Genomic DNA, 82134 nt, shown 5'->3' with positions numbered 1-82134 from the left:
GGGGGGGCGGGCGGGGCGCCGGGGGCGCGGGGCGGCCCCCCCCCCCGGGGCCGCCCCCCCCCCCCCCCCCCCCCCCCCCCCCCGCCGCGGGGGGGGGGGGGGGGGGGGGCCCCCCCCCCCCCCCCCCCCCGGCCGTCGCTCGGAGCGACCCCCCGCGCCCCTGTCGGCCCGTCACCCGTCCGGAGGGTATCCGGCCGGCCTCGGGCGTTCGCCCTGCCGAAGTGCCGCGGCGGGTCCATCGTGGAGGTGTGGGCGCGATCCGGTGACCGCGCCCGCTCCGGCCGGTCCGGGTCCGAGCGCTGCGACGCGCCGTCAGACGCGCCACGACGACCCCGCGCGCGCCCCCGGTCCGGGCCGCGGAGCAGGGCCACCTCGCAGGAGACCGAACGGTTCTTCTAGGCTCACCTCGGCCTTACCTGCCGCGGTGCCCGCGCCGCGCAGCGGAGGCCGCCCCAGCGGGGTCCCGAGCGAGCCGGGATCCCGGACCGAGCGAGGAGGACGCATGTCGACCAGCCGTTCCATCGCACCACGCCGTCTCTGGCCACCTGCGGTGACCGGAAGCGGCGGCCGGCGTGCCGAGCGTGACCAGGGGGTGTGCCGGCAGGTGCCCGCGCCACTGAGTGCGGAATGCCTGAGTACGGGAAGCCGCCGCGGAGGTGCCCGATGAGCCCGAACGCCACGGCCCCCGCCGCCCCGACCGAGTCCGCCGGCGAGCCCGACACCACCAGCGCGCCCGGCGGCGACGACCCCGCCCCCGGGACCGAGGCACTGCCCGGCCTGTCGGGCACCCTCGCCGCCCGTGCCCGGACGATGGAGGGCAAGGTCCGACGCCGCTGCGCCGAGCTGGCCCGGATCGAGTCCCCGAGCGGCGACGCCAGCCGCCTCGACCAGCTCGCCGACGAGCTGGCCGCCGGCTACCGGGCCACCGGCGCCGAGGTGCGCCGCGAGCCGGGCCCGGCCGGCGACCACCTGCTGATGCAGTGGCCCGGCCAGGACGAGTCGCTGCCGCACCTGCTCTTCGTCGGCCACCACGACACCGTCTGGCCGGCCGGGACGCTCGCCGACTGGCCGGTGACCGAGCACGACGGCATGCTCTGCGGCCCCGGCGTGCTCGACATGAAGGCCGGACTGGCCCTGCTCGAAGGCGCGTTCTCCATGCTCGCCGACCTCGGCCTGCGCCCGCACCACCCGGTCCGGGTGGTGGTGACCGCGGACGAGGAGATCGGCAGCCCGGACGGCCGCCGCGTGGTGGAGCGCCAGCTGCCGGGCGCGGCCGCCGTGTTCGGCCTCGAACCGCCGCACGAGGACGGCCGGTTGAAGACCGCCCGGCGCGGCAGCACCCGGGTGAAGCTGACCGTCACCGGTCACGAGGCGCACGCCGGTAACCACCCGGAGGACGGCACCTCGGCCGTGGACGAGCTGGTGGACCAGCTGGTCGCGGTCCGCGGCCTGGCCTGCCAGCCCGGCACCGAGCTCAACACCGGCCGGATCCGCGGCGGCACCCGGGCGAACGTGGTCGCCGGGCAGGCCGAGGCCGAGCTGGGCCTGCGCTTCTCGACTCCCGAGGCCCAGCGCAGCACCCTGGACACGCTGGCCCACCTGACCGCGCTGCGCCCCGGCGCGCTGGTCCACACCGAGGTGCTGTCCAGCCGGCCGGCCTGGCCCGAGCGTGAGGGCAACCCGTTGCTGCGGCACGTGCGTTCACTCGCCGCCGCGCTCGGCCAGCAGGTGGACGGCGCGCCGGCCGGCGGGGCGGGGGACACCAACCTGGCGGGTGCCCGCGGCCTGCCCACCCTGGACGGCCTGGGCGCGGTCGGCGCCGGCCCGCACGCCCGGGACGAGCACATCGCGCTGGACCAGCTGGCGCCGCGGATCGCCCTGCTCGCCGGTCTGCTCGCGGTTCCCCTCCCGCGCCTGCGCTCGCGCTGACCCCACCGCGGGTGGTGGTGTGCGGTCCGATTCCGCCGGACCGCACACCACCACCCGGCCAAAGATCCCGACAGGGCTTGTCACCGGTAGGGGGCTCACTACACAATGGAACCGACCGAACGGTCAGTCGGGAGGTAGGTGCCATGGTGGCAGCGCAGTCGGCCGAGCCGGCGGAGGAGACACCGACCGCGCTCGCGGAGCGCTTCGAGGCGGTGATCGCCGCCGAACAGCGGGTCGAGCCGCGGGACTGGATGCCGGACGCCTACCGGGCGACCCTGATCCGGCAGATCGCCCAGCACGCGCACTCCGAGATCATCGGCATGCAGCCGGAGGGCAACTGGCTCACCCGGGCGCCCTCGCTGCGCCGCAAGGCGATCCTGCTCGCCAAGGCGCAGGACGAGGCGGGCCACGGCCTGTACCTCTACGCGGCCGCCGAGACGCTGGGCGCCGACCGGGCCGAACTCACCGAGAAGCTGATCTCCGGCCGGCAGAAGTACTCCTCGATCTTCAACTACCCGACGCTGAACTTCGCCGACGTCGGCGTGATCGGCTGGCTGGTGGACGGCGCGGCGATCTGCAACCAGGTCCCGCTCTGCCGCTGCTCGTACGGCCCGTACGCGCGCGCGATGGTCCGGGTCTGCAAGGAGGAGTCGTTCCACCAGCGCCAGGGCTACGAGCTGTTGATGACGCTGATGCGCGGCACCGAGGCCCAGCGGCGGATGGTGCGGGACGCGGTGGACCGCTGGTGGTGGCCGTCGCTGATGATGTTCGGCCCGCCGGACGGCGACTCGCCGAACACCGCGCAGTCGATGGCCTGGCGGATCAAGCGGCACACCAACGACGAGCTGCGCCAGCGTTTCGTCGACATGACCGTCCCGCAGGCCGAGCACCTCGGGGTCACCCTCCCCGACCCCGAGCTGCGCTGGAACGAGGACCGCGGCAGCTGGGACTTCGGCGAGCCGGACTGGACCGAGCTGCAGCAGGTGATCAAGGGCAACGGGCCCTGCAACACCCAGCGGATGGACCGCCGCCGGGACGCCCACGAGGAGGGCGCCTGGGTCCGCGAGGCCGCGCTGGCCCACGCGGCGAAGCGGGCGAAGCGCGAGCAGTGCGAGGAGAGCAATGTCTGAGACGTCCTGGCCGCTCTACGAGGTCTTCGTGCGCCCGCGCCGCGGCCTGAACCACGTGCACGTCGGTTCGCTGCACGCGCCCGACGACCGGATGGCGCTGCTCGCCGCCCGTGACCTCTACACCCGCCGCAACGAGGGCGTCAGCCTCTGGGTGGTCCGCTCGGACGCGATCACCGCCTCCACCCCCGACGAGCGCGACCCGTTCTTCGAGCCGAGCGGGGACAAGGTCTACCGCCACCCGACCTTCTACGACATCCCCGAGGATGTCCCGCACATCTGAGCCGAGCTGGGGACCACGATGACGGACGATCACGTCTACCTGACACTGGCCGAGTCGGACCACGAGGCCGAGGCCCGCTGGGCCTACGGCACGGGCTTCGCCGACCCGCTGCTCGGCGTCGACACCGCGCTGCCGCCGAACGTCGACGGGGCCGACCTTTCGCTCTACTGCCAGTTCCTCGGCGACGACGCGCTGGTCCTCGCCCAGCGGTTGATCGAGTGGTGCACCCGGGCGCCCGAGCTGGAGGAGGAGGTCGCGCTGGCCAACCTCGGGCTGGACCTGCTCGGCCAGGCCCGGCTGCTGCTCACCCGGGCCGGCCAGGCGGACGGCAGCGGGCGCACCGAGGACGACCTGGCGTACTGGCGCGCCGAGCACGAGTTCCGCAACGTCCGGCTGGTGGAGCTGCCGAACGGCGACTTCGCCTTCTCGATGGCCCGGCTGCTGGTCTTCGCCACCGCCCGCCGGGCGCTCTACCAGCGGCTGGCCGCCGCCGCGGTGGACCCGGTGCTGACGGCGACGGCCGCCCGGGGCGTCAAGGAGCTGGCCTACCACCAGGAGTACGCGGCGGCCTGGACGGTCCGGCTGGGCGACGGCACGGCGTACTCGGCCGAGCGGATGCAGGCCGGGCTGGACGCGGTCTGGCCACTGCTGGCCGAGCTGTTCACCCCGCACGAGGTGGAGCTGCGGCTCGGGCTCGACCCGGCCGCCCTGCGCGAGGAGGTGCTGGCCGAGCTGGCCGGCACCATCGGGGTGGCCCGGCTGGCGGTGCCGGACGCCCGTCCACTGGCACTGGTCGGCGGGCGCGGCGGCCGGGACGGCGTGCACACCGAGCACCTGGGCCGGCTGCTGGCCGAGTTGCAGTGCGTGGCCCGGGAGCACCCGGGGGCGACATGGTGACGACCGCGGCCGTGCTGCCCGACCCCGCCGTGGTGGCGGGTGCGGTGCCCGATCCCGAGCTGCCCGTGCTGACCCTGGCCGACCTCGGTGTGCTGGCCGGGGTCGAGCGGGCGGACGGCGGCGCGGTCACGGTCTGGCTCACCCCGACCTACTCGGGCTGCCCGGCGGTCGCCGAGATGGCGGCCGACGTGGCGACCCGGTTGGAGGCGGCGGGCTTCCCGGACGTCCGGGTCCGGCTGCGACTCGACCCGCCGTGGAGCAGCGACCAGATCACCCCGGCCGGCCGGGCGAAGCTCGCCGCCGCGGGGATCGCCCCGCCGGGACCGGCCGCCGCCGGCCCGACCCCGGTCCGGCTCGGCCCGACCCGGCTGGCCGCGGTGGCCTGCCCGCAGTGCGGTTCGACCGAGACGGAGGAGCTGTCCCGGTTCGGTTCCACCGCCTGCAAGGCGCTCTGGCGCTGCCGGTCCTGCCGGGAACCGTTCGAACACCTGAAGGAGATCTGATGGCGCCGCGTCGCGCGCAGTTCCACCCCCTGCGGATCTCCGCGATCGAGCGCCTGTGCGACGACGCGGTGGCGGTCACCTTCGACGTCCCGGACGAGCTCGCCGCCGACTTCGCCTTCAAGGCGGGCCAGACCCTCACCCTGCGCCAGGTCACCGGGAGCGCGGACGAGCGGCGCTCGTACTCGATCTGCTCGCCGGTCGGCGGGCCGCTGCGGATCGCGGTCCGCGAGGTGCCCGGCGGCCTGTTCTCCGGGCAGTTGGTGCACCGGGCCGCGGTCGGCGACGTGATCGAGGTGCTGCCGCCCAGCGGCGCCTTCACCGCCGACCTGGGCGTGCCCGGCCGGCACGTGCTGCTGGCGGCCGGCTCCGGGATCACCCCGATGCTGTCGATCGCCGGCTCGGTGCTGGCCGCCCACCCCGACTCCCGGGTCACCCTGCTCTACGGCAACCGGCGCAGCGACACCGTGATGTTCACCGACGAGCTGGCCGACCTCAAGGACCGCCACCTGGCCCGGTTCGAGCTGGTCCACGTGCTCTCCCGGGAGGTCCGGGACGCCGAGCTGCTCAGCGGTCGGCTGGATGCCGAGCGGGTCGGCGCGCTGCTCGAGGCGCTGGTGGACGTCCCGGCGGTGGACCACTGGTGGCTCTGCGGGCCGCACGGCATGGTGGCCGCCGCCCGCGAGCTGCTCGGCTCGCTCGGGGTGCCGGCCGGCGCGGTGCACCAGGAGCTGTTCGTCGCCGAGGACGAGCCGATCGCCGAGCGCCCGCCGGTCGAGGAGCTGGCCCCGGGCGACCTCAGCGAGGTCACCCTGGTGCTGGACGGGCGGCGCAGCGAGCTGCGGCTGCCGCGCGACCGCAGCGTGCTGGACGGCGCCCAGCACGCCCGCCCGGACCTGCCGTTCGCCTGCAAGGGCGGGGTCTGCGGCACCTGCCGGGCGCTGGTCACCGAGGGCGAGGTCGAGATGCGCCGCAACTTCGCGCTGGAGGAGAAGGAGCTGGCCGCGGGCTACGTGCTGACCTGTCAGGCCCGTCCGGTCTCCGACCGGGTGACGGTCGACTACGACCGCTGACCGACGCCGGCGACCGGCCGGCCGAGCAGCCGCGCGATCTCGTTGACCGCTGCCCGGCCGGCCCGGTTGGCGCCGATGGTGGAGGCCGAGGGGCCGTAGCCGACCAGGTGGATCCGCGGGTCGGCGACCGCCCGGGTGCCGTCCAGCCGGATCCCGCCGCCCGGCTCGCGCAGGTGCAGCGGGGCGAGGTGGCCGGTCTCGGGGCGGAAGCCGGTGGCCCAGACGATCGCGTCCACCGGCAGCTCCCGGTCGCCGTCCGGTCCGTGCCAGAGCACCCCGCGCTCGGTCAGCCGGTCGAACATCGGCTGCCGGTGCAGCGCGCCCAGCTCGCGGGCCCGGCGCAGCGCGACGGACGGACCGAGCCCGGTCACGCTGACGACGCTGCGCACCGGGAGCCCCTGACGGACCCGCTCCTCCACCAGCGCGACCGCGGCCCGGCCGGCCTCCGGGCTGAAGGGCCCGTCCCGGAAGACCGGTTCACGGCGGGTCGCCCAGACCGTCTCGGCCACCGCCGCCAGCTCCGAGAGCAGCTGGATCGCCGAGGCCCCACCGCCGACCACCACGACCCTCCGCCCGGCGAAGCCCTCCGGGCCGCGGTAGTCGGCGTAGTGCAGTTGGCGGCCGGCGAAGTGGCCGGAGTAGTGGGGGAGGAACGGGCGGGTCCAGGTCCCGGTCGCGTTGATCAGGGCGCGGGCGGACCAGCTGCCGGCGTCCGACTCGACGAGGAGCCTCCCGCCCCCGGTCGGCCGGACCGCGCCGACCCGCGCCGGGCGCACCACCGGGAGCGAGTGGCGGGCCTCGTAGGCCGCGAAGTACCCGGGCACCACCTCGCGCGCCGGGGCGTCCGGGTCCGGCTCCGGCAGCTCGAAGTCCGGCAGGTCGTGGAAACCGTGCACGGTGGCCATCCGCAGCGAGGGCGAGCGGTGCGCCCAGGCGCCGCCGGGCGCCGGGTCGGCGTCCAGCACCACGAAGTCGTCGTACGGTGCGAAGCCCCGACGCCGCAGGTGGTAGGCGGCGGAGAGGCCGGCCTGGCCCGCGCCGATCACCACGACGTCGAGGTTAGTTGCACCGTAAACAGTCATGCCCCTGAAACATCAGGGGCGCGACCGGATGTTCCCGGCTCAGCCGGCCGGACTGATCACCACCGCCGTGCCGTACGCGCAGATCTCCGTTCCGAGGTCGGCCGCCTCGGTCACGTCGAAGCGCATCATCAGCACCGCGTTGCCGCCGCGCGCCCTGGTCTGCTCGATCAGCCGTTCCATCGCCTGGTTGCGGCTCTCCACCAGGGTCTTGGTCAGGCCGCGCAGCTCCCCGCCCATCAGCGACTTCAACGAGGCGCCGATCTGGGTGCCGATGTGCCGGCTGCGCACGGTGAGGCCGAAGACCTCGCCGATCACCCGGTCCACCCGGTAGCCCGGCACGTCGTTGGTGGTCACGACCAGGATGTCCGTGCCCGCGCTGGGGCCCCCGCCGTACTCGTCAAGGTTGCTCATGGGGCCATCCTGTCATGGGGCCGTGCCGCGCGACGGCGGCGCGGACGTCCGCCCAGCGCGCCCGAAAAGCTGTCACGGACCGGTGAGCGGCGCTCGGAAAAGCCGTACCGTAGGCGCATGGGCGAGCGAGGCGATCATCCGCAGGGGTCGGGCGCGACGGACAATCCGGGGGCGCTGGAGATCGAGGCGACCGTGGTACTCGGCATCCGGGTCACGGACTGGCCCGCGCTGCGCGACGCGGCCCGGGCGGCCGTCGAGGAGCTGGACTTCACCGGGATCGACCCGGCCGGCCAGCGCCGGGAACTGCTCCGCGAGGTCTCCGAGGACCCGCACGCCGCGCTCGGCGCGCTGCTCCACCCCGACCGGCTGATCGGCGCGGTGCCCGGCATCGAGCCGCTCGGCGGGACGCTGGAGATCAGCACCACCGACGATTTCGCGCCGGACTTCGCCGAGCTCTTCCCGCTCGACTCCGAGGACAGCGAGCCGGGCGACTGGACCCTCACCCCGCGCACCGCCTGCCTGCTGCACACCCAACTGCTGGCGCTGGCCGACGCCGCCTACGACGACCTGGAGGAGCACGGCGGCGAGGCGGTGACCGAGCAGGACGACCAGGACTGGGCGGTCTTCGCCAGGCTGCCGCGCAGCAGCTGGCCGATGCACCGGGCCTGGCGGCGGGCGATGGCCCGGGCCTTCGACGACCTGGCCGAGGACCTCGGCCTCGGCGAGTGGCCGCTGCCCCGCTGCCCGGGCGAGGAGCTGGCGCTGCGCTTCGCGCTCGCCGACGCCCGGACGCTGCTGGTCGCCCAGCCGCAGGCGGTGGCCGACCTGATGGGCGAACTGCCCGCGGACCTCTACGACTACGACTGGGACGGCTGCGCGGACGAGCTGCTCGGCGTCTACGACCTGGGCGGGCAGGACCCGGACGAGGACGCCCGGGTGCGGCTGGACACCCTGCTGGCGGCCACCCACCCCGAGGGCTGGTTCCTCACCTACGAGGAGGCCGAGGAGCGCGAACCGGGGCGCGGCTACCGTCGCTGAACGGGGGCGGGTTCGGGTCTCCGGGCCGTCCTGGCATTCTTGACCGGTGACTTCACCGTTCGATGCCCCGAGTCAGGCCGACGCCCCAGACGGCCGTGACGCCAACCCGCAGTACGTCCTCCCGCTGGTGGTCCGGCTGGAGAAGGCCGAGCCGCCGGCCCGGACCGACGCGCTGGAGACCTCGGCCCGCGCGGTGCTCACCCTGCTCGCCGACCCGCGGGCGACCGGCGAGGGCGAGTGGGCCGCGGCACTGCACGCCTGGGAGGACGGCCGGATCCGCAAGGTGGTCCGGCGGGCCCGGGGCGGCGAGTGGCGCAAGGCGAGCTCGCTGCCCGGGATCACCGTCACGGGTGCCGCGGCCGAGGTCCGGGTCTACCCGCCGGTCCCGCTGGACGGCTGGCCCAAGGAGCTGGTGAAGTTGCAGGTCTCCGGCACCGAGCTGGCCGACCCGGTCGAGCCCGGCGCCCCCGCGCCCGGTGTCCCGGTGCTCTGGCTCAACCCCGGGCTGGAGATGAGCGCCGGGAAGACCATGGCGCAGACCGGGCACGCGGCCCAACTCGCCTGGTGGCGGCTGACCGAGGTCCAGCGCAAGGAGTGGGCGGAGAGCGGTTTCGCGCTGGCGGTGCGGACCGCCGGCCCAGCGCGGTGGGCCGAACTGACCGCGAGCGGACTGCCGTTGGTCCACGACGCCGGATTCACCGAGATCGCCCCCGGGCTGACTGTTGCACTGGAAGGCGGCGAGCGCTACTGCCCCGTCGGGCGCCTATGACGCTCGTGAACGCACCGCTCTGACCCGACACGGCAGCGTAGCGGGTGAGCCGCGTGCGTTCCCGGCAGTCGCGAGGGCTGACGAGCCGGTCCGAGCTTGGGAAGCCGGGGAGTCGTCGGGGCTGGGTCATGTGGCCAGCCGGTCAGGCCGTGTCGGCCGGGGTCCCGGCTGAGGCCCCGGCGGCGCGGGCCTGGCGCGCGTCGAGTTGGCCGATGGCCCACTCGGTCCATTCCAGGTTCATGGCCATGAGGCGGTGGCCGTATTCGAGAGCCAGGTGCCCGTAGATCGCGATGTCGTCGGCCTCCCAGTCGGCCGCCTCCTCGATGTGGTCCAGCATCTTCTGCTTCTCTGTCGTCACCTCAGCCTCCTGGCGCAGGTAGTCGGTGGCCTGCTGGTGGGTCAGGTTGCCCAGGAAGAAGATCCGCAGCAGCGTCTCGTTGCGCCTCACCCGGTTGGGCTCGGTTTCGGTCAGCCAGTGCACGAGTTCGGTGCGGCCCGCCTCGGTGATCAAGTACTCCTTGCGGCCCCGCGGCCCCTCCTCGCCCACCTGTAGCAGACCTTCGTCGCACAGGTACCCGAGTTCCCGGTAGACCTGGCTCTGGTTCGCCGGCCATGCGTTGGCCAAGGTCGTGTTGAACGCGGCGATCAGGTCGTAGCCGCTCGCCGACTTGTTGTTGAGCAGGCCGAGAAGCGCATGTCGGAGACTCATGTCCTGAACTATACCTCCCACTGTTGACAGGTCATCAGTCGACATCCTACTTTTCACATGTCACAAGTAGGACGATCGAATGGACACCGCCATGAGCCTGCTCCGCAGCGCCTTTCCGTGGATCTTCTTCACCGCGCTGGCCTCGACCAGCTGGAAGACTGCCGCCATCGCCGCGGCCGTGAGTTCCCTCGTGATCGTGGTGCAGAAGCGCCGCGCCGGCACCGGATGGGAGGACCTGATCCTCGATGTCGGCACGCTCCTCTACTTCGTCCTCGTCGCCGCCATCGCATCCGTCTCGCCGCACTCCTCCCTCCAGCCTTATTCGGGAGCCGGATCGCATGCCTTCCTGGGCCTGGTCGCGTGGTTCAGCATCGCCGTCCGCAAGCCGTTCACGATGGCCTTCGCCAAGCGGAGCACGCCCAAGGAGATCTGGGCCGAGCCGCGCTTCCTGAAGGTGAACATGACCATCAGCACGTTCTGGGCCTCGATGTTCATCATCACCGCGCCGCTGATCGCGCTGGCCTACCACGCCACCCACAAGGGCCTCGACGCCACGCTCGTCCAGCTGATCGGCATGGCCGTCGCGGGTTTCTTGACCGTCCGCTACGCCGCGCACGCCCGCGCCAAGGCAGCCGCACCGGCCGCCGGCAACTCCGCCGCCGCCTGACCGGCGTCCGCCACGCGAAGCCCGACGAGCCCGCACCCGAGAGAAGAGGCGCTGATGACCACCACCCTCCCCTACTTCCTCGCCGGCAACTACGCCCCGGTCGCCGAGGAACTCACCAGCCACGAGCTGCCCGTGACCGGCGCGATCCCGCCCGAGCTGGCCGGCTGGTACCTGCGCAACGGCCCCAACCCGCACGACGCCGCGAGCGGGCACTGGTTCTTCGGCGACGGCATGATCCACGGCGTACGCCTCGACCGGGGCCGCGCCGTCAGTTACCGCAATCGGTGGGTGCGCACCAGCACCTTCACCCACGGCGCCGAAACAGAGGGCCCGCACGGCGAGGACCTGACCGCCGGGCCGGCCAACACCCACGTGGTGCGGCACGCCGGACGGCTGCTCGCCCTCGTCGAGTCCTCGTACCCGTACGAGATCACCGCCGAGCTCGAGACCGTCGGGAGCTACGACTTCGCCGGTCGGCTGCGCACCGCGATGACCGCCCACCCCAAGACCTGCCCGACCACCGGCGAACTGCACTTCTTCGGCGTCGGCCGCCGCGCGCCGTTCCTCACCTACCACCGGGCCGACGCCGCCGGGAACCTCGTGCTGACCCGGCCGATCGACGTCCCGGCGTCGACCATGGCGCACGACTTCAGTATGACCGCCAAGCACGTGGTCTTCCTGGATCTGCCGGTGGTCCTCACCCCCGTCCCGCCCGGCAGCGGCCTCATGCCCTACCGCTGGGACGAGACCTACCAGGCGCGCGTCGGAGTCCTCCGGCGTGACGACGCGTACGGCGAGGTGCGCTGGCTCAACGTGAACCCCTGCTACGTCTTCCACACCGTCAACGCGTACGACGACGCGGACGGTCGGATCGTCCTGCACGTCCTGCGCTACCTGCGGCGCTTCGACGACGAACAGGCCGGCCACCCGCACGCGGCCACGCTCTGGCGCTGGACCATCGACCTGGCCGCCGGGCGCGTCCACGAGGAGCAACTCGACGACCGCGCCGGCGAGTTCCCGCGCATCGACGACCGCAAGGCGGGTCTGCCCGCCCGGCGCGGCCACGTCACCACCACCCGCACCGGGGCCGACGGGCAGCACGGCGCGATCACCCGCTATGACCTGCACACCGGCGCGACCATCGGCAGCCACGAGTTCGCCGACGGCCGGGTGCCCGGAGAAGCGGCGTTCGTACCCGCCGACGACACCCCGGACGGCCCCGGCTGGCTGGTCAGCTATGTCTACAACCCCGCCACCGACACCAGCGACCTGGTGATCCTGGATGCCGAGCAGCTCGACGCCAAGCCCGTGGCCACCGTGCACCTGCCGGTCCGGGTGCCGTTCGGCTTCCACGGCAACTGGATCCCGGACCGGCCCACGGTCACCGGCTGAGCCGTCGCCCCGGGCCCCTGGTCCCGATCCGGCGCAGGTAGGACCAAGAGACCATCCCTGCGCCCCCGGAGCGCGGGTGAGGACGCGGGGTCGGATCACAGGCAGAGCAACGAGATCCGGTACGCCGGCCATGTGTTGCCGCCCCGGTCTGGCACTGAATTATTCAGCACTATGATGCGCTGCCCGCAGCCAGGATGGAGCAGGAAATGCAAGAAGTCATCAACTACATCGAAGAGCGGCGGAAGCTGTACGAAGCGCATGACTTCTTTGTCCAGCTGTTGGCCGACGAATCGCTGTCCGGGGAGCGGCGCCTCGCGTGGGCACCGAGCGTCATCCCCTTCATCATGGGTTACTCCGACCTGAACAAATACGTCTTTCGTAAGGGTGAGGGTGATGCTCGACTCGAGCACTTGCAGGTCCTGTTGAATGCCCACACCTATGAAGAGGACTTTCATTGGCAGTGGCTGCTGAACGACTTGGACAAGCTCGGAGCCGACAGTCGGATGTCGCTGTCGGACGCCACTCGTGTGTTGTGGGGAGCGGACTTCAAGCACTCCCGGCGCCTCTGCCTCGAGCTGGCATCGCTTGCGTCCGACTCGCCGACGTATGCCGTCTTCGCGATGGTCGAGTCCATCGAGGCCGTTTCGATAACGATCTTCAAGCACTGCCAGGGCATCACCATGCAAGACGGGCGGGAGTGTGAGTTCTTCGGCACGAAGCACTATGCCGCGGAGGCGTCGCACAGCATCAAGTCGCCGGAAGTGGCCGAATCGAGCCTGCCCGCACTCGGCGTGATCCAACGCGAAGAATCAAAACTGATGGTGGACCGGGTCTTCTCGCTGTTCGCCGACTGGTCCACGTCGCTCCTGCGGTTCGCAACCGAGAACGAGGTGCATGCCCGCACCTACGAGAGGATGGTGCGGCAGAGCAAAGACGTGCAACCAGACGCCGGCGCTGTCGGATAACGGGGACCTCGAAGCGGCAGTTCCAAGCACTGATTCTGGTGGCCCGGGGTCCCGGCGCCGGCGCCCTCCACGGTGACGCCCAGTCCGTACGGCCGGGCGGGTCAAGGGGGCGACCGGTTCCACCCCGGTGACGGACGGCAGGTGGGTGAGCAGGAGCTGTCGCAGCTCGGCGGGAAGCAACGTGCGCCCTGTCGTCGCACTGCTGAGGGTCCTGCCGGACGCTTCCCGGGCTCACCCGTGCCGGGAGGGCGCGGCGGCGAGGCTGGCGAGCAGCGCGATCACGTTGATGCGTGCCGTCTTGTCGTTCGTCGCCGCCTGGTGGGCGTCGACGATCCGGGTGTCCACGTCCTCGCCCGGCGTGGCAAGGCCCACCCCCATCAGGTCGACGGTGTACGCGACGTACCGGGCGTGGTCGGCCGCGGCACTGGCGGCCGTGACGTGGTCGATGCGGGCGGGGTCCGCACCGCGGATCAGCGCGGGGGTGGGCGGCGGGCCCAGCACATCCGCGATCCACCGCGAGAGGGCCTCCCGGGAACAGCCCCGTTCCAACTCGCAGGCCGCCGAGGCGGCGAGCGCCAGGTGGATCAGGAGCAAGCCGAACCACCTGGCGGCCTCGTCGGGAGGCGTTCTCTCGCCGGCCGGTGGCATCACGGCCTCGTACAGAGCGGCGGTGTCACCGGCCCGTACCGCGGAGACGACGGCGTCCACGGCCGTGTTGATGGCATCCTGCTCGCTGGTCACGCCGCCGGTTCTCCTCAAAGGTCTGTGACGGGATACCAACGTAGCGCTCCCACGGACGGATTCGTGCCGCTTCTCCGCGGTTCACTCCCCAGCGGGACACCAGCGTTGCTCGCTCTGGCATGGACGTGTGGGACGGCTGGTACGAATCGAGGGCGCTCAAGAACCCCAGCCACCGATTTCTGTCAGAACCCTTGCGTACCTGCGGGATCAGCTTCACTTCGCTGCACGAGCGCCCGGACAGGACACCGCCGGCTCGGGCTCGGCGGCACCGGCCGATTGCCCGAGGACGGGAGGGACGGGCGAGGATGAGCGGGCAGGCACGGTCTTCCGTCGTGGTGATCAGGGATTCGACACCTCGTGATCACCGGAGGTCGTGCCTGCCTCAGCATCCAGCCCCGGGCCGATCATCACCAGCCCCGCAGACCACCTGATTGCCCATCAACCGGCTGCAACGGCGGGAACGACGCAGCCCTGACTCCCGGGCGGAAGATCTCCGACGGGGTGCGGCCGGCGAGGGTTCGCGCCGTGCGGGTGAGGTGTGCCTGGTCGGCGAAGCCCGCGAAAGCGGCCGCGGCGGCCGCGGACTCGGCCGGTAGTTCGGTCATGGCGGTGCGCAGCATGGCCCACAGGCGTAGCCGCGGGAGCGGGATCCCCACCCAGTCGCGGACGAGGGTGCGCAACCGCGACTGGGAGAGTCCGACCTGGGCGGCGACCGCGCCGATCGTGGTGGTGGACCCGGGGCGGGTGATCTCCCGCACCGCGTGGGCGACCCTTGAATCGAGCGGGGCGCCCGCTCCGGCGAGGGTCGCGAGCTCGGCACGGGCCGCTTCCAGGTCGGCGCTGGGGCCGGGGTGGTCGAGGGCCGCGAGTAGGCGCCGGGTCGCGGTCTCGTTCAGGCGGGTCGGGTCGGTGCCGAGCGCCAGCTCCCACGGGTCCAGGAAGAGGGCGACGTAGGCCGACGAGACGGTGCAGGTGTGTGCCAGCTGCGGCGGCACGATCACGCCGACTGCGGCGGTGCTGCGGTTACCGCCGTAGCCGACCTCGACACCACCGCCGAGCGCGAGCACGATCTTCCACGCCGGGTGCCGGTGGGGGCGTACCCGAAAGGCGCCGGTCTCGGCGAACATCGTCGCTGCCGGGCCGGACGCGAAGTGGAGGCGGCGATCGTTTCGTTCAAGCGTCCACGCCCGGGTCGGCGGCACCGTCATGCCATGAATTCTATTGCGGCCGTCGCCTTGGCGGCCTTCTTGATTGTCAACGGCGTCGCGCACTTCGTGCGCCCGGACTACGTCCGCCGGTTGGTCCCTTCCTGGCTGGGTCGCGCACGACTGCTCGTCGCCGCGGGCGGGGTTGCGCTGATCGTCGACAGTGTTCTCCTCCTCGCGCCGCGGAGCCGAGCGGCGGGCGGGTGGCTCGCCGCGGCGATGATCTCGGTCTTCGTCGTCGCGCATCTCGATGGGCTGGCCCGGGCCGTGGCTGAGCGGCCGCGCCGTGCTCCCGGGTTGGCGAGCGCAACCGTCAAGGTGCTTCTCAACTTCGCCTACATCGGTTGGGCCGTCGCTGTCGCGACGACAGCTTGAGCCTGGGCAGTACACCAGTCTGATGTTCGGTCAGCGATGCCACGGGGCGGGCATCCGGGCGTCCACCGGGCGCACCGGATCTTGCTTCGACGATGCCGTGACCGAGAGCCTCCTCGCATCGCCGGAAACAGAGCTCATCGATCGCACAACCTTCCCCACCCATCACCACGCCAAGCAGACCCTGTTCGCCTACGTCGCGCGTCAGACCTTGTGGCAGGGCCCGTTTCTTGCGGGTCCTGCTGTGTGAGGGAGTCGCCAGTTCCTGGAGTCCGGCCGGGCGGGGCTGGCGGGCGGCAAGTCCGGACCCAGCTAGCATCACGAGCCGATGCCCGGCACCCGCACCGGCCTCCCGGCCGCCGCAGGGCCGGCGATGGCGGGCCCCGCGGCGGTCACGGGTGGTGTCATATCAGGCGGTGCGCCCGGAGATCGGCCGCGTACTTGGTGATCAGGTCCGGTGACAGGCGGGGGATGTCGTTGTCGTCGTCGAGGGCTGCGGCCCGTACTGCCGCGCGGAACCGGTCCGCCGGCAGAGCGGATCCGGCGAGTGCCTGTTCCGGCTCGGTGAAGGCGTGCAGCAGCGGGAGCAGCGAATGCTGCCGCTGGCGGTCGGGCAGGCCGCGCAGGGCGGTCTCGAAGCGGTCGATCCAGTCGGCGTGGTCCTGGACACGTGTCAGGGGATGTCCGGCTGCCAGCAGCCAGTCGACGACCGTGTCGAGTGAGATGCCGTCGTCGTGCGGGTTGACCACGTTGTAGGTCCGGTAGCCCTCTCGTGCGTCGTCACCGAGCGCGGTGATGGCCCGCGCGGTGAAGTCCACCGGGAGCGCGTCGAAGTGCCCGCGGCCGTCGCCGGTGCCCCGGGCGTAGAAGCTGCCGGGTGCGATGCCCGTCGCCAGCAGGCTCAGCACGAGGCGGGTGAAGACATCCGGGACGTTGAGCTGACCGCGGTAGCGCGGGTGCGCGAGGATCATGTTCGAGCGGAAGACGGCGACCGGCAGACCGAACGCTTCGTGCGCCTCGCGCAGCAGCACCTCGCCGGCCCATTTGCTGGCCGCGTAACCGTCGGCGTAGTCACCGTCGAGGTCGCGTGCCCCGCAGGCGGTCCGGATGTCCGCCGACTCGTCGGCGGCTGCCGCGTTCCCGAAGACGACGGCGACCGTCGACAGGTAGGTGAACTGCTTGGTCCGGGAGGTGACCGCGAGCCTGATCAGTTCGGCCGTTCCCAGCACGTTGGGGCCGAACTGCTGGCCGTAGGGCAGGACATGGTTGACCAGTGCCGCCGGGTGGACGATCAGGTCCACGGTGTCGGCCAGCCGCTGCCAGGTCTCCTCGTCGAGCCCGAGACGCGGTTCCCCGATGTCGCCGGCGACCACCTGGAGATGCTGGGCGGCGGACCTGCGGTAGCGCTCCATGAGTTCCGGGTCGCCGCTGTCGAAGGCCGCGTCGAGCCGCGCCCGGGCTTCCTCGGCGGAGGAGCCGCGGACCACGCACACCAGCGTGCCGCCGCGCTCCGCCGCGCGCTCCAGCCACTCGAGGCACAGGAAACGGCCCAGGTAGCCGTTGGCCCCGGTCAGCAGGACGGTCCGGGCCTCGGGTAGCGGACCAGCCGGCCTTTGCCTTTCGGCCTGCTCGACGGTCCGCGCGTCGAGGAACGCGTCCAGTCGCAGCTGGGCCGCGTCGAGCCGCGTCGCGTCCGGGCCGTGGACGCTGTCGGCGGTGGGACGGCGGTGTTCCGCCGCGAGCGCCCGCTCGATGTGATCGGCCACCTGCTGCAGCGAGTTGACCGGGTTGATGATCACGTTGACGGGGACGTCGACGTGAAAGGTCTCCTTCATCAGCTGGGAGAACGACAGCGCCGTGAGGCTGTCACCGCCGAGTTCGAGGAAGCGTGTGCCAAGTTCCACGACACCCTCCTCCAACCCCAGAAGCGCCTGCGCGGCCCGGAGCACGGTCGCCGGTACCGGTTGGTCGGTGCCGGTCTGACGCAGCGTCCGGAGTTCCTCGGCCTCCCGGTCGGACAGCTGGGTGTACAGCGCTTCGAGACGCTCGCCGTACCGCTTCGTCAGGGCCGGCCGCAACGGCTTGCGCATCCCGGAGAGCAGCCCGTTCTCCTGAGTGAACGGCTCGGTCTCGACGAGCAGATCCCGTGGGATCTCGTAGGAGTTCAGCCCCGCCTCGGTGGCGAGCTTCTGCAGGGACTCCCGCAGGATCGGCCTCAGGCGCCGGGCGTCCCCGTCGACGCGGTCGAGGGCGTCCTTCGTCGGCACGACCACCGCGAGCAGGTAGGCGCGGGCGCCGCTGCCGTACAGGAAGATCTGCCGGACGACCGGACTGCCGTTGAAGAGCGCCTCCAGGCGGGAGACGGCGACGAATTCGCCCTGGGACAGCTTGAGGACGTTGGAGCGGCGGTCGACGTACCTCAGTTCGTCGGGGCCGACGCGGGCCATGATGTCGCCCGTGCGGTAGAAGCCGTCCTCGTCGAAGACCTCGGAGGTGGCGTCCGGACGCCGGAAGTACCCGGGGACGAGCCGGTCGGACCTGATCAGCAGTTCGCCCCTGGGGTACGGCGAGTCGGTTCCGAAGTATCCCAGCTCGGGTACGTCGGCCAGCTTGTGGTCGGTCACCGGCGGGCGCAGCACCCGGCCGTCGAGGGAGACGACCCCGCCTTCCGTCGACCCGTAGCCGTCGCGCAGTCTGACGTGGAAGCAGTCCTCGATGAATGCCGTCGTCTCGGCGCTCGGCGGGGCCGAGGCACTGACGGCCCACAGGAGGCGGCCGCCCATGACCTTCTCCCGCAGCTCCTCCATCACCTGTTCGGCCGCATCGCCGCCTGTCCCGGCCCGGCGGGACAACTCCGCCCGGTAGCGCTGGAAGAGCATGTCGGAGATGCGGGGAACCATGACGAATTCGGTGGGACGGACCAGGGAGAGGTCCTCGAAGAGGGTCGACAGGTCGCTGGACGCCGCGAAACAGGCGAGGCCCCCCTTGGCGAGCGTCCCGAACAGCACCCCCCTGCCCATCATGTGACTCAACGGCAGGTAGTTGAGCATGATGGAGGGCCGCGCCGCCTGGCCGGGCATGAAGTCGACCCAGAACTGCCGGACCAGACGCTCGGTGTACATGGCCCCCTTGGGGGTGCCGGTACTTCCCGAGGTGTAGATCAGCGCGCTCAGCGCGTCGGCCGCCGACCCGTCGGGAACCCGGGGGAGCGACGGCAGCGCCCTTCCCCGCTCGACGATCGACGCCAGCGTGTCCAGGGCCACTGTCCGGCCCTGCGCCGCGAGCCGGGCGCGCGCGGACTCCAGCTTCTCCTGGTGGGCGGTGGCCTCGGGTCGGTGGCCGATGACGACGATCCTGCCCAGCGAGGGGGCGTTCGCCGCAACCTCGAGCGCGACGTCCAGCTGGTCGACGTCCACCACGAGCAGGCGCGGTCCGGCCTGCTCGACGATGGGGGCCAGGTGTGCCGCTGGAGCACCCGACTGCAGGGGGACGGACACCGCGCCGGAGCGGACGCAAGCCAGGTCCGCCACGGTGTACTCGGCGCTCGTGGGCCCGAGGAGGGCGACGAAGTCGCCGGGGCCCAGCGCCTGTTCGGGGTGGTGCCGCCACTCGGAGGCCACCGCACCCACCCGCTCCCAGAGTTCGCCGTAGGTGAGCGTGTCGAACCGCTGAAGAAGGCGCAGCGTGGTGCGGCCCGTCTCCGGGTCGGTGACCTGCTCGGTGGCACGCTCGCCCAGGGCGGGGCGGTCGGCGTACGCCTCCATCACGGTGGCCACCAGGTCGGCGAGCGGTAGGTCGGGGCGCCGGATCGCCTCGGCGACGGCGTCCAGGGGCGCAGCGTCACGGAACTGGGCGTCGGTCGCGTACAAGTGGGTGCTTCGTCGGTCAGTACGTGCGTCGAGCTCGTCGGCGGGGAGGTGGGAGCGAGACACGAGTGATCTCCTTTGTGGCCGAGAAAACCTGTTCAGGCGGACGGTGTTGCCGTTCGGGCGGGGTGATCGGATCCGTGGCAGGGCTGACGTGGGCGACGGTCCCGGCCCGCGCCCCCGGCGGCGGAGTGCCGGGGCATCGGGGTTGGCTGCGGGCTCACTGGTCCTCGGTCGCGCGTGCGTCGGCGGTTCCGTGGTCGTGGGTGAGCCGGACGATCGCGGCTGCGGCGCCGCGAGCGCCGCCGGCGTCCCGGGCCTCGATCGCGTCGACGAGCCGCCGGTGCAGGCTGGCGTGCTCCTCGGCGTGGGCGGCGTCCCAGGACGGGCCCCCCAGGTGCGAGGCGAGCGCCGTGCCGAGGTAGTCGTACACCTCGATCAGCAGGTCGTTCCCGCTCGCCCGGACGACGGACCGGTGGAAGAGCGCGTCGACGCCTGAGGCCGCGGACGCGTCCTCGCCGGCGATGGCCGCTTCGGCGTCGGCCAGCAGCTCCCGCAGCTGCCGCACCTGCCCCTCGCTGCGGCGCAGGGCCGCGGCGCCCGAGGCGTACTCCTCCAGGACGGTCCGCAGCTCCAGCACGTCGTCCCGCCTCGCGGAGCCTGCCCGCCGCACCATGACCGACTGGAGCTCGCTGGAGGAGCGGACGTAGGTGCCGTCACCGGCTCTGGGTTCCAGCAGGCCGAGGTGCACCAGCGCACCGATCGCCTCCCGCAGTGTGCTGCGTCCGACCCCGAGCTCCTCGATGAGGGCCTGCTCCGGCGGGATCCGCGTCCCGACCGGCCAGCCCCCTGCCTCAATGTGCGAGCGGAGGCTCGCCACGAGCTGGGCGGACAGGCTGGCCGTCCGCCGCGGTGCGCTGATGCGTTTCATGGAAGTACCATATCCAAACATCAGACATTTGAATACCGTATCTTCTGGCTCGCACTTTCCCCGCTCCGGCATGGCCTCCGACGCGGTGCGGCGCCGGGAGACCCGACCATCCGGGCGAGGGGGAAGGAAGGGCCGTCAGGCGCCGGACTGCGGGCCTGCCGTGCCGGAGGCTGTGACCGCCGTCAGCGGGGTGGCCAGGTCTTCGGCCTCGGGACTGGTGGGCTCGCGTGTTCAGGTGTCGCCTGTGCGCGGCCGAGTCCAAGCGGCGCTCGCGCTGAGTGATCAGCGTGAGCACGTGCGAAGGCGTCCGACCATGCCAGAGGGCGCCGAGGCAGCCCTTGTCGTCAGGGGAAGTCGGGGCACTCCTCGGCGAAGCCCTGCGAGACGGGCTGCCATACGCCGTGGTCCGTACGTACGCTCAGTCGATCCGCTTCCTCCGCGGTCTCGATCGGCTGAGCGGTGGTCAAGGGGCCGGCCGCCGCGAAGACCCGCCCGAGGTGGTGGCAGCGCGGCATCGAGCGGAGTTGCTCCGAGCACGGCTCATCGGCGGTCGAGGGGGTTCAGGCCGGGTAGGCGTGGGTCTGGGTGGCCTTGACGGTGGCCCAGACGGCCGCCCCCGTCACCAGGTCCAGTTCGGCGACCGCCGTCGGGGTCAGGTCGGCGGCCAGCGCGAGCGGGCCGGTCAGGTCGGCGCGGACCTGGTCGCCGTGCTGCTCCAGGCCGGCCACCGTGACCTCCCAGGCGTTGCGCGCGCTGGAGTCGGGCCGGTTGCGGTGCAGCGTCACCGCGGCCGGCGGGAAGGCCACGAAGGCCGGGCCGGCCAGCTCGTCCGCGGTGACCACCGTCACCCCGTCGGGCAGCTTCACCGCGTGGCCGTCCGCCACCCCCTGGTACAGGTTGAGCCCCACCAGCCGGGCGACGTAGTCGGTGCGCGGCCGGCGGGCGATCTCGGCCGGCGTCCCGGCCTGCACCTGCCGGCCGTTCTCGATCACCACCAGCCGGTCCGCCAACACCATGGCGTCCAGCGGGTCGTGCGTGACCAGCACCGCCACCGCCTCGAACTCGGCCAGGTGGCGCCTCAGTTGGGAGCGGACGTCGAGTCGGGTGCGGGCATCCAGTGCGGCCAGCGGTTCGTCCAGCAGCAGCAGTCGCGGCCGGACCGCCAACGCGCGGGCCAGCGCGACCCGTTGGGCCTGACCACCGGAGAGCTTGGCGGGCCGCTCGGCCGCGTGCTCCTCGAGTCCCATCCGGGCCAGCCAGGGCAGCGCCTCGGCCCGCGACTCCTGCTTCGAACGGCCTTGGCAGCGCAGGCCGAAGGCCACGTTGTCCAGTGCGCTCAGGTGCGGGAAGAGCAGGTAGTCCTGGAAGACCACACCGATCGGCCGGCCCTCGGCGGGGACGTGCCGGTGGTCGGCCGGCTCCGCCAACACCGTGCCGTCCAGCCGGAGATGGCCGCCGCTGAGCGGCAGCAGCCCGGCCAGCGCGCGCAACGCGGTGGACTTGCCGGCGCCGTTCGGCCCGAGCAGCGCGATCACCTCGCCCGCGGCGGCGGTGAGTTGGAGGTCCAGCGAGAAGCCGCCGCGATCCACCCGCAGTCGGGCGTCCAGTGAACGGCCGGTGAGGTCAGGCGAGTCGGTCACGGCGCACTCATCCAACGGTCGCGCAGCCCGACCAGCACGGCGATCGAGACCACCAGCAGCACCAGACTGAGCGCGATCGCCGCGTCCGGGGAGTTCTGCATCGCCAGGTAGACCGCCAGCGGCATGGTCTGGGTGGTCCCCGGGAAGTTCCCGGCGAACGTGATGGTGGCGCCGAACTCACCCAGCGCCCGGGCCCAGGCGAGCACCGCGCCCGCGCCCACCCCGGGGGCGATCAGCGGCAGGGTGACCCGGCGGAAGGCGGTCAGCCGGGAGGCGCCGAGGGTGGCCGCCGCCTCCTCGTAGCGCGGGTCGGCCGCCCGTAGCGCACCCTCCACGCTGATCACCAGGAACGGCATCGCGACGAAGGCCTCGGCGACCACCACACCCGGCGTGGTGAACGGCAGGGTGAGCCCGAACGCCGAGTCCAGCCAGCGCCCGACGATCCCGTTGCGCCCCAGCACCAGCAGCAGCGCCACCCCGCCGACCACCGGTGGCAGCACCAGCGGCAGGGTGACCAGCGCCCGCACCAACCGCTGCCCGGGAAACGTGGTCCGGGCCAGCAGCCAGGCCAGCGGTACACCCAGCAGCAGCGAGACGCCGGTCGCGGCCGTCGCGCAGATCAGCGACAGCCGCAGCGCCTGCCACACCTCGGAGCTGGTGAGCAGTGCCGGCATGGTCCGCCAGGGTGCGCGGATCACCAGCCCGGCCAGTGGCAGCACCAGGAAGAGCAGCCCGAGCAGGGCGGGCGCCAGCAGCGCCACCGGGGTGCGGGCGCGTCGGGTCACGGCGTCTGGAAACCGGCCGCGGTGAGCACCTGCTGGCCCGCGGGGGACAGCACGAAGGCCTCGAAGGCCTTGCCGCCGGCGGCGTTCGGGGCCTTGCTCAGGTCGGCGATCGGGTACTGGTTGACAGCCTGCTGCGCCTCGGGGAAGTTCACACCGTCCACCTTGCCACCCGCCGACTGCACGTCGGTCTTGTAGACGACGGACGCGTCCACCTCGCCCAGCTCCACCTTGGTGAGGGCGCTCGTGACGTCCTGTTCGAGGGTGACCGGGGTCAGGTTGACGTTGCCCGCCTTGAGCGCGGTCTGCGCGGCGGCGCCGCACGGCACCGTCTTCGCGCAGAGCGCGACCTTGATGCCGGGCGCGGTGAGGCCCTGCAGCGAGGTGATGTGCTTCGGGTTGCCCGGGGCGACGGCGATCTCCAGGGTGTTCTTGACGAAGACCGTGGGGGTGTCGGCGTTGTCCTTGGCGTCGGTGACGGTCTTCATGGTGGCCGGCGAGGCGGCGGCGAAGACGTCGGCGGGGGCGCCGGAGACGATGCTCGCGGCCAGCGTGTCACTGCCGCCGAAGTTGAACTTGACGGTGCTGCCCGGGTTCGCGGCCTCGAACTTCTTGCCGAGTTCGGTGAACGTGTCCTGCAGCGAGGCGGCGGCGAAGACCGTGATGGTGCCGGAGACCTTCGGCGAGGCCGAGGAGCCGCCGGAGCCCGCGGAGCTCGACGAGGAGCTGCTGCTGCAGGCGGTCAGGCCGGCGGCCAGCGCGAGGGCGGCGAGCGTTCCGGCGGCGGTGCGGGATCGGGTGGTGGTCATGCTGAAGTTCCCCTCCTGCCGCGCGGGGGCGCGCGGGGTGCGGTAGGTACGGGCCGGTCCGCCACGGCCTGCGGCGAAAGGGGGCGACCCTGGGGACCGAGTGAGCAGGGCTCGTATCTGCGGTCGATGTGCCGATCATAGTGCCGCAGATGCAAGCCTGGAATCCCCTGTCTCTTTGCACAGAACCGCCCCGAGCAGGCTACTGGGCGGGCTGTGCGAAGCGTCGGAATTTCGCCGGGTCCGCTCCGCGGCCGCCGCCCGGGCCCCGGGTCCGCCGCGGAAAAACGCTGGCCGGCCCGGCCCGGGGTTCGCCACAGTGGTGGCTCGCACCCAGCAGGAAGGCCTGTCCGATGTCCACGCTGCGGGTCACCGCCGAGCGGTTGACCGTTCTCCACCACCCCAACGCCGACGCCCTGGAGCTCGCCCAGGTCGGCCTCTACCGCGCGGTCATCGCCAAGGGCGCCTACCGGACCGGCGACTACGCCCTCTACATACCCGAGCAGGCCGTGCTGCCCGAGGCGTTGATCGGGGAGCTGGGCCTGACCGGGCGGCTCGCGGGTGGCGCGGCGAACCGGGTGAAGGCGGTCCGGCTGCGCGGCGAGCTCTCCCAGGGCATCGTCTGCCGTCCGCGCGCGCTGGCCGGCGTCGACCTGGCCGGCGCCGCCGCCGAGGGCCGGACTTCGCCGCCGAACTGGGCATCACCAAGTGGGCGCCGCCGATCCCGACCTCGATGAGCGGCGAGGTCGAGGCGGCGCCGGACCTGCTGCCCTGGGTGGACATCGAGAACCTGCAGCGCTTTCCGGACGTCTTCGAGCCCGGCGAGCCCGTGGTGCTGACCGAGAAGCTGCACGGCAGTTGCTGCCTGCTCACCCACCACGCCGGCAGTGGCACGGTGCAGGTCTCGTCCAAGGGGATCGGCGCGCAGGGCCTGGCACTCAGGGAGGACGAGCGCAACCTCTACTGGCGGACCGTCCGGGCGCACGGCGTGCCGGCGGTGGCCGCCGAACTGGCCGAGCGGCTGGGCGCCGAGCGGGTCGGCATCTTCGGCGAGGTCTTCGGCGCGGGCGTGCAGGACCTGACGTACGGGGCGAACGGGCGCACCGGGCTGCCGGGCTACGCGGTCTTCGACGTCTCGGCGGTGATCGACGGTCAGCTGCGCTGGCTGGACGCCGCCGAGTTGCTGACCGGCCGGCTGCCGCTGGTGCCGCGGCTGTGGAGCGGACCGTTCGACCCGGCGGTGGTGCTGGCGCTGGCCGACGGTCTGGAGACCGTCTCGGGGCGGCAGCTGCACCTGCGCGAGGGCGTGGTGGTACGCCCGGTGGTCGAGCGCTACAGCCCGGTACTGAACGGGCGGGCCATCGCGAAGGTGGTCAGCGGCGGGTACCTGACCCGCAAGGGCGGCACCGAGTACGAGTGACCTGCGTGCCCGGCCCCGACGACGCACCCGGGCCGACGCGGTGCCCGGGCGCGCCGACGGGCCGGCCGTACCCTGGCGAACGTGATCGCGCACGAGGACCGCAGGCTCTGCGCCCTGGCCGCCCAGGGCCGCTGGGCCGAGCTGCTCGGGGTCTACCGGCGGACCCGGGCCGCGGTCGCCGCGGGTGGCGGGGAGCGGGCGGCCGCCGAGCGCACGGCGCCGCTCGGCCACGAGCTCGCGCTGGCGGCGCCGGTCGGGATCGCGGCCGCGCTGTTCGACCGCTCCGCCGGTCCGGGCGCCGCGGCCGGTCCGGACGACGGCCAGGTCGGGCCGCTCTGGGAGGTGCTGGCGATCCGTCACCCGTGGGACGTGCTGGACCCGCTGCTGCGCGCCGAGCCGGTGCGCACGCTGGCCGCGCACACCCGGGTGCTGCTCGGCGAGGACCTGGCCGGCAGCCGGCTGCTGCCACGCCCGGCGGCTCGACCGACCAGCCCGCCGGCGCCGCCGCTCGCGCTGCGCCCGTGGGAGCAGGCGGGCTGGGAGGTGGGCAGCCGGATCACCGGCTACCGCTCCGGCGGGGCGGCCGCCACCGCGCTCTTCTCGCTGCCGGACAGCCTGGAGGGCCTCGGGCCGGTGGCGTTGCCCGCCCGCGGGTCCGCGCTGCCGGCGGGCGCGCAGCCCGCCACCGCCGCGCTGCGCTCGTTGTCCGGCTGGGTCACCGTCCGCTGCCTGCGCGGCACCGCGCCGGAGGCGGCCGCGCTGCTGGCCCCGGCCCCGGCCGGCGCCGGGCCCGCCACCGGCGGCTACCTCCCGTTCGCCACGGCCTACCCGGCGCTGGTCCGGGCCGCCGCGGGGGCCGGCGCGCACGCCCGACCCCGCGGCACCGCGCGCGGCCGGCTCGCCGTCTGGCGGGCGCTCGCGCTGATCGCCGACCCGTCCGGCTGCTGCCCGGTCGAGGAGGTGGACGCCCTGGTCGCCCGGATGCGCTGCTTCACCTGGTGCGATCCGGCAGACGAGATCTACCACCTGCACCTGGCCCTGGAGGACCCCGCCACCGGCCTGGCCTGGGCGGTCAGCGGCTCGGACTACGACTAGGGGTGGGGTCCTCCTCCCGCCCTACCACCAGGGGCGGTGGTGATCTCCGTCCGCGGCGGGAGGACCGCGCCGCGCGGGTTCCGTAGCGTCATCTCCCGTGCGCAGTGGCCGGATCCCGTCGCGCGAGGGGACGACGGGACCCGGCCTCCTGCTCGAGGACACCCCGCCGGAGCGCCTGCTGGCGGCAACCGGGACGAGAGCGGCCCGGTCGTTGCCGGCCGCCCGGCGCCGGGGCCGGCCCGAGCTCCCGGGGATCAGCGGCGGGTGGCGACGGCGAAGACGCGGCGGAACGGGAAGACCGTCCCGTACGGGGTGGCCGGGTAGGCATCGCGCAGCAGGGCCGCGTACTCGGCGAGGAAGGCCTGCTGCTCGCCGGGGTCGGTGAGCCGGGTCAGCACCGGGCGCAGCGCGGTGCCCCTGGTCCAGGCGAGGACCGGGTCGGGGCCGGTGAGCAGGGTGCTGTAGGTGGTCTCCCAGACGTCGACCGTGCAGCCGCTGGCGGCCAGCGTGGCCAGGTACTCGGCGGGCTGGTGGACGGCGCCGCCGCGGACGGTGTCGCCGAGGGCGGCGCGCCACCGCGGGGAGCGGCAGAGGCCGGCCAGCAGGACGTGGCTCGGCGCCTCGAAGTTGCCGGGGACCTGGAAGGCGAGCGTGCCGCCGGGGCGCAGTGCCGTGACCCAGCGGGGCAGCAGGTCCAGGTGCCCCTCGACCCACTGGAGGGCGGCGTTGGAGGCGATCAGGTCGGGGGCGGCCGGCGCGGGGTCGTAGTCGTGGGCGTCGGCGAGCAGGTAGTCGGCGCTCGGATCGCCCTCGGTACGGGCGGTGGCGAGCATCTCGGCGGAGTTGTCGACACCGGTGATCCGAGCCCCGGGCCAGCGCTCGCGCAGCACGGCGGTGGAGTTGCCCGGCCCGCAGCCGATGTCGAGGATCCGCGGTGTGCCGCCACCGGCGGGCTCCGGCACCCGGGCGAGCAGGTCGCGCAGCGGGCGGGTGCGCTCGTCGGCGAAGCGGAGGTACTGCTGCGGGTCCCAGACGGCGGCGGGACCGGCGGGGGTGGTGGGAAGCATCACGGCCCTCCAAGTATCTTGACATCAAGAGAACTGTCTCGACAGCAAGCATGCCACGAAATCTCTTGACGTCAAGATACTTCTGGGAGCGTGCCGCGCCTGGCCGGTTCCTGGTGTGGCGCCGGCGCTGGGGCCCGAGCGGCGGCCCGGGCGGCGAGATTCCGCCATTAGCCCGGCCTGCCGGGCGCCGGCGGGGGCGCGTCGAGTGGTCGCCGGGTATGCCTCTGGCCTAGGCGGAAGGCGGTCCGGGAGGTCGCGGTCGGTGCGGCGGGCGCGATGGAATCGGACAGCTGCGCCACGCGGTGCGAAATCACCCACTGGTCCCACCGGCTGACTCTGCGTTAGCGTTTCGTCCCGTCGCCGCCGGACCAAGATCCGCAGGCCGCGACGGCAACGGGGGGATCCACCGGAACCGGCACTTCTGTCCGAGGCGCCCGCCCGTGCGGGGGCCTCTCTCCGTGGAGGAAACCAATGGGCTTGAGAAAACGCTGGGCTGCCGCGCTGACCGCCGGCGGACTGCTGGCGCTGGGGGCGCCCGTCGCGGCCGCCCACGCGGACACCGCGCCGGCCTACCGGACCGACCTGCGAGTGCTGGTGCTGGACGACGGTGGACCCTCGGTGGCGTCCATCACCGCCGAACTCACCAGTGAGGGAATCCCGTTCACCGACGTGCTGCTCAGCAACACCAGCCGACCGGTGATCAACGCGGCCTTCCTCACCGGCACCGCCCCGGACGGCAGCGTCGAGGCCAGGTTCCAGGCCGTGGTGATGTCCAGTGCCTACGCCCTCGGCGCCGGCAGCGCCGAGACCACCGCGCTGACCGCCTACGAGCAGAGCTACCACGTCCGCCAGGTGGACGCGAACACCTACCCGCAGCCCTCGGTCGGCCTCAACTGGCCACAGAACCCAGGCTACTTGGGCAGTCTGGACGGAATGACAGGAACGGTCACCGCGGCCGGGCTGGCCGGTCCGTTCGGCTACCTCAAGGGCAGCGTCCCGTTCGAGCAGATCAACCCGAGTGTGGTGGAGAGTTACGGGTTCCTGGCGACCCCGCTGGCCACCCAGGCGGCCGGCGCGAGCTTCACCACCTTCGTCGGGATGCCGATCCCGGGCAGCACCCAGACCGGCAGTCTGGTCGGTGACTACCACCACGACGGCATCGACGAGTTGGTCACCACCTTCGCCTACAACCAGTACCAGCAGCAGTGGCGGCTGCTGGCCCGCGGCATGGTCGACTGGATGACCCAGGGCGTCCATCTCGGCTTCGACCGCGACTACTTCGGCGTCCAGGTGGACGACGTGCTGCTCGCCGACAACCGGTGGAGCCCCACGCTGAAGTGCACCATGGGCAGCGCCAACTGCAACCCGGCCGCCGGCAGCCCGGACACCGTGCCGATCCGGATGACCGCCGCCGACGTGGACTACGCCAAGCAGTGGGAGGCGGCCAACAACATCACGCTGGACCTGGCCTACGACGGCAGCGGCAGCGACAGCACGGTCGCGGCGAGCGGATCCGACCCCACCGAGGCGGAGTTCGCGGCGAACGCCGCCTCCTTCCGCTGGGTGAACGGGACTTACGGCCACCCGTACCTGGGCTGCGTGCAGAACGTCACCGTGGTGCCGTGGGTGTGCTACACGGACGGCACCGGCGCCCCGCAGTGGACCAACCAGGCGGCCATCACCTCCGCCATCCAGTCCAACCTGACCTGGGCGCAGGGCAAGGGCCTGTCGGTGGACCCGAGCGAGCTGGTGACCTACCAGAACTCGGGGCTGGCGCTGCCGCCACAACAGACCCAGGACAACCCGTCGTTGGCCCCCGCGCTCACCGCGGCCGGGGTCACCGCGCTGGCCTCCAACGGCTCGACGGAGACCGCGGCCCGGCAGGTCGGTACGGCGCTGACCGTCCCCGGCCACCAGGACGACGTCTACTACAACGCCGCCACGGCGGCCGAGGAGACCGACGAGTACAACTGGGTCTTCACGCCCACCGCCCAAGGTGGCAGCGGTAGTTGCGGTACCTCGACGGCGACCGGCTGCCTGGCCGCGCCGCTGGACGAGACCACCGGCTACCAGATCACCATCGTGCCCACCGAGGCACGGATCGCGATGCAGCGAGTGATGGGCAACGACCCGACCCCGCTGGTGCTGCACCAGTCCAACTTCGCCGAGGAGCGGATCGCCTACCCGCTGCTCAACCAGATCGTCAGCAGCTACCAGGCGCTGTTCAACACCAACACCCCGATGGTGAACCTGCGGTTGAAGGACATCGCCGGGCAGGAGCAGAACCAGGCGGCGTGGAACGCGGCGCTGGCGGCCGGCACGGCGAGCGGGTACCAGATCGGCTCGACGGTGACCGTCAGCGCGCCGGCCGGGGTGCAGGTCCCGGTGACCGCGCCGACGGGTACCGTCCAGGTGCAGCAGACCGGCACCACGCCCACGGCGGTCGGCTCGACCTACGCCGGGGAGTTGTCGGGCTGGCTGGCCCCGGGCGCGGGTCAGAGCACGGTGACCATCCAGACGCCGGCCGCGCCGCAGGCCGTGCACCCGAGCGTGGTCGCGGCGGCTCCGGCGGCTCCGGCGGCGAGCGGCACACCCGCGGTGCGGCCGTTCGTGCTGACCGGGGTGCGCAAGCCGGTGCCGTTCGGCCCGGGTGACACGGTCCGCTGGGCGGCGGACCGCCGGTAGTGAGGGACGTCGATGGGCCGGCCGTGGAGAGCGGTCGGCCCATCGGCCTGGTCGCGAGCCCGCCGAACAGGCTCCGCCCGGCGCCGGCTGGCGACAACCCGCTGGTACGGCCGATGAGTTGGCGCGGCCTGACGGTGCCCCAGCCGGCCGGCAGGGTCGGCAGCCGCTGGGTCGGGGCGTCGTCCGGCCCGAGCGGGTCGTGATCGGCCGGGCGCCGGCCCCGGGAGACGCGCCGGCGGGCGGGGCGGTCCACTCGGGGCAGCGCGCCCGCCGCCCGCCGGCCCTCCCCACGGAGACCGGCGGGCGGCAGTGGGCCTCGACGTCCGTCCGGTCCTAGACCGCGAGGACGTTGGCGGCCGACGGGCCCTTGGTGCCCCTCTCGACCTCGAACTCCACCTGCTGTCCCTCGGCGAGGGTCTTGAAACCCGTCCCCTGGATCGCGCTGAAGTGCACGAAGACGTCCTTGCTGCCGTCCTCCGGGCTGATGAAACCGAAGCCCTTCGACTCGTTGAACCACTTGACGGTGCCCTGAAGCCTTGCCATCGGTACTCCCTCGACTCACGCGCTGGGGCGGCGTGCCTCGGGGACCGCCGCGAGCGTTGCTCCGGGCCCGAACTCTACCCAGCGGAGGCGGGGAAGCCGGGCGATCCGCGGGGTGGCCCGCGTGGCGGAGGCTCAGGGGGTAGGTCGCGGCCAGGGAGCGGCGACCGGCAGTGAACGTCAAGGGGAGGTAAAAGTTCGGCATCGGCGCGCCGCCGCCCCCGCCTCGCCACGCCGCCCGAACTGGGGCCGACCGCGCGACTGGTGACGTCGCGTCGGTGCGCCGACCCCGCTGACGCCGCGGGCCCGGTGCCCGGTGCGGGGGAACCACACCGGGCACCGGGCCCGCGGTCACGCGTGCGCGCCGATCAGGGCGCGGAGTCCGGCACGTTGGGGCTCTTGGCGTAGGCCTGGATCGGCGTCATGCCGACACCGTTCAGGCTGACGGTGTCCTGGTGGCTGACCTGGGCGCAGGAGCTGGAGTCGTCCGCGGTCGCCGAGTTCGAGCCGGACAGCGCCGCCTGGGTGTTGACCGGTGCGGGGGCCGCCGGGGCGCCGCCGCCGAAGCTGGTGCCGGAGGTCCAGTCGTTGCCGATCACCAGGGTGATCCCGGGCCCGTCGCCGGGCTGGACCGCGGAGGCGGGCAGGCCGAGCGAGGCGGCCACCTCCGTCGCGTCCGCCTGGCGGCCCGCGGCGTAGCTGACCTCGGTCTTGTCCGCACTGGCGGTGGAGGTGGACGAGCTGGTCAGCGAGGAGTAGCCGTCCGCCTTGAGCGCCTCGGCGATGTCACCGGCCCGGCCGGCGACCTTGGTGCCGTTCTTGACGTGGACCGCGATCTCCGACTTCGGCGCGCCCGAGGCCGCGGGCGGCGCGGCGGGTGCCGAGCTGGGCGCGCTGGTCGCGGTGGAGGTGGCCTGTGCGGCGGCCGAGGACTTGTCGCCGCTGCCGGTGGTCAGCGACTGGTCGTTGATGATCGCGGAGAAGAGGTTCTTCGCGGCGGGCGAGACCAGGACGCGCGAGCTGTCGGCGGGGTCCGGCTCGTTCTGCATCGTGGAGAAGGTGATGCGGTTGGCCGGCACCTTGTTCAGGTCGTCCGCGAGACCGACCAGGTTGGGGATGCTGTTCAGCCCGTTGTCGACGGTCAGCGCCTTGGTCGCGGCGTCTGCCAGCCCGTACACGGCGCTCGGGTTGGCCAGCGTGCCGGCGCTCTTGAGCTGGCGGACCATCGCGCCGATGAAGATGTGCTGGGAGACGGTACGGGTGAGGTCGCTGCCGTCGCCGAAGCCGTGCCGGGTGCGGACGAACTGCAGCGCGGCCAGGCCCTTGAGGGTGTGGGTGCCGGCCTTCAGCTTCAGTCCCGAGTCGGGGTCGTAGACGTTGTCGCTCACGCAGACCGGCACGCCGCCCACCGCGTCCGACATCTGGATCACGCCGGAGAAGTCGACCTTCATGAAGTGGTCGATGGGTATGCCGGTGAGCTGGTGCACGGCGGCCACGGTGCACCCGGGACCGTAGTCCAGGGTGGAGTTGATCTGGCCGCGCTGGGCCTTCATCGAGGTGTGGTCCTGGGTGTCGTCGCACGCGGGCAGCTGGGTGACGGTGTCGCGCGGGATGCTCATCACCGTGGCGTTGCTGCGGTCCGCCGAGACGTGCACCACCATCTCCACGTCCGCGTTGGCCCCCGGCCCGCAGTCGCCGCCGATCTGGCAGTCGGTGGCGTTGTCGCGCTCGTCGGAGCCGATCACCAGGAGGTTGATCGGGGTGCGGCCGAAGGCGTCGGCCTTCTCGTGACCGGCGTCACCCGAGGTGCCGGAGAACAGCGCGGAGCTCTTGATGTTGCCGGAGAGGTGGACATAGAGGTACCCACCGCCCGCCGCGGTGACCAGCACCAGACCGGCCGTGGTGTACGCCAGGATCCGCAGGCCGCGACGCCGGGGCTTCTTGCGGCCCTTGCGCGACCCGGCCCGGCCGCCGACAGCAGGTGCGGCGTCGGCCACGGCACCCTGCCGGCGCCGCCTCGGCTGCGGCTGCTCCAGCTCTATATCGGTCATGCCGGCATGTCCTCATTCCTCTACCGGGTCGATGTCCCCCGGTATCTCAGTACGGCCCCGGCGGCCCGTTTGGTTCCGTGAGGCCGGACACTCCGGCGAACGGTGGCCGTCCGGTCCGGCGGCTCGGGCCCGGGCTGAGCATCAAAGCAACCGTTCATGAGAGCGGTCATAAGAATGCTCCGGGCGTTTCCCGGCAGAGTCTGCCGTATTCCGCACCGGGGCAGAGCGCGGGGTCCCGAATCGGCGGGCCCGCGCGTCCGGTCCGCCCGGTTCTGTCCCCCCGGACGGTGGGCGGCCCGCGCGGGCCGGGCGGTGTCCGGTACGGCGGCCAAGGGGGCGCATGGTGTGACTTGTGGACAAATGGTGATCATGGGCGCCGAACCGCCGCGGTCCCAGTGTAGGGGGCGCGGCGGGGGTGGGGGAGTTACGAGGCGTTGCCCCGGACCGTGCAGACGCTGTTCACCGACGTCGGGGTGAAGCCCAGCGGGTGTGCCCACTCGTCCAGCAGGTTCTGGCAGACCGCGGCCTCCTGCGGGGTCTTCGGCCCGTCGGCGAGGGCCGGGATGGGGGCGGCGGCCACGGCCGCGGCGGCGAGCAGGGTCAGGGTGGCGAGCTTGCGGATCATCGGCGACCTCTCAGCTGGGGGGGCGTGCTGCCTGTCCGGCCATCTCCTACCGGAAAGCCGGTCGGCTATCGTGAAGACATGCCGACGACCGCCGTGCTCCCCCCTCCCGCCGCCTAAGCGGGCGGCGAGGACCCCGAAGACCAGAACCCGGGCGTGCTCCTGGGACGGTCGGTGCTGCCCGCTCACGGGAACCCGACCAGTTCACGTCTTCCGTGGGAGAACACCCGTGTCCGCTGTTGCACGCACCCTGTCCGTCGGGCGGGGCATGCTCTACCTCACCGTGGCCGCCACCTCCTGGGGCACCGCTGGTGCGGCTGCCGAACTGCTCTACGGCCGTAGCGGGTTGGGCCCGCTGGCGCTCACCTTCTGGCGCTCGGTGGGCGGAGCGGCACTGTTGCTGCTCGCCGCGCCGGCGATCCGTGGGCGGCGCCGGGGAGCCGACCGCGTGGCGGCCCGTCCGTCCGCCGGCCGGATCCTGGTCAACGGTCTGGGCCTGACCGTCTTCCAGGCCGGCTACTTCGAGGCCGTGCGGGGCACCGGGCTGGCGGTGGGCACCGTCGTCACGCTCGGCGCCGGGCCGGTGCTGATCGCGCTCGGCGCCCGTCTGTTGCTCGGTGAACGGCTGGGCCGGGCCGGGCTGTTGGCGGTCGGCGGGGCGCTGGCCGGGCTGCTGGTGCTGGTGCTCGGCGACCGGGCCGGGAGCGGCGGGGTGCGCCCGGCCGGGGTGGCCTGGGCGCTGCTGTCCGCCGCCGGGTACGCCTGCCTGACGCTGTACACCCGGTGGCGCGGGCGGGCCGGGGCGCACTCGGACGCCTTCACCACCACCGTCTGGTCGTTCGCGGTCTGCGCGCTCTGTCTGCTGCCGTTCGCGCTGGCCGAGGGGATCCTGCCGCACCCGGCCGGCCTGGGGCGCACCCTCGGACTGCTGGGCTACCTGGCGTCGGTGCCCACCGCGCTGGGGTACGCGCTGTACTTCGCGGGGGCGGCGGTGGTGCGGGCCGCGACCGCCTCGGTGATCGTGCTGATCGAGCCGGTGAGTGCGGCGGTGATCGCGGTGACGCTGCTCGGTGAGCGGCTGGCGGCGGCGACGGTGGTGGGCACGGTCCTGCTGCTGCTCTCGGTCAGCGGGCTGGCGCTCGCGGAGGCGCGGCTGGCGGCCCGGACCCGCGCGGGGGCGCCGGCGCCCGATCCGCTCGGGTCGCCGGCCCCGGTGGGCGCGCGGCCCGGCCCGCGCGCCGACTGACCCACCGCCGACTGACCCAACGTCGACCGACCTGCCGTCGACCGAGCTACTGGCGGTCGGCCGGCCGGTCGGCCAGCGCCAGGAAGCGTTCGTCGGTGTCCAGGTAGCTGGTCAGCCGCCAGCCGGCGGCGGCCAGCAGCGGGCGCAGGTTGGGCTCGGCGCGCAGGTCGTCCGGGGTGAGCGCACGCCCGTGCCGGGCCGCCAGTGCGGCCCGGCCGACCGGGTGGAACAGCGCGAGCCGGCCGCCGGGGCGCACCACGCGGGCGAGTTCGGTGAGCGCGGCGAGCGGTCCGGGCAGGTGGGCGATCAGGCCGGCGGCGAAGACCGCGTCCAGCGCGCCGTCCGGCAGCGGCAGCCGGGCGCAGTCGGCGACCGCGAGCACCGCCAGCCCGGACCGGCCGGCGCGGGCGGCCTGCTGGAGCATCTCCGGGGTCAGGTCGAGGCCGAGCACCGTGCCGGAGGGGCCGACCGCGTGGCGCAGCGGCGGCAGCGCGCGGCCGGTGCCGCACCCGGCGTCCAGCACCCGCTGGCCGGGGCGGAGGCCGAGATCGGTGACGGCCGCCTGGTAGCGCGGGCCGTCGTCGGGGAAGCGCCGCTCCCAGTCGGCGGCCCGGACCGCGAAGAACTCGCGCGTCCTGGTCCGCTCGGCCGCGGCGTCGCTCGCGGGTTCGGACGGCAACGGCATGGCGGCACACTCCCTCGGTCGTGCTCCCCGACAGGTCGGCAGCGTACCTCCCGTGACCTGACCGTCGGGTGGTCGTTGAAGGTGGCGGAGCGGGCAGCCGTTACCCCATAAACTAAGGCTAGCCTAACCTAAGTCAGGGAGGGCTCACCTCTGGAACTGGGGAGTTCGCCGTGTCCCTCGCTGCCCTGCCCGCCCCGTCCACCGGCCCCGGCGACGGCATCCTGCGCCGCCAGCGGCTGCGTGAATCCGCCGCCCGCACCTACGCGCGCTCGTTCCCGATCGTGCCGGTCCGCGCGAACGGCATGACGGTGGAGGGCGCCGACGGCCGCCGCTACCTCGACTGCCTCGCCGGCGCCGGCACGCTGGCCCTCGGCCACAACCACCCGGTGGTCCTGGCGGCGATCCGTCGCACCCTGGACAGCGGTGCGCCGCTGCACCTGCTCGACCTGGCCAGCGCGGAGAAGGACGACTTCACCACCGCCCTGCTGGAGACCCTGCCCGCCGAGTTCGCCGACCGGGCCCGGGTGCACTTCTGCGGCCCGGCCGGCACCGACGCGGTCGAGGCCGCGCTCAAGCTGATGCAGACCGCGACCGGCCGGCGCGGCGCGCTCGCCTTCACCGGCGGCTACCACGGCATGACGGCCGGCGCCCTCGCGGTCTCCGGCCCGGTCTCGGTCAAGGAGCCGCTGCCCAGCGGCGGCGAGGTCACCCGGCTGCCGTACCCCTACTCCTACCGCTGCCCGTTCGGGCTCGGCGGTGCGGAGGGCGAGCGGATGGCCGCGGTCTACACCGAGCGGCTGCTGGACGACCCGTCCGGCGGGGTGGTGCCGCCGGCCGCGATGATCCTGGAGGCGGTGCAGGGCGAGGGCGGCGCGGTGCCCGCCCCGGACGGCTGGCTGCGCGAGATGCGCCGGATCACCGCCGAGCGCGGCATCCCGCTGGTGGTGGACGAGGTGCAGACCGGCGTCGGCCGGACCGGTGCGATGTGGGCGGTCCAGCACAGCGGCGTCGTGCCGGACGCCATGGTGCTCTCGAAGGCGATCGGCGGCAGCCTGCCGCTGGCCGTGGTGGTCTACCGCGAGGAGTACGACAGGTGGCGGCCCGGCGCGCACACCGGGACCTTCCGTGGCAACACGCTCGCGATGGCCGCCGGCGCCGCCACGCTGCGGCACGTCGCCGCGAACGGGCTGGCCGACCGGGCCGCCGTGCTGGGCGCACGGATCCAGGCCGAGCTGGCCGAGCTGCGGGGCCGGCTCCCGGTGATCGGCGACGTGCGCGGGCGCGGGCTGCTGCTCGGGGTCGAACTGGTCGACCCCGAGGGGCCGTCGGACAGCTGCGGGGCGCACCCGGCGGATCCCCGGCTGGCCGTCCGGGTGCGCGAGGCCTGCCTGGCGCGCGGGTTGATCGTCGAACTCGGCGGCCGGCACGACGCGGTGCTGCGCCTGCTGCCCCCGCTGACCATCACCGACGAGCAGGTCCGCGCGGTGCTCGACCGGCTCGCCGAGGCGATCGACGCGGCCTGCCGGGACCAGCGGTGACGGTCCGTCAGGAGGCGGAGCTGCCGCCACTGGCCGGCGGGGTGGCCGGACCCACGGCGCTGCGCCCGCTGCTCGGCGCGGTGTTGGACGCGCTGACGGTGGGCGCCGCGCGGCGCGGCGGCCCGCTGCCGGCCGGTGGCCCGGCGGAACTCGCCAAGCTGGTGGCCGACGCGCTCCGGCTCGGCGGACCCGACGCGCCGGACCCGACGGCGCTGGCCAGGCTGACCGAACTGTTCGCGCGGGGGGCCGCCGACCCCGCCGACCCGGCCTGCGCCGCCCACCTGCACTGCCCGCCGCTGGCCGTCGCGGTCGCCGCCGACCTGGCCGCCGATGTGCTCAACGCCTCGCTGGACTCCTGGGACCAGGCCCCGGCCGCCACCGTGCTGGAGACCGAACTGATCGCCGAGCTGGCCGAGTTGGCGGGTTTCCGGGCGGATCGGGCGGCCGGGGTGGTGACTTCCGGCGGGACCGAGTCCAACCTGCTCGGCCTGCTCCTGGCCCGCGACCAACTGCTCGGCGGACGACCGGAGTTGGACGGGATCCCGACGGCCAGCCGGCCGCGCATCCTGGCCTCCGAGGTCGCGCACTTCTCGATCCAGCGCGCCGCCGCGCTGCTCGGACTGGGCGAGCGGGCGGTCGTCCCGGTCGCCGTCGACCGCGACCTGCGGATGGACGGCGACGCGCTGGCCGCCGCGCTCGCCGCGGTGGTCCGGGCCGGCGAGAAGCCGCTCGCCGTGGTCGCCACCGCCGGCACCACCGACACCGGCGCGATCGACCCGTTGCACCGCTGTGCCGACCTGGCCGCGCGGCACGGTGCCTGGCTGCACGTGGACGCCGCGTACGGAGGTGGCGCGCTGCTCTCCGAGCGGCTGGCCCCGCTGCTGGACGGGCTGGCCCGGGCCGACTCGGTGGCGCTCGACTGGCACAAGCTGGGCTGGCAGCCGGCCGCCGCCGGGGTGTTCCTGGTCCGCCGGGCCGAGAGCTACGCCTCGCTGGCCCGCCGGGCCGCGTACCTCAACCCTGCCGACGACGAGGCGGCCGGCTACCCGAGCCTGCTCGGCCGCTCGCTGCGGACCACCCGCCGGGCCGACGCGTTCAAGATCTCGGTCACCCTGCGCACCCTGGGCCGGGCCGGGCTGGGCCGGCTGGTCGACCGCTGCCACGAGTTGGCCCGGGCGACCGCCACCGCCGTGCGGGACCGGCCCGAGCTGGAGCTGTACGCCGAACCGCTGCTGAGCACCGTGCTGTTCCGGGTGCTGCCGTGGGATCCGGCGCGGCGGGCCGACCCGGCGGCGGTCGACCGGCTGAACGCCGAGCTGCGCCGCCGGCTGCTGGCGGAGGGGCGCGCGGTGCTCGGCCGGACCGAACTGCCGGGCCGTGGGCCGGGGTTGCTCCGGCTCAAGCTCACCCTGCTCAATCCGCACACCACCGAGGCGGAGCTGGCCCGGCTGCTGGACGACGCGGTCCGGGCCGGCCGGGAATGCGAGGGCCGCTGATCGCACAGTCCGGGGCGGCCTCGCTCTGGTGACGGGCCGGGGTTCCGGTGACGGGCTGAGGTGGGGTCAGCCGTGCAGGCCGAGCAGCACGGCCCGGGTGTGCTCCCAGGTCTGCGGGTCGCTGGCGACCAGCAGACCGTCCTCGCCGCCCGGCGGGTCGGCCCGGTAGGGCGAGCCGTCCAGCCGGGCCGAGACGCCGCCGGCCTCGGTGACCAGCAGTGACCCGGGGGCGTGGTCCCAGGGCAGGGTGCGCCAGTAGAGCAGGAACTCCAGCTCGCCGTCGGCGATCTGCGGATACTCGATGCCCGCCGCCCGCCGGCCCTGGTTCACCTGGCCGAACGCCTGGATCCGGGTGGCCAGCCCCGGGAAGAGATGCGGGGTCAGGAAACGGCGCTTGACCGAGCCGCGCCACTTCTCCGGCAGGTCCGCGGCCGGGGTCCGGACCAGCCGGTGGCCGTCCCGCCAGGCGCCCGAGCCCAGCTCGGCGGCGTAGGAGGTGCGGGTCATCGGCTGCCAGATCCAGGCGGCGACCGTCCGGCCGTCCCGGACCAGCGAGACCATCAGCGCGAAGTCCGGGCGGCCGGCGATGAAGTTGGAGGTGCCGTCCACCGGGTCGACCAGCCAGCAGGCGGGCTCGGTGTGCAGGCAGCGGGCCAGCATCGGGTCCGCGGCCACCGCCTCCTCGCCGACCACCGGGAGCGGCAGCAGGTCGTGCAGCCGCCGCGCGATGATCAGCTCGGCCTCGCGGTCGGCGACCGTCACCACGTCGCCGGGGGCCTTCTCCATCACCTCGCCGGCCGTCAGGGCACGGAAGCGCGGCTCGACGGCCTCGGCCGAGGTCTCGGCGAGGATCTCCGCCACCTTCTCCATGAGCACGCGCCCGCTCCCTTCGCTCGGGTACCACTCTCGCACGTCACGGCGGGCGTGACCTGCGGCGGACCACCTCCTGGGGGTACCTGCGGGGGCGGCGGACGGTTCGGGTACGCAGCCGCGGGGCGGGACCGGGCGCGGGCCCCACCGGCGCGGGCGGGCCGGGCGCGGGGGCGCGCCGGTCACCGGTGGCGGTGCCGGACCACGTCGTCGTACTCGGCGTGCACCCGGCGGTCCATGGCGAGGGTGAACTGGGCGTCGGCGACCACCCGGGCGAACGGGCGGATCCGGCTCAGCTGCTCGGTCAGGTGGGCCGCCTCGCCGGGCGGGAGCGGCTGCTCGGTGGCCAGGGCGCCGAGCAGTTGGTCGCGGATCAGGCCGACGAAGACCTCGGCCACCGCGTCGGCGTACTCCTGCGCCTTGCGGCTGGCGTCCAGCACGGCGGCCAGCGGGACGCCCTCGGCCACCAGGGCGATGGTGGCGTCCATCAGCCGGCGGCTGACGTGGGTGATGCCGTCCTCGGTGACGGTGATGTACCCCTGGGCGATCGACTCCGCGGTGTTGGCCTCGGTGAGCTGGTCGCCGAAGGCGGCCGCCAGCTCGGCCCAGCTGAGCGAGACGGGAGCCTCGTCCGACCAGGGCGCGGTGATCGCCGCCTCCAGGCCGATCAGCTCCGCGACGTCCCGGCCGCTCTCACCGGCGCCGATCAGCTCGGCGATGCCGCCCAGGGTGTGGCCGCGCTCCAGCAGCTCGGCGATCACCCGCAGCCGGGCCAGGTGCGCCTCGCCGTACCAGGCGATCCGGCCCTCCTTGCGCGGCGGCGGGAGCAGCTTGCGCTCGCGGTAGAAGCGCAACGTGCGGGTGGTGATGCCGGCGGCCGCGGCGAGCTGCTCGACCCGGTACTCGCGCGGACCTGCTGGGGTGCTCTCGATCTCCGCCACGCGGCCAGCATAGGGGCGGGCCGGGGACGGCCACGAGTGACGGAGGGGCCCGGTGAACCGGGCCCGTCCGGCTTCTTCCCAGCCCGGATCCCAGCGGTTACCCTGCCAATCGTGCCAGTGAATACTGGCACGATTGACGCCCCCACACTGTTCCCGACCGGTCCCGCATCCCCCAGGGGGCAGCGTCATCCCGCCCGCGCCTCGTACCTCCCGAGAGGACCGCCGCATGGCAGCCATCCCCGACCAACCCCCCACCCCCGAGCCCCGGCACGTCCGGGTCGCCGTGATCGGCTCCGGCTTCGGCGGCATCGGCGCAGGCGTCCGGCTGCGCCGGGCCGGCATCACCGACTTCGTGATCCTGGAGCGCGCCGACTCGGTCGGCGGCACCTGGCGGGACAACAGCTACCCGGGCTGCGCCTGCGACGTCCCCTCGCACCTCTACTCCTTCTCCTTCGCACTCAACCCCGACTGGCCACGCAGCTTCTCCGGCCAGGCCGAGATCCGCGGCTACCTGGAGCGGGTCACCGACACCTTCGGCCTGCGGCCGCACCTGCGGCTGCGCACCGAGGTCACCGAGGCCCGTTGGGAGGCCGCCCGGACCCGCTGGCGGATCAGCACCAGCGCGGGGGAGTGGACGGCCGACGCGCTGGTCAGCGCCACCGGCCCGCTCTCCGACCCGCAGATCCCCGAGCTGCCCGGGCTGGCCGCCTTCCCCGGCCAGGTCTTCCACTCCTCCCGTTGGGACCACGACCACGACCTGACGGGCAAGCGGGTCGCCGTGGTCGGCACCGGCGCCTCCGCGGTGCAGATCGTCCCGGAGATTCAGCCGAAGGTGGGACGGCTGACGGTCTTCCAGCGCACCCCCGCCTGGGTGCTGCCCAAGGCCGACCGCGAGATCAGCGCCGCCGAGCGCTGGCTGCACCGCACCGTCCCGGCCACCGCGGCGGTCCGCCGGGCCACCCTGTTCGCCGTCCGCGAGTTCCAGGTGGACGCCTTCGTCCGACGGCCCGGCACGCTGCGCCTGGTCCAGCAACTGGCCGAGCGGCACCTGGCCCGGCAGATCGCCGACCCGGTGCTGCGCGCCAAGCTGACCCCCGACTTCCGGATCGGCTGCAAGCGGATCCTGCTCAGCCGCACCTGGTACCCGGCGCTGGCCGCGCCCAACACCGAGCTGGTGGCCGCCGGGCTGACCGAGGTGCGCGGCTCGACGCTGGTCGCCGCGGACGGCAGTGAGCACGAGGTGGACGCGATCGTCTTCGGCACCGGCTTCCACGTCACCGACATGCCGATCGCCGAGCGGGTCTTCGGGGTGGACGGGCGGAGCCTCGCGGAGGAGTGGAAGGAGGGGATGGCCGCCCTGCGCGGGTCGACCGTGCGCGGGTTCCCCAACCTCTTCTTCGTGATCGGGCCGAACACCGGCCTGGGGAACAGCTCGATGATCCTGATGATCGAGTCCCAGCTGAACTACCTGATCGACGCGCTGCGCACGCTCCGCTCGGTCGGCGCCACCGCGCTGCAGCCCACCGAACGCGCGCAGCGGCACTGGAACCAGCGGCTCCAGCACCGGATGGGGCGCACGGTCTGGACCACCGGCGGCTGCCGCAGCTGGTACCTGGACTCCCAGGGCCGCAACACCGTGCTCTGGCCCGGCTCGACCGCCGAGTTCCGCCGCGCCACCCGCCGGATCGACCTCGCCGAGTACGAGCTGATCAAGCGCGCCGCCCCGGTGCCGGCGCCCGTGACCGAGGAGGTCCCGGCATGACGCCGCCCGCCGACTGGGTGCTGCCCACCCCCGCCGAGCGGCTGCGGGTCCGCTCCGCCGACGGCAGCTGGCTCAACGCCGAGGCGTTCGGACCCGTCGACGCGCCGACCGTGTTGCTGGCGCACGGTTGGACCTGCTCGATCGGGTTCTGGTCCCCGGTCATCCACCGGCTCGCCGACGACCACCGGGTGGTCGCCTACGACCAGCGCGGCCACGGCGGCAGCGACATCCCGCCGACCGTCCGCGGCTACTCCACCAGGGCGCTCGCCGACGATCTGGAGGCGGTGCTCACCCGCGTCGTGCCGGCGGGCGGCCGGGCCGTGCTGGCCGGGCACAGCATGGGCGGGATGACCATCATGGCGGCCGGTGGCCGGCCCGCGGTGGCCGCCCGGACCGCCGCCGCGTTGCTGGTCAGCACCGGCGCCGGCGGCCTCACCGAGGAGGTCCGGCTGATCCCGGCGGCCGTCCGCCCACCGCGGCTGCGGGCCTGGCTGACCCGCCGGATCCTCTCCTCCCCGCTGCCGCTCGGCCCGGTCACCGGTCCCGGCAAGGCGGTGCTGAAGCACGCCACGATGGGCCGGGCCACCCCACCCGAGCCGGTCGAGGCGTGCGCCCGGATCGTGCACGCCTGCCCGACCGCCGTCCGGGCCCGCTGGGCGGACGTGCTCGGCGAGCTGGACGTACGGACCGGGCTGGCCGCGATGACCGCGCCGACCGCCGTCGTGGTCGGCAGCGCCGACCGGCTCACCCCACCGGTGCACGCGCACCGGATGCTGGCCGCGGCCCAGGCCCCGGCCGGACTGCTGGAACTGCCCGGCGTGGGGCACATGGCCCCCGCCGAGCGACCCGCCGAGATCGCCGCCGAGATCCGCCGGCTGGTCACCGCCCACCTGGCACCCGAGAGGACGGAAGCCGGATGACCCCGCCGCTGCACGCACAGGTCGTCGTCGTCACCGGAGCCGCCCGCGGGCTGGGCGCGCTGATGGCCCGCCGGCTCGCCGAGCGCGGCGCCAAGGTGGCACTGGTCGGCCTGGAGCCGGCCGAGCTGAAGGCCGCCGCCGCGCTCTGCGGGCCGGAGGCGTCCTGGTGGGAGGCGGACGTCACCGACCTGGCCGCCCTCGGCGGAACCGCCGAGGGGATCCTGGAGCGCTACGGCCGGATCGACACCGTGGTCGCCAACGCCGGGATCGCGATCGGTGGGCCACTGCTGGACAGCGATCACACCGCCTTCAGTCGGGTGATCGAGGTCAACCTGCTGGGCAGCGTGGCCACCGCCCGGGCCTTCCTGCCCGCGTTGGCGGCCAGCCGCGGCTACCTGTTGCAGATCGCCTCACTGGCGGCGATCACCCCGGCCCCGCTGATGAGCGCGTACTGCGCGAGCAAGGCGGGCGTCGAGTCGTTCGCGCACGCGCTGCGCGCCGAGGTCGCCCACCAGGGGGTCCGGGTCGGGGTCGGCTACCTGAGCTGGACCGACACCGACATGGTGCGCGGCGCCGACCAGGACGACGTGCTCCGCGAGATGCGGGCCCGGCTGCCCTGGCCGGCCAACCGGACCTACCCGGTCGGCCCGGCGGTGGAGCGGTTGGTGGCCGGGATCGCCCGCCGCTCGTCACACGTCTACGCGCAGGCCTGGCTGCGCGGGATGCAGCCGGTGCGCTGGGTGCTGCCGGGGCTGATCGCCGCGGTCGGCGGCCGCGAGGTGGGCCGACTGGCGCCGCGGCTGCGGGAGACCGCGGGGAGCCGGCTGCGCCCGGTCGGCGCGGGCGGGGCGGCCGACGAGGCCGCGCGGTCCGCAGCAGGACCCTCGCGCGCGGAGGCGGGCGGCCAGTAGCGTGCGATCATGACAACTGCCCTCATCACCGGCGCCACCGCCGGTATCGGTGCCGCCTTCGCCCGTCGCCTGGCCGGGGACGGCCACGACCTGGTGCTGGTCGCCCGGGACACCCGGCGGCTGGCGGAGTCCGCGGCCGAGCTGCGCGAGCGGTTCGGCGTGCAGGTGGAGCCGCTCACCGCGGACCTCGCCTCCGAGGCCGGGATCGGCGCGGTCGAGGAGCGGCTGCGGGACGGCTCCCGGCCGGTCGGGATCCTGGTCAACAACGCCGGCTTCGGCCACCGGGGCGCCTTCCTGGACGTGCCGCTGGAGCGGGAGCTGGAGATGCTCAAGGTGCACGTCGAGGCGGTGCTGCGGCTCACCTCGGCGGCGCTGCCGGGGATGCGCGAGCGCGGCTTCGGCGGGGTGGTGAACGTCGCCTCGGTGGCGGCGTTCCTGCCGCGCGGCACGTACGGCGCCACCAAGGCCTGGGTGGTCAACTTCACCCAGGGGGTGTCGCGCGACCTCGGTGGCACCGGGGTGCGGCTGTTGGCGCTCTGCCCGGGCTTCACCCGGACCGAGTTCCACCAGCGGGCCGGCATGGGCACCTCGAACGTGCCGCGCTGGGCCTGGCTCCCGGCGGAGCGGGTGGTGGACGAGGCGATGCGCGACCTGGCCCACGGGCGGACGCTCTCGGTGCCGAGCAAGCGGTACAAGCTGGCGGTGGCGGTCGCCCGGCTGCTGCCGGCGGGCAAGCTGGGCGGGCTCTCCTCGAAGGCGGCCCGGACCTACCGGACCACCTGACCGGACCGTCGCCGGGGTGCGGGAATGCCTTGGGTGGATAGCTCATTATTAGCAGAGCTAACAATGAGCTATCCTCTCCATGTTGTCCTTTTCCTGGAGGTGCCGTGCGTCCTGACACCATCGACTGGACCCCACCACCGCGCGCGGCCGGCGAGCCGCGGCCCCCGGCCCAGCTGCGCCGCATCCTGGCGCTCTTCCGGCCGTACCGGTGGCGACTCGCCACGGTCGGCCTGCTGGTCGGGGCCTCCGCGGTGGTCTCGGTGGTCACCCCGTTCCTGCTCCGCGCCGTCCTGGACGTGGCGATCCCGCACGGCCGCACCGGCCTGCTCGCCCTGCTGGTGCTCGGCATGGTCGCGGCCACCGTGGTCAACAGCGTCTTCAACGTGCTGCAGACCCTGATCTCCACCACCGTGGGCCAGCTGGTGATGCACGACCTGCGCACCGCCGTCTACTCCCACCTGCAGCGGATGTCACTGGCCTTCTTCACCCGGACCCGCACCGGCGAGGTGCAGTCCCGGATCGCCAACGACATCGGTGGCATGCAGTCCACCGTCACCTCCACCGCGACCTCGCTGGTCTCCAACCTCACCAGCGTGATCGCCACCGTGGTCGCCATGGTGGCGCTGGACTGGCGGCTGACCCTGGTCTCGCTGCTGCTGCTCCCGGTCTTCGTCTGGATCAGCCGCCGGGTCGGCAACGAGCGCAAGCGGATCACCTCCGAGCGGCAGCGGCAGCTCGCCGTGATGTCCTCGGCGGTCCAGGAGTCGCTCTCGGTCAGCGGCATCCTGCTCGGCCGCACGATGGGCCGCTCCGACTCGCTCTCGGCGGAGTTCACCGGCCAGTCCGAGCAGCTCGCCGACCTGGAGGTGCGGGCCAGCATGGCCGGGCGCTGGCGGATGAACATCATCCAGATCGTGATGTCGGCGATGCCCGCGGTGATCTACCTGGCGGCCGGCCTGACCGCGGCGGGCGGTGCGCCCTTCGTCTCGATCGGTACCCTGGTCGCCTTCGTCTCGCTGCAGCAGCAGCTCTTCCGCCCGTCCGTCCAGCTGCTCTCCACCGGCGTGGACGTGCAGACCTCGCTCGCGCTCTTCCAGCGGATCTTCGAGTACCTGGACCTGCCGGTGGAGATCGCCGAGCCCGCCCAGCCGGTCCGGCTGCCCGCGGTCCGCGGTGAGGTGCGCTTCGAGCAGGTCGACTTCGGCTACGAGGCCGAGCAGCCCCGGGCCACCCTGTCCGGCGTCGACCTGACCGTGCCGGCCGGCGGCTCGCTCGCGGTGGTCGGCGAGACCGGCTCCGGCAAGACCACCCTCAGCTACCTGGTCCCGCGCCTCTACGACGTGACCGGCGGCCGGGTCACCATCGACGGCGCCGACGTCCGCGACCTCGCCTTCGAGTCGCTCTCCCGGGCGGTCGGGGTGGTCTCCCAGGAGACCTACCTCTTCCACGCCTCGGTCGCCGACAACCTGCGCTTCGCCAAGCCGGACGCCAGCGACGAGGAACTGGTGGAGGCGGCCCGGACGGCGCAGATCCACGACCACATCGCCGGCCTGCCCAAGGGCTACGACACCGTGGTCGGCGAGCGCGGCTACCGGTTCTCCGGCGGCGAGAAGCAGCGGCTGGCGATCGCCCGGACCATCCTGCGCAACCCGCCGGTGCTGATCCTGGACGAGGCCACCAGCGCGCTGGACAACCAGACCGAGCGGGCCGTGCAGCAGGCGATCGACGAGCTGGCCGCCGGCCGCACCACGATCACCATCGCGCACCGGCTATCCACCATCCGGCACGCCGACCAGATCGCCGTGCTCGACCACGGTCGGGTCGCCGAGCTGGGCACCCACGAGGAACTGCTCGCCCTCGACGGCCGCTACGCGGCCTTGCTGCGGCGGGAGGCGCCGCACTCGGCGGAGGGCGCGGAGCCTTCGCCGCGGGCGGAGCCGGCCGCGGCACAGCCCGTCGTTCAGCCCTGGCCGGGCCGCCGCGCGAAGGTGGTGGGGTAGGGATCGAAAGGGGCGGGCAGTGACCGGGGAACGGCCCCGCCGGGTGCTGGTGATCTGCAAGGGCAACATCTGCCGCTCGCCGACCGCCGCCGCGATGCTCGCGGCCCGGCTCGGCGACCGGGCCGAGGTCCGCTCCGCCGGGACGCACGGCCGGTACGCCGGCGAGCCCGCGCACCCCCTGATGATCGCGGTGCGGCGCTACCCGGCCGACCGGGCCGGGTGACGGGGCTCAGGCGGCCTTGGGGACCTCGTTGTAGACCGGGGCCAGCTCCTGGCCGGAGAGTTCGTGGATGGCGCGCATCACCTCGTCGGTCACCTGGCGGCGGGCGCGGGCCGAGCGGGCCTGGCCGTGCAGCTCGGAGAAGTCCAGCGGCTCGCCGAACCGGACGGTGATCCGGCGAAGTCGGGGGATCCGGGTGCCGACCGGCTGCAGCTGGTCGGTCCCCTCCAGGGCCACCGGGAGCACCGGGACCCCGGCGGTGAGGGCCAGCCAGGCGACGCCGGTCTTGCCGCGGTAGAGCCGGCCGTCCCGCGAGCGGGTGCCCTCGGGATAGATGCCGAAGGCCTGCCCGCTCTCCAGCACCTCCAGCGCGGCGTCCAGCGCGGTCTGCGCGAGGTGGACGGTGCCGCGCTCGACCGGCACCACGTCGATCGCCTCCAGCACCGCCTTGACGAACTTCCCCTTCAGCCCCTTGCCGTGGAAGTACTCGGCCTTGGCGAGGAAGGAGACCGGGCGCGGCGCGGTGAGGATGATCGCCACGCTGTCGATGAACGAGAGGTGGTTGCTGGCGATGAGGACCGGACCCTTGCGCGGGACGTTCTTCCGTCCCTCCACCACCGGCCGGTAGACCGCTCGTGCGAGTGGTTTGAGCACCAGCTTGGTCGCGAGCCTGATCATGATTCCCTCCCTGGGCACCGGGGCCACCGCGGTCCTGCCACGCCCGGGCAGGTCTTCATACAATGACCCTTCATACCACCACCGCCCACTACGGCTTATGGAGGCTGCACCCCGGTGAGCATGGTCACCACCGTCCTGCTGCTGGTCATTCTCGCCACCGCCGTCGCCACCGGTGCCCGGCACTGGAGCATCCCGGCGCCGTCACTGCTGGTGGTGGCCGGGCTGCTGGCGGGGCTGCTGCCGTTCGTGCCACGGGTCGTGGTGCCGCCCGAGGTGATCAGCGTGGCGGTGCTGCCGCCGCTGCTCTACGCCTCGGCCGAGGAGATCTCCTGGCGCGAGCTGAAGGCGGTCTGGCGGCCCGTCAGCCTGCTGGCGCTCGGATTGGTGCTGGCCTCCGCGTTCGGCATCGGCGCGTTGGCCGCCGCGCTGACCCCGCTGCCGCGACCGATGGCCTTCGTGCTGGGCGCGGTGCTGGCCAGCACCGACCCGGTCGCGGTCACCGCGCTCGGGCGCAAACTCGCGCTGCCGCCGCGGATGCAGACCCTGGTGCAGTCCGAGAGCCTCTTCAACGACGCGACCAGCCTGGTGCTGTTCAAGGTCGCCGTCGGCCTGGCGGTGACCGCCGGGGCGGTCTCGCCGGTGGCGGCGGGGGGCGAGTTCGTGCTGCTGGCGGGCGGTGGCGCGGTGGTCGGCGGCGCGGTGGCGGCGGCGGTCACCTTCATCCGGGCGCGCACCGGGGATCCGGTGCTGGAGACGGTGACCGCCCTGGTCACCCCGTACGTCGCGTACGTGCTGGCGGAGGACCTGCGCACCTCGGGGGTGACCGCGGTGGTGGTCGCCGGGGTGGCGCTCGGCGCGCGGGGCCACCGGCTGACCAACGCCCGGATCAGGCTCCAGGTGCACGCCGTCTACCGGACCGTGGTCTTCATGCTGGAGAGCGTGGTCTTCGCCCTCATCGGGCTGGAACTGCCCGGCCTGATACGTGACTTGAATGCCACGCAGGGCGGTTGGTGCTGGCAGGCGCTGGTGATAGCGCTGGCGCTGATCCTGGTCCGGCTGCTGTGGATCGTGCCGATGACCTGGCTGACCCAGCGGCGGCGGGCGTCGGTCGCCGGCGGGCCGGCCCGGCTGAACTGGCGGGTGCCGGCGGTGCTCACCTGGGCCGGTACCCGGGGCGTGATGCCGCTGGCGGCCGCGCTGAGCATTCCGCTGCTGGCCCAGGACGGCTCGCCGCTGCCGTACCGGGAGCTGGTGCTGGTGCTCACCACCTCGGTGGTCGCCTGCACGCTGGTGGTCCAGGGGTTCACCCTGGCGCCGGTGGTGCGCGCCTCGGGCATCGCGCTGGAGCCGGAGACGACCGTGCGCGAGGAGGCCCAGGCGTCGAAGGCGGTGCTGCGGGCCGCGCTGGGTCGGCTGGACGAGATGGTGGAGGCCGAGGGCGTCTCGGCGGTGGTCGCCGACCGGATGCGCCGTGACCTGGAGACCCGGCTCGACCACGCCCGGCTCCGGCTCTCCGACGAGGAACCGGTCGAGGACGCGGCCACCATGCTGGCGTTCCGGCGGCTGCGCCGCGACCTGATCGCGGTGGAGAGCGCCGAGCTGCAGCGGCTCTACGAGACGCACCGGATCAGCGGCAGCACACGGGGGACCGTGCAGCACGCGCTGGACCTGGAGGAGGCCGGGCTCGGCGAGCTGTGAACCGGACGGGCCCTAGCGGCGCCGGAGCGCGGGGGCGATGGCGGCCTTCAGCCGCCGGGGCAGCCGGCCGGTGCGGCGCAGCTCGTCGTAGGCCAGCCGGGAGCCGCGGGCGGCCAGCCGGTACTGCAGGCCGCGGGCGCCGCCGGGGAAGCGGTAGCCGACCGGGCGGTGTGCGGCGAAGTGGGCGGCGATCCGGCGGAAGAAGTCCTTGCGCAGCTCGGCCGGGACCAGGCCGGGGGAGTCGTAGACGGTCAGCGCCTGCCTGACGGTCCGCTCGAAGACCAGGGTGCGCAGCTCGGCGTCGACCGGGTGGCGGTCGAGGAAGTCGAAGATGGCCTCGTACTGGGCGAAGGCGTCGGCGTGCTTGGGCGAGGAGGTGGCCGTGATCGCGCCGGGACGGCCGCGACGGTAGGCGTAGCAGGCCCGGTCGAGGTAGCGCAGCCGGCCGGCCGTCAGCAGGGCGGGGTAGGTGACCGAGATGTCCTCGTAGTAGCCGCGGCCGAAGGAGACGCCGAGGCCGTCCAGGAAGTCACGGCGGAAGACCTTGTTCCAGACCGACATCACGGTCTTCAGCAGCGCCGGGTGCTCGCGCAGGGTGGCGCCGGCCTCCAGCGGCGAGCCGGCCAGCACGTGCCGCCAGGGGTTGTCCTCGGTGGCGCCGTCCGGATAGACGTGGGTGAAGCCGGTGAGCAGGACGTCCGCGGGTGCCGCGCCGGCCTCCCGGCGGGCCCGCTCGGTGCGCAGCTCGGCCAGCACGGCCGCCAGCGAGCCCTCCGGGAGGTAGTCGTCGCTGTCGACGAACCAGACGTACTCGCCGGTCGCCTCGGGCAGGCCGGCGATCCGGGCGCCACCGAGGCCCTGGTTCTCGGTGAGGTGCATGACCCGCAGCCGGTCGTCGCGGGCGGCGTAGGCGTCCAGCAGCGCGCCGCAGCCGTCGGGGGAGAGGTCGTCGACCGCGATCACCTCGAAGTCCCGGGGCCCGTCGGCGCCGGCGCCGCCGTCGTTCAGGATCGAGTCCAGGCAGCGCGGCAGGAACCGCTCCACGCCGTGGACGGGCAGCACGATGCTGAGGAGGACTCGCACGCTCTTCTTGTCTCCGCGGGAGGGCCGGGCGCCTGACCTGGCCACTCTACCGACTCGCCGTGGGCCCTCCGGCGGGGGAAGTGGCGGCCGGAACGAGACCGCCGGTGCCGCGCCCGTGCAAGGGCGGCACCGGCAGCCGGTTGGCGGCTCGGCCGACCCTCAACGGCCGACCGCCGGTCCTCCACCGCCTGGAGCCGGGCCGCCGCAGCGTCGAGACGGCCGGACAGTGACTCAGGGGTGGTGGAAGTGCGGAAAAGATGTGCACATATGTTCATCAGTCGAACGCAGCGCACCTGACAGGCGGGCTTGTGGCCCCTTTTCTGCGTTGGCACAGATACTGCTTGGAGGGAACCCCGGCGTCAATCCCCCACGTGCGTTCAGTTCTCGAATATTTCATTCGGGCTGGTCAGCCCTGCTCGGAGGGCCTGCCCGGGCCCGGGCCGGCTCCTATGGTGCCGTGCGCCCTCGCGGGGCCTCGAGGGGGTGCCGTGCCCGTCGGTCCGCCTCCGGACGCTCGTCCCGCAGAGCGTCCGGTCCGCGTGATGCCGGCGCCGGCGCCGTGCGCCGCGCACCGGGTCACGGCGGGGTCGCGACCGCCGGCAATGCGCTCTGCACGCTCCTGGTGCGCTGCACGCCGCTCGGGCCGGGTTCCCCCGGGTCGGCGGCCCGGCATTCCGCGACCCGCTTCCGCCCGGTCCGGCCGCCGCGTGCTGATGAGGTGTCATGGCCACTGAAGGACTGCGGGAGTTGGTCACTGCCCGTGACGCGATATCAGCTGTCGAGTGGCCGGATCCCGCTCATCGATGCGCAGTCGTGACCGAAGCCACGGGTCCCTGGGGCCACGTGAGTTGTCACCACGCGATACGGTGGCGGAAGACCAGGACGGTTGCGTGAACACCGTCTCGCACGGATAGTCTTCGCCTCACGGCCCTGGCGCCTCGTAGGGGTGGGAAAAACTCATGGAACACATGCAAGTGCGGAGCAGGCCCCGCGTGCCGGCGATCCAGTGCGGCGTCGGCGCGACCGGCCGGCGGATCGACCGTCACCTGGCCGTGCTCGGCGCGCCCGCGCTCTCGGCGGTGGACACCGCCGAAGCGCTCGGGCTGATAAGGGAGCTGACGCCGCGCGGCGCCGGCTCCCGGGCGGTCCGACGGCACACCAAGCGGGTGCTGTTGCTGGCGCCGCTGCGCAGGCTCAAGCGCAGCCTGTTCGGCAGCCGCGGCTAGGGGAAACGCCTGTCGGTCCGCCGAGGGCGGGCAACGACGGGTACCCGGTGGGGGAGTTGAATCGCCCGCCGGGCCTTTGCCGTGTCCGGGCGAAGGCAGCGGGGGCACGAGACGGACGTTGCGGGCCCTCCTGAGCGGTGCGGAAACCCGTGATGGGTGAGGATGGCGGCATGGCCGACTCCTTCCAGTCCACGACCTTCGAGATCCTCACCGGCGACCACGAGGTCGCCCTGGACATCACCGAGCGCTGCGCGACCTTCCTGGAGCGGGTGGCAGCCGGCCGGGACGGGCTGCTCAACGTCTTCGTCCCGCACGCCACGGCCGGGGTGGCCGTGCTGGAGACCGGCTCGGGCAGTGACGACGACCTGCTGGCGGCCCTCCGCGAGCTGCTGCCGCCGGACGACCGCTGGCTGCACCGCCACGGCAGCCCGGGGCACGGCCGGGACCACGTGGTGCCCGGCTTCGTCGCGCCGCACGCCACCCTCCCGGTGATCGGCGGGCGGATGGCGCTGGGGGTCTGGCAGTCGGTGGTGCTGGTCGACACGAACGGTGACAACCCGCGGCGGACCGTGCGGCTCTCCTTCCTCGGCTGACCTCGGAGTTGCCCGGGGGCCGGGGGCGGAGTAGGAAGTCGGGGTGATGGACTCTTCGAACCAGCCCGCCGCCGCGTGCCCCGCGGCACCCGCCCTGGACGCCCTCGCGGCGTTGACCCCCGCGGCGGGGGCCGGCCCGCGGGCCGACTGCGTGCTCTGCGGCGAGCCCACCGAGCTGCCGGCCGACCAGGCGGGCAGCACGCTCTGCCCGGTGTGCGCCTGGCAGCAGGCCCAGCGGATCGCCTGCTCCGGCTGACCGCTCCCGTGCTCAGCCGGCGTCGGGTCCGGTGAGGTGCAGGGTCGAGCCCTGGCGCCCCTTGCGGACCAGGAGTTGGGACGGGATCCGCCGGCGCAGGTCGGCGACGTGGCTGACGATGCCGACCGCCCGGTCCCGCTCGCGCAGCCCGTCGAGCACGTCCATCACCTCTTCCAGCGCCTGCTCGTCCAGCGTGCCGAAGCCCTCGTCGATGAAGAGGGTGTCCAGCGGCATGCCGCCCGCCTCGTCGGTCACCACGTCCGCCAGGCCGAGCGCGAGGGCGAGCGAGGCGAAGAAGCTCTCGCCGCCGGAGAGGGTCGTGGTGTCCCGTTCGGTGCCCGTCCAGGCGTCCACCACCAGCAGCGACAGGCCCGAGCGCCGGCCGCCGGAGGCCCGCTCGTCGCTGTGCACCAGGGTGTAGCGGCCGCCGGACATCCGGACCAGCCGGGCACTGGCGGCCGCCGCGACCTGCTCCAGCCGGGCCGCCAGGACGTACGACTCCAGCGGCATCTTCAGCCGGTTCTCCACGCTGGTGCCGGCGGCGAGCTGGGCGAGCCGGCTGATCCGGCCGTACTCCGCGAGCAGCGGACCCAGCTCGGTGGCCAGCGCGGTCAGCTGCCGGCCCAGCCGGGCCAACTCGGCGCAGCGCTCGCCGGCGGCGTGCTCGGCGGTGGCGGCCGTCCGCAGCCGGTCGGTCGCGGCGCGCAGGGCGCCCTGGGCGTCGGCCGGGTCGACCGGGGGCAGCGCGGCGGCGGCCAGCAGCTCGGGGTCGGCCAGCAGGTCGGCCACCGCCCGCCGCTCGGCGGCACGCTGGTCGAGGCGCCGGCGCAGCCGGTCCTGCTCGGCGGCCGGCAGCCGGACCGCCGCGGCCTCCTCCGGGCTGTCGAAACCGGCGCTCCGGGCGGCCCGGTGCAGCTCGGCCCCGGCCTCCGCGAGGTGGGCGGTGGACTCCTCGGCGGCCCGGGCGGCGGTCAGCACCGCCGCCAGCCGCCCGGCCAGCCGTTCCAGCCCGCCGGCCCGCTCGGCCACCGACGGCGCGTCACCGCGGGCGGCGGCCACCCGCTGGGACAGCTCTGCCCGCTCGGCGGCCAGCGCCTCCAGCCGGGCCGTCCGGGCGGCCACCCGCTCCCGGCTCTGCTGCAGCCGGGCGGTGTAGTGCTGGTGGCCCTGCGCCAGGCGCTCGCGCTGCTGCGCCAGGCCGGTCAGCCGCTCGGCGGCCTGCCGGGCGGTGCGGTGTTCGGTGGTCAGCCGGTCCAGCCGCTCGGCCAGCTCGACGGCCGGCCCCTCGCCGGCGGTGCCGGCCGCCTCGGCGGCGGCCAGTCGCAGGGCGGTCAGCTCGCGTTCGGCCTCGGCCGCGGCGTGCTCGGCCGCCTGCTGGGCGGCCACCGCGGCCTGCTCGTCGGCCGCGCGGACGGGTGCGGCGGACGACCGGGCCGGCGCGGGGTGGGTGTCGGAGCCGCAGACCAGGCAGGCCTCGCCGGGCCGGAGTCGGCCGGCCAGCTCGGCGGCCATGCCGTCCAGACGACGCTGGCGCAGGTCCAGGGTGTGTTCCCGGGCGGAGAGCGCGGTGCGCTGCCGGGTGAGGAGGGTGGCCTCGGCGGTGCTCGCCCGGTCGCGCAGGTCGTCGCGGCGGCGGGCCGCGGCGAGCCGCTGTTCGGCCTCGGCGCGGTGGGCGTCGAGTTGCTCGGCCCGGGCGGCGGCGCTGCGGGCGGCCTCCTCCTGCTGGTGCAGGGCCTCGGCCTCGGCCTGGTGGCCGGCCAGCCAGCGCTCGGCCTCCTCGGCGAACTCCTCGGCCTGCCGGCGCTCGGCGGCCTCGGTGCGGCCGGCGGCGGTCAGCTCGGCGACCCGGCGCTCGTCGGCCGCGGCGGACTCCAGCCGTCCGAGTGCCGCGCGGACGGCGGCCTCGGCGGCGGCGAGGTGGGGGATGCCGGCGGTGGGGGTGAGGGGGGTGGGGAGGGGGGTCGTGCCGTGGCCGGCCGTGCCGGTCTCCTGGTCGAAGGTCCCCACGGTGTCGAGCAGGCCCGCCAGCTGCTCCCGCTGCTCGCGCTCGGCCGCGCCGGCCCGCGCGTGGCCGGTCGCCGCGGCCTCGCGCAGTCGGAGCGCCGACTCCACGCCCACCGCGGCCTGGGCCAGCGCCAGCCGGTCCCGTTCGGCCGCGTCCTCGTGCTCGCTCGCCGCCACCGCGGCCGAGCGTGCCAGGGCCTCGCGGTGCCGGCGCTGGCGGGCGGCCAGCTCCTGGGCCGCCGCCAGCGCCCGCTCGGCCGCGTGCTGGCGTTGCTCGGCCGCGTCGAGTGCCGCCGAGGCGCCGGCCAGCCGCTCGGCCGCCTCGGCGCGCAGCAGCGCGGCCCAGCCGAGCGCGGCGGTGGCGTCCGGAGCGGTCCCGTGCGGGGGAGCGGCGGGCGGGGCGGTGCTGGCGCCCGGCGCCCCCGCCGCCCGGCGCCGGCCGGCCGGCGCCTCCGCCGGGCCGTCCAGCGCGGGCAGCTGGTCGGCGGCCGTCTCGGCCAGCGGTCCGGCGGCCTGCTCGGTCCGGCCGACCAGCTCGCGCAGCCGCTGCCGTCCGCCCTGCACGGCCGCCTCCTGCCGTTTGCGCCGCTCGGCCAGCCAGCCCTCCACCCGTCCGAACCGGGCGGTGTCGAAGAGCTTGCCGAGCAGCTCGCCGCGGTGCGCGGCGTCGGCCTTCAGGAAGCGCGCGAAGTCGCCCTGCGGCAGCAGCACCACCTGGCAGAACTGGTCCCGGCTCATCCCGACCAGCCGGAGCACCTCCTCGCCGGTCTCCTGGTGCGAGCGGCTCGCCGCCCGCCAGCCGGGCCGGCCCTCGCCCGCGTCGGTCACCCACTCGCGCAGCAGGGTCTGCGCCTTCTCCACGGTCAGCCCGGTGCCGCGCTTCTTGGGGCGCGGCTGCTCCGGGATCCGGGTGATCTCCAGCCGCCGCCCGCCGAGCGTCAGCTCCAGCCGGACCTCGGTGAGCTCGTGCGGGTCGGCGTGGTCGCTGCGCGTCCGGTTCGCGCGTCGGGTGCCGGGCAGCTCGCCGTAGAGGGCGTAGCAGACGGCGTCCAGGACGCTGCTCTTGCCCGCACCGGTGGCGCCGCGGAGCAGGAAGAGGCCGCCCTCGGCGAGTGCGTCGAAGTCCACCCGCTGTCGGCCCGCGAACGGGCCGAAGGCGGTGACGGTGAGCCGGTGCAGCCTCATCGCGGCAGCTCCTGGACACGGTCGGTGGCCTCCCGGACCTGCTCGAAGCCCTCGCGCAGCCAGCCCAGCTCGGTGGCGTCCGGCGCCACGCCGGGGCGGACGTGCCGGACGAAGCCCTCGGCGATCTCCAGGTCGGTGCGCCCTCGTACCCGGGCCGCGTACGAGGGGGGCCCGCCGGCCGCCTCCTCGGCGGGCTCGAAGAGCAGCTGGAGGGTGTGCGGGAAGCGCCGGCGGAGCTTCTCCATCGGCTCGGCCGGGCGGCCCGGGTCGGTCAGCGTGACCTGCACCCAGGACTGCTCGTGCGGCGCGTACTCCGCCGAGGTCAGCAGTTCCTCCAACCGGCCGCGCAGCCGGGCGAGCGGGCGGGGCACCGGGCAGGCGACCCGCTCGGCGGCCACCGAGCCGTCGGCGGCCAGGTCCACCAGCCACATGCTCTTGCGCTGGTCGGCCTCGGAGAAGGAGTAGGCGAGCGGGGAGCCGCTGTAGCGCAGGTGCGGGGCGAGGGTCTGGGCGCCGTGCAGGTGGCCGAGGGCCGCGTAGTGCACCCCGTCGAAGATCGCGGCCGGAACGCTCGCCACGCCGCCCACCGCGATGTCCCGTTCGCTGTCGCTGGGGGCGCCGCCGGTGACGAAGGCGTGTGCCAGGACGATCGCGCGGGTGCCGGCCGGGCGGGTCGCGAGGTCGGCGCGGACCTGGTCCATCGCCGCGCCGAGCACCGCCGCGTGGCCGCCGCGGGCCAGCCCGAAGCGCTCGCGGACCAGCGCGGGCTCCAGGTACGGCAGCCCGTAGACGGCCACCGGGCCGTGCCCGTCGGCCAGCAGGACCGGGGTGCCGCAGCCGCGCGGGTCGGTCCGCAGGTGGACGCCGGCCCGCCCGATCAGGCCGGCTCCGACGCCGAGCCGGCGGGCCGAGTCGTGGTTGCCGCTGATGAAGACGGCGGGCACGCCGAGCGCGGCCAGCCGGTGCAGCACGTCGTCGAAGAGCTCCACCGCCTCCAGCCCGGGCAGCGCACGGTCGTAGACGTCGCCCGCGACCAGCACCGCCTCGACCGCCTCCCGCTCGACCACCGCGACCAGGTGGTCGAGGAAGGCACGCTGGGCGTCGTGCAGGTTCTCCCGGTGGAACGAGCGGCCCAGGTGCCAGTCGGAGGTGTGCAGCAGTCGCATGGTCCCCGACCTTAACGGGCGGCAGGGACAGTCGGGCGGGTCCGCTCTTTGCCCCATGCGGCCGCGAGGGCTGTTCATCGACCGCCTGTTCGGGGAAGATCAACAGGCCGGCCGGACGGCCGGACCACGGCGAAGCCCGAGGCCGAAGGAGGACGCATGCAGCGGATCGAGTACAGCGCGGAGATCGCCGACCTGCTCGGCCGCGTCCGTCGTCGTCCGGTGGCGGGCTGGCCCTGGCGACCGGGCGAGCCGGTGCCGTCCTGGCTGTCGGTCAAGCAGTCCTGGGGCTGGCTCTTCGCCCCGGACGGCCGGGTGCTCACCCTGGTCAATCCGAAGGACGGCGTGGTCAGCCTGCCCGGCGGCTCGCTGGAGGCCGAGGACGGCGGCGACCCGGGCGCCGCGCTGGCCCGGGAGGCGGCTGAGGAGGCCCGGGCGGTGATCGGGCCGGCCCACTACCTGGGCTACCTCTACGACCGGGTCGGTTCGGCCAACGGCGGCCACGAGTGCGCGCGGGTGCGGATGGCGGCGAGGCTGCACGCGGTCGGCTCGAGCCGACCGGACCCGGCCTCCGGACGGCACTACCGCCGGCTGCTGGTGGCACCCGGCCTGGCCGTCGAGCTGCTGGGCTGGGGGGAGCCGGGCCTGCGGCAGGCCCGGGCCGCGGTGCGGCTGGCGGTGGCCCGGCTCGGGGTGCCGGCGGCGGCGAACGAGGTGATCGAGGAGCTGCCGGAGAAGGGTTGCGTGCTCTCCCCGACACCGGAGTGAGCGGGCGAAGTGCTCCGCGGCTGACCGGTTCCGCGGTCTTGCGCGCGGGCGGTCGAGCGGGTGCGTGACGGATCCGCTGGGATGTGGTCGGCCGGGAGGGCCGGAGCGTACCGCCGATCCGGTAACCGGTCCGAAACGACGTCAGGCCGACATTACGGCCAACTCCTGCTTCCGCTACGAGAATTCTCGTCAACAACTTTGGCATGGGCACTTCCCGAAGGCCCGGACCACTGCTACCACTGAGTGACCTGCGTCACAATCCAGTGGAGGTGCAAGTGCGTCCCGTCCGCGCCATATTCGTCGCCCCGATGGCACTCCTGCTCACCGTGGGCTCGTTCTTCCTCGCCTCTCCGGCGGGTGCCCAGACCGTCAACTACGTTGCGCTCGGCGACTCCTACTCGGCCGGCGTCGGCGCCGGCAACTACGACAGCTCCAGCGGTGACTGCAGCCGCAGCGAGAACGCCTACCCGCAGCTGTGGGCCAACCAGAACGGACCGTCCTCGTTCAGCTTCGTGGCCTGTTCCGGCGCCAAGACCGGGGACGTGCTCAACACCCAGCTCTCCGCCGTCAACGCCTCGACCAACCTGATCAGTCTGACCATCGGCGGCAACGACGCGGGCTTCGCCAGCACGATGGAGGCCTGCGTGCTGGAGGGCACCAGCGCCTGCGAGAGCGCGGTGAGCACCGCCGAGCAGTACGCCGAGAACACCCTGCCGGGCCAGCTCAACCAGCTGTACGCGGCGATCAGAGCCAAGGCTCCCAGCGCGCAGGTGGTGGTGCTCGGCTACCCGGAGCTCTACCAGATCGACGGTGACTGCCTGTTCGGGATCGGGGACACCTCGCGCAGCGCGATCAACGGCGCGGCGGACGTGCTGGACAACGTGATCCAGCAGGCGGCCGCCCAGGCCGGGTTCACGTACGTGGACGTCAGGTCGGCCTTCTCCGGGCACGAGATCTGCGACGACGACTCGTGGCTGAACAGCACCACCTTCCCGATCGACGAGAGCTACCACCCGACCGCGGACGGCCAGCAGTACGGCTACCTGCCGGTCTTCTCCGCCGCGGCCTGACCCCCGCCGGGCCGGGGCGCGCGAGCGGCGCACCCCGGCCCGGCCCGGGCGGCAGGTCAGCAGGTCAGCAGGGGCCGTCGTCGGCCCAGACGCCCCACTGGCCGCTGGCGGTCGGCACCTCGTTGAGGGTCCACCACTTGGCGTGGTAGTCGTGCCCGTCGTACGAGACCTTGTCGCCCGCGGTGTACGTGGTGGTCGCGCTCCAGGCCGGCAGCGTGCAGACACCGGTGGTCGGCGGCGTGGTCGTGGGCGGCGTGCTGGTCGGTGGCGTGGTGGGCGGCGTGCTGGTCGGCGGGGCGGTGGTCGGCGGCGTGGTGGGCGGGGTGGCCCCGGCGAACTTCACGGTGTACTTGGTGAAGTCCCAGTCGTTCTGCGCCACGCTGGAGCACGAGCCGGAGAGCCCGGGGTCGACCGTCCCGGCGCACTGCCGGTCGCGGTTGACGGACCAGAAGGTGTACCGCGCCAGCCCGTGCGAGGTGGCGAAGTCCAGCACCGTCTGGAAGTCGGCCTGGGTGAAGTACTCGGCCGAGTCGGTCCGCCCGTTCATCATCGAGACGCCCTCGTGGGCGTACGCGGTGGCCGCGTCCCAGCCGAAGGTGGTCTGCAGGATGCCGTTGAAGGCCGTCAGCGCCGCGGTCTGGGCCGCGCCGCCGTTGAAGCCGCCGTCGAACGGCATGATCGAGAAGTTGTCGGGCGTGAAGCCGTCCGCCTTGGCCTCGTTGAGCATCTGCTGGCCGAACCAGCCGGTTCCGGCGGTGGTGCCCGCGGTGGTGATCGAGATGTAGATCCCCGGGTTGTCCTGCTGGAGGATCTTGGCCGCGCCGATCTCGTTGTGGATCGCCGCCGCGTTCTCGTACTCCGGCTCCTCCAGGTCGAAGTCGATCGCCCGGAGGCCGTACTTGGTGATCACCTTCTGGTACGCCGCCGCGGTCGCGTCGGGCGTGCCGCAGTCCTGGCCGAGCTTGGTGCCGCCGTAGCCGCCGAAGGAGACCGAGACGTCGCCGCCCTTGGCCCGGATGGTCTGGATCACCGCGGGCATGGTGGTGTCGGTGTCGATCGGCGAGGTGCCGCCCCAGGCGGGGGTGCAGCCGCCGGAGTCCAGGATGAAGGCGAGCTGGAAGGCCTTCTGGCCGGTCGCGTCCATCACCGTCGAGACGTCCGGCGGGCTGTTGTCCTCGGGCATCAGGTACGGCGCGGAGGCGTACCAGTTGCTGCCGAGCGCGGTGCCGGCGGCGGCGCCGGTGGTCCCGGCGGTGGTGGAGGCGGACGCCGCCCCGCCGGTCGCGACCGCGGCCACGCCGCCGGCGAGCAGGCCGACCGCGGCCGCGACGGTCGCCGCGGCGCGGCCCCGGCGGCGGTGCCCGGGAACCCGCGCCGTGGGCGCGGCGGGCTGGGGTGGGAGTTGGGCACGGTCCATGGGAACCTCTCCGGCAGACGGCTGTGGGGGCGTCGTCCCGCGCGCTGGGGGAGCGCGGAGCGGACGAGCTGTCACCAAAATGGACTAGACCAACTGGCCGGTCAAGAGGATCGGCGCAGACTTCAGACTCCGTTGAGGTGGCGCTTCACCGCCGCTCAACCGAAGCACCGGGATGGCAGCGAGCGGGGGATCAGCCCGGGTAGAGCGCTGCGATCTCGGCCGCGTAGCGCTGCGCGATGGCCTCCCGACGCAGCTTCAACGAGGGTGTCAGCAGGCCCTGTTCGACCGTGAACTCGCCGGGCAACAGCCGGAACGCGCGGATCGACTCGGCCCGGGAGACCGCGGTGTTGGCGGCGGCCACCGCACGCTGGACCTCGGCCAGCAGCTCCTCGTCGGCCAGCGCGGTCCACTCGTCGGCGGCCGGCCGGCCGTGGAACCGCTGCCAGTGCTCCAGAGCCCTGGCGTCCAGGGCGATCAGCGCCGCCACGTACGGCCGGTCGTCGCCGACCACCAGGCACTGCGCGACCAGTGGATGGGCCCGCACCCGCTCCTCCAGCGCCAGCGGCGCCAGGTTCTTGCCGCTGCTGGTGACGATCAGCTCCTTCTTGCGCCCGGTGATGGTCAGGTAGCCGTCCTCGTCCAGCCGGCCCAGGTCGCCGGTGGCGAACCAGCCGTTCCGCAGCGCCTCGGCCGTGCAGCGCGGGTGGTTGAGGTAGCCGGTGAAGACGCTGCCGCCGCGCACCAGCACCTCGCCGTCCTCGGCGATGGCCACCGTGGCGCCCGGGATCGGCCGGCCGACCGTGCCGAACTTGGGCCGTCCGGCCGGATTGGCGGTGATCGCGGCGGTGGTCTCGGTCAGCCCGTAGCCCTCGTGGACGGTCACCCCGACGCCCGCGAAGAACAGCCCGAGCTCGCGGCTGAGGTTGGAGCCGCCGGACATCGCGCCGCGCACCCGCCCGCCCAACACGTCCCGGATCCGCTGGTAGACCAGCCGGTCGTAGGCCAGGTGCCGGACCCGCAGCCCGGCTCCCGGACCGGGGCCGTGGCCCAGCGCGCGGAGCTCGACCGCCCGCGCCCAGCGCACCGCCACCTCGGCGGCCTGCTCGAAGAGTTCGCCGCGCCCGGCCCGCTCGGCGGCCCGCCGGGCCTCGGCGTGCAGCTTCTCGAAGACGTAGGGGACGGCCTGCAGGAAGGTCGGCCGGTACGAGGCCAGCGCGGGCAGCAGGGCGTCCGTGCCCAGCTCGGTCAGGTGGCCCAGCCGGATCCCGCCGCGCACCGCCGCGACCTGCACCATCCGGCCGTAGACGTGGGCCAGCGGGAGGAAGAGCAGGGTGCTCGGCTGCTCGCCCGGGGTCTCGGTGAACACCGACCGCCAGCCGGCCAGCACGTTGTCCGCCTCGGCGCCGAAGTTGCCGTGGGTGAGCAGGCAGCCCTTGGGGCGGCCGGTGGTGCCGGAGGTGTAGGCGACGGTGGCGATCGAGTCGGCGGTGACCGCCTGCCGCTGGCGGTGCACCAGCTCGCCCGGCACCACCGCGCCCTCCTCGGTGAGGGTCCGCACGCAGCCCTGGTCCAGCTGCCAGATCGCGGCCAGCTCGGGCAGCGCGTCGCAGACCGCGCCGAGCGTCATGGCGTGGTCCTCGTTCTCCACCACGCAGGCCACCGCGCCGGTCTCGGCCAGGATCCAGCGGACCTGTTCGGCCGAGGAGGTGGGGTAGACCGGCACCGGGATCGCGCCGATCGACCAGAGCGCGTAGTCGAAGAGGGTCCACTCGTAGCGGGTGCGGGACATCAGGGCGACCCGGTCGCCGAACCGCACGCCGCGGGCCAGTAACCCCCTGGCCAGGCCGAGCACCTCGTCCCGGAACCGCCGCGCGGTGACCGCGGTCCAGCCGCCCGCGTCCCTGCCCGGGCGGCAGAACTGCACCAGCTCGGGTGTGTGTTCGGCGGTCTCGTACACCGACTCGGCGAGGCCGCCCGGTGCGGGTGGGGCCAGCGGCGGGGTGCTCAGCTCGCGCACGGTCCTCCCGGGTCTGAAGCCCCCTCCGGGGTCCGGAGGCGAAGCTATCGGATCGCCGTCGTGCTGCCCAGGGCTGCCGGATTCCCACACCGGATCGGCACCAACGGTCTCCACGGCTCGTCGAACTCCACGACCCGTCGAATTCCATGACCCGTCGAACCGCCAGGGATCCAGTAGTAAGCTCACGCAGATCAATCGGCCTGGCGACCGCGTCGGGCCGGCTCGGCCCGACGTACGCCCCGCATGCCCGGACCGGACGGCCCGTCACCCGACGGCGACCCGTTCGGGCAGACCCGACCGAGGACTCCATGCGCCTGCGCAGCAGCTCGATCCGCGCGAAGATCGTCGCGCTGCTCCTGGTGCCCATCGTGTCGTTGGTGGCCCTGTGGGCCTACGCCACGCTGGTCACCACGAGCGGCGCCTGGGACCAGCTCGGCCTGGCCGCCGCCTACCGGGCGTTCGGGCCGGCCGTGCAGCAGTTCACCGAGGACCTGCAGAGCGAGCGCCGGGCCGCCGCGCTACAGCTGGCCGACCCCGCCGGCAACGGCGTGCTGGACGGCTACCGGAAGGCGCAGGCCGACACCGACCAGGACCTCCAGGTGCTGCAGTCCCGGCTGCACGGCCACGACGCGGCCAAGCTGGGCCGCACCCAGCGGACCGCGATGCAGACCCTGCTGACCCGGGAGGGGCAGCTCGGCGCGCTCCGGGGCCAGGTCGGCCAGGCCGCGATCACCTGGGAGTACGCGCTCGGTCAGTACACCAACCTGATCCAGCCGCTGTTCGACTTCCGCGCCGTCTTCCTGACCGGACTGACCGGCCAGCTGCCGCGCCAGGGCACCATCCTGATCGAGCTGGCCCGGGCCCGCGACTACCTCTCCCAGGAGGACGCGGCGATGGAGGCGCTGCAGGCCGACGGCACCCCCACCCAGTCCGACTACCAGGCCGTGCTCGACCCGATGCACGACCAGCAGGCGCTCTACACCGTCTTCGGGGGCGAGCTGACCGGGCCGGACCAGGCCCAGTACGTCAAGCTGCAGACCGGACCGGACCTGACCCAGCTGCAACTCGCCGAGCGCGAGTTCCAGGCCGCCACCGACCCCGCCGACGCGGCGCAGATCGTCGGCGCCCCGCTCTGGCGGGAGACCGCCGACTACGCGCTGAACGACCTCGGCGCGCTCGACAGCAGCCAGGCCGAGCAGTTCGCCTCGCAGGCCACCTCCGACGCGAGCGCGCAGCTCTGGCACGCGGCGATCGCCGGGCTGGCCGGGCTGCTGGCGGTCGTGCTCTCGGTGCTGATCTCGTTCCGGGTCGGCCGCGGACTGGTCCGCCAGCTGATCGGCCTGCGCAACGCGGCGCACGAGCTGGCCGGCACCCGGCTGCCCGCGGTGATGCGACGGCTGCGCCGGGGCGAGCCGGTGGACCTCGCCGCCGAGGCGCCCGACCTGGACTTCGGGCCGGCCGAGATCGGGCAGGTGGGCCGGGCGTTCAGCGCGGTGCAGCGGGCCGCGATCGAGGCCGCGGTCGAGCAGGCGGAGCTGCGTCGCGGGGTCTCCGCGGTCTTCGTCAACCTGGCCCGGCGCAGCCAGGTGCTGCTGCACCGTCAGCTCACCCTGCTCGACACCATGGAACGGCGCACCGAGGACCCGGCCGAGCTGGCGGACCTGTTCCGGCTCGACCACCTGACCACCCGGATGCGGCGGCACGCCGAGGGCCTGATCATCCTCTCCGGTGGCTCACCGGGCCGGGCCTGGCGCCGTCCGGTGCGGATGGTCGACGTGGTCCGGGCGGCGATCGGCGAGGTGGAGGAGTACGGCCGGGTGGTGATCCGGCCGTTCCCCGGCACCGGGCTGCTGGGCAGCGCGGTCGCCGACGTCACCCACCTGATAGCCGAGCTGGTGGAGAACGCCGCGGCCTTCTCGCCGCCGCACACCGAGGTCGCGGTCCAGGGCGAGGTGGTCGCGCACGGCTTCGCGCTGGCGATCGACGACCGCGGGCTCGGGCTGGGCGAGCAGGCGCTGGCCGAGATCAACGAACGGCTGGCGGTGGAGCAGGAGTTCGACCTGGCCGACACCGACCGGTTGGGGCTCTTCGTGGTCAGTCGGCTGGCCCGGCGGCACGGGATCAGGGTGAGCCTGCGGCCCTCGCCGTACGGGGGGACCACGGCGGTGGTGCTGATCCCGCGCGAGCTGCTGGCGGAGGTGCCGGCGGCGAGCGCGCCCGCCGCGCCCGTTGCCCCGGTCGCCGGTGCGGTGACGGGCCGGCCGCGCGAGCTGGTGGCGGTGGCCGGCGGGGCCGAGGGCGCGGCGCCGCCGCGGCGCCCGGCCGGCCGCTCGCGCGGTCACCAGCGGGCGGTCACCGGGCCGCAGCCGGCCGGCAGCGAGCCCGGGCGCGGCCCCGGCGGGCTGCCGCGGCGGCGGCCGGCGGGCGGGCCGGTGCTGGTGCCCGCGCCCGGTGGCACCGGACGGCACCGGCGCCCGAACGAGCCGGACCCCTCGGCGCAGCCGGATCCCTCGGTGCAGCCGGACCCCGTGGTGCAGCCGGACCCCGCGCCGGGTGACGAGGGCTCGGCGTTGCCCCGGCGGATCCGTCAGGCCAGTCTCGCCCCGCAGTTGAAGGAGGCGGCGGCCCGGTCGGGTGGCCCGGTACCGTCCGAGCAACCGCCCCGGGAGCGCTCCCCGGAGGAGGCCCGGGCCGCCTTCGCCTCCTTCCAGCGCGGCTACCGCCGAGGCCGCGCGGAGCCCACGGCGCCCGTCGCGCCGCCCGCCGAACCGCCGGCCGTGTCGCCGCCGGCCGTCCCCGTGCCCGCCGCGGCGCCGGGCGGCCGGCCGGCGCTGGCCTCGGCCCCCGTACCCCCGGCCCTGCCGGTCACACCACGCCCAGCACCACCCGCACCAGCGGAAGGAAGAGATCGATGACCGCAACACCCCAGCCAGCCGGCGACCTGAACTGGCTCCTGGACGACCTGGTGGGACGGGTCGCGTCATTGAGGCACGCGGTCATCCTCTCCGGTGACGGCCTGGCCACGGCAGCCTCGCGGAACCTCGGCCGTGAGGACGCCGAGCACCTGGCCGCGGTGGCGGCCGGCCTGCACAGCCTGGCCAAGGGGGCCGGGCGCCAGTTCGAGGTGGGCTCGGTCCGCCAGACCATGGTCGAGCTGGACGAGGCCTTCCTCTTCATCACCGCGGCCGGCGACGGCAGTTGCCTCGCCGTGCTGGCCGGCGCCGACTCCGACATCGGCCAGATCGCCTACGAGATGGCCCTGTTGGTGAAGCGGGTCGGCGAGCACCTCGGTGCCGCGCCGCGGACCGCGGCCGGATGACCGGCCCGGCGGACCGACTCCCCGCCGAGGGGCAGTGGTTCGACGACGAGGCGGGCCCGGTCGTGCGGCTCTTCGCGATGACCCGTGGCCGAACCCGCCCGGCGGAGGAGGGCCTCTTCGACCTGATCTCGATGATCATCAGCCGGGAGCCGGCCGGGCGCGCTGCCACCGCGCCCGAGCCGGTCCCTGAGCCGTCGTCCGAGCCGTCGTCCGAGCCGGCTTCCGAGCCGCCGTCCGAGCCCGCGCTCGACCCGGAGCATCGGGCGATCCTCGACCTCTGCCGTGAAGAGCCGTTGAGCGTCGCGGAGTTGGGCTCCTACACCGACCTGCCGGTCAGCGTGGTGCGGGTGCTGCTCGGCGATCTGTACGACGCCGAGCTGATCGAGGTGACCCGGCCCGTCCCGCTCGCCGAGCTCCCCGACGAGCGGGTGCTCCGTCAGGTGATCAGCGGACTCCGCGCGCTCTGACCGGTCGGCCCTGACCGACCGCGTCCGACCGTGCCGGTCCGGGGTCACCGACCCACGGATCGGACGGGCTTGCCCCCGAGGGGGTCGGCATGGAACGCTCGGATCCGCACACCGAGGCGCGGGACCCGCGCCGGGCGGAGAGCCGGGGGAGGCGGAGCCGATGAGCGCGCAGCAGGCGTGGCCGATGCGGCGGTACCCCGCCGGCGTCTGCTTGAATGGGCGCATGCACACCACCGTGGACCGCAGCCGAGGCCGTCAGGACCTCGAGCCGTTCTGGCCGTCCCGGCAGCCGCATCTCTTCGACCAGACCTGTCCGGGCTCGCCTCGCGCGTCCCGGCTCGTCCACAACTGATCCCAGGTCACCGAACCAGGGCCGGTTGCGGACCGCAGAGTCCCGCCGACGCGCAGACGACGTCCACCCACCGTCCTGTGCGAAAGAGCTGCCCCATGTCCTCCTCCTCGGCCACCCTCACCGTCCCCGCCGCCACCCCGCACCTGCGGGCGGTCCGTTCGGTCTCCTCGCTGCCCACCGGCGCCGAGCGCCGGCACGGCACCCCGGCGTCCTCCCACACCGCGGCGGCCGGCACCGCCGTCCCGCTCACCTCGCTCACCCCCTCGCCCACCACGCTCGCGCCCGAACTGCTCGGCGCGCTGCCGGAGGGTGCCGCGGTGGTCGCGGCCCTGCCGCAGTCCGCGCTGCCGCAGGGCCTGCTCGCCCAGTACGGCGCCCAGGCGGGAACGGCGGCCGGCGCGCACCCGCTGATCGGCTACCTGGTACTGGTCCCCGCCGAGGCGGCGCCCGGCACCCGGCCGGACGAGCGGGTGCCCGCACCACCGGCGGCGCCACTCGCCGATCGCCCGGCCCGTCCGGCCGGCGTCGGGATCACCGTCGACCCGGACCGCCGGACCGCCCACGTGGACGGTCGGCTGCTCGATCTCACCTACCTGGAGTTCGAGTTGCTGGCCCACCTGACCCGGCACCCGCAGCGGGTGCACACCCGCGACCAACTGGTCTCCGCGGTCTGGGGTTACGGTCACGTCGGCGACGGCCGCACGGTGGACGTGCACGTCGCCCGGCTGCGCCGCAAGTTGGGCGCGGCGCACCGGGACAGCATCGTCACGGTGCGCCGGGTCGGCTACAAGTACGCCCCGCTCAGCCGGGGTTGAGTGCGGTAGCTCAGCCGCTCAGCCGGTCGATCTCGGCCAGCTCCTCGGCGCTCAGCGGTCCACCCGCCAACGCGTCGAGGTTCTGGTCGAGTTGGGCCACGCTGCTGGCGCCGATGATGACCGAGACCACCCGGGGGTCGCGCAGCACCCAACTGAGCGCGAGCTGGGCCAGGCTCTGTCCGCGCTTCCGTGCCAGCCCGTCCAGTGCCCGCAGTCGGTCGAGCTTCGCGGCGGTGAGCGCCTCCTCCCGGAGGAAGTGACCCACCGACATCCGGGAGCCGGCCGGGATCCCGCCGCTCAGGTAGCGGTCGGTCAACAGCCCCTGCGCCAGCGGGGAGTAGGCGATCAGTGCGGTCCGGGTGTCGCCCACCGCGTCCAGCACGCCGTCCTCGACCCCGCGGTCCAGGATGGAGTAGCGGGACTGGTTGAGCAGCACGGGTGTGCCCAGCTCGCGAAGGATCGCCACCGCCTCCCGGTGCTGCTCCGCCGGGTAGTTGGAGATCCCGGCGTAGAGCGCCTTGCCCTGGCGGACCGCCGAGGCGAGCGCGCCCATGGTCTCCTCCAGCGGCGTCTCGGGGTCGTGACGGTGCGAGTAGAAGACGTCCACGTAGTCCAGGCCCATCCGGCCCAGCGACTGGTCCAGGCTGGCCAGCAGGTACTTCCGGCTGCCGCCGTCGCCGTAGGGGCCGGGCCACATGTCGAAGCCGGCCTTGCTCGCGATGAACAGCTCGTCCCGGTACGGGCGGAAGTCCTGGGCGAAGAGCGTGCCGAAGTTGCGTTCGGCCGAGCCGTACGGCGGGCCGTAGTTGTTGGCCAGGTCGAAGTGGGTCACCCCGCGGTCGAAGGCCCGGCGCAGCACGGCGCGTTGGACCTCCAGCGGCTGGGTGTCGCCGAAGTTGTGCCACAGGCCGAGCGAGACGGCCGGTAGCCGGACGCCGCTCTGGCCGGCGCGGCGGTAGGTCATCGAGGCGTAGCGGTCGTCGGCCGCGAGATAGCTCATGTCCGGCATCCTGCCAGGTCGGGTGAGGTGCCGGCGGCCGTCGCGGCCGTCGGATTCACCGGCCGGTTCGACGTCCTGGCCTGCGACCAGGGCGAGCGGGCCGACCGCGTTCGCGGCCTCCTCGCCGGACCTTCCACGAGCGGAAAGCCCGCGAGGCGCGAACGTGCTCTCCCAGCTCGATCGCCGGCAGCTGGCGTCCCCCGTCTCCACGCGGAGCCTTCCGCGTCAGATCGTGAGGCCTGGAAGGCCACTCACGGGACAGGCCGCGGGTGGTAGAGGGCGCGGGCGAGAGCCAGGTCGGCACGTCCGTCCGGGCCGAGGTCGAAGAAGTGGTTCACCTGCCATGCCTGCGTGCTGCGGGCCTGCCGGTTGGTCGTGGTCACCCACGGCGGGTAGACGCGGAATCCGCGCTTCCCACCGGAGCCGTCACAGGAGACGATGTCGCGCTCGCACAACACGTCGCACGGGAACACGAACTGTCCGAAGCCGTCGTCGTCGCGGCTGCTGACGACGAGGAGATCCACTCCGTCGTCGGCGTCGAAGGGCCGGATCGGCCCCTCCTCGGACCGCTGCCAGACGGTGACGAACTGGCCCACCTTGGCCGGGGTGGTCCTGGCCACGCGGAACCGAACCGAGCGGTCGTCGAGCGTGAACGCGCAAGCCGCGTATTCGGCACTCTCCGGTTCGGGCACCGGCAGCGAGCAGACGAAGCCGCTCGGGTCGTACACCAGTGCCTTCGCTGCCAGCAGGTCACCGTGAAGCCCCGTCCACGGCTGATTCGAAACCATGCCGCCATCCTGCCACCGCACCCGTGCGCACTGCTCCGGTCCCTCTGGCCGGAGGCCCGGACGTGGTCCAACGTGGCTCCGCCCTCAGGCGGTTGGTGCGCGCGGCCCTGCGGCCCGGTACGCCGGTCAACCACCTGCACGCGCCCGACAACCTGGCCCAGGCCCGCACCGGCATCGCGCAACTGGCAGGCTGGCACCTACTCGCGGAGGTCAACCGGCGATGGGAGAGCAGTGAGCAGCGACGTGTCGCCGTCCGCCTGGCGGGCCACCGGGCTCGTCTGGGAGCAGGGCACGGCCTTGCTGGAATGGTCGGCTCCGGACGCCGGCACTCCCCGGACGAGCCCGCTGGTCATCGGCGCCGACCTGGCCGTCACCATCGGGGCGGACCGGCGTTGCATCGGCGTGTGGCGGGCGGGACACCGCCGCCACTGCCCGACCTCCGCGGCCCTGAGCCCGACCGTGCGCACCACCCAGTGCCCGTCTTGCCAGGTGATCGACCGCGCCGACTCCATCGCCGCCGATACCCGCCTGCACGACCCGCGCCCCTTCAACGTCTATCTCGCCCACCACGGTTGCGCCGTCAAGGTGGGCATCACCGCTGCCGAACGCGGCGATGCCCGGCTCCTGGAACAGGGCGCACTGGCTTCCACCGTTCTCTCCACCGGCACCCTGACTGCCGCCCGCCGGGTCGAGAACCTCCTCGGCTCGGCCCTGGGCCTGCCCGACCGGATGAGCGCCGCGCGCAAGCGCGAAGCCCGTACCCGCCCCGGCGGCGCCGGCGAGCGCGCCCGCGATCTCCTCGCCACCGCGGAACGTGCCAGCCGACTGGTCTGGCCGCAGGGTCAGACCCTCCGCGCTCCGCAGGTCACCGACCACACCACCGCCTACGCGCTACCCGCGAGCGGACTGTCGCCGACCGCCGCTCTGCTGCCACTCACTCCCGGGAACGTGATCAGCGGACGGATCGCGTGCCGGATCGGCACCGACCTCTACCTGGACACTGCCTGCGGCCTGATGCTGCTGGACACCCGCCTGCTCGTCGGATGGGCCCTGGCCCGCGCCGAGGCCGGCGCCCCCGCCACGGCTCCCTCCCAACCCCTCGCCGCCCCCTGTCGCCAAGAGGGACAGGACGCGCTCTTCTGACCCGCCCGCCATCCCCGAACAGGCCTGGATCAACAGGGTTGCCGCCGACGCGACCGCCGGGCAGCGGTTCGGCCTCGTCCGTTCCGTACTCATGCCGACAGCCCGACCGTCACGCGACCGGGGCCCAACCTGACAGGGCCCACTGATTCTCGTCCCTGGACCCTGCTCCGGCGCTGCCCCGGGGGGCGATCGCTGACAGTGGATCAGTGGTGCCGGAGGGCCGGTGTCGAGCAGCCCCGGTCGAGCGGCTCGGGGCGCGCACACGTGGACGGGGAGCCGTGTCCCCGTCCAGCCGCGTCCGCACCCCGGGCGTGTGTCGGAAGAGGCCCGCGTGGGCCGGCTATCAGTTGCCCCAGGTGCCGGTGTTCCACAGCGGGGTGCCGTTGGCGTCGGAGACCACGAAGTTGCCGTCGGTCTGGAAGACCGCGTGGGCGCCCGGGTGGCCGCCGGTGCCGGTGGAGCCGACGACGCCGCGCAGACCGTTGATCACCATGTTCCCGTCGGCCTGCATGGTCACGGCCTGGGCCTGGCTCCCCGCGGTCCCGGAGTTCCAGAGCACCGCGTTGTCGCGCTTGCGGTAGATGACCAGGTTGCCATCGAACTGCATCACCAACCAGGCGTTCGGGGACTGGGCGAAGCCGCCGATCCCCAGACTGCTCAGCGCGGTCGTGTAGGAGGTGGCGGGGGAGTTCGACGGGCACCACTGCGAGGGCGCCTCGTTGACCATGTTGGTCCAGACCAGCACACTCGGCGAGCTCGAGGTGACGAACAGGTTGCCGTCGGCCAGCAGCTGGGCCGGCTGGCCGCCGCCCCACGTGCCACTGTCCCACAGCGGGGTGCCGGTGGCGCTGTAGAGCACCAGGTTGCCGTCGCCCTGCGAGACGACGTAGGCACCGGGGTGGCCCCAGGTGCCGGTGTTCCAGATGGCCGGGCCCCGGCCGCCGTCCTGTGTGAGCAGGTACTCGACCAGGTTGCCGTCGCCCTGCATGACCAGCTCGGCCACCGGATTCTGGCCCGGCCCCTTGCTGGGGGCATCCAGGCTCTGGCCGGCCGTCAGCTTCCCGATCGGGTTGCCGAACGGACTGACCTGGTACAGCTGGGAACAGGACGGCGTCGAGGCCTGGGCGGAGTCGGCGCCGGGGACCAGGCCGACCACGGCGAGCAGGGCGGTGACGGCGCCGGCGACTGTACGGTTGCGCATGAAGCGGGGTTCCTTGACTGGGTGGGAGTGGCGTGGCGCGGCCGATCGGCGGTGCACCACGAACGCACAGTCATACACCCTCGGGTGCGGAGGAGAAGAGGCAGGTCAGCCCTCTTGGCCCGGGAGCCGCTGCCCGCCACCCGCAGCCCGGCCGGCTGGGCGCCGGTCCGACAGACCCTGGAGCTGGGTGGCGCCGCCGTCGACGAACAGTTCCGCGCCGGTGGTGCAGGAGCTCTGGTCCCCGGCCGGGTGGAGGGCGGTGGCGGCGACCTCGTCGGGACCGTCGTGGTGGGCGCGGCGGCGAATCCGGTTGCCCCGAAGCCGGCAGCCGGGGTACCAAGGTCGGATGATGCGAGGCGCGAGGGTCGGGTTGCGGGCCCGCCACGAGGACGATGTCCCGGTCCTGCACAGGGAGTTGTACGACGACGTGCCGACCAGGTCGCGCGTCGGCACCAGCCCCTGGCGGCCGGTCCCGCCTGGTTCGGCGGAGGTGCCGTACGCGGTCGACGCGCCGTCGCCGGGCGCCGTGTGCTTCTCCGTGGTCGAGCTGGAGTCGCAGGAGCTGGCGGGCGAGGCGGTGCTCTGGGGCATCGACACCCACAACCGCCTCGCCCACCTCGGCCTTTCGCTGCGCCCGGCGTTCCGGGGGCGTGGGCTCGGTTACGACGTCGTCCGGGTGCTGTGCGAATACGGTTTCGCCGTGAGGGGGTTGCGGCGGCTCCAGTTGGAGACGCTCGCCGACAACGCGGCGATGATCGCGGCGGCGACCCGGGCCGGGTTCACCCACGAGGGGACGTTGCGCCAGGCCGCCTGGGTGTACGGGGGCATCGTGGACGAGGTCGTGTTCGGCCTGCTCGCCGAGGAGTGGACTCCGTAGGGAGGTGCCGGCGCCCCGGGCCGGGCGGCGGCGCGGGTCAGGCCGGCTCGACGCCCATGGCCGCGGCGAGCCGCAGGTGCGGCCGGGCCTCGGCGGCGCGGCCCTGTCGCTGCAGGGTGCGGCCGAGCATCAGCCGGGCGTAGCCCTCGGCCGGGTCCTGCTCCAGCACCCGCCGCAGCTCGGCGGCGGCCCGCCCGAGCTGCGCGGAGTGGTAGTAGCTGCGGGCCAGCAGCAGCCGGGCGGCGAGGTTGGCCGGCTCGGCGGCGACCAGCTCCGCCAGGATCAGCGCGGCGTCCGAGTACGCCTGGGAGTCGAAGTACAGCCGCGCCCGGGTGTACTCCTCCAGGGTGGCGGTGGTGGCGGTCACGGTGGTGGCTCCTCTCGTCGTGGTCCCGGTCCACGGTTCGTGGGTGCCAACAATGAGTGAAGCTTCAACTATTCCCCTTCTCGGATGTCGATGGACGGTTGTACCTACTGGTATGTACAGTCGCATCATGGCAACCCAGGACCGGCTCATCGAGACCACCCAGGAGCTGCTCTGGGAGCGCGGTTACACCGGCACCAGCCCCAGGGCGATCCAGCAGCGTTCCGGCGTGGGCCAGGGCAGCATGTACCACCACTTCGCCGGCAAGCCCGACCTCGCCGCCGCGGCCATCCGCCGCAGCGCCGAGCAGCTGCGGGCCGAGGTGGAGCAGCAGCTGGGCGGCCCCGGCAGCGCCTACCAGCGGATCGAGGCCTACCTGCGGCGCGACCGCGACGTGCTGCGCGGTTGCCGGGTCGGCCGGCTGGCGCAGGATCCGGAGGTCGTCGCGGAGGCCGAGCTGCGTGCGCCGGTCGAGGAGACCTTCGCCTGGCTGACCGACCGGATCGCCGCGGTGCTCGAGGAGGGCCGGCGGCGCGGTGAGCTGCTGCCGGGGCCGGACGCGGGGGAGCTGGCCGCGGCGCTGGTGGCGCTGGTGCAGGGGGGCTACGTGTTGGCCCGGGCGGCGGGCTCGACGGAGCCGTTCGACCGCGCGGTCCGCGGCGCGCTCGGCCTGCTGGCGGCCCAGGTTCCCCGGTAGCCCGACGAAGCGGCGGACGGGCGACCAAGGAGCGGGCGAGGGGGTTCCACCCGGGACCCGAGGGCCGGGACTCGAGGAGCGAGCCCCGAGGATCCGAGGCTCGAGGAAAGGCACGGTTTCATGCAGGCGATGCAGTACGCGATCACCCTCCCGGCCGACTACGACATGGGGGTCATCCGCCGCCGGGTGGCGGACCGGGGCCACCTGCTCGACGACTGGCCCGGGCTGGCCCTGAAGGCCTACCTCATCCGTGAGCGCGGGGTGGCCGGCTCGCCGGTCAACCAGTACGCGCCCTTCTACCTCTGGCGCTCCACCGAGGGCATGAACGGCTTCCTGTGGGGTCCGGGGTTCCGGGCGCTCTGCGCGGACTTCGGCCGCCCGGAGGTCCGGCAGTGGGGCGGCCTGGCGTTCCGGGACGGCCCGGACCGCTCCCGCCCGCCGGTCGCGGCCACCCGGCGGACCGAGCCGATCCCGCCCGGCGAGGACCCGGTCGAGGTGATCGACCGCGCGCTCGCCAGGCTGCCCGACCACCGGTCCGGCACGCACTGCACCGCGTTGGCCGTCGACACCACGGCCTGGGAGCTGCTGGTCTTCACGCTGTGGAGCGACCCGCCGGCCGCCGACGTTCCCGGCGAGCACTACCAGCTGCTGCACCTGAGCAGCCCCGAGCTGGACCGACTCACCCAGGGGCGGCACTGGTGACCACCGACCACCGCTCGAACGGATCCCGCCCGCCGACCCAGGAGACGCCCGTGTCCACCCCATCGGTCACCACCCCCGCGGTCCGGACGGTACTCGGCGACCTCGACCCCGCCGAGCTGGGCGTCTGCGACGCGCACGACCACCTCTTCTTCCGCTCCCCGCTGTTGCCCGGCCAGGAGCTGGACGACCCGGCGGCGGCCGCCGCCGAACTGGCGGCCTTCCGGGCGGCCGGTGGGGACGCGGTGATCCAGTGGTCGCCGTACGGGCTGGGCCGGGGCGCGGGGCTGCTGCCCACGCTGTCACAGGAGTCCGGCGTCCACCTGGTCGCCGCGACCGGCCTGCACCAGGCGGCGCACTACGCCCCGGAGTTGCCGGCCACGCTCTACGGGCGGCTGGCCGAACTCTTCGTGACCGAGCTGACCCAGGGCATCCACGGCGGGCCGCGGGCCGGAATGATCAAGGTGGCGGGCGGCTACCACAGCCTGGACGAGCACACCCACCGGGTGATGACCGCCGCCGCCGAGGCGCACCACGCCACCGGCGCGCCGATCGGCGTGCACCACGAGCTCGGCACCGCCGCGCCCGCGGTGCTCGACCTGCTCTGCGACCGGCTGGGCGTGCCGCCGCGGAGCGTCGTCCTGGGCCACCTCAACCGCTTCCCCGACCTCCGGCTCTACCGCGAACTCGCCACCTCCGGTGCGTGGTTGGCCTTCGACGGACCGTCCCGGGCGAACCACGCCACGGACCCCTGGCTGCTCGACAACCTGATCGCACTGGCCGAGGCCGGCTACGGCGACCGCCTGTTGCTGGGCGGCGACACCACCACGGCCGCCGCCCGATCGGTCAACGCCGGCCCGGGGATGCCGTTCCTGCTCACCACCCTGCGCCCACGCATCGCCCGAGAGCTGGGCGAATCCCAGGCGGACCAGATCCTCCGCGTCAACCCCTCCCGCGCGTTCGCGACCGTCTGGCGAACTCCCTGAGGCCGCAGGCCGGTTGACGCCGGGGGATGGAGTCCGGGGCCGGCGGTCCAAGGTGGCTCACATGTGCGTGCCGCCGTCGATCCGTATCTCCGTACCGGTGATGAACGCGCCGTCCTCGCTCGCCAGCATGGCGATCACGCCGGCCACCGTCTCCGGGCCGGCGAAGCCCTGGCCGAGGGCCGGCGCGAGCTTGCCGAGCAGGGAGAAGTCGGCGTCGGCCGGCAGGCCGGGGTTGTTGGTCATCCCGCTGTCGATGCTGCCCGGGGCCACGCAGACCGCGCGCAGGCCCTGCTTGCTGTACTCCTGCGCGATGGCGTGGGTGAAGGACTGGATGCCGCCCTTGGTCGCGGCGTAGGCCGCCATGTACGGGTGCGCGAAACTCGCCGAGGTGGAGCTGAAGTTGACCACGACTCCGCGCCCGGAGGCGAGCAGCGCGGGCAGTGCCTCGCGGGTCATCAGGAAGGTGCCGGTCAGATTGACCGCCAGCAGGGTGTTCCAGAACTCCAGGCTGGTCTCGTGGGTGTGCGAGGAGCGCAGGATGCCGGCGGCGTTGACCAGGACGTCCAGGCCGCCGAGCGTCTCGACGGCGGCGGCCACGCCGGAGCGGACCGCGGCCTCGGCGGAGACGTCCAGCACCGCGGTGGTCAGCCGCTCGGCGGTGCCCGCGGCGGTGGCCTGCTCGGCGGTGCCGGCCAGGCCGGTCGCGCTGACGTCGACCGCGACGACCCGGCCGCCCTCGGCGAGCAGTCGGTGCACGGTGGCCCGGCCGATGCCCGAGCCGCCGCCGGTGACGAGGATCCGGTGTCCGGTGAAGCGCTGCATGGGGAAGCTCCGTTCTGGTGGTGCTGGGGGTGGTGCGATCGTGCCGTGCCACCGTACGCCTGTGTGGCACAACGTGCCAATATGACTCAGAGTGCCACATGGGCATGTCGACGCGTAGCGTGGTGGCATGACCGAACGCACTGCCCCGGACCGTCCCTCGCTCACCGACCGCCGTCGCGCCGCGACCCAGCTGGAGATCGCCGTCGCCGCCGCCGAGTTCTTCGCCGAGCGCGGCGCCGAGGCGACCACCGCCGAGGAGATCGCCCGTGCCGCCGGGGTCGCGCTGCGCACCTTCTACCGCTACTTCCGCACCAAGGAGGAGGCCGTCGCGCCGCTGTTGGCGGCCGGTGGCCGGCGCTGGGTGGCGCTGATCGCCGACAGTCCGGCCGACCTGCCGGTGCCCGAGGTGCTGGCGCGGGCGGCCGTCCGGGCGCTCACCCCGGCCGACGCGCGGGCCGTCGAGGAGCTGCGCTGGACCCGTGCCCTGCTCACCGATCCGGCGCTGCGGACCGTCTGGCGCGGCGTGCACCAGGATTCCGAGGAGGAACTGGTCCCGGTGCTGGCCGCACGCTGCGGCGCCGGGGCCGACCCGTTGGAGGTCCGGCTCGCCGCGGCGGCGGCCACGGCGGCGATCCGGGTGGCCCTGGAGAGCTGGGCCACGGGCGAGGGGGAGCGGACCGGCGGTGGTGACGGCCCGGGCGCGGCCGCCGATCCCGGTGCGCTGGCCGGTCGTTGCGTGCTGGAGCTGACCGCGGGCCTGCGCCTGTGGCGCGACCCGGGCGGTCCGGGCCTTCCCACCGGGACGAGCGGCACGCGCGCCGCAGACGACTGAGCGGCGCCCCGTCAGGGGGCGCCGCCCGGCTTCGGCTCACTCGAGTGACGAGGGTTCAGGCCACCGGCCGCAGCGTCCCGGTGTGCAGCTCGCCGACCCGGCCGCCCTCGCCCTCGTACGTCCAGAACACCCGCACGGTCAGCTCGGCCAGGTCCATCACGTGGCTGACGGTGAGTCCGCTCCGCTCGGTCCAGCTGACGAAGTACAGCTCCGGGCCCACCTGGGCCACGTGCAGGGCCACGTCCTCCCACTGACCGGCCGACTCGCCCAGCCCCTCCCAGTGCAGCCGCCGGCCGTCCGCCGAGTAGGAGTTGCGGAAGGCCGCGCCGTTGTCGACCTCGAAGAGGTAGGTCCGGCCGGCGAAGCCCGGCAGCTGTGTGGTGGCGGTCATGCTGGTCGAGTTCCTCGTTTCGGGACGGGCGGGCGCGCGGCTGGACGGATACCTGTGCTCACCAAGCTAGCGGAAGCACTCGGCCGAGGGACAATGGTCACACGACACGCCGCAGCCGTGGGCCGGTCTCCCCGGCCAGCGGGTGGCCAGCCGGCGAACGTGGCGGAGCGGCGAGCCGGGAGGTCGAACATGCGCAAGGTGGTCGACTGCCGCGAGCAGCCGAGCGAGACGCACTGCAGCCTCGCCATCTCCGGCGAGGAGAACGAGGTGGTCGAGGCCGCCGTCCAGCACGCGGTGGCGGTGCACGGGCACACGGACACCCCCGAACTGCGGGAGATGATCCGTGGCGCCCTGAAGGACGAACTGGTCCTCCAGCACACCTGACGGTCCACCCGAGGACCTGGTCCCCGAACCGGCTCCGGACCGTACGGAGAATCCCGTATCGCCCGGGGCCGTCGTCGTCTGCTGGAGTGGAGGCAGGGAGGTGGTGGCGATGGCCGCGGACCAGGAGAAGGTGACGCGGTTCCTGGGCCGGGTGGTGGCCGACGGTGGTGCGGCGATGGCCGGCCTGTGCACCTCGATCGGCGATCGGCTCGGGATCTACGCGGCGATGGCGGGCGCGGGCCCGTTGACCCCCACCCAGCTCGCCGTGCGGACCGGCCTGCACGAGCGCTACCTGCGCGAGTGGCTGGCCGCCCAGGTGGCCGGCGAGTACGTGCGGTACGACCCGACGACCGACGGCTACCTGCTGCCGGACGAGCACGCCGCGGTGCTGGCGGACCCGACCGCCCCCACCTACGCGGCCGGCCTCTTCACCATGCTGCAGGCACTGTACGGCGCCGAGGAGGCTCTGGTGGAGGCGTTCCGCACCGGCAGCGGCGTGGGCTGGGAGCAGCACGGCGAGGCGCTCTTCGCCGGCACCGCCAAGTTCTTCCGGCCCGGCTACGCCGGCGCGCTGGTCCCGGAGTGGATCCCCGCGATGAACGGCACCGAGCAGCGGTTGCGCGAGGGCGCCGAGGTGGCCGACGTCGGCTGCGGCTACGGGTACTCGACGATGCTGATGGCCCAGGCCTACCCGGCCTCCCGGTTCCACGGCTTCGACTTCCACCGGCCGTCGGTCGAGGCCGCTCGGCGGATCGCCGTGGAGCAGGAGCTGAGCGACCGGGTGACCTTCGAGGTGGCCGGCGCCCAGGACTTCCCGGGCGAGGGCTACGACCTGATCACCTTCTTCGACTGCCTGCACGACATGGGCGACCCGGGTAGCGCGCTGCACCACGCCGAGCACGCGCTGGCGCCGGACGGCGCCTGCATGATCGTCGAGCCCAACGTCTCCCCGGACGTCCGGGCGAACGCCAACCCGATCGGCCGGGCGGTGGTCTCCGCCTCGGTCGCCGTCTGCCTGCCCTGCGCCCTGGCCCAGCACGGGCCGCAGGCGATGGGCAACCACGCCGGTGAGGAGGCCATGCGCCGTATGGCCGACGGCGCCGGCCTGCACCACTGGAGGCTGGCCGCCGAGAGCCCGTTGAACCGGGTCTACGCCGCCAGCAGGTAGCCGGGTCGGGCCGGGTTCGTCGGGGCCCGGCTTGACCCGGACGCCGCACGGGGCCGGCCCGTGAGGGCCGACCCCGTGCGCGCCACGGCGGGCTTCAGCAGGTGAAGTCGATCAGGTAGAAGGTCTCGTAGTGGTCCGAGGTGTAGTAGTCCTCCTGAGCGCCCTCACCGGTGATGATCCGGCGGGTGCCGCGGTTGGAGTCGCCCGGGGTGTCGACGGTGTACTCGTGGTAGTAGCCGTACTGCTGGCTGGGCAGCACGCCTTCGCGGTTCTGGAACACCTCGCCGTCCTCCGAGTACGGGAAGGGGCCACCGTCGGCGATCAGGTTGAGGGTGTCGTCCGCCTCGCTCGGCAGCGCCGACTGGCAGACCGAGCCACTGACGTCCGCGTGGGCGGCGGTGGCGAAGCCGGCGGTGGGGGCCAGCGCCAGCAGACCGACGGTCAGCACGGAGACGGAACGCGACTTCAACGCGAGTAGAAATCTCTGCATGAGAGGCAGTCTGAGGGCCTGTCAGGCAGGGGTGGAAGGGGGTGCGGCGGGCTCGGCAGAGTCTTCATGTCCAGGTCACCGGGGCGGCACCCGGACGTTCCGTACCGTCCGCGGACGGATCATTCTTGGCCGATGCGAGCCGGGTGACGGCCCGTCGTCGGACTCCCGCGACGGTTCGGGGGTCCGCCTGCCCCGCCGCTCCCCGCCGCCGACCGGGTCCGCGTCCGCCGCCGACCGCGACCACCGCTGAGCCGGGGCGCCGTCGCTCACCGCACCGCGATGGTGAATTCCGCGGCGTGGCTCGTCGTGTTCGCATCCTCCGCGCTCGTCAGGACGACCAACCCGCCGCGCAGCCCGCCGGGCGGCTGGTCCGGCGGGACCTGCGCCGGGACCAGCGCGGTGGCCGTCCTGCCCTGGGGCAGACCGGCCGGGAAGACGCAGGTGACCGCCCGCATCGTCACGTCCACGGTGCAGTCGTTCGGGAAGAAGGGGCCGACCGCGGTGACCGCGGGCGGCAGCGTGACGGTCACCGTGAAGGGCTGGGCGGTGGTGCCCGGGCCCTCGTTCGCCACGAAGGCGTGCACCGCGGTGGTGCCGCCGGGCGCGACCGGATCCGGGGCCATCGGCACCACGACGAGGTGCGCCGGGGTGGGGGTGTCCGCGACGCTCGGGGTGGCGGCCAGCAGCAGCGCCGCGCACCCCGTCAGCACCGTCCTGCCGATCCTCACCTTGGACAACGCCATCACCCGCCTGTCTCCCTGAGAGCTGGTCCGCCGGACCGATGGTGTGGCCGGTACGGCCCGACACGCCAGGCCATGGGGACGGTAACCACCCGGGCGGGTGAGCCCGGCGAGGGCGAGGTCGACGGAGCCGACTTCAGGGCGCCAGCACCTGGCCCAGTCGCTCGGCGATCCGGCGCATCACCGGGACCAGCGCGGAACTGCCGGCCTGCTGCTCCAGCAGGTGGATCCGGGCCTCCGGGCCGGAGACCGAGAGCGCGGTCGGGGTCGGCGCGCCCGGCACGGCGACCGCGATGCAGCGCACCCCGATCTCCTGCTCCTGGTCGTCCACCACGTAGCCCGCCTCGCGGAAGCCGGCCAGCTGGTCCAGCAGTCGCTTCGGGTCGGTGACGGTGAACTCGGTGTGCGCGGGCAGCGGCCGGTTGCCCAGGATGGCCCTGGCCTCCTCCTCCGGGAGCTGGGCCAGCAGCGCCTTGCCGACACCGGTGCAGTGCGGCTGCACCCGCCGCCCGACCTCGGTGAACATCCGCATCGAGCGCCGCGACTGCACCTGGCCCACGTAGACCACCTCGCCGCCCTCCAGGACGGCCAGGTTGGCGGTCTCGCCGGTGGCCTCCATCAGCTCCGCCAGGTAGGGGCGGGCCCAACTGCCGAGCAGTCGGCCGGCCGTCTCGCCGAGCCGGATCAGCCGGGGGCCCAGGGTGTAGCGGCGGGCGGTGTCCTGGCGGACATAACCCTGCTGGGCCAGGGTACGAACCAACCGGTGAATGGTCGGCATCGGGAGTCCGGAGCTGCTGGACAGCTCGCTGAGGGTCGCGATGCCGCCGGAGTCGGTGAGGGCCTCCAGGAGTTGGAAGGCGCGCTCCACGGACTGCACGGTTCCGGCGCTGCGGTCGTTGCCCGGTGAGGCTGTGGCGGGGGTGCTGGCCACCGGCGTTCCCTTTGCTGTCGGAGGAGGAGTAAGGTCCCGGCGATCACCTCAACAAACCGTTGAAATTCTGTATCGCGGAAACTAGTCTCCACCTTACAGAATCGAACTCGCCGGTAGGCGGGTTCGGATCCAGGAAGTTCCCACCGGAACTCCCTACGGCTCAACCGTCCAAGGAGTGTCCTGCCCATGGCTACAGAACAGGGACCCGCCCGCAGCCTGCGGCCGGGGGTGCCCCCGGGCGCCGCCGCCGCTTCGGCTGTCACTGTCGCCGGTCCGCGCGTCGCCCGTGCGGAGGAGGTGCTCACCCCGGAGGCGGTCGCGTTCGTGGTCGGCCTCCACCGTGCCTTCGAAGGCCGTCGCCAGGAACTCCTCGCCCGACGGAAGACCCGCCGGGCCGAGATCGCCCGGGCGGGCACCCTCGACTTCCTGCCGGAGACCGCCGGGATCCGGGCGGGCGACTGGACGGTGGCGCCGGCGCCGCGGGCCCTGCGGGACCGCCGCGTCGAGATCACCGGTCCGACCGACCGCAAGATGGTCGTCAACGCCCTCAACTCCGGTGCCAAGGTGTGGCTCTGCGACTTCGAGGACGCCACCTCGCCGACCTGGCAGTCGGTGGTCTCCGGGCAGCTCAACCTGATCGACGCCTTCGAGGGCCGGATCGACTTCACCACCCCGCAGGGCAGGGCCTACACCCTCAGGCCCGCCGGCGAACTCGCCACCGTGGTGGTCCGCCCGCGCGGCTGGCACCTGGACGAGAACCACCTGCTGGTCGACGGGCGGCCGGTGGCCGGCGCGCTCTTCGACTTCGGCCTCTACTTCTTCCACAACGCCGCGCGACTGCTCGCCAAGGGCCCCGAGGACCCCAACTCCGGGCCGTACTTCTACCTCCCGAAGACCGAGAGCCACCTGGAGGCGCGCCTCTGGAACGACGTCTTCAGCCACGCCCAGGAGCAGTTGGGCATCGAGCACGGCACCATCCGGGCCACCGTGCTGATCGAGACGATCACCGCGGCCTTCGAGATGGACGAGATCCTCTACGAGCTGCGCGACCACGCCGCCGGGCTCAACGCGGGCCGCTGGGACTACCTCTTCTCCATCATCAAGAACTTCCGGGACGCCGGCGAGCGGTTCGTCCTGCCGGACCGCAACAGCGTCGGCATGACCTCGCCGTTCATGGCCGCGTACACCCGGCTGCTGGTGCGGACCTGCCACCGGCGCGGGGCCCACGCGATCGGTGGGATGGCCGCGTTCATCCCCTCCCGCAAGGACCCGGAGGTCAACGCCGCCGCCCTGGAGAAGGTCAAGGCGGACAAGGACCGTGAGGCCGCGGGCGGCTTCGACGGTTCCTGGGTGGCCCATCCCGACCTGGTCCCGGTGGCCCGTGCCTCGTTCGACGCGGTGCTCGGCGACCGGCCGCACCAGAAGGACAACCCCGGCTCCGCCGAGCCGGTGACGGCCGCCCAACTGCTGGACATCGCCGGCGCCGGCGGTTCCTGCACCGCGGTCGGCCTGCGGAACGCGGTCGCGGTCGGCCTGCGCTACTGCGAGGCGTGGTTGCGCGGGCTGGGCGCCGTCGGCATCTTCAACATGATGGAGGACGCGGCCACCGCCGAGATCTCGCGCTCGCAGATCTGGCAGTGGATCCACAACGGCGTGGTGCTCGCCGACTCCGGCGAGAAGGCCACCGCCGAGCTGGTCCGTCGTCTGATCTCCGCGGAACTGGACGGTCTGCGTGCCGAGTTGGGTGGCGAGGCGTACGCGGCCGGCCGGTGGACCGAGGCCCGCGAACTCTTCGAGCAGGTCTCGCTCGCCGAGGACTTCGTCGACTTCCTGACGCTGCCGGGCTACGCACTGCTCGGCTGAGCCGCCCGCTCCCCTTCGTACGGTCCGCCGAGGCGAACAAGTCCTCGGTGGACCGTGCGAGTCGTCTCCCCGAAGGGTCCAGCACCATGGTCCGGATGTTCCTCAACGGCCAGGCGATGCGCGGTGGTGAGTTCCACGCGCTGCTCGGCGACGCGCCGTTCCTCGGCACCGTGCGCACCGCGCCGGGCCACCGCTTCTTCTCGATCCGGGACGTCTGCCCCGGCCTGCTGCCCGATCCGGCGGCGGGCGGCGCGATCGAGGGTGAACTCTACGAGCTGAGCCTGGAGTTGCTGCGCGACGTGCTGTTGCCCGGCGAGCCGCCGGAGCTGCAGCTCGGGGTGATCCGGCTGGCGGACGGCAGCGCCTGCTTCTCCATGGTGCTGGCCCGTGGCGAGTTGGAGCGCGGCGTGCACAAGGAGATCACCGAGTTCGGCGGCTGGCGCGCCTACCTGGCCGCTCTGGGCCGGACCAGCTGAACGACCGTACGGTGAGGGGGGGGGGGGGGGGGGGGGGGGGGGCGCGGGGCCGCCGCCCCCCCCGGGGGGGGGGCGCGGGGGGCCGGGGGGGGGCGGCCCCCCCGCCCCCGCCCCCCCCCCCCCCGGACGGGGGA

General features: G+C 73.7%; 76 protein-coding genes and 1 pseudogene. 45 read left to right on the top strand and 32 right to left on the bottom strand.

What is annotated here, in order from left to right:
- Positions 1-663 precede the first annotated feature (663 nt).
- From ACIGXM_RS19185 to paaE, 6 genes are all read left to right on the top strand, one after another.
- Positions 664-1929, top strand: a complete 1266-nt coding sequence (locus ACIGXM_RS19185) for a M20 family metallopeptidase (protein WP_396562327.1) — start codon at positions 664-666, stop codon at positions 1927-1929.
- A 143-nt stretch (positions 1930-2072) separates the two neighbouring features.
- Complete coding sequence (gene paaA, locus ACIGXM_RS19180) at positions 2073-3059, top strand: 1,2-phenylacetyl-CoA epoxidase subunit PaaA (RefSeq protein WP_396562325.1); 987 nt, start codon at positions 2073-2075, stop codon at positions 3057-3059.
- Complete coding sequence (gene paaB / locus ACIGXM_RS19175; RefSeq protein ID WP_396562323.1) at positions 3052-3339, top strand: 1,2-phenylacetyl-CoA epoxidase subunit PaaB; 288 nt, start codon at positions 3052-3054, stop codon at positions 3337-3339. The genes paaA and paaB overlap by 8 nt, the downstream gene beginning before the upstream one ends.
- Before the next feature lie 18 nt (positions 3340-3357).
- A complete protein-coding gene (paaC, locus tag ACIGXM_RS19170; protein ID WP_396562321.1) occupies positions 3358-4236 on the top strand; it encodes a 1,2-phenylacetyl-CoA epoxidase subunit PaaC in 879 nt (292 codons plus the stop codon).
- Entirely contained in the window at positions 4230-4739 is a 510-nt protein-coding gene (gene paaD, locus ACIGXM_RS19165; RefSeq protein WP_396562319.1) for a 1,2-phenylacetyl-CoA epoxidase subunit PaaD, read from the top strand. The genes paaC and paaD overlap by 7 nt, the downstream gene beginning before the upstream one ends.
- The gene (gene paaE / locus ACIGXM_RS19160; RefSeq protein ID WP_396562317.1) at positions 4739-5809 is read left to right on the top strand and encodes a 1,2-phenylacetyl-CoA epoxidase subunit PaaE; all 1071 of its coding nucleotides are present in this window, start codon (positions 4739-4741) and stop codon (positions 5807-5809) included. The genes paaD and paaE overlap by 1 nt, the downstream gene beginning before the upstream one ends.
- On the opposite strand, the gene ACIGXM_RS19155 is transcribed toward paaE, so the two are convergent.
- Together ACIGXM_RS19155 and ACIGXM_RS19150 are read right to left on the bottom strand one after the other, a co-directional pair.
- Positions 5797-6891 carry an FAD-dependent oxidoreductase gene (locus ACIGXM_RS19155; protein WP_396562315.1) on the bottom strand — a complete coding sequence of 365 codons (1095 nt, stop codon included), beginning with the start codon at positions 6889-6891 and terminating at the stop codon, positions 5797-5799. The two genes, paaE and ACIGXM_RS19155, sit on opposite strands and share 13 nt — an antisense overlap.
- A 39-nt stretch (positions 6892-6930) precedes the next feature.
- Positions 6931-7302 carry a YbjQ family protein gene (locus ACIGXM_RS19150; RefSeq protein ID WP_396562313.1) on the bottom strand — a complete coding sequence of 124 codons (372 nt, stop codon included), beginning with the start codon at positions 7300-7302 and terminating at the stop codon, positions 6931-6933.
- 117 nt (positions 7303-7419) lie between these two features.
- Here ACIGXM_RS19150 and ACIGXM_RS19145 point away from each other — a divergent pair, with 117 nt between their 5' ends.
- Together ACIGXM_RS19145 and ACIGXM_RS19140 are read left to right on the top strand one after the other, a co-directional pair.
- A complete protein-coding gene (locus ACIGXM_RS19145) occupies positions 7420-8340 on the top strand; it encodes a hypothetical protein (RefSeq protein ID WP_396562311.1) in 921 nt (306 codons plus the stop codon).
- A gap of 46 nt (positions 8341-8386) precedes the next feature.
- Entirely contained in the window at positions 8387-9109 is a 723-nt protein-coding gene (locus ACIGXM_RS19140) for a peptidyl-tRNA hydrolase (RefSeq protein ID WP_396562309.1), read from the top strand.
- Between the two features lie 142 nt (positions 9110-9251).
- Here ACIGXM_RS19140 and ACIGXM_RS19135 read toward each other — a convergent pair whose 3' ends face one another.
- Complete coding sequence (locus ACIGXM_RS19135) at positions 9252-9818, bottom strand: PadR family transcriptional regulator (protein ID WP_396562307.1); 567 nt, start codon at positions 9816-9818, stop codon at positions 9252-9254.
- A gap of 79 nt (positions 9819-9897) precedes the next feature.
- On the opposite strand from ACIGXM_RS19135, the gene ACIGXM_RS19130 reads away from it, so the two are divergent.
- The 3 genes from ACIGXM_RS19130 (at position 9898) to ACIGXM_RS19120 (ending at position 12842) form a co-directional block, all read left to right on the top strand.
- Complete coding sequence (locus ACIGXM_RS19130; protein ID WP_396562305.1) at positions 9898-10485, top strand: hypothetical protein; 588 nt, start codon at positions 9898-9900, stop codon at positions 10483-10485.
- A gap of 54 nt (positions 10486-10539) precedes the next feature.
- Complete coding sequence (locus ACIGXM_RS19125; RefSeq protein WP_396562303.1) at positions 10540-11877, top strand: carotenoid oxygenase family protein; 1338 nt, start codon at positions 10540-10542, stop codon at positions 11875-11877.
- A 206-nt stretch (positions 11878-12083) separates the two neighbouring features.
- Positions 12084-12842 (top strand): hypothetical protein, encoded by a 759-nt coding sequence (locus ACIGXM_RS19120; RefSeq protein ID WP_396562301.1) that lies wholly within the window; start codon positions 12084-12086, stop codon positions 12840-12842.
- Positions 12843-13073: 231 nt separating this feature from the next.
- Here the strand turns inward: ACIGXM_RS19120 and ACIGXM_RS19115 are convergent, their stop codons facing one another.
- Both ACIGXM_RS19115 and ACIGXM_RS19110 read right to left on the bottom strand, forming a co-directional pair.
- Positions 13074-13583 (bottom strand): hypothetical protein, encoded by a 510-nt coding sequence (locus tag ACIGXM_RS19115; RefSeq protein WP_396562299.1) that lies wholly within the window; start codon positions 13581-13583, stop codon positions 13074-13076.
- Between the two features lie 407 nt (positions 13584-13990).
- Complete coding sequence (locus ACIGXM_RS19110; RefSeq protein ID WP_396562297.1) at positions 13991-14791, bottom strand: helix-turn-helix domain-containing protein; 801 nt, start codon at positions 14789-14791, stop codon at positions 13991-13993.
- Between the two features lie 3 nt (positions 14792-14794).
- Between ACIGXM_RS19110 and ACIGXM_RS19105 the strand changes: the two genes are divergently transcribed.
- Positions 14795-15163 (top strand): hypothetical protein, encoded by a 369-nt coding sequence (locus ACIGXM_RS19105; protein WP_396562295.1) that lies wholly within the window; start codon positions 14795-14797, stop codon positions 15161-15163.
- Positions 15164-15185: 22 nt separating this feature from the next.
- Positions 15186-15410, top strand: coding sequence for a hypothetical protein (locus ACIGXM_RS19100; RefSeq protein WP_396562293.1), 225 nt, complete (start codon positions 15186-15188; stop codon positions 15408-15410).
- 154 nt (positions 15411-15564) lie between these two features.
- Here ACIGXM_RS19100 and car read toward each other — a convergent pair whose 3' ends face one another.
- From car to modA, 5 genes are all read right to left on the bottom strand, one after another.
- On the bottom strand, positions 15565-19092 hold the full coding sequence (car, locus tag ACIGXM_RS19095) for a carboxylic acid reductase (RefSeq protein WP_396562291.1): 3528 nt from the start codon (positions 19090-19092) through the stop codon (positions 15565-15567).
- A gap of 154 nt (positions 19093-19246) precedes the next feature.
- Positions 19247-19957 carry a FadR/GntR family transcriptional regulator gene (locus ACIGXM_RS19090; RefSeq protein WP_396562289.1) on the bottom strand — a complete coding sequence of 237 codons (711 nt, stop codon included), beginning with the start codon at positions 19955-19957 and terminating at the stop codon, positions 19247-19249.
- Between the two features lie 560 nt (positions 19958-20517).
- Positions 20518-21597, bottom strand: a complete 1080-nt coding sequence (locus tag ACIGXM_RS19085) for an ABC transporter ATP-binding protein (protein ID WP_396562287.1) — start codon at positions 21595-21597, stop codon at positions 20518-20520.
- A complete protein-coding gene (locus ACIGXM_RS19080) occupies positions 21594-22382 on the bottom strand; it encodes an ABC transporter permease (protein WP_396562285.1) in 789 nt (262 codons plus the stop codon). The genes ACIGXM_RS19085 and ACIGXM_RS19080 overlap by 4 nt, the downstream gene beginning before the upstream one ends.
- Positions 22379-23188: a molybdate ABC transporter substrate-binding protein gene (modA, locus tag ACIGXM_RS19075; protein ID WP_396562283.1), complete on the bottom strand. Its 810-nt coding sequence runs from the start codon at positions 23186-23188 to the stop codon at positions 22379-22381. Before modA ends, ACIGXM_RS19080 begins: the two co-directional genes overlap by 4 nt.
- Before the next feature lie 350 nt (positions 23189-23538).
- Between modA and ACIGXM_RS19070 the strand changes: the two are divergent.
- Together ACIGXM_RS19070 and ACIGXM_RS19065 are read left to right on the top strand one after the other, a co-directional pair.
- Positions 23539-24605 (top strand): annotated as a pseudogene (locus tag ACIGXM_RS19070) (RNA ligase (ATP)).
- Between the two features lie 81 nt (positions 24606-24686).
- Positions 24687-25700 carry a hypothetical protein gene (locus tag ACIGXM_RS19065; RefSeq protein WP_396562281.1) on the top strand — a complete coding sequence of 338 codons (1014 nt, stop codon included), beginning with the start codon at positions 24687-24689 and terminating at the stop codon, positions 25698-25700.
- Between the two features lie 254 nt (positions 25701-25954).
- Here the strand turns inward: ACIGXM_RS19065 and ACIGXM_RS19060 are convergent, their stop codons facing one another.
- Positions 25955-26767 carry a trans-aconitate 2-methyltransferase gene (locus tag ACIGXM_RS19060; protein WP_396562279.1) on the bottom strand — a complete coding sequence of 271 codons (813 nt, stop codon included), beginning with the start codon at positions 26765-26767 and terminating at the stop codon, positions 25955-25957.
- Between the two features lie 471 nt (positions 26768-27238).
- Here ACIGXM_RS19060 and ACIGXM_RS19055 point away from each other — a divergent pair, with 471 nt between their 5' ends.
- On the top strand, positions 27239-29452 hold the full coding sequence (locus tag ACIGXM_RS19055; RefSeq protein ID WP_396562277.1) for a hypothetical protein: 2214 nt from the start codon (positions 27239-27241) through the stop codon (positions 29450-29452).
- A gap of 333 nt (positions 29453-29785) precedes the next feature.
- On the opposite strand, the gene cspE is transcribed toward ACIGXM_RS19055, so the two are convergent.
- The 3 genes from cspE to ACIGXM_RS19040 form a co-directional block, all read right to left on the bottom strand.
- Positions 29786-29995, bottom strand: a complete 210-nt coding sequence (gene cspE, locus ACIGXM_RS19050; RefSeq protein ID WP_396562275.1) for a transcription antiterminator/RNA stability regulator CspE — start codon at positions 29993-29995, stop codon at positions 29786-29788.
- Between the two features lie 365 nt (positions 29996-30360).
- Positions 30361-32043 (bottom strand): LCP family protein, encoded by a 1683-nt coding sequence (locus ACIGXM_RS19045; RefSeq protein ID WP_396562273.1) that lies wholly within the window; start codon positions 32041-32043, stop codon positions 30361-30363.
- 424 nt (positions 32044-32467) lie between these two features.
- On the bottom strand, positions 32468-32668 hold the full coding sequence (locus tag ACIGXM_RS19040) for a hypothetical protein (RefSeq protein ID WP_396562271.1): 201 nt from the start codon (positions 32666-32668) through the stop codon (positions 32468-32470).
- 265 nt (positions 32669-32933) lie between these two features.
- Here ACIGXM_RS19040 and ACIGXM_RS19035 point away from each other — a divergent pair, with 265 nt between their 5' ends.
- Positions 32934-33911: a DMT family transporter gene (locus tag ACIGXM_RS19035; RefSeq protein WP_396562557.1), complete on the top strand. Its 978-nt coding sequence runs from the start codon at positions 32934-32936 to the stop codon at positions 33909-33911.
- 46 nt (positions 33912-33957) lie between these two features.
- Here ACIGXM_RS19035 and ACIGXM_RS19030 read toward each other — a convergent pair whose 3' ends face one another.
- Entirely contained in the window at positions 33958-34596 is a 639-nt protein-coding gene (locus ACIGXM_RS19030; protein ID WP_396562269.1) for a class I SAM-dependent methyltransferase, read from the bottom strand.
- Between the two features lie 170 nt (positions 34597-34766).
- Between ACIGXM_RS19030 and ACIGXM_RS19025 the strand changes: the two genes are divergently transcribed.
- Positions 34767-36134, top strand: a complete 1368-nt coding sequence (locus ACIGXM_RS19025; protein WP_396562267.1) for a diaminobutyrate--2-oxoglutarate transaminase family protein — start codon at positions 34767-34769, stop codon at positions 36132-36134.
- A complete protein-coding gene (locus ACIGXM_RS19020; RefSeq protein WP_396562265.1) occupies positions 36131-37630 on the top strand; it encodes a pyridoxal phosphate-dependent decarboxylase family protein in 1500 nt (499 codons plus the stop codon). The genes ACIGXM_RS19025 and ACIGXM_RS19020 overlap by 4 nt, the downstream gene beginning before the upstream one ends.
- A 66-nt stretch (positions 37631-37696) precedes the next feature.
- Here the strand turns inward: ACIGXM_RS19020 and ACIGXM_RS19015 are convergent, their stop codons facing one another.
- Positions 37697-38500: an inositol monophosphatase family protein gene (locus ACIGXM_RS19015; protein WP_396562555.1), complete on the bottom strand. Its 804-nt coding sequence runs from the start codon at positions 38498-38500 to the stop codon at positions 37697-37699.
- A gap of 182 nt (positions 38501-38682) precedes the next feature.
- Positions 38683-39441, bottom strand: coding sequence for a MerR family transcriptional regulator (locus ACIGXM_RS19010; RefSeq protein ID WP_396562263.1), 759 nt, complete (start codon positions 39439-39441; stop codon positions 38683-38685).
- A gap of 226 nt (positions 39442-39667) precedes the next feature.
- On the opposite strand from ACIGXM_RS19010, the gene ACIGXM_RS19005 reads away from it, so the two are divergent.
- The 6 genes from ACIGXM_RS19005 to ACIGXM_RS18980 all read left to right on the top strand — a co-directional run bounded on the left by ACIGXM_RS19005 (position 39668) and on the right by ACIGXM_RS18980 (position 46040).
- Positions 39668-41203 carry a flavin-containing monooxygenase gene (locus ACIGXM_RS19005; RefSeq protein WP_396562261.1) on the top strand — a complete coding sequence of 512 codons (1536 nt, stop codon included), beginning with the start codon at positions 39668-39670 and terminating at the stop codon, positions 41201-41203.
- Positions 41200-42123 carry an alpha/beta fold hydrolase gene (locus ACIGXM_RS19000; RefSeq protein ID WP_396562259.1) on the top strand — a complete coding sequence of 308 codons (924 nt, stop codon included), beginning with the start codon at positions 41200-41202 and terminating at the stop codon, positions 42121-42123. Before ACIGXM_RS19005 ends, ACIGXM_RS19000 begins: the two co-directional genes overlap by 4 nt.
- Positions 42120-43034 carry an SDR family oxidoreductase gene (locus tag ACIGXM_RS18995; protein ID WP_396562257.1) on the top strand — a complete coding sequence of 305 codons (915 nt, stop codon included), beginning with the start codon at positions 42120-42122 and terminating at the stop codon, positions 43032-43034. The genes ACIGXM_RS19000 and ACIGXM_RS18995 overlap by 4 nt, the downstream gene beginning before the upstream one ends.
- Before the next feature lie 9 nt (positions 43035-43043).
- Complete coding sequence (locus ACIGXM_RS18990) at positions 43044-43817, top strand: SDR family NAD(P)-dependent oxidoreductase (RefSeq protein ID WP_396562255.1); 774 nt, start codon at positions 43044-43046, stop codon at positions 43815-43817.
- A 104-nt stretch (positions 43818-43921) separates the two neighbouring features.
- Positions 43922-45817: an ABC transporter ATP-binding protein gene (locus ACIGXM_RS18985; protein ID WP_396562253.1), complete on the top strand. Its 1896-nt coding sequence runs from the start codon at positions 43922-43924 to the stop codon at positions 45815-45817.
- Positions 45818-45836: 19 nt separating this feature from the next.
- A complete protein-coding gene (locus ACIGXM_RS18980) occupies positions 45837-46040 on the top strand; it encodes a low molecular weight phosphatase family protein (RefSeq protein WP_396562251.1) in 204 nt (67 codons plus the stop codon).
- Between the two features lie 6 nt (positions 46041-46046).
- Here the strand turns inward: ACIGXM_RS18980 and ACIGXM_RS18975 are convergent, their stop codons facing one another.
- Positions 46047-46715, bottom strand: coding sequence for a lysophospholipid acyltransferase family protein (locus ACIGXM_RS18975; protein WP_396562249.1), 669 nt, complete (start codon positions 46713-46715; stop codon positions 46047-46049).
- 120 nt (positions 46716-46835) lie between these two features.
- Between ACIGXM_RS18975 and ACIGXM_RS18970 the strand changes: the two genes are divergently transcribed.
- On the top strand, positions 46836-48413 hold the full coding sequence (locus ACIGXM_RS18970) for a Na+/H+ antiporter (RefSeq protein WP_396562553.1): 1578 nt from the start codon (positions 46836-46838) through the stop codon (positions 48411-48413).
- 12 nt (positions 48414-48425) lie between these two features.
- On the opposite strand, the gene ACIGXM_RS18965 is transcribed toward ACIGXM_RS18970, so the two are convergent.
- The gene (locus ACIGXM_RS18965; protein WP_396562247.1) at positions 48426-49496 is read right to left on the bottom strand and encodes a glycosyltransferase family 2 protein; all 1071 of its coding nucleotides are present in this window, start codon (positions 49494-49496) and stop codon (positions 48426-48428) included.
- A 959-nt stretch (positions 49497-50455) separates the two neighbouring features.
- Here ACIGXM_RS18965 and ACIGXM_RS18960 point away from each other — a divergent pair.
- The 3 genes from ACIGXM_RS18960 (at position 50456) to ACIGXM_RS18950 (ending at position 51571) form a co-directional block, all read left to right on the top strand.
- Positions 50456-50722, top strand: coding sequence for a hypothetical protein (locus ACIGXM_RS18960; protein WP_396562245.1), 267 nt, complete (start codon positions 50456-50458; stop codon positions 50720-50722).
- Between the two features lie 170 nt (positions 50723-50892).
- Positions 50893-51315: a YjbQ family protein gene (locus ACIGXM_RS18955; protein ID WP_396562243.1), complete on the top strand. Its 423-nt coding sequence runs from the start codon at positions 50893-50895 to the stop codon at positions 51313-51315.
- 46 nt (positions 51316-51361) lie between these two features.
- On the top strand, positions 51362-51571 hold the full coding sequence (locus tag ACIGXM_RS18950; RefSeq protein WP_396562241.1) for a hypothetical protein: 210 nt from the start codon (positions 51362-51364) through the stop codon (positions 51569-51571).
- 12 nt (positions 51572-51583) lie between these two features.
- On the opposite strand, the gene ACIGXM_RS18945 is transcribed toward ACIGXM_RS18950, so the two are convergent.
- Both ACIGXM_RS18945 and ACIGXM_RS18940 read right to left on the bottom strand, forming a co-directional pair.
- Positions 51584-54760, bottom strand: coding sequence for an AAA family ATPase (locus ACIGXM_RS18945; RefSeq protein WP_396562239.1), 3177 nt, complete (start codon positions 54758-54760; stop codon positions 51584-51586).
- Complete coding sequence (locus ACIGXM_RS18940; protein ID WP_396562237.1) at positions 54757-55926, bottom strand: exonuclease SbcCD subunit D; 1170 nt, start codon at positions 55924-55926, stop codon at positions 54757-54759. The genes ACIGXM_RS18945 and ACIGXM_RS18940 overlap by 4 nt, the downstream gene beginning before the upstream one ends.
- Positions 55927-56082: 156 nt before the next feature.
- Between ACIGXM_RS18940 and ACIGXM_RS18935 the strand changes: the two genes are divergently transcribed.
- On the top strand, positions 56083-56691 hold the full coding sequence (locus ACIGXM_RS18935) for a hypothetical protein (RefSeq protein WP_396562235.1): 609 nt from the start codon (positions 56083-56085) through the stop codon (positions 56689-56691).
- 275 nt (positions 56692-56966) lie between these two features.
- Entirely contained in the window at positions 56967-57761 is a 795-nt protein-coding gene (locus tag ACIGXM_RS18930) for an SGNH/GDSL hydrolase family protein (protein ID WP_396562233.1), read from the top strand.
- Between the two features lie 64 nt (positions 57762-57825).
- Here the strand turns inward: ACIGXM_RS18930 and ACIGXM_RS18925 are convergent, their stop codons facing one another.
- Together ACIGXM_RS18925 and ACIGXM_RS18920 are read right to left on the bottom strand one after the other, a co-directional pair.
- Positions 57826-59178, bottom strand: coding sequence for a chitinase (locus tag ACIGXM_RS18925; RefSeq protein WP_396562231.1), 1353 nt, complete (start codon positions 59176-59178; stop codon positions 57826-57828).
- Positions 59179-59368: 190 nt separating this feature from the next.
- Positions 59369-61195 carry an AMP-dependent synthetase/ligase gene (locus ACIGXM_RS18920; protein WP_396562229.1) on the bottom strand — a complete coding sequence of 609 codons (1827 nt, stop codon included), beginning with the start codon at positions 61193-61195 and terminating at the stop codon, positions 59369-59371.
- A gap of 308 nt (positions 61196-61503) precedes the next feature.
- Between ACIGXM_RS18920 and ACIGXM_RS18915 the strand changes: the two genes are divergently transcribed.
- The 4 genes from ACIGXM_RS18915 to ACIGXM_RS18900 all read left to right on the top strand — a co-directional run bounded on the left by ACIGXM_RS18915 (position 61504) and on the right by ACIGXM_RS18900 (position 66148).
- Positions 61504-64110, top strand: coding sequence for a nitrate- and nitrite sensing domain-containing protein (locus tag ACIGXM_RS18915; protein WP_396562227.1), 2607 nt, complete (start codon positions 61504-61506; stop codon positions 64108-64110).
- Positions 64107-64514, top strand: a complete 408-nt coding sequence (locus ACIGXM_RS18910) for a roadblock/LC7 domain-containing protein (protein ID WP_396562225.1) — start codon at positions 64107-64109, stop codon at positions 64512-64514. Before ACIGXM_RS18915 ends, ACIGXM_RS18910 begins: the two co-directional genes overlap by 4 nt.
- Complete coding sequence (locus ACIGXM_RS18905; RefSeq protein WP_396562224.1) at positions 64511-64981, top strand: DUF742 domain-containing protein; 471 nt, start codon at positions 64511-64513, stop codon at positions 64979-64981. Before ACIGXM_RS18910 ends, ACIGXM_RS18905 begins: the two co-directional genes overlap by 4 nt.
- A gap of 447 nt (positions 64982-65428) precedes the next feature.
- Positions 65429-66148, top strand: a complete 720-nt coding sequence (locus ACIGXM_RS18900) for a winged helix-turn-helix domain-containing protein (RefSeq protein WP_396562222.1) — start codon at positions 65429-65431, stop codon at positions 66146-66148.
- Between the two features lie 10 nt (positions 66149-66158).
- On the opposite strand, the gene ACIGXM_RS18895 is transcribed toward ACIGXM_RS18900, so the two are convergent.
- Together ACIGXM_RS18895 and ACIGXM_RS18890 are read right to left on the bottom strand one after the other, a co-directional pair.
- A complete protein-coding gene (locus ACIGXM_RS18895; protein WP_396562551.1) occupies positions 66159-67148 on the bottom strand; it encodes an aldo/keto reductase in 990 nt (329 codons plus the stop codon).
- A 251-nt stretch (positions 67149-67399) separates the two neighbouring features.
- Entirely contained in the window at positions 67400-67936 is a 537-nt protein-coding gene (locus ACIGXM_RS18890) for a MepB family protein (protein WP_396562220.1), read from the bottom strand.
- A gap of 231 nt (positions 67937-68167) precedes the next feature.
- Between ACIGXM_RS18890 and ACIGXM_RS18885 the strand changes: the two genes are divergently transcribed.
- Positions 68168-69079, top strand: coding sequence for a DUF2797 domain-containing protein (locus ACIGXM_RS18885; RefSeq protein ID WP_396562218.1), 912 nt, complete (start codon positions 68168-68170; stop codon positions 69077-69079).
- 343 nt (positions 69080-69422) lie between these two features.
- Here ACIGXM_RS18885 and ACIGXM_RS18880 read toward each other — a convergent pair whose 3' ends face one another.
- Complete coding sequence (locus tag ACIGXM_RS18880; RefSeq protein WP_396562216.1) at positions 69423-70280, bottom strand: hypothetical protein; 858 nt, start codon at positions 70278-70280, stop codon at positions 69423-69425.
- Between the two features lie 346 nt (positions 70281-70626).
- On the opposite strand from ACIGXM_RS18880, the gene ACIGXM_RS18875 reads away from it, so the two are divergent.
- Positions 70627-71157: a GNAT family N-acetyltransferase gene (locus ACIGXM_RS18875; protein WP_396562214.1), complete on the top strand. Its 531-nt coding sequence runs from the start codon at positions 70627-70629 to the stop codon at positions 71155-71157.
- A gap of 37 nt (positions 71158-71194) precedes the next feature.
- On the opposite strand, the gene ACIGXM_RS18870 is transcribed toward ACIGXM_RS18875, so the two are convergent.
- On the bottom strand, positions 71195-71524 hold the full coding sequence (locus ACIGXM_RS18870) for a tetratricopeptide repeat protein (protein ID WP_396562212.1): 330 nt from the start codon (positions 71522-71524) through the stop codon (positions 71195-71197).
- A 127-nt stretch (positions 71525-71651) separates the two neighbouring features.
- On the opposite strand from ACIGXM_RS18870, the gene ACIGXM_RS18865 reads away from it, so the two are divergent.
- The 3 genes from ACIGXM_RS18865 to ACIGXM_RS18855 all read left to right on the top strand — a co-directional run bounded on the left by ACIGXM_RS18865 (position 71652) and on the right by ACIGXM_RS18855 (position 73903).
- Positions 71652-72218: a TetR/AcrR family transcriptional regulator gene (locus ACIGXM_RS18865; RefSeq protein ID WP_396562210.1), complete on the top strand. Its 567-nt coding sequence runs from the start codon at positions 71652-71654 to the stop codon at positions 72216-72218.
- Between the two features lie 120 nt (positions 72219-72338).
- Positions 72339-72920 (top strand): DUF4865 family protein, encoded by a 582-nt coding sequence (locus ACIGXM_RS18860; RefSeq protein ID WP_396562208.1) that lies wholly within the window; start codon positions 72339-72341, stop codon positions 72918-72920.
- 50 nt (positions 72921-72970) lie between these two features.
- The gene (locus ACIGXM_RS18855; protein WP_396562206.1) at positions 72971-73903 is read left to right on the top strand and encodes a phosphotriesterase; all 933 of its coding nucleotides are present in this window, start codon (positions 72971-72973) and stop codon (positions 73901-73903) included.
- Between the two features lie 57 nt (positions 73904-73960).
- Here the strand turns inward: ACIGXM_RS18855 and ACIGXM_RS18850 are convergent, their stop codons facing one another.
- Positions 73961-74725, bottom strand: coding sequence for an SDR family NAD(P)-dependent oxidoreductase (locus tag ACIGXM_RS18850; RefSeq protein WP_396562204.1), 765 nt, complete (start codon positions 74723-74725; stop codon positions 73961-73963).
- Between the two features lie 127 nt (positions 74726-74852).
- Between ACIGXM_RS18850 and ACIGXM_RS18845 the strand changes: the two genes are divergently transcribed.
- Positions 74853-75557, top strand: coding sequence for a TetR family transcriptional regulator (locus ACIGXM_RS18845; RefSeq protein WP_396562202.1), 705 nt, complete (start codon positions 74853-74855; stop codon positions 75555-75557).
- Positions 75558-75612: 55 nt separating this feature from the next.
- Here ACIGXM_RS18845 and ACIGXM_RS18840 read toward each other — a convergent pair whose 3' ends face one another.
- Positions 75613-75948, bottom strand: coding sequence for a MoaF-related domain-containing protein (locus ACIGXM_RS18840; RefSeq protein WP_396562200.1), 336 nt, complete (start codon positions 75946-75948; stop codon positions 75613-75615).
- Positions 75949-76137: 189 nt separating this feature from the next.
- On the opposite strand from ACIGXM_RS18840, the gene ACIGXM_RS18835 reads away from it, so the two are divergent.
- Both ACIGXM_RS18835 and ACIGXM_RS18830 read left to right on the top strand, forming a co-directional pair.
- Positions 76138-76332 (top strand): DUF1059 domain-containing protein, encoded by a 195-nt coding sequence (locus tag ACIGXM_RS18835; protein WP_396562198.1) that lies wholly within the window; start codon positions 76138-76140, stop codon positions 76330-76332.
- A gap of 109 nt (positions 76333-76441) precedes the next feature.
- Entirely contained in the window at positions 76442-77500 is a 1059-nt protein-coding gene (locus ACIGXM_RS18830; RefSeq protein WP_396562196.1) for a class I SAM-dependent methyltransferase, read from the top strand.
- Positions 77501-77594: 94 nt separating this feature from the next.
- Here the strand turns inward: ACIGXM_RS18830 and ACIGXM_RS18825 are convergent, their stop codons facing one another.
- From ACIGXM_RS18825 to ACIGXM_RS18815, 3 genes are all read right to left on the bottom strand, one after another.
- A complete protein-coding gene (locus ACIGXM_RS18825; RefSeq protein ID WP_396562194.1) occupies positions 77595-77990 on the bottom strand; it encodes a ribonuclease in 396 nt (131 codons plus the stop codon).
- A 266-nt stretch (positions 77991-78256) separates the two neighbouring features.
- Complete coding sequence (locus ACIGXM_RS18820; RefSeq protein ID WP_396562192.1) at positions 78257-78733, bottom strand: hypothetical protein; 477 nt, start codon at positions 78731-78733, stop codon at positions 78257-78259.
- 133 nt (positions 78734-78866) lie between these two features.
- On the bottom strand, positions 78867-79661 hold the full coding sequence (locus ACIGXM_RS18815) for an IclR family transcriptional regulator (protein WP_396562190.1): 795 nt from the start codon (positions 79659-79661) through the stop codon (positions 78867-78869).
- A 186-nt stretch (positions 79662-79847) separates the two neighbouring features.
- Here ACIGXM_RS18815 and aceB point away from each other — a divergent pair, with 186 nt between their 5' ends.
- Together aceB and ACIGXM_RS18805 are read left to right on the top strand one after the other, a co-directional pair.
- Positions 79848-81524 carry a malate synthase A gene (gene aceB, locus ACIGXM_RS18810; protein WP_396562188.1) on the top strand — a complete coding sequence of 559 codons (1677 nt, stop codon included), beginning with the start codon at positions 79848-79850 and terminating at the stop codon, positions 81522-81524.
- A gap of 95 nt (positions 81525-81619) precedes the next feature.
- Positions 81620-82000, top strand: coding sequence for a gamma-glutamylcyclotransferase (locus ACIGXM_RS18805; RefSeq protein ID WP_396562186.1), 381 nt, complete (start codon positions 81620-81622; stop codon positions 81998-82000).
- Positions 82001-82134: the final 134 nt, after the last annotated feature.

Source organism: Kitasatospora sp. NPDC052896 (assembly GCF_044547075.1).
Lineage (GTDB): Bacteria > Actinomycetota > Actinomycetes > Streptomycetales > Streptomycetaceae > Kitasatospora.
This window is presented reverse-complemented; position numbering and strand designations above follow the sequence as displayed.

What these genes read in the sequence shown, in the direction of transcription:
- ACIGXM_RS19185 (WP_396562327.1), top strand. Translation starts at nt 664, where the DNA reads ATGAGCCCGAACGCCACGGCCCCCGCCGCCCCGACCGAGTCCGCCGGC.
- paaA (WP_396562325.1), top strand. Translation starts at nt 2,073, where the DNA reads ATGGTGGCAGCGCAGTCGGCCGAGCCGGCGGAGGAGACACCGACCGCG.
- paaB (WP_396562323.1), top strand. Translation starts at nt 3,052, where the DNA reads ATGTCTGAGACGTCCTGGCCGCTCTACGAGGTCTTCGTGCGCCCGCGC.
- paaC (WP_396562321.1), top strand. Translation starts at nt 3,358, where the DNA reads ATGACGGACGATCACGTCTACCTGACACTGGCCGAGTCGGACCACGAG.
- paaD (WP_396562319.1), top strand. Translation starts at nt 4,230, where the DNA reads ATGGTGACGACCGCGGCCGTGCTGCCCGACCCCGCCGTGGTGGCGGGT.
- paaE (WP_396562317.1), top strand. Translation starts at nt 4,739, where the DNA reads ATGGCGCCGCGTCGCGCGCAGTTCCACCCCCTGCGGATCTCCGCGATC.
- ACIGXM_RS19155 (WP_396562315.1), bottom strand. Translation starts at nt 6,891, where the DNA reads ATGACTGTTTACGGTGCAACTAACCTCGACGTCGTGGTGATCGGCGCG.
- ACIGXM_RS19150 (WP_396562313.1), bottom strand. Translation starts at nt 7,302, where the DNA reads ATGAGCAACCTTGACGAGTACGGCGGGGGCCCCAGCGCGGGCACGGAC.
- ACIGXM_RS19145 (WP_396562311.1), top strand. Translation starts at nt 7,420, where the DNA reads ATGGGCGAGCGAGGCGATCATCCGCAGGGGTCGGGCGCGACGGACAAT.
- ACIGXM_RS19135 (WP_396562307.1), bottom strand. Translation starts at nt 9,818, where the DNA reads ATGAGTCTCCGACATGCGCTTCTCGGCCTGCTCAACAACAAGTCGGCG.
- ACIGXM_RS19130 (WP_396562305.1), top strand. Translation starts at nt 9,898, where the DNA reads ATGGACACCGCCATGAGCCTGCTCCGCAGCGCCTTTCCGTGGATCTTC.
- ACIGXM_RS19125 (WP_396562303.1), top strand. Translation starts at nt 10,540, where the DNA reads ATGACCACCACCCTCCCCTACTTCCTCGCCGGCAACTACGCCCCGGTC.
- ACIGXM_RS19120 (WP_396562301.1), top strand. Translation starts at nt 12,084, where the DNA reads ATGCAAGAAGTCATCAACTACATCGAAGAGCGGCGGAAGCTGTACGAA.
- ACIGXM_RS19110 (WP_396562297.1), bottom strand. Translation starts at nt 14,791, where the DNA reads ATGACGGTGCCGCCGACCCGGGCGTGGACGCTTGAACGAAACGATCGC.
- ACIGXM_RS19105 (WP_396562295.1), top strand. Translation starts at nt 14,795, where the DNA reads ATGAATTCTATTGCGGCCGTCGCCTTGGCGGCCTTCTTGATTGTCAAC.
- ACIGXM_RS19100 (WP_396562293.1), top strand. Translation starts at nt 15,186, where the DNA reads ATGTTCGGTCAGCGATGCCACGGGGCGGGCATCCGGGCGTCCACCGGG.
- ACIGXM_RS19090 (WP_396562289.1), bottom strand. Translation starts at nt 19,957, where the DNA reads ATGAAACGCATCAGCGCACCGCGGCGGACGGCCAGCCTGTCCGCCCAG.
- modA (WP_396562283.1), bottom strand. Translation starts at nt 23,188, where the DNA reads ATGACCACCACCCGATCCCGCACCGCCGCCGGAACGCTCGCCGCCCTC.
- ACIGXM_RS19060 (WP_396562279.1), bottom strand. Translation starts at nt 26,767, where the DNA reads ATGCTTCCCACCACCCCCGCCGGTCCCGCCGCCGTCTGGGACCCGCAG.
- ACIGXM_RS19055 (WP_396562277.1), top strand. Translation starts at nt 27,239, where the DNA reads ATGGGCTTGAGAAAACGCTGGGCTGCCGCGCTGACCGCCGGCGGACTG.
- cspE (WP_396562275.1), bottom strand. Translation starts at nt 29,995, where the DNA reads ATGGCAAGGCTTCAGGGCACCGTCAAGTGGTTCAACGAGTCGAAGGGC.
- ACIGXM_RS19045 (WP_396562273.1), bottom strand. Translation starts at nt 32,043, where the DNA reads ATGACCGATATAGAGCTGGAGCAGCCGCAGCCGAGGCGGCGCCGGCAG.
- ACIGXM_RS19040 (WP_396562271.1), bottom strand. Translation starts at nt 32,668, where the DNA reads ATGATCCGCAAGCTCGCCACCCTGACCCTGCTCGCCGCCGCGGCCGTG.
- ACIGXM_RS19035 (WP_396562557.1), top strand. Translation starts at nt 32,934, where the DNA reads ATGCTCTACCTCACCGTGGCCGCCACCTCCTGGGGCACCGCTGGTGCG.
- ACIGXM_RS19030 (WP_396562269.1), bottom strand. Translation starts at nt 34,596, where the DNA reads ATGCCGTTGCCGTCCGAACCCGCGAGCGACGCCGCGGCCGAGCGGACC.
- ACIGXM_RS19015 (WP_396562555.1), bottom strand. Translation starts at nt 38,500, where the DNA reads ATGGAGAAGGTGGCGGAGATCCTCGCCGAGACCTCGGCCGAGGCCGTC.
- ACIGXM_RS19005 (WP_396562261.1), top strand. Translation starts at nt 39,668, where the DNA reads ATGGCAGCCATCCCCGACCAACCCCCCACCCCCGAGCCCCGGCACGTC.
- ACIGXM_RS19000 (WP_396562259.1), top strand. Translation starts at nt 41,200, where the DNA reads ATGACGCCGCCCGCCGACTGGGTGCTGCCCACCCCCGCCGAGCGGCTG.
- ACIGXM_RS18995 (WP_396562257.1), top strand. Translation starts at nt 42,120, where the DNA reads ATGACCCCGCCGCTGCACGCACAGGTCGTCGTCGTCACCGGAGCCGCC.
- ACIGXM_RS18990 (WP_396562255.1), top strand. Translation starts at nt 43,044, where the DNA reads ATGACAACTGCCCTCATCACCGGCGCCACCGCCGGTATCGGTGCCGCC.
- ACIGXM_RS18975 (WP_396562249.1), bottom strand. Translation starts at nt 46,715, where the DNA reads ATGATCAGGCTCGCGACCAAGCTGGTGCTCAAACCACTCGCACGAGCG.
- ACIGXM_RS18970 (WP_396562553.1), top strand. Translation starts at nt 46,836, where the DNA reads ATGGTCACCACCGTCCTGCTGCTGGTCATTCTCGCCACCGCCGTCGCC.
- ACIGXM_RS18960 (WP_396562245.1), top strand. Translation starts at nt 50,456, where the DNA reads ATGGAACACATGCAAGTGCGGAGCAGGCCCCGCGTGCCGGCGATCCAG.
- ACIGXM_RS18955 (WP_396562243.1), top strand. Translation starts at nt 50,893, where the DNA reads ATGGCCGACTCCTTCCAGTCCACGACCTTCGAGATCCTCACCGGCGAC.
- ACIGXM_RS18950 (WP_396562241.1), top strand. Translation starts at nt 51,362, where the DNA reads ATGGACTCTTCGAACCAGCCCGCCGCCGCGTGCCCCGCGGCACCCGCC.
- ACIGXM_RS18945 (WP_396562239.1), bottom strand. Translation starts at nt 54,760, where the DNA reads ATGAGGCTGCACCGGCTCACCGTCACCGCCTTCGGCCCGTTCGCGGGC.
- ACIGXM_RS18940 (WP_396562237.1), bottom strand. Translation starts at nt 55,926, where the DNA reads ATGCGACTGCTGCACACCTCCGACTGGCACCTGGGCCGCTCGTTCCAC.
- ACIGXM_RS18935 (WP_396562235.1), top strand. Translation starts at nt 56,083, where the DNA reads ATGCAGCGGATCGAGTACAGCGCGGAGATCGCCGACCTGCTCGGCCGC.
- ACIGXM_RS18925 (WP_396562231.1), bottom strand. Translation starts at nt 59,178, where the DNA reads ATGGACCGTGCCCAACTCCCACCCCAGCCCGCCGCGCCCACGGCGCGG.
- ACIGXM_RS18915 (WP_396562227.1), top strand. Translation starts at nt 61,504, where the DNA reads ATGCGCCTGCGCAGCAGCTCGATCCGCGCGAAGATCGTCGCGCTGCTC.
- ACIGXM_RS18910 (WP_396562225.1), top strand. Translation starts at nt 64,107, where the DNA reads ATGACCGCAACACCCCAGCCAGCCGGCGACCTGAACTGGCTCCTGGAC.
- ACIGXM_RS18905 (WP_396562224.1), top strand. Translation starts at nt 64,511, where the DNA reads ATGACCGGCCCGGCGGACCGACTCCCCGCCGAGGGGCAGTGGTTCGAC.
- ACIGXM_RS18900 (WP_396562222.1), top strand. Translation starts at nt 65,429, where the DNA reads ATGTCCTCCTCCTCGGCCACCCTCACCGTCCCCGCCGCCACCCCGCAC.
- ACIGXM_RS18895 (WP_396562551.1), bottom strand. Translation starts at nt 67,148, where the DNA reads ATGAGCTATCTCGCGGCCGACGACCGCTACGCCTCGATGACCTACCGC.
- ACIGXM_RS18890 (WP_396562220.1), bottom strand. Translation starts at nt 67,936, where the DNA reads ATGGTTTCGAATCAGCCGTGGACGGGGCTTCACGGTGACCTGCTGGCA.
- ACIGXM_RS18880 (WP_396562216.1), bottom strand. Translation starts at nt 70,280, where the DNA reads ATGCGCAACCGTACAGTCGCCGGCGCCGTCACCGCCCTGCTCGCCGTG.
- ACIGXM_RS18875 (WP_396562214.1), top strand. Translation starts at nt 70,627, where the DNA reads ATGATGCGAGGCGCGAGGGTCGGGTTGCGGGCCCGCCACGAGGACGAT.
- ACIGXM_RS18865 (WP_396562210.1), top strand. Translation starts at nt 71,652, where the DNA reads ATGGCAACCCAGGACCGGCTCATCGAGACCACCCAGGAGCTGCTCTGG.
- ACIGXM_RS18860 (WP_396562208.1), top strand. Translation starts at nt 72,339, where the DNA reads ATGCAGGCGATGCAGTACGCGATCACCCTCCCGGCCGACTACGACATG.
- ACIGXM_RS18850 (WP_396562204.1), bottom strand. Translation starts at nt 74,725, where the DNA reads ATGCAGCGCTTCACCGGACACCGGATCCTCGTCACCGGCGGCGGCTCG.
- ACIGXM_RS18845 (WP_396562202.1), top strand. Translation starts at nt 74,853, where the DNA reads ATGACCGAACGCACTGCCCCGGACCGTCCCTCGCTCACCGACCGCCGT.
- ACIGXM_RS18840 (WP_396562200.1), bottom strand. Translation starts at nt 75,948, where the DNA reads ATGACCGCCACCACACAGCTGCCGGGCTTCGCCGGCCGGACCTACCTC.
- ACIGXM_RS18835 (WP_396562198.1), top strand. Translation starts at nt 76,138, where the DNA reads ATGCGCAAGGTGGTCGACTGCCGCGAGCAGCCGAGCGAGACGCACTGC.
- ACIGXM_RS18830 (WP_396562196.1), top strand. Translation starts at nt 76,442, where the DNA reads ATGGCCGCGGACCAGGAGAAGGTGACGCGGTTCCTGGGCCGGGTGGTG.
- ACIGXM_RS18825 (WP_396562194.1), bottom strand. Translation starts at nt 77,990, where the DNA reads ATGCAGAGATTTCTACTCGCGTTGAAGTCGCGTTCCGTCTCCGTGCTG.
- ACIGXM_RS18820 (WP_396562192.1), bottom strand. Translation starts at nt 78,733, where the DNA reads ATGGCGTTGTCCAAGGTGAGGATCGGCAGGACGGTGCTGACGGGGTGC.
- aceB (WP_396562188.1), top strand. Translation starts at nt 79,848, where the DNA reads ATGGCTACAGAACAGGGACCCGCCCGCAGCCTGCGGCCGGGGGTGCCC.
- ACIGXM_RS18805 (WP_396562186.1), top strand. Translation starts at nt 81,620, where the DNA reads ATGTTCCTCAACGGCCAGGCGATGCGCGGTGGTGAGTTCCACGCGCTG.